Origin of the sequence: Bacillus cereus group sp. MYBK139-1, from assembly GCF_051916915.1 — a bacterium.
GTDB lineage: Bacteria > Bacillota > Bacilli > Bacillales > Bacillaceae_G > Bacillus_A > Bacillus_A pacificus.
This window is the reverse complement of record NZ_JBQAHO010000003.1, coordinates 1-113,496: the sequence shown is the minus strand read 5'-3', so window position 1 is coordinate 113,496 and position 113,496 is coordinate 1. Positions and strand designations below refer to the sequence as shown.

The following is a 113,496-nucleotide window of genomic DNA, read 5'->3' as shown; positions in this document are numbered from 1 at the left end:
ATGTACTATTTCGTAAATTCGATGGTAACTGTGTCAGCGGTTGTATTCTTATATGCAGCTGATTTTAAACTAGCGGCCGTATCAATCGTAAATATGGACGATGCAGGAAATGTAGCGCCAGCAGCTGCAATGAGTGTACTTATTGTTGTTACAAATATTGTAGTAAGAGTTGTATATGAATGGGGAACGAAAGCACTTCGGAACCGAACTTCACAATGGCAAAAAAGATAAAGTGAAACTTTAATCAGTGGGGGTGTTCCTCCCACACTGATTATTAGTTGAACCAATCGGGCGTTAACGGGCAGTTGATCTCCCACTTAACTTTTTTGCTCCAGCCGAATTTTGAGGGGGAAGTCTTACTGCCCGTTAACGCGGGATAAATAAGAAGGGTGATGGATTGTATGAAAATAGAAGCAGTTATTTTTGATTGGGCAGGTACGACAGTTGATTACGGATGTTTTGCACCACTGGAAGTATTTATGCAGATCTTCCATAAACGCGGTGTTGAAATTACAGCAGAAGAAGCCCGTAAACCAATGGGATTATTAAAAATTGATCATGTAAGGGCGCTAACAGAAATGCCTCGTATTGCGAGTGAGTGGAATCGCGTTTTCGGACAATTACCAACAGAAACAGACATTCAGGAGATGTATGAAGAATTTGAAGAGATTCTCTTCACTATTTTACCGCGCTATGCGTCGCCAATTCATGGAGTAAAGGAAGTGATTGCTTCTTTGCGCGAAAGAGGAATTAAAATTGGTTCAACGACTGGTTATACGAGAGAGATGATGGACATTGTAGCAAAAGAAGCAGCACTACAAGGATATAAACCTGATTTTATTGTAACACCAGATGATGTTCCTGCTGGGCGTCCATATCCGTGGATGTGCTATAAAAATGCGATGGAACTTGGTGTATACCCGATGAATCATATGATAAAAATTGGAGACACGGTATCAGATATGAAAGAGGGAAGAAATGCTGGTATGTGGACAGTGGGTGTAATTCTCGGTAGTAGCGAACTCGGCTTAAGTGAAGAGGAAGTGGAGAATATGGATCCAGTAGAGCTTCGTGAAAAAATAGAAGTAGTTCGTAATCGCTTTGTTGAAAATGGAGCGCACTTTACGATGGAAACGATGCAAGAACTTGAAACCGTAATGGAACATATTGAGAAACAACAACTTATTATTTCATAAAAGGGGAAGAGGATCATGACTGAAAATCACTACTTATTATTAACGCCAGGACCATTAACGACAACACAAACAGTAAAAGAAGTTATGCTATACGATTGGTGTACTTGGGATGTTGAATATAACACAATGGTGCAAGATGTAAGAGCTAAACTTGTATCGTTAGCAACGAAGGAAGAAGAGAAATATACGACTGTTCTTATGCAAGGAAGCGGTACGTTTTCAGTTGAAGCAGTAATTGGTTCTGTTATTCCTAAAAATGGAAAGTTGCTTGTTTGTACAAATGGTGCGTACGGTAAGCGAATTGTACAAATGGCAGAGATGTTACATATAGATGTGGTGATCAGTCAAACAGAAGAGTGGGAGCCTACTAATATTGTAGAAGTAGAAAAGATATTACAACAAGATAAAGAGATTACACATATTGCAGCTGTTCATTGTGAAACAACGACAGGCATTATTAATCCAATTGTAGACGTATGTAAATTAGGGAAGCAATACGGAAAAGTAACACTAGTTGATGCAATGAGTAGTTTTGGTGGTATTGAAATAGATATCGCTGAGTTGCAAATTGACTTTCTAATTAGTAGTGCGAATAAATGTATTCAAGGGGTTCCAGGGTTCGGATTTGTTATTGCAAAGCGCGATGAATTGTTGAAATGTAAAGGGCAGGCACGTTCATTATCTTTAGACTTATACGATCAATGGGAAACGATGGAAAATCAAAATGGAAAATGGCGTTTTACATCACCTACACATGTTGTACACGCTTTTTACCAAGCACTACTTGAATTAGAAAAAGAGGGCGGAGTAAAAGCACGTTACAATCGATATGATAACAATCAAAAATTATTAGTGAATCGAATGAGAGAAATCGGATTTAAGCCACTAGTAGATGAAAAATATCAATCGCCTATTATTACATCTTTCATTTATCCAGAAGAATGGTTTGATTTTGAGCAATTATACAATGAATTAAAGCGTGATGGATTTGTTATATATCCAGGGAAAATTTCAAAAGTAGATACATTCCGCATTGGAAATATCGGTGATGTACATGAGGCAGATATTAATCGCTTAGTTGATAGTATCGCTAAAGGAGTTGTTATAGGTTGAAAGTATTTTGCTTAGGTGGAGCAGGAAAAATTTGTCGTGAAGCAATTTTAGATTTAGTGCAATTTTCATCTTTTGAGACGATTACGGTAGCTGATTTTAACGAAGAAGAGGGGCTTAAAGTAGTAGAATGGCTCAACGATCCTCGCGTTGATTTTGTGAAAGTAGATGTAACGAATCATGAGGATACGGTTGCAAAAATGAAGGGCTATGACATTGTAATGGATGGTACAACAATTAAGTTAAATGGATTATCTACTCGATGTATTGCAGAAGCAGGTTGTCACGGTGTGAATTTAAATGGATTTGGTGAAGAAAATGATTCGCATTCTATATTTGTTCAAAATGGAAAAACATGTTTACCTGGGTTTGGTATGACACCAGGTGTAACGCAAATGATGGCGATGCATGCAGCAAATCAGTTACATACTGTAGAGTCAGTTCGTGTAAGTCATGGTTCATATCGTCCCATTGCTTTTTCTGCATCCATTACAGAAACAACGACATATGAATATGATCCACATTTGCCATCGCGTACAGTGTATGAAGATGGTGAGTTTAAGCAAGTGCCTCCGTTTGCGCGTCCAAGAGAAATTGAATTACCGGCGCCTTATGGTAAGGCAACGCAGTATATCATACCGCATTCTGAAACGATTACGTTAGCAAAAGCATTAGAAAATAAAGGCGTTAAACTAATAGAGACGAGAGGAACTTGGCCAAAGCAAAATATGCAGCTCGTACGTGCATTGTATGATTACGGTATATTGCGTAATGATCCAGTTGAAATAAATGGAAAAGAAATCGGTATAATGGATTGTATTTCGAAGTATTTATTGCAATCGAAAGAAGGACAAGAAACAGAGATTTACGGTTATGCACTTCATGTAGAAGTAATAGGTATGAAAAATAATGAGAAACAAAGACGCGTATTATATCATACACACCCGTTATCTGATGGATCTGTTGTAGGATGGGAAAAATTAAGAGCTTATACGAGAAACGTCGGTATTCCATTTGGGATTGCTACAGAGTTAATCGCAAAAGGGAATGTAAATAAAGTTGGTGTTGTGACACCCGAGGAAGCTTTTGTCAAACCACAAATTATTTTTGATGAACTAAAAAAGCGTGGTATTCATATTCACGAGGAAGTTTTCGTTGAAAAGGAAAGTTATAACTTTGTATAGGTAAGGCAGTGTATGAGGTAGAAATCAATGGGGTGAGGTTATGTCTGTAGTAGGTGAAGAAAGAAAGCGAACCATTCTTGAGAAGGTAGAGTTTAAAGGGAAGGTAAAGGTTTCAGAATTAGCGAGAGAGTTTGCTGTATCAACAGAGACGATTCGTCGTTATTTAGAAGAATTAGATCGTGAAAAGAAGTTGAAGAAAGTGTATGGTGGAGCAGTCCAACTTCCGGGAGCTGGAATAGAGGCACCAATGTTAGAACGAGAGATGCTACATATAGAAGAGAAGAAGCGAATTGGGTATAAAGCAGCAACATTTGTAGAAGATGGAGATGTTATTGCGATTGATGACGGAAGTACACCACTTCAAATGGTACCATATCTTGTACATCGCAAAAATTTAACGATTGTAACAAGTTCATTTCCAGTAGCGACACAATTAATTTCTTCTATTAATAAAAAGATGTTTCACGGTGAAGTTTTATTTATTGGTGGAAAAGTATCTCCAAAACATTCACGCGTATCAGGATCTATTTCGCAGCAAGTCATCCAGCAATTTCATTTTCATAAAGCATTTGTTTCGATTGATGGATTATTACCTGGTTTTGGAGTTTCTAGTTTTGAATTAGAAAAGGCGAAACTGTCAGAAGCGATGATGAAATTAGCAGAGAAAACATATATTTTATGTGATCATACAAAGGTAGGCGTAAAAGGAAATTACCGAATAGCAGCGTTTTCGCGCATTCAACATGTAATTTGTGATAAGAAAATGCCCTATAGTTTTGAAGAGGAAGTTAAAAGGCATAATATTCAATGGACAATTTGTTAAATACGTGGAACTCCCACCTGATTGTGAGGTGGGAGTTTTACTGCTTGCAAATAGCGGGATAAAAGATTTGTATTTATGCAAAAAAAGTGGACACATTTTCCCATCTCTTTCATATAATTTACCAATACAAAAAAAGTTGGTCGAAGGAAAGAAGGGAAAGTATGTCAGAACGGATATATAATAAACTTGTCTTGTATGCAAATATTTTGCAAAAAATTGGTGTCATCAATGAGAAGGAAAAAAATGAAATTCTTCATACGATAGGTAAAAAAGCTCTTTGAATACAGGGCTTTTTTTATTTTTTACCTTTACAAATATAAGTTTAATGTAATATTCTCATTGACAATGATAATGATATTCATTATCATTTATTTGTAAGTGATTGATAAACGTTATCAATTATAAATATTATATATGATAGGGGACATTATTTTGAAAAAAAATTATATGAAGGCGCTAGTAGTAGCGACAACATTAGCAATTCCATTTGCTGCATACTCTACTCCAGCGTTAGCAGCAATAAAAATTGAAGCAAACCAATCGGTAGCGGCAGCTAGTGAACGTACATACGATACTGAGATTAAAATATATAAGGACCAAAAAGACGAGCCATCTATGGTTTCTCAATATATAAAAGATCCTAAAGTAACGATTGCGGACGGAAAAAAACTTGTAACTGTAACAATGCAAGATAGCGATTATTTTCAATACCTTAGAATAGAGGATAACAACCAACCTGGCGTATTTCATGATGTAAAAGTTTTGTCAGAAGATAAGAGGAAGAATGGAACGAAAGTAGTTCAATTTGAAATTGGCGAGTTTGAGAAGAAGCACAATATGCAAATGCATATACTTATTCCGGCTATTGGATATGATCACAAATATCAAGTTCAATTTGAAATTAAAGATCCAACTGTAGGTGACAAAGAAACAGAGAAACCAGATGATAACTCTAATTCAGGCAATACGGAAACGGATAATCCAGTTGATAATCAAAATATGATAACAGATAACAAATTAAGAGAGCTTGTTAATAAAAAAGTATTTAATAGAAAAGATTTAAATACACCAATCACGAAAGAAGAGTTATTACAAGTAAAGGACTTGTTTTTAAATACGAATGAGATACTGGATTATAGTGCATTAAAATATATGCCAAATTTAAAATCTTTAACAGTTGCGAATGCGAAGATAAAAGATCCATCATTCTTTACGAGCCTAAAACAATTGAAACATTTAGCTTTACGTGGTAATGAATTTTCAGATGTAACACCACTTGTTAAGATGGATAATTTAGATTCTCTTGATTTAAGTAATAATAAAATTACGAACGTTGCACCACTAATTGAAATGAAAAATGTAAAAAGTTTATATTTATCAGGCAACCAAATAGAAGATGTAACAGCATTAGCGAAAATGGAACAACTAGATTACTTGAATTTAGCAAATAATAAAATTACGAATGTTGCGCCATTAAGCGCGTTGAAAAATGTAACATACTTAACTTTAGCAGGTAATCAAATTGAAGATATTAAACCGTTATATTCATTACCTTTAAAAGACTTAGTATTAACACGTAATAAAGTAAAAGATTTATCCGGTATTGAGCAAATGAAGCAATTAGAAGAATTGTGGATCGGGAAAAATGAAATAAAAGATGTTACTCCTCTAAGTAAGATGACACAGTTAAAACAATTACACTTACCTAACAATGAGTTAAAGGATATTACTCCATTATCAAGTCTAGTAAAATTACAAAAGCTTGATTTAGAAGCGAATTATATTTCAGACTTAACACCAGCTAGCAATTTGAAAAAGTTAGTATTCTTAAGTTTTGTTGCAAATGAAATTCGTGATGTTCGACCAGTTATAGAACTAAGTAAAACAGCCTATATCAATGTTCAAAATCAAAAAGTATTTTTAGAGGAAACAGAAGTAAATAAAGAAATAAAAGTACCTATATACGAGAAAGATGGTAAAATTTCTACAAAAATTCGTTTAAAGAGCGAAGGTGGTACGTATAGTAATGATGTAGTTAAGTGGAGTACACCAGGTGAGAAAGTATATGAATTTGGTGTAAAAGATCCATTTGCGGATACAGGAATCTTCTTCACAGGATCTGTGATTCAAAATGTGTTAGAAAGTAAAGGAGATAATACTTCTAAAGAAGACAATAATTCTAAAGAAGATGAAAAAGTAGGAGTAGTAGAATTTAAAGATGTACCGAAAGGACATTGGTCAGAGGAAGCAATTCATTATTTAGCGAAAGAAAATATTTTCAAGGGGTATGGAAATGGACAATTTGGATTTGGGGATCGTATTACTCGTGGACAAGTTGCGTCTTTAGTACAAAGGTATTTGAAATTAGAAAATAAAGTAGAGCAGAAAGAGAGATTTACAGATACGAAAGGACATATGTTTGAGCAAGATATTGCTACAGTTGCGCAAGCTGGAATTATGCAAGGAGATGGCACTAGGGAGTTTCGTCCAGATGGAGTATTAACTCGATACGAAATGTCTGTAGTATTATATAAAGTATTTCAGCTAAAAGAAGATGAAAATAATAAAGTGAACTTTAATGATGTATCAACTGGTCATTGGGCAGAAGGATATGTGAAAGCGTTAGCGGACAATAACATATCAAAAGGTGATGGAAAAGGAAACTTTTTAGGTGATGATTTTGTAACACGTGAACAATATGCACAGTTCTTATATAACGCAATAATGAAATAAAAGATGAGAAAATACGTTATTCTTTGATTGAAAAAGAATAACGTATTTTTTATGTATAAAATGAAATAGTCAATATACAGGAGTATAGACATATGAATAGCCCTTTTTAAAGAAGAGACGTGAAACTATATTGACAAAAAGGCGTTCTCATGTGATAATTCAATTAAATTTTTAGAATAATCAAAAAATACTCCTTTTACATAGAAAGGATTCGAACATTATATGAATATTACGCCGGGGGTGACGAAATGTTATTTTTTCTAAAGAAATGGAATGAATTAAAAGATGTGAAATCTGAACTAGCACTTCGTGATTGGTTTTATGGTACAAAAATTAGCTTATCACTTTGTACGTCAAAAGAGCCGTTAACTTTTTTAGTAAACGTTGAAGGAAGAGATAAAGGGTTATTTTCAGAAGAAGATTTTATTGTTGTAAACTGTATGTGTGAACCAGTATTTGAAAATGAAGAAAAACCAGCTGCGGAATCATTTATGCATGCAGATATTTATAAAAAAAGTAGTGCAGAATGTATTTTACAAGTACAGACTGTAGATAGTCATTTAATATCAGAGTTGTATGGAGAAAAAGGGGAAGTAACATTCGATAAACGTAGCGTGGAACGTGTTTTTGGAAAAGAAGGTATAACAGAAATGACAATTCCCATTGTAGAAGATGAGAAAAAATTCGCTGATTTATTAGAAAATAATGTGCCGAATTTTAGTGAAGGTGGAGGAGTAGTTCTCGTTCATAATTATGGCATGATTGTGTGGGGAAAAACTCCAGAATACGCGAAAAAATGGTTGGAGGGTATAGAATATTTAATGAACTACCATGTAAAATTGTTAATGATAAAAGGTGCAAAGAGTTCTGTTATATGAAATGTTTGTGATTTCGTTACAAATCCACAAATGAATGAAAGCGTTTTAAAAAATAATTTTACTCATAAAATATAGGTCTCCTTATTATATATAGATTACATGTTGACATGTAAGGAGGAACATATTTTGCGAGTTAAATATCATTTTCTGCCAAAACAGCAAGTAACATTTTGCAAAATGAACGATTCAGGTAAGAAGGCTCTGCAAATTATGAATGAAACGGGATTTCGAGCAATCCCTGTATTAGCAGAAGATGAAAAGAAATTCATGGGGATTATTTATAAAGTGGATCTTTTAGAAAAGAAGTGTAATGGTGGATTAGAGGAATTAAGTACGGAACATATGCTAGAAGATTCCGCTGCATTTATTTTTGAAAAGGACTCTTTTTTCAGAGCATTTTATGTTATTCGTCGTTTGCCGTTTTTAGCTGTACTAAATGATTATAATGAATTTGTTGGCATCTTAACTCATTCCAATATATTTGATGTTATTGAGGATTCATTTGGTATGCGGACGGGTGGTTATATATTAACGATTGCAACACAAGATTGTAAGGGAACGATTAAAGAACTTGGGACATTGTTGAAAGCATTTCATATCGGTGGACTATTTACGCTAGATAACGGCGATCAATATATTCGCCGCGTTATTGTCAATATAACAGATGAGTTAAATGAAAAAAGATTAAAGCAATTAATCGAAAAAATAGAGAAAAAAGGATTCAGGGTGAGTCATGTAGATTATATTTAAGATGAAAAGGAAAGGGAGCAATTTGCTATATGCAGATTGCTCTCTTTTTTTAGTTTGAGTCATGAATTTTATTTTGAAACAGGAGGCGGAGATAATGCTAAATCGGATAAAAAAATAAAATCTGCATGTTCACGAATTTTAGGAATAGAGGTTTCTATAACACGTGATGTAATTTCACCTGGAGGCCCAACATGTCCGATAGCTACCATAATCGGTTTTTCTTGAAGTTTTTTAATGAGTAATTGGGCTTGTTTTGAAATATGTGCCGCTGTGTATACGTCATCAAAAAATAATTGATTTTCAATAATTGGCACTCCTAATTCTTTCCCGATTTTTGGGACGACACTTTTAGGATTTGTTTTGCTATCTAAATAAAATAAACCGTGTTTTTTACAAGCTGCAAGTATAAGTCGTACAATTCTTTCGTCTGCAGTCACTTTTGATCCCATATGATTATTCATCCCAATTGCATGTGGCACTTCTTGAATCGCTTGTTCGAGTCGGTTGTTTATTTCTTCGTCGCTTAAATCAGTTGTAATTGCTTTTGGTCCAAGCCATTCTTTTTTACCTTTAATCGGTTCCATTGGCATATGTATAATAACTTCGTGTCCTTTCTTATGAGCCGCTATCGCATCTTCCTTTGTGGAAGGAAGAAAGGGCATAACAGCAACAGTTAGTGGAATAGGAAGTGATAACATTTTATCAGTTCCTTTCATATTATTGCCGAAGTCATCAATGACAATAGCTACTTTATTTGTATGAGCCTTGGCCTCAACAGGAAACAAGAAGGATGGTAAGAACATAGTCAAAATAAGCAATGCAATCGTATATTTGCGCATATAAATATTTCCTTTCTATATTATCAATCATCATTATGGTTTGCGTTTTTATATAAATTAAACAAAAAATGTCGAAGAAAAGTATATGGAAAATAGAGAATCCCCTATTTAATTGGTGTTTGTAAAAAAAGAAGATGAAAAAATTGTCTATTATTGCGAATGTATTTACAAAGATAGAATAATTTGTAATAATTCTCAAAGTGAGGGTAAAGATTTGTAAATTACAGGGAGAAAATGTTAAATTTTCTGATTCTTCAAATTCAAATATGATTAAGTGGTTAAAAGTTCAATGGAGAAGTAAAGTAGAGAGCATGGAAGTATAATAAGGGGGATATGAATGTTTACTGTAAAAAGGAAGTACACATTAGAAAAGCTTTCACGTGATATTCATATGAAACGTGAAGAGATGATTCAATTAGGTTTAACGAGTGGGTTAAATAGTATGGAGACGATTCAAGTGAGTCAAGAATTGGACAAGCTTATTTTACAGTACCAGCGTTATAAAGAAAAACAAACACCAAAATGGTTATCAATTATAAAGGTACCTATTTTTCAAATTGGGTATGAAGGGAAATCAAGTAATTTTTGGCGAATGCTTGTGGCTGGTTTTATGAAATAAGTATAATTACCCTTTAGGGATAAGGATAATTATACTATGTGTAACGGAATTTCGATATGAACTGTCGTTCCTTCGTTTTCTATACTGTTAATAAAAATATGCCCGTTGTACATCTCTACAATTCGTTTACATATGACAAGTCCAAGACCTGTTCCAGTATCTTTATTAGTAAAGAACGGATGAAAGAGGTGTTTTTGAATATGTTTTGGAATCCCTTTTCCAGTATCTATAATTTGCAATTGTGCGTGTGTTTCATTGTTTGTTACGAAAATAGTTAGTGTATCGCCAGAAGTCATAGCTTCAATTGCATTTTTTGTAATGTTTAAAACCACTTGTTTCATATGGTCTTTTGAGCACCGGATGTGAACAGGACGGTCTGGCAAATGTAAATGGAATACAATATTATGTAGATTCGCCTCAGATTGAATAATTAATGCTACCTCATTTAGAATGGTTCTCACATCATATGTTTGTTCAATGATTGCAGTTGGCTTTCCAAGAATAAGGAATTCACTTACAATTTCATTAATTCGTTCTATTTCTTGTTCGATGATGGAAAAATAGAACTGATCTTGTTCATCTTTATATTTCTCTTTTAATAGAGCGACGAGCCCTTTAATTCCGGTAAGTGGATTACGGATTTCGTGGGCTGTACTAGCTGCAAAAGTTCCAACTAATTCAATTTTTTGTAGTTCATTTTGTTGTCTTTCCAGTTTTGTTTGTCGTTTTAACAACATATATTGAGCGAGTAAAAATAAAATTGACATTAAAAATAAAGTAGCTATACATTCTACGGCAACCCACTGGTTTAAAGTTTTTTGATGAATAGGTAACGGAGAAACAGAGACCTTCCAATCTAATCTTTGGAGTGGAGTAGTAAGCATATTAGAATGCGCATCACTTGTTTCGTTATTATCATCGGTTAGAAAAACTACATCATACTTATCAGTTACTTCAAAATGGTATTGTGGCTTAATGGCATTTAAAGATGATGAAATGTAGTCAAAGCGTAAACTTGCTAACAATAAGCCTGAGAGCTCCTTCTGTTTATTAAAAATGGGGGAAGCAATCATAATAGCTTGATGGCCAAGAACACGATCTGTAATGACGGATGATACAGTTGTTTTCTTAGTTTGTAATGCGTTTTGAATATATTTACGATCTGAGACATCAACAGGTGGTCGGTCACCTTCCGATGCGATTGTAATGATACCTTCTGGTGTAGCGTAATATAGACCAGAAAAACGTGCATCGTTTCCATCTGTATCATGTACAATTTCTTTCATCCCATTAATATTTCCAGTCTCGGTTCCTACGACCTTTGCGAGCATTTCTAGGGCAGAAATTGCTTCACCAAGGTGGTGATCTAAATAGTCTCTATATAAAAAGAGAACCGTATGGGCAACTTGTTTATTTTCTTGTTTCATTTTATACGAATGATATGAATAAAATGTAGCACCAATCCCTATTGTTGGTAGGATAACAAGCAATATATATAAAACTATGCTGTGGAATTTGAATTTCAAATTTGGTACTCCTTCTTTTTTATTATCATTATATATAAACTATGTTAAAATTGTCATGTTTTTATTCAAGAATCATTCATAATATATTTGGGGAGAGGTAATGAATGAGTGAATACTCATTCGGAATTTATATGAAGTACTATTTTGTTCTTTTTATTACTGAGAATTTAAGTGAAGGGTTGAAAGTTGTATGACATCAAATAATGAACGAGAAGATATTTCTCAATCTTTAAAAGTATTTATTGCATTATCTCGTGTACATCGTTCTGTTATGGATACTACAAATAAGTCTATACAAAGTAACGGTTTAAATCCAACTGAGTTTGCTGTATTAGAACTGCTATATCATAAAGGCGGTCAACCACTTCAGCAAATTGGTGAGCGTATTTTAATAGCTAGTGGCAGCATTACATATGTTGTAGATAAGTTAGAGAAAAAGGGACTAGTAAAGAGAATTCCGTGCCCGAATGACAGACGTGTTATTTATGCACAATTAACTGAATCTGGAGAGAACTTTATTGCTTCTATTTTTCCAGGGCATGAGCAAGTTATTCATCAGTCTTTTGAAATGTTAACGAAAGAGGAAAAGGACGAATTACTTGATCTATTAAAAAAGATTGGAAAGTATGAAAAGTAATAATATGTTCCAAAGGAGCTTTGGATAAAGAAATCCAAAGCTTTTTTGTTTACATGTAATGATGGCAGTATATGCCGTATTTTGCTGAAGAATAAGAGGAGATTTGGAAGTAAGCATTGAATTATAGTAAGGATGCATATAATGGAGAGGAGGCTCGTTCATGTCATTTAAAGACTATGAATATAAAAGGCCAAATATTGAAGAATTAAAAGAGAAGTTTACAGCTGCTTTAGAGAGGTTTGATAACGCAAAAACTGTAGAGGAACAAAAACAAGTCATTCATTCAATTAACGAAATTCGTAACGATTTTGGTACAATGGGGAATCTTTGTTACATTCGTCATTCTGTTGATACAACAGATGCTTTTTATAAGGAAGAGCAAGATTTCTTTGATGAATTCTCTCCAGTTGTACAAGGATATGGTACAAAGTATTATAATGCGTTAATTCATTCTCCATTCCGTGAAGAATTAGAAGCGTATTATGGGAAGCAATTATTTGCTCTTGCGGAGTGTGATTTAAAAACATATTCTGATGAAGTTGTGAAGGATTTACAATTAGAGAATAAATTGTCTTCACAATATACACAATTATTAGCATCTGCAAAAATTGATTTTGCAGGAGAAGAAAGAACGTTATCACAGCTTATTCCATTTATGCAAGGGAAAGAGAGAAGTGAACGTAAAGCAGCAAGTGAGGCGTATTACGGATTTTTAGCTGAGAATGAAGAAGAGTTAGATCGTATTTATGACGAGCTTGTTAAAGTGAGAACGAAAATCGCCAAATCTTTAGGTTTCAAAAACTTTGTTGAACTTGGATATGCAAGAATGTACCGTACAGATTATAATGCAGAAATGGTAGCGAATTATCGTCAGCAAGTGCTAGATTATATCGTTCCCGTTACAACGGAATTAAGAAAACGTCAACAAGCGCGTATCGGTGTAGAGAAGTTAGCGTATTACGACGAAAACTTTGAATTTCCAACAGGTAACCCAACTCCAAAAGGAGATGCGAATTGGATTGTTAATCATGGGAAAACGATGTATAAAGAGTTATCGGCTGAAACAGATGAATTTTTCAATTTCATGTTAGATAATGATTTATTAGATTTAGTTGCGAAAAAAGGAAAAGCTGGCGGTGGATATTGTACATATATTGAGAATTATAAAGCCCCATTTATTTTCTCAAACTTTAACGGAACATCTGGTGATATTGACGTATTAACACATGAAGCAGGCCATGCTTTTCAAGTATATGAAAGTCGTAAATTTGAAATTCCAGAGTATAATTGGCCAACATATGAAGCGTGTGAAATTCACTCTATGAGTATGGAATTCTTCACATGGCCATGGATGAAGTTATTCTTTGAAGAAGATGCAGATAAATATTACTTCTCTCACTTAAGTTCAGCACTTCTGTTTTTACCGTATGGTGTATCTGTTGATGAATATCAACATTATGTATATGAAAATCCTGAAGCATCACCAGAAGAGCGTAAGACAGCATGGCGTAATATAGAGAAAAAGTATTTACCGCATCGTGATTATGAAGATAATGATTATTTAGAGCGCGGTGGATTCTGGCAACGTCAAGGGCATATTTATAGCTCGCCGTTCTACTATATTGACTACACGTTAGCACAAATTTGCGCACTGCAATTTTGGAAACGTGCAAGAGATAATAGACAAGAGGCGTGGGAAGACTATGTGAATCTGTGCCAACAAGGTGGAAGTAAATCATTCTTGGAATTAGTAGAAGTTGCAAATTTAACATCACCATTTGCTGAAGGCTGTGTGAAAAGTGTTATTACAGAAATTGAAGCATGGCTACAAGCAATTGACGACACAAAATTGTAAAAAACATGCGCTTTTTTTCACATGTTTAACATCGACATAATGAGAAAATGATGAGATAATAAAAGAAAATTCAGAATACTGAAGAGGTGTTTCTAATAAGGAGCACCTCTTTTCACCAACAAAAGGGGGGAAAGAAGTATGCTTCAATCTAATATGGATGTGAGTTTAGAAAGTTTGGTGAACTCATTACAGTCTACCCGAAGCACGCTATTATCAGAAATTGAAATGTTAAATGATACAGAAGTGAATGTAAAGCCACGTCGTGATAAATGGAGTATTATTCAAATTTTGCATCACTTGCATTTAGTTGAACAATCTGTCACGTCTGCCCTTGCATATGCCTTACAAAAAAATGAAAGAAACACGACTCCATTTAAAGACCTCCAACTTACGCTGGATCGCACACATAAACGAGAAGCTCCTCAGCAAATGAAACCAACAGAAACGCTAATGAAAAAACAGCAAGGAATTCAATTACTAGAACATTCACGACAAGAACTATTACACACGCTTCATAGTGTCTTAGATGAAAAAGATCTATTTGAAAATGGATTAAAGCATCCTGTTTTTAATGATTTGAATTTGTATCAGTGGGTTCAATTTCTTGATTTGCATGAACAAAGACATCTTACGCAGTTAAAAGAGGCGAAACACGCAATTTTACAGCGATAATTAGGAAGAAGTGGGAGACCACTTCTTTTTCATATGTGCATAGTTTTTCTTCTTATTTTGGAATACTACAGAGAGAAAGCAAAGAAGGAGTTGAAAAGTATGTCCAAGAAAAAGAAAGAAGAAGAACGCGCTTGGAAAGCACGTAAAGAAAATCAAAAACCACATGGAAAAGTGAAAGCTTTTGCTGAATTAGTTGAAGGAACAGAAAAAACGTGATGAGTATTTCATCACGTTTTTTGTATGAGTGGAAAAGTTAATAAGAAAGTTGTACCTGTACCTTTTTCACTTATAATATCAATTTTTCCGTTCATAGCTTGCACAACACTGAATACGACCATCATTCCAAGGCCAGTGCCTTTTTCTTTTGTTGAGTAGAAAGGGGATCCAAGGCGTTTTACTTGTTCTTGATCCATGCCAACTCCTGTATCTTTTATATATAATTGAATATGCTTATGATCAGGAACTAATGTGAAATAAAGATCACCGCCTTTTGGCATGGCCTCAATGCAGTTTTTTAAAATATTTAACAAACATTGATTTAGTTTTTGTTTTTCTCCCGCGATAAAAAAAGAAGTACTTTGCTTTATATAATGTGTACGCACATTTGTTAAATTAGCAAGCGGTGTAATTAACGATAATGCATGCAGTAGTTCTTCTTCTAACTGTAATGTTTGTTCTTTTTCAATACTTGGTTTTGCAAAGGTTAAATAATCTGTAAGAACGTGATTTGCTTGTTCGATTCCGTTGATGGCTATGTCAATATATAATTTTCGCTCTTGCTCAGTGCATGTATCTGACTGCAAAAGTTGTAAAAATCCTTTTGTTGAAGTTAACGGATTGCGAATCTCATGAGAGATGGATGCTGCCATTTCGCCAATTAAATGAAACTTTTCAGCATTCATAAGTTCGTTTTGAAGACGAACTTGAGTTTGTAATATGTGTAGTAAATATAAAATAAGTATCGTACCAAGTATCGTACATAACTCATACACAATAATATGTGGTATATAATCAGTCTTATTTGTAACCTTTGAAAGGAAGAAAGGTATCCAACTCAATCCGTATGTGAGACTGTAGATAATAGCAAGTGCTACTTTTATACGATTAGAGGTTCGATTAAAAACTTTATATGTAAATAGTAGGACAATAAATAGAAGGATAGAACCGATAAGCGATGGGAAAACACCTATTCCTCCTAATAAGAAGCGGTATATATTTAGTACAACTAATATAGATCCACCGGCAATAGGACCTCCTGTTAATGTACCGACAATTAATACGATATGACGCATATCAAATTGAAATCCATAATTTGTTTTTGCTCCGAAAGTAATACATAGTATGGTAGCGAGGCAACATAATGTAATAAATATAGTTGAATTTAATTTAGGAGAACGTTTCCCTTTTTGATTCCAAAATAAATGGTATACGAGCATTGTAACAAGGATGAATAATATATTTAAAAAGAGATAAATAATAAAGGGTTTCAGTGGGATGCCTCCTCTCTTCTCACATTAGATTAATCATACTATAAAATGCAAGAAATGAAATGAGAAATAGCGGAAAAATCAGAAATTTTTTCTGGTAGTATACAATATGTTACAATAAGCTTTGTCAATGAAAGAAGGAATTCCGTGTAATGCACGGGAGAGGTTCGCGAACTCCCTCTATAAAAAACTATGGAAACAACAATATCATTAGGTATTGTTTTGTTTTTTTATTGTGACAGTTCAAGAACGTTCTTTCTTCTTATTCGTAGTAGAGAAGGAGAATGAGTGAAATGAAAAAAGAAAAGGCAGTTGTTGTTTTTAGTGGAGGACAAGATAGTACGACATGTTTATTTTGGGCAATAGAGCAGTTTGCAGAAGTAGAGGCTGTAACGTTTAATTACAATCAACGTCATAAGCTAGAAATTGATTGTGCAACGGAAATTGCAAAAGAGCTAGGAATTAAACATACGGTACTAGATATGAGTCTATTAAATCAACTTGCTCCAAACGCGTTAACGAGAACGGATATGGAGATTACACATGAAGAAGGGGAATTACCATCGACGTTTGTAGATGGACGAAATTTACTATTCTTATCATTTGCTGCTGTATTAGCAAAACAAGTTGGAGCACGTCATATTGTAACGGGTGTATGTGAAACTGATTTTAGTGGTTATCCAGATTGCCGTGACGTGTTTGTGAAATCGTTAAACGTTACTTTAAATTTATCCATGGATTATCCGTTTGTGATTCATACACCACTTATGTGGATTGATAAAGCGGAAACATGGAAATTATCAGATGAACTTGGAGCATTCGAGTTTGTTCGAGAAAAAACATTAACATGTTATAACGGAATCATTGGTGATGGTTGCGGTGAATGTCCAGCATGTCAACTTCGTAAAGCAGGATTAGATACGTACCTACAAGAACGCGAAGGAGCGAGTAACTAATGGATAATTTCTTTGGATTTCGCATTGTAGAAAATTTGCAAAAAATGGACAAGGATATTCAGCGTAAACAGCTTAAATATCATAATAAAAGAGTAATGGTCAGCAAGGAATTTACATTTGATGCAGCACACCATTTACACTGTTATGAAGGGAAATGTAAAAACTTACATGGTCACACATATAAAGTTGTATTTGGGATTAGTGGATATGTAAATGAAATCGGTCTTGCGATTGACTTTGGAGATATAAAAGAAATTTGGAAGAATGAAATAGAAATTTATTTAGACCATCGTTATTTAAACGAAACGTTACCAGCGATGAATACAACTGCTGAAAATATGGTCGTTTGGATTTATGAAAAGATGGCAGAAGCGTTAACAAAAGATAATCGTGTGAATGAATATAAAGGAGCTCGTGTTGAATTCGTTCGTCTATTCGAGACTCCGACTAGTTATGCAGAAGTAAGACGGGAGTGGATGCTCGATGAGTAAAATCCCTGTCTTAGAAATATTTGGTCCGACTATTCAAGGTGAAGGAATGGTTGTAGGACAAAAGACGATGTTTATCCGTACAGCTGGCTGTGATTATAGCTGTGCTTGGTGTGATTCTGCTTTTACGTGGGATGGATCTGCTAAAGATCAAATTAGACAGATGACAGCGGAAGACGTTTGGAATGAGCTTGTAGAAATTGGCGGCGAAAATTTTTCTCATGTTACGATTTCAGGTGGAAATCCGGCATTGCTGAAAAATATTGAGTTTCTTCTTTCTATATTAAAAGAGAATGGAATGCGAACAGCAATCGAAACGCAAGGGAGTAAATGGCAAGATTGGTTACTTCAAATTGATGAGATAACGATTTCTCCAAAACCACCAAGTTCGACTATGAAAACTGATTTTCAGAAGTTAGATGCTATGATTCAGAAACTAGCGGGAAAAGATATTAGTTTAAAGGTAGTAGTATTTGACGATTATGATTTCGAGTATGCAGTTAAGATGCACGAACGTTATCCACATGTACCATTTTTCTTACAAGTAGGAAATGATGATACAAAAACTGTGGATGATGCGATGTTGATTAAAAAGCTATTAGATAAGTATGAGTGGTTAATTGAAAAAGCAGTTAATCGTAAAGAAATGAATAATGCAAAAGTATTGCCGCAGCTTCATGCGTTAGTATGGGGAAATAAACGCGGAGTATAATGAGAAGGGATGTTTAAAATGGCAGGAAGATTAGATGAAGATTTAAAAGATGTAACATTATTAGGAAATCAAAATACAAAATATTTATTTGAATATAGTCCAGAAATTTTAGAGGTATTTGATAATAATCATCCAAACCGTGATTACTTTGTTAAATTCAATTGTCCTGAATTTACAAGCTTATGTCCGAAAACAGGCCAACCGGATTTTGCAACAATTTATATTAGCTACATTCCAGAACAAAGAATGGTAGAGAGTAAATCTTTAAAACTATATTTATTTAGTTTTCGCAATCATGGTGACTTCCACGAAGATTGTATGAACGTTATTATGAATGACTTAATTAAATTAATGGATCCACGTTACATCGAGGTATGGGGTAAATTCACACCACGTGGAGGGATTTCCATTGATCCTTACTGCAACTACGGTCGCCCAGGAACGAAGTATGAACAAATGGCTGACTACCGCATGATGAACCATGATTTATATCCAGAAACAATTGATAATCGTTAATATATAATAGAAAGAAAGGATCTGTATAACATACAGATCCTTTCTTTCTATTATATTATGCATTTTGATTAATGACAGTATAGTTTTTATGACTAACAACTGTAAGAGGTTCCATATCTAGTTCTCTAAAATTCTCCATAATTGTTATATCTACAATAACGGAGTTTTGATTTACTTTTTGAACACGGCCTTGCATTCCACCTTTAAATTCAATGATATCTCCAGTTTCTGCGATCTGCATAAGCAACTCTCCTTGTTACAGTTTTCCCAAAAAAGAATAATTTTGGTTTTTTTATTTCTTCCTATTTTGAACCATATTGTCCATTTTGTAAATGTTTCCAAAGTAAAAATTCGAAAAACATTCACTTTTTGTAAGAAAATATGCAAGAATGTCATGTTATTAGAAAAAAGAAGGGTTTAAATGCAGATATCTTTATATAGGGGTATAATAAAAAAATACAAGAACCTACTAAAGTGGGAGAAATTAGAGGCGGTAAAATGATGTTTGAATTTGTGGGGAGTGTTATAGCATTAATTTTATTTGTATTTTCTTATATACATTTAAAAAAGATCCGTCATCATGAAACGACTACATATTTTGATGGGATGGATGGGATACATGCTGGGGTCACAAATGAGAGTGGCGTGGATATGTAAAGGTGTATAACTTTCTTTTTTTGCGTGGTATGATATGTAAAAATAGTACATAATAGAGTTCGTAAGTGATGAATGGAGAGTGGAAAGAATGAAGATTTCTTTTATTCGTCATGGTCGCTTAGACCGTACTATAGAACCAATGACGGTTACATCCTTTCGTGAATGGATGAAAGGATATGACTTACATACTATAACAGAAAAAGCACCTATACCAACGGAAACAAGGGAAGCGGTTGAAGCGGCCAAATTGATTGTAACGAGTGATCAAAGGTGTGCTGTACAGTCAGCAGCTGAATTAACGGATTCTTTATCTTTTATGCAAAATACTCTATTTAGGGAAGCAGAAGTTCCGACGAGTTTTTATGCTCCAAAATGGTTGAAGTGTAAACCTAACGTATGGATGTTTATCGGACGAACATTATGGATACTTGGTTACCATAAAGATGTGGAGTCTTATAAGGAAGTAAGAGAGAGGGCAAGACAAGCGGCTTACTTATTACATCGTTATGCTCTCGTACATGGAAGTATTGCTCTTGTAGGTCATAATTATGTGAATGTAATGATTGGTGCCGAACTGAGAGCGATGGGATGGTCTGGTTCTCCTATTTTGCACAGAGAGCCATGGGGATGTACGACATATACGTTTCATGAGGCGATGAATGGAAATATATTGAATACGAATTTAACATAAAAGCACACGGTTTATATAAATCGTGTGCTTTCTTTTTAAGATATAGAAATTTTGATGTTTAATGGTTTTACGAGATGTGCATAAGGTTCGCCTACAAGCATAACGATTTGATCTTTTTTATAACCTAGTTTTTCGTATAGTGAATAGGCACGTTTGTTTTCTAAATTAACAAGTAATGCGATTTTTTCATACTCTTTTTCAGTTGCATGTATTTCAGCAGCTTCAATTAATTTAGAACCAATTCCTTTTCCACCATATGCACTTGAAACGGATAATGTATCAATGTAATATTCATCAAGCTCGGCTTCTTTTTCTAACGTAATCGATCCATCTTTATGTAATTCTCTTAAGTGATGTACAATGGGTGCATCAAGCATTGTTGCTTCACTACCGTGATAAGCGACAATAACTCCAACTGCACCCCCGTCTTGCTCATATACAAAACAGTTTTCATAGCTCAGTCGATTTCTCTCTTTTGAGAACCATGTTTCAAGTCCTAGTAATACTTCTGTTTCAACTGTGCTACCTGTGATTTTTTCAGCAATTTCGTGCAGAGCGTTATACAATAAAGGTGCTACCAGTTTCGCATCTGTCTTTTTTGCTTTCCGAATCATAGTATCCCTCCTAGTTCTATTTATATATTGTAGCATAGTGGTATGGAACTTTGCATAATTGAATGATGAAATGATTGATATAGAGAAGTAGCTATGTTAGTATATGATATTTAGTGGACATCTACTAACGATATCTTTTTTGAAAAATAATGAAAATGAAATGAAGGTATAGCATCTGGATAATTTTACAGTTGTTGACCTATAGAATATAAGATAAAATAAAATATTGCATAGAGGTGAAATACATGGATAAAGAATTAGCAAATACAATTTTGGATCAGCTGAAAAATGGTGAAATAAAGGAGTATGTTGTTACGAAAGATGTATTTTATACGTTCAGAGAAGTTTTAGTGAATCGAGAAGACTTTAAACATTTCATTGGTAACGCACAGCGCGGCGGACAGGTCATTTATACATATTCAGAAACGCCACGTTCGTAACTAAAAGAATATAGGGAGGAGACTTATGGGCGATTTTAAACAAGGCATATTACCGCATTGGGATTATATGTGGAAAGATAGAGCCGGAAATCGATTTATGGGGATGGTCATGTATCCAGAGAAACGAAAGTGTTCGGCAAAAATGCTTCAGAAAATAAAAAGAGCATATGAAGAGGCTGTAGAAATTAAAGTAACTGTACAAGTTCAACATACATATCAGTACGTTGAAGGAATGATTGTGTACTTTGATGAAGAAGCTCCTGTATGTACAATGATTGATAAAGATGAAAATCCACATCATATATTTGTAAAAGATATTTTGCGTATTGAGCACTCTGAATAATCTTTTCATAAATAAGTTGAATTTCCATAATGATAATCTTTTTCTATAATAGTTATCTTTTAGTATGTAACGCGAACTGAAAGTATATGTATAATATTTAATAAAGCAAAGTTGATAAATGTAATCGTTTTTTAGAACAGATTATCGTTTCATGTCTGTTCTTTTTTGCGTGATGCTGGAGAAATATATTCCTCCAGCATTTGCCGTTTTATGACAAAATATATTGTTAACTTTTTTAAAAATAAGGTTAAATTCGTTGACAACTTTTTTGAAAAGCACTTTATTGACATGAGTTTTAGAATGTTGTTTCATAGTCATTGTATTGAAAAAAATCGACGGTCTTGTCGAAAAGTAAAAGTTAAAAAAAGAAAGAATTTATACATATATCTTGTGTCTTATTTTGAAACGTAATACAATATATAGAGAAATCAAGAAACAACATACAGAGAGTATAGATTGAAAAGGGAGGGTCGGAAATGTTAGTTGCATATGATTCTATGACAGGGAACGTGAAGCGTTTCATCCACAAATTAAATATGCCGGCCGTTCAAATTGGTGAAGATCTAGTAATAGATGAAGACTTTATTTTAATTACGTATACAACAGGTTTTGGCAATGTACCAGAACGTGTTTTAGAATTTTTAGAGCGCAATAATGAAAAATTAAAAGGCGTATCTGCAAGCGGCAATCGTAACTGGGGAGACATGTTCGGTGCAAGTGCTGACAAAATTTCTGCTAAATATGAAGTGCCTATTGTATCAAAATTTGAGTTATCAGGAACAAATAACGATGTAGAATATTTTAAGGAAAGGGTGCGGGAGATTGCGACACATTGAACTGAATAATGAAATCACGCAAATGCAGGACGGTTTTTATCAGCTTCATAAAGATAAAGAGGCATTAGAAGTCTTTATGGAAGAAGCTAGAGAGAATACCGTTCATTTTAATAGCGTGGCAGAGCGAATGGAGTATATGAAAGAACATGATTACTATTACAACGTTCTGGACGAGTATAACTTGGAGGAAGTAGAAGAGGTATATAACATCGCTTATGGTGAAAACTTCGAGTTCCAATCTTATATGGCAGCATCTAAGTTCTACAAAGATTATGCGTTAAAAACAAATGATCAAAAACAATACTTAGAAAGCTATGAAGATCGTGTAGCAATTGTGTCATTATACTTAGGACGCGGTGATGTTGCGAAGGCAAAACAATTCGCAAGCATGATTGTCAAACAAAACTACCAACCAGCGACACCAACCTTTTTAAATGCGGGAAGAAGCAGAAGAGGAGAAATGGTGTCTTGTTTCTTGTTAGAGATGGATGATAGTTTAAATTCAATCGGCTTTAACATTAATACTGCAATGCAATTATCAAAAATCGGTGGTGGAGTAGCTTTAAACTTATCTAAGCTACGCGCACGCGGTGAGCAAATTAAAGGTATCGACAACGCTGCAAGTGGTGTAGTACCTGTTATGAAATTACTTGAAGATTCGTTTTCATATGCGAATCAGCTTGGCCAACGAAAAGGTGCTGGCGCAGTATATTTAAACATTTTCCATTGGGATATTATTGAATTCTTGGATTAATTGGTAGTCCCTCTATACAGTAATGTGTATGAGAAAACCTTGTGAACCTAACCAATAGGGTGTCGCATTAGCGGCTAACGGTATCAGTTGAATAAGGGGTAAAAGAAAAAGAACCCGCGAAGAAGCTGACTAAGAGAGCCTACGGTCCATGTACGTGGATAGCAGGTAATACCGTGCCAAGCTTGGAAGAAATGCTATTTGGGTGAAGTGGAATCTTATATTCACCGGAGGCGAGATTCCATGAATTGTGGAATTTATTTGATAATTAATAAGGAAAATAGGAAGTTTTATATTGGTAGTTCTAATAATTTTAAAGTACGATTTAAAACTCATAGAAATCAATTGAATGCTAATCGGCATCATAGTAAACATTTACAAGCAGCCTGGAATTTATATGGTGAGAATAAATTTGAGTTTAAAGGGATAATTGAGTTACCAGAGGATAAGGATATTCTTCATAAGATTGAGCAAAGTTTATTAAGTCAGTATTATGGAAAACAGTATTGCTATAATGGACATCCTATCGCTAGAGGTGGGGCGTTGAGTGGGGAAAAGAACCATATGTATGGGAAAACACACTCAAAGGAAGTAAAAAAATTTCTTTCTGAAATTAATACTGGTCCTAATAATTATTGGTATGATAAACCTCAACATATGGAGAATATGAGATCTAAGATTACTAAACGATTTCATGGTAGAAAGCATACCGATGAAACAAAAGAAAAAATGTCTAAATCTCGTAAGGGTAAAAAACATACAAAAGAAACATGTATGAAGATAAGTAAAGCTCAAAAACATCAATATAACTCTGGAAGAGAAAAGCAAAAAAAGCCGATTGTTATAAATGACATTTACTATGAGTCTTTAGCGGAGGCAGGACGAGCATTTAATGTGCCTGCTAATACGATAAAATATAGAGTGCTATCAAATAACTTTCCTAATTATCAATACTTTCAAGAAGGTGTAGAGACTATCGAACGCACGTCATTAGACGAAAGCTAGTAGAGTAGGCTGGAAATAGGTACCAGTCGAAGTGCAAGGCAACCAGTTGCAGGTTGATGATATAGTCCAACCTTCATAGAAATATGAAGACGAGTTGACCAAAAAAATAAATGCCGATGAGAAGAGCCGTATTCAGTCTCTATCAATCGGAATTATCGTTCCAAGTAAGTTCTTTGAGCTTGCTGAGAAAAACGAACCTTTCCATGTTTTCGCGCCTTATACAGTGTATAAAGAATACGGAAAGCATTTAGATGATATTGATATCGATGAAATGTACGATGAATTAATGAGCAATCCGAAAGTGAAGAAGAAGCCGCTAGATATTAGTGCGCGTGATATGCTTATTAAAATTGCTATGATCCAGCTTGAGTCTGGTTATCCGTACTTAATGTTTAAATCAAATGCAAATAACCAACATCCATTGAAGGATATTGGAACTGTGAAGATGTCGAACTTGTGTACAGAAATCTTCCAGCTTCAAGAAACTTCTGAAATTAACGATTATGGTACAGATGATATTATCCGTCGTGATATTAACTGTAACTTAGGATCGTTAAATATCGTAAATGTAATGGAAAATAAAGAAATTCGTGAAGCAGTTCATGCGGGAATGGAAGCTTTAACAGCTGTTTCTGATATGACAATCATTCCGAATGCACCAACTGTGAAAAAAGCAAATGATGAGCTTCATTCAGTAGGGCTTGGCGCAATGAACTTACACGGATATTTAGCAAAAAATAAAATCGCTTATGAAAGTGCAGAAGCGAAAGAGTTCGCTCGTACATTCTTTATGATGTTAAATTACTACTCTATTGAGAAAAGTATGGAAATCGCTAAAGAAAAAGGCGAAACATTTAAAGACTTTGATAAGTCTGATTATGCAAGCGGCACATACTTTGAAAAGTATGAAACGACAGATTATAGCCCAGTAACTGAAAAAGTTCAACAATTATTTGAAGGAATTCATATTCCGACAAAAGAAGATTGGACAAGTTTAAAAGAGCAAGTGCAGAAGAATGGTTTATACAACTCATATCGTCTTGCCATCGCTCCTACGCAATCGATCAGTTACGTTCAAAATGCAACTTCAAGCGTAATGCCGATTGTAAGTCAAATCGAATCAAGAACGTATGCGAATGCAACAACATATTATCCAATGCCGTATTTATCAAAAGATACGTTCTGGTACTATAAATCTTCTTACGATATGAATCAGTTTAAATTAATTGATTTAATCGCAGAAATTCAAGAACATATTGACCAAGGAATTAGTACAATTCTTTACGTTAATAGTGATATTTCAACACGTGAATTAGCTCGTTATTACATCTATGCACATAAAAAAGGCTTAAAGAGTCTGTATTATACGAGAACACGTAAATTAAGCGTGGAAGAGTGCGTGGCTTGTACCGTTTAATATAAAAAAATTGAGACATTATGAGCAGGGTTTTCTGAACCCTGCTCATGCTCAGTTATCAATTTTTCATGTTTATTTAGAGAAGGGGCGATTGAATGCGTGCGGTAAACTGGAACAAAAAAGAAGATGATTTTAGTTTAATGTTTTGGAAGCAAAACATCGCTCAGTTTTGGACAGAAGAAGAAATCGCAGTGTCTTCTGACAAAAATACTTGGGTGCAATTATCGAAAGAAGAGCAAATTGCTTATAAGCGTGTATTAGGTGGTTTAACACTTTTAGATACGAAACAAGGCGGCGAAGGGATGCCACTTGTACTTGTTCATCTTGAAAATTTACAAGCGAAAAGTGTATTAGCTTTCATGGGTGCTATGGAAGAAGTACATGCGAAGAGTTACAGTCATATTTTCACAACGTTAGCTACTGAAGAAGAAATCGATGAGATTTTTGACTGGGTAGACAACCATCCGTTACTTGAGAAAAAGGCTGGTATTATTACGAGTTACTATCGTCGTTTATTAAAACCTGAAGTGACGAAAAAAGAGTTATACATGGCAATGGTAGCGAGTGTGTTCTTAGAAAGTTACTTATTCTATAGTGGATTCTTCTATCCACTATACTTAGCAGGGCAAGGAAAACTGACGGCAAGTGGTGAAATTATTAACTTAATAATCCGTGATGAGTCAATTCACGGCGTATTCGTCGGTATTTTAGCACAACAAATCTTCGCGGAACTTTCTGCAGAAGATCAACAAGAAGTGCAAAAAGAAACACAAGAGTTATTAATGGAACTATATGAAATTGAAATGGCATACACAGAAGAAATTTACACTTCTATCGGTCTTGTAGAGGATGTAAATCGTTTCGTTCGTTACAATGCGAATAAAGGACTTATGAACTTAGGACTTGAGCCGAAGTTTGAAGAAGAAGAAATTAACCCAATCGTTTTAAATGGTTTACGTACAGATACGAAAAACCATGATTTCTTCTCTGTAAAAGGAAATGGTTACGTAAAAGCAACGAACGTTGAAAAGTTATCTGACGATGACTTCGTGTTTAATTTTTAATATATGATCATAAAGAAAAGCTGTCTTATCAATGAATAAGATAGCTTTTCTTTATGATTTTGTTTACATAACACTATTATTTTTGTATAACGATTTTCGTTTGAAAAATTCTATCCGGTTAATGGATAGAATTTTTTTTGTAAGTAAATGGGTATTTACAATCTTTTTGTATCGGTGTATTATTTAACTAGTACACCGATACAAAAGGAGGGAAGAAATGAAAATAGAGTTTTCTCCAAATATACCAATTTACATCCAGGTAATGGAATACATAAAAAAAGAAATCGTAACGGGACATTTATTGCCTGGTGATAAAATTCCCTCTGTACGTGAATTAGCGAGTGAATTACAAGTAAATCCAAATACGATCCAGCGTACATTTCAAGAGCTAGAACGGGATGGGGTTGTTGTAACGCGTAGAGGAATGGGACGATATGTAACGAATGAAGGGGAGAAAATTATGGAGCTGCGAAAAGAGATGGCGAAAGAATTACTTCATTCTTTTATAGATGGAATGGACAATTTAGGTTTTTCAGAAGAAGAAATTCTTACAATCCTTCGTTCTTCATTACATGAGAAAAGGGAGGAGAGCGAATGACAGAGCTATTAAAAATAGAAAACTTATGGAAGAGATACGGGTTAAAAGCAGTAATCCGTGAATTAAGCATTGAGATTACGGAAGGGAAAATTGTTGGACTCGTTGGAGATAACGGGAGCGGGAAAACGACGTTATTGAAAATGATTGCCGGTTTGCAGCATCCTTCCGAAGGGAGTATTACAATCGCTGGTAAAAAAGTAGGATTAGAAACGAAAGAAATTGTTTCTTTTATGTCGGATAAACCAGTATTTGATGATTGGATGACGGTAAAAGATTCTTTATTTTTCTATCGAGATTTTTATAAAGATTTCGACATTCAAAAAGCGGTAGATACGGTTGCGGAATTTAAAATACCGTTAGAAGAAAAAATTACAGCTTTATCAAAAGGGATGGTTGAAAAGCTACAAATTATTTTAACGTTTTCTCGGAAAGCGAAGTTATACGTACTAGATGAACCGCTGGGCGGAATTGATCTCGTTTCTAGAGAACACATATTAGAACTTATTTTACAGTTTTATCGCGAAGATTGTACCATTTTAATTGCAACACATTTAATTGGAGAAGTGGAAAATATTTTTGACGAAGTAATCTTTTTAAAAGATGGTGAAAGTGTACTGCATGAAAATGTAGAGGAATTACGTTTCCAACGAGGGAAAGCTGTTACGGATTTGTTTAAGGAGGTGTTTAGTAGATGAAGGCCAGTTTAATATATATGTACAATGCGAATAAAAAACAAATTTTCATTTCGTTATTGTCATTCATATTTATTGCGGCTGTCGCTTTTGTAAGTATGGGGAATTATATTAAACAAGAATCAGGAGAAGTAAGGCAAATGATTACAATTGCTTTAGTATTCTTAGTTTATTTAATTTTTGCGGTATTAGTATTTCTGCAGGCGATGTCTGCGTTTGGGAAAATGACTGAAAGTACATTATTTCGGTTAACACCGATATCTGGTAAAAAAATTGTTTTAGCAATATTGTCATATGCAGCAATTAGCTTAATGTGTTTTGAATTAATAGGTGCTATGTTTTTCTATGGTATTTCGATGAAAGTAATAAAAGGTACAGAACTCCATGAATTGTTATTCACCGAAAGTACACTTACACTAGATATGGTAAAGCAGTTATTTAGTAGCGTGTTATATGTATTTAATTTATCAAGTATATTGTTAGTTTTACTTTTTACAGTAGCTGGTGTGAAAGTATTTTCTTTGAAAAAGAAAAAAATGGAGTATGTAATTATTTTCTTCTTATTTTTACTAGTAACGAAAGTAATCAATCTGATATATGAAATGCTGGGTCGACTTGCGCCTATACCTAAAATTATTAAAAAAATCGTTTATATAGATGAAACGGTGGATATGAATCTTATACTATATCCAGAAAATTTTATAAATTTATATAGTATTGCTTTTTCAATCGGTATATTTGTTTTACTTGTTTATATAACAGGTCGCATTATCGATAAAAAACTAGAAGTCTAAAGGAGGAATCAGCATTGGGAAACGTAGTAGTAAAGTTAGAGAATGTTCGAAAAAGGATTGGTGGAACGGAAATTATTCGTGGTTTATCATTTGAAGTTCGTGAAGGGGAAGTATACGGGTTCCTTGGACCGAACGGTAGCGGTAAGACAACAACGATTCGTATGATGACAGGTCTTATTTCAATGACAGAGGGCGATATTACAATTTGTGGTCATAGTATTCGTACGGAGCGTGAAAAGGCGCTAGAGCAAATTGGAGCGATTGTAGAAAATCCTGAACTATATGATTATATGACAGGGATGCAAAACTTGAAGCATTTTGCGAACATGGCAATTACACCGATTAGTAAAGAGCGCATTGCTGAAATTGTAAAACTGGTTGAATTAGAGCATGCAATTCATAAAAAAGTGAAAACATATTCACTTGGTATGAAACAACGTTTAGGAATTGCACAGGCATTACTTCATCAGCCGAAAATTTTAATTTTAGATGAGCCGACAAATGGATTAGATCCAGCTGGTATTCGCCAAATTCGTGATTATTTACAACGTTTAGCGAAAGAAGAGAATATTGCTGTAATCGTATCAAGTCACTTATTAAGTGAAATTGAACTTATGTGTGATCGCGTCGTTATTATTAAGCAAGGTGAGTTTGTACAAGAATACAACTTACATGAACAAGCAAAACATGATGAGACAGTAGTTGTAGCGTTTGAAGTAGATCAAGTTCAGAAAGCAAATGAAATTATTACAGGTAAGGCGCAAGGAAATGTCATTGTAGTATCTGTAACGAAAGAAGAAATTCCACAACTTGTAAAGAAACTTGTGAATGAAGATGTGCTTGTATACGGAGTTACCGTTCAAAATAAAACGTTAGAGGATGAGTTCTTAGCGATTACAGGGGGAGTGAAAGCGTAATGTTTAAATTAATTCAAAATGAATTTTTAAAGTTGCATGCGAAAAAAGGTATGTATATTTTAATTGGTGTTATTGCAGTATTGGAGATTTTGGGAGTTTTAGCGATGCTGAAATGGGGAGACGGAACTGAATTTAAAGGATCATATTTAGATTTTGCAAGTTCAGAGATTGGTTTAATTACTTTGTTTGCAACAATTTTTGGCATTACGATTGCTTCTCGTATAATTACGGATGAGTTCCAAAAAGGTACAATTAAGCAGTTATTAATCCGTCCAAGAAAACGAATGACAGTTTTATTCTCTAAATATATTACAGTGTTACTTACTATAGTATTTATCATATTTGCTAACACGATTATTTCAATGATTATTGGCGGAATTGCAATGGATGGTAGTAAAACAGAATTAACGATAGGAATTGTAATGAAATCTACCTTATATCAAGTACTTTCACCGTTCTTCTTTGCGACTCTTGCATTTTTCTTAGCAAACGTATTTAGAAAGTCTGTCTTACCATTAATTATTACGATGTTCCTCTTCTTTTTACAAGGACCAATTAATATGGTACTGATGATGTTTGCAAAAGGTGTAGCGAAGTTTGTAGTGTTTTTCCATTTAAATTTAAGTGTGTACGATAGCAATAAGCTAGTAAGTGGCGGAACAGAACCAACATTTACAGAGTTTACATTTACAACTTCATTATTACTTGTAGCTGCATACTTTGTTGTATTACTTGTAGCATCAAGTGCATTATTCCAAAAACGTGACGTATTATAATAAAAGAAATCCCCGCTTGTAAAAACGGGGATTTTTATTACATAACTTTCTTGTATTTTTCAACTGAAAGAAAAGAATGATTACTATATATGTTGTTCGAAAGTATTTGAGAAAAATAGGAAGAATTTCAACTATATTCATATTATAATTTAGTTACCACACCATTTACTTTTACTATCTTTGGAGGTGTTCTATATGCACGATGCATTTTCACGCATAAGACTACGCAGTTTTTTTGGATGGATGATTATAGGGCTGTTCCTTACGATGATCCCATTAGGTCTATCAAATGTTTCTGAGAATACGACGGAGGTTATTTCACAAATAACTGTGTTTTTTGTATTTCCGTTATTTTGGTTATACGTAAAAACCAATAAAAATAATGTTATATTTAACAGTTTTTTTGATAAGCCAGGACGTTTACCGTGGGGATTAATTGTGTTAGCAACGATAATGGGAATGATTTTTTCCGTTGGTATATCTCATATTCAATTTTATATATTAGCACATACGTTACCGAGTTTCTTAGTTACTATGTTAGAAGACGGAACTGTTATTAATACGAGTAACATATATATGACGATATTTACTTTCATTTCAGCATGTGTATTAGCACCAATTATGGAAGAGGTTATTTTTAGAGGCTTCTTTTTACAGCGAATGGCTTATAAATGGGGAATTAAAAAAGCTGTCATTATATCTTCCATTATTTTTGGCTTAGGACATTTTGATGTTATTGGTGCGTTCATGTTTGGTGTTGTAATGTGTCTTTTATACATAAAGACGAAAAATATATGGACGAATATTGCTGTACACGCTCTAAATAATTTCATTGCAACAAGTATGCAATTTGTCGGCGGAGAAGAGAGTAGCGCCATTTCAATTCCTGAATTACAAGCGCAAAGTAATTTATGGATCGGTATCGGTCTTACAGTTGTTGGATTACTTTGGTTAATTCCTTACGTTTGGAAACAATGGCGTATGGTAAAAGAAGTGGGTGTGCCACCAGTGCGCTTCATAAATGAGGAAAAAGTAGTGAGTGCATCAGAAGGAAATGAAATGTATAGTCAAGTGATTGTAACAGATAGATTGATGGCTGTAGAGCTACCAGATGAGGCTGTAAATAAGCTCCGATTAGAAGAAAATGATTATGTAACAGTATCTGTAGAAGACGATAAAATCGTTATAAAGAAAGCACATAATAGATAAGTAAAAAGTAGCTCTTTGTGAGCTACTTTTTACTTTGTAATAATTTCCACACGAAAATTATTGCCGTTCTTTACATATTTAATATCTGTAACAGTACGAACTGCTTTTAAAATCTCAACTTTTTCACCAATTCGAGGGATAGTCGGAACATTATCCCAAATGCCAAGCAAGTCATCTAAGTGTGCCGTTTTTTCATAAAACCAGATTTTCAATGTAAAGCCCCTTTCTCGAACTTTATGTATTTTAATACATAATATATTATTTTTATTCTTATTGTAAGAGGTTTTTATATATTTTATGAATAAAAATTAATTAATCTTCTGGGAAGATATGTTCAATATCAGGGGTAAGAGATATTTCTGATAATACGATATGAGAAACGGTCGTTGCATATGAAGAAACATCATTAATAAATTCTTCAAGTTCAACGAGTGAAGGAACAGAAATTTTTACAATGTAGCATAAGCTTCCTGTTACGCGGTAACAAAAACTTGCAGATGGATAGGACTGAATAAACTGTTGCATACGTGTTGTATCCCCGTTTTTTAAAGTGATTTCTAAAATACAGTCTAAAACAAGTCCTGCTTTTTTATAATCGATATCGATTGTGTATTTTTTGATTACGCCTTCACTTTCGAGTTTACGAACACGTTCTGCAGTAGACGGAGCAGATAAGTTTACTCGTTTCGCCAATTCACGCATGGAAAGGCGACTATCATTATATAATTCATTTAAAATTTTTCGATCAACACGGTCTAGTTGCATTTGTAAATATACCTCCAGTAAAATGATAATTTTTGTAAAGGAAAAATATAAATTAAGATTCATATGAAATGTAAAGAGAACTTTATTTATTTTACAATAAAACTGAAGGGAATAGGAGGGAAAATAATGGAGAGAATTTCATTATCAAATGTAGGAGATACAAAGTTTCAAAAGTTATTAGGTCATAATCCGGAAATATTATATTCGTGGAGTACATTAGAAAATACACTGTACAATAAAGGAACTCTTTCAGCAGAGCTGAAGGAACAAGTGAGAAGAACATTAGCGTATGGGAATGAATGCCCGTACTGTATGGCAAAGGGAAGGCCTGATGATATGCAAAAGGTAGAAGAAATTGGTGTAGCAGTAACTTTTGCGCATACATTTATTCATGGCAAAAAGGCGATAGATGATAATATGTTTCATGTATTGAAACAATATTGGACGGAAAAAGAAATTGTAGAGCTTTGCGCTTATATTTGTTTTATTACTGCATCGCAACAACTTGGTTTTCTATTTCAATTACAGCCAAACAAAGGAGAAAATGATGATGAATCAAATAGCACTTATCATAATTGATGTACAAAAAGCATTTCAATTACCATACTGGGGTGAGAGAAATAATCTTTTTGCTGAAGAAAACATGAGAATGTTATTAGAACAATGGAGAAAAAGGAAGCGACCGGTTTTTCATATTCAACATGTAAATAAAGAAAATGCGCAGTCGATGTTTTATGAGAGAGCGGAAACAGTCAACTTTAAAGAAGAGGTGCAACCACTACCAGGTGAAGTGGTTATTCAGAAATCTGTTAATAGCGCATTCATTGGGACAAATTTAGAAGAGCGATTAAGAGAGAACAAATGTAATGCAGTAGTGATTGTAGGATTAACGACAAATCATTGTGTGGAGACTACGACACGAATGGCAGGGAATTTAGGATTTAAAACATTTTTAGTGAGTGATGCGACGGCTACTTTTAACCGTAAAGGTCTAGATGGTAAAGAGTATAGTGCAGAAGATATTCATAATATGACACTTGTAAATTTACATGAAGAGTTTGCTACAATTATAAAGACAAAAGAAGTATTAAAATTATTTTAAGAAAATAATTACGAATTATGTAGAAAAAAATAAGAATATTTCGTATAATTTAAGTACAATCATTTTGAAAATAGGGGTGGCATCATATGGAGCAAATTCCGGTAAAGAGAATAGAAGAAGTACTTGTTGTAGCAGGGGATGATAAACAAAAGCAAAAGGAATTTTATGAATTGCTCTTATCTACTGAGTTTTATGTTGCTGGCTCACTAGAAGCAGAGGAAGGGGCAACAGAAGGAATACTTCGCTTGCGTCATTTCCAAGGAGAGGGTAGATGGATCGTTCCGTTCTTTACACAAATGGAATTTGTAAAAGACGTGTTGCCAGAAGGAACACCCCTTATTACGATACGTGGGAAAGAATTATTTAGTAGCATTGAGAAAGATGCTACAGCAGTATTAAATGTCGGTACTGATATAAGTAAAACATTTATTCCAGAAGAAATTGCAGATATCGCATCTAGACGAATTTTTAACTATTATAAATAAAGTGAAAATTTAATCAGTGGGGGGTTTCTTCATCCCCCACTGATTATTAGTTGAACCAATCGGGCTTTAATGGGCAGCCCGACCCCCACCTAACTTCTTTGCTTTCGCTGCATTTTGAGGTGGGGGTCTTACTGCCCATTAAAGCGGGATAAAAGGAAAAGCATAATCGCTTTTCCTTTTTAATTTGAACACGGGGTCGCTACGCCAGAAGAAATAGAGAGTGTTTTATTATGTGTACTTATTGTCGCTGTAGCTCCAAGAGGAATCCCAATGTTTGGGCTTATATGTCCAATCGGTAAACCGAATAGGACAGGTATAGCATATGGAGTGAAATATTCATATAGTATTGTTTGCAATGATTGAGATGGTTTAGAAGGAGTGCAGTCATGACAACTTGTAAAAATAACGCCACTACATTCATTAAACTTTCCAGATAAAAGTAGCTGATTTAACATACGGTCAATGCGATATGGTTCTTCCCCAATGTCTTCAAGCAATAAAAGTTTATTGGCTGTATTTATCTCGTAGGAGGAGCCAATGATACTCGTTAACACCGCTAAATTGCCTCCAACTAACTGACCTGTAATTGTACGGGAAGGGCTAGGTACGATACATTCTGATGCAGATAAAATGGTTGAATACGGATGAAAGAGTTGATTGAAAGAAGATAAAGAAAGAGAATCTACACCTTTCCCTAATTCTTCAATCATTGGGCCATGAAATGTCACAAGCTTTGCATAACGTGAAAAAGCAGTATGTAAAGCTGTAATATCGCTATATCCCCAAAAGATTTTAGGGTTTTGCCGAATGATTTCATATTGAATGTGGGGGAGGAGACGAGCACTTCCGTAACCACCTCGTGCACAGAAAACGGCTTTTACTTCATGGTTTGAAAATGCTTCATGTATATCATCGAGCCGAACTTGATCGCTTCCAGCTAAATATCCATATTTCTCATAAACACTCTTCCCGATTACTACAGACAACCCCATTTCTTGTAGTACAGTTACACCTTTTAATACATTTTCAATTGTTGGTGGGCCGGATGGTGCAATAATCATTACTGTATCACCTTGTTGTAATGCATTTGGATATATCATTTTTTTCAGCCTCCTTCACTTTCAATATATTCGCTTCATAGGAAGTTCACCCCTTGTAAAAGAAGGGGAAAGTTTGTCAAATAAAGAAGATATAAAGGGAATAGGAGGAGAGATGATGTTTACAAGTCGAGTTATAGATACATTACAAATTAAGTATCCAATCATTCAAGCCGGTATGGCGGGTGCGATTACAACGCCAGAACTCGTTGCAACTGTGAGTAATAGCGGAGGATTAGGAACGCTTGGAGCAGGCTATATGAGCCCAGAACAAATTCGTGAAGCGATTTATAAAATACGGGAACGAACAGATAAGCCCTTCGGTGTTAATTTACTATTAACGAAAGAGATACAAATAGAAGAAGAGAAGATAAACTTGGCCAAGGGATTACTTAGCGGAGTGAATAGAGAATTCGGTATAGAGGAAGAAGAACAGTTAAAGCTTCCAAAAAGTTATAAAGAACAATTACAAGTGTTAGTAGAAGAAAACGTGCCAGTCGTTAGCTTTGCATTTCAAACGTTAGAAAAAGAAGAAATAAATGACTTGAAAAGAAGCGGAATAAAAGTCATCGGAACAGCTACTCATGTGGCAGAGGCGAAAGTACTTGCTGAATTAGGAGTAGATATTATTGTCGGTCAAGGTAGTGAGGCAGGGGGCCATAGAGGAACGTTTATCGGGAAAGAACAGGACTCTATGATTGGGACGTTCGCATTAATTCCGCAGTTAGTAGCAGCAGTTCCGCATATCCCGATTGTTGCAGCAGGTGGTGTAATGAACGGGCAAGGGCTTGTTGCGGCATTTACACTGGGAGCAGAAGCTGTTCAAATGGGATCAGCCTTTTTAACGAGTGAAGAGAGTATTACGCATGACGTGTATAAAAAAGCGGTTTTACGTAGTACAGATACGAGTACAACTGTGACTCGTGCGTTTTCCGGGAAATATGCACGAGGTATTCGTAATGAATTTATAGAGAAGCACGAAGGGAAAGAAGAAGACCTTCCGATGTATCCGGTGCAAAATGTATTAACCTCTAAAATACGCCAACAAGCAGCAAAGCAAAATAATGGAGAATATATGTCACTTTGGGCAGGACAAGCGTCATCATTAGCAAGAATAGAATCAGCTCAGCATGTAGTGGAGCGAGTGATGAAAGAAGCAGATAACGTAATTGAACAATTGCAAAATGTATATAGAAAAAGACCACTTGAATAATTCAAGCGGTCTTTTCTTTAGTTTGCTTTATAAAATTGTTGGATGGCTTCATCAATATAAACCCAGCCTTTCCAACCTAAGTGCATGTGATCTTTTAAGAAGTATTTATCATACTCATGATTTGAGAAGTCGGCAATTGGATAGCCAGCTTTCTCAATTTGCTCATGAACTTTCTTATAGTACAATTCTCGGCGTTCTTTCGGGAAGCCAGCGTAATCGTACCAAGGACCTTTTACAGGAACAGAAATGAAGAGTGGTTTTGCACCAGATTGTTTTAATAAATCAAGTACAATTTGTAAATCTTCATATTCTGGCGATTGATCATAAGCATCATTTTTTAAGTAACCTTCACGTTGCTTTAATTTCTTCTTGATTTTGCTGTTGAAGTAACCATCTTCAATACCGTAATTGTTAGATCCAGATTCTGCTGCACCTGTTTGATCTGCATGTTTACGAGCCTCTTCCCAGCTCATTTGTTTTAATGACGGGTCAAGTTTTTCTTTATGCGGTTTAATATTAAACATAGCTGTAAATAAATCTTTACGATCTAAAATGTTACGATAAATATAAGCGAAAGGTTTAGCAGCAAGTGCTTTTATTTTATGCTTTGTATCATCGTAAACGATACCTTCAAGCGAAACTTTAAGTAAAGTTTCTTTCTTAACGATCTCAAAGTTTAATAAACGCTTTGCAATTTGCTTTTTCATTTCAGGTTTTACATCATCGTTGAAAATGAAGTGGTAACCTTGTTGCTTTGAAAAGTTAGGTGCAAAGTGTGTTTCATCAATACCTTGTGGCACAAACCATTGCGGAGAAAGAACGAATACCATTTTCTTATCCTTCAATTGATCCATCGTAGATGCAAAGTTTAATACATGTACAAGGTCTTGTGTTCCGCCACGTCCAAGTAGGAATGGTGTGAATCCTTCAGGCTTTACTTTGAAATAATTTGATGGATGGTAAGCATCCATACGTGCGAATTCCGATGAACCATACATTGGAAGGTATTTCGGGTCTGCTAACATCTTTTGCTGTAAAATCATACTTTGAATCTTTTCTTCTTTTAAAGAAGTGGCAGCTTGTTCTACTTTTTCATCACTTAAAAGTGGAAGTAGGAAGCGCGTTGGAATAAGTAAGAATACAGCAAAAAGGGCCAATGCTAAAAGCATCGGACCAAATTTTGCTTTGTTCATCGGATTTCTTCCAACTTCTTAATAACCATGTTTGGAGTAGCCCACTCGTCACGGTCAAAATCAGAAATAGAAACTTCAATATCTAAACGCTCTTGGAATTCAACTAATAAAGATACTACAGCGAAAGAATCAAGAATACCTTCTTCAAATAATTGAACATCTAAGTTTTCTTTCACAATATCGTTTTCACATACTTCTTCTAAAATATCTAATACTTGCTCTTTGAATTCTGCCATTTTTAAAATCTCCTTTATATCCGAAATATATTATATGTGCAACTTCTTAATGGTATAAGAAGGGTGCATTAAAAGTATCTGTTAAGGTGTCCAGAGAAAATGAGGAAACCGAAACATACAACGTGGAACGTAATTACAATCGCAAGGACGTGTGTAAATTTATTGTTTGGCCAAAACTTATGCTTCTTGTTTTTTCGTTCAAAAATATCGAATAAAATAAACAGTGCGGCATGATAAAGACCATAAATAATGTATTGATACACATGCTCACCAGTAATATGCCAAATTCCCATAATGAAGAAGTTTAAAAATGCCCCGATATACGAAATAGTGTAACGGTTCTTAATTAACTTTTTCTTCGTTGCAAAAAAGACGAAACGCATGTAAATAAAATCACGGAACCAGAATGATAAACTCATGTGCCAGCGGTTCCAGAAGTCTTTAATATTACGACTAATGAACGGTTTATTAAAGTTTTCTGGCGTTTTAATACCCATCATATAACTCACACCAATTACAAATGAGCTATAACCAGCAAAGTCGAAGAATAAATATAAGCTATAGCTATACATGTAAATCATATTGGATAGGATTGTATCTTGCTGTGCAAATGCCGGATCCATAAAATATTGCTTTATTAAGTAAGCGATAATAAATTTATACAAGAAACCTTGGAAAATACGGTTTAATCCAGTATATAGTAAATTTTGATATTCTTCTGCACTAGGTGGCTTTTGAATATCTTTTTGGAATCTACGGTAACGATCGATAGGTCCCGTTGAAATAGCTGGGAAGAATAAAACGAATTCCCAAAAATTAAAGAAGGATAGTTCTTTAATTAAACCATCACGAACTTCAAATACCATTTGTACTGCCCTAAATGTTACATAAGACATACCTAAAAATACAATAAACTTTAGGTCAGGTGCAAATGGTGCGATTTTTGCCAAAATAAGTGGCAAAATTGATAAAATAACAGCTATACAAAACGTGAATGTACTATTATTTTGTTTTCTTAAAAGTAAATAGCCTTTAATTAGGGCATATTGCCAAATAATAAATGCGGCTAACATAATCGCTTGCTTCGGTTTATCTGAGAAGATAATAGCAAGCATGACTAATGTTAAAGCGGCATTATATTTACGCAACATTTTACCTTTTAATCCAGCTATGATAGTAGGTATTAATAAAATGCCCACTATAGCGAAAAAATAAAATGATCCATATGCGGTCATGCTGTAACCTCACTCAATAATTTTTTGCGATCTACCTTTCCATTTGGTGTCATTGGAATAGAAGATTGATACATGAATTTACGTGGAATCATGTAGTTTGGTAATCGCTCATTGAGTTCTTTTTTGATTGCAGATGTTAATTTGAATTCTTTTTCAAATGAATGTTCTCCAGGAACAACAACCGCTAATAAATAATCGTATTTCTCACCTTTTTTAATTGGAACGATAACTGCTCCTTCTACGTAAGAACACGCACGAAGGTGATGCTCAATTTCTTCTAATTCCATTCGATAACCATGCAGCTTAATTTGGAAATCAAGACGACCATTATAGAATAGAAGACCATTTTCAACATAGCCAGCATCGCCTGTTTTATAGGCGCGCTCACCGTCAATCATAGTAAATGCTTTTTCTGTTAATTCAGGGCTTCCTAAATATCCAACGCTTACGCTTGGACCGACAATTACGATTTCACCTTTTTCACCATCAGGTGCAATCGTTCCATCTTCTTTCATAATAAGAAGGCGGCAGTCTGATTTACAGTAGCCAACTGGAAGTGATTTGTATTGATCAAGTACTTCTTCTGTAATGTGAATACCTGTTACAGCGACAGTAGCTTCAGTTGGACCGTACGTATTCATAATTGTTGCTTTTGGGAAACGCTCAATTAATTTTCTAGCTACTTCATTTGGTAACACTTCACCGCAGAATAAGAATGTTTTCATGTTCGGTAGCATACTCTCAGAGAAAGATGCTTCCATTAAACACATCTCTGCGAAAGATGGTGTGGAAGTCCATACTTGTATATCCGATTGCTCTAAAGAAGCAAACAAGTCTTTTGGACGTGCAATCATATCTTTATCGATTGCCCAAAGTGTACCACCTGTTACTAATGATGGGTAAATATCCATGACAGATAAATCGAATGAGAAAGGTGCTTGGTTTAAGAATACTTGCCCCGTTTGTAAGTTGAAATCTTCTACAGCCCATTTTGTAAAACTTACAAGGCAGTTATAAGTAATCTGAACCCCTTTCGGATTACCTGTGCTTCCTGATGTGTAAATAATGTAGAAGTTTTCATCACCTTTTACCGCATGTTCAGGATTTGGAGTTTTCCCTTTATGAGTAAAGAAAATATCTTTTAAGTTGTCCTCACTTACAATGCGAACTGGTAAATCAGCTACAGTTACTTCAGTTCCTGATAAAAGTAGTTTCGCACCAGAATTTTCAGCGATACGTTGTACACGATCAGCTGGGATAGATAAATCTACAGGAATATAAGCATGTCCAGCTTTTACACATCCTAAAAAGTTAATAATCATTTCAGGTTGCATATGGCCATACACCATAATTGGTGAACGATCATCTGGATACTCAGAAGAAATCCAATGTGCTAACGCATCAGAATCTTCCTTTAATTGTTTGTACGTAATTTTCGCATCTCGCCAAACAAAAGCAGTTTGATCAGGCGTTTCAATAGCCCACTTTTCAATTTGTTCTAATAACTTCATAACGTTCCCACCCTAGAATTCATTGTAAATAAATGTACTTGTGTTTGTATCATGGAATCCATACAACCAAAGTAATGCAAATAAAATTGCAAGGTAATAAACCGTCTTTGCAACCCATTGTGTGAGTGGTCGAGACCATATCTCTTTTAATCTTTCCATGTCTTTCCCTCTCTTAATGAAATAATAGCTCTTTGTAGGTATCATGTCCTACATTATTGTGAAAAAAACAAAATTCCACATTTTAGGTAAAAATAAGTCAAAAGGCTCTTTTCTGATATTAGCACTAAATACTAAAAAAGAAAATCCCTAACTTAGCAATTATATTACATTCAGCATGAATTTGTAATGGATTTGATATGTAAATAGGAAGTGGATTGTGTGAATACATAAAAGTGGACTAGAAGAATACGTAAAATATAGTATTTGTGCTTATGAGTCATTCGAGACGAAGTAAACTTTTACATTTCTAGCCCTTTTAAAAAGGAGGAAATTATCATGGATAGAGTGTGGAAGAATCTAATTTCGGAAGAAAACATCGTGAAATGGAGAAGGTATTTCCATAAGTATCCAGAATTATCGTTTCATGAAAAAGAAACTTCGCAATTTATATATGATACAGTATGCTCATTTTCTTCTTTTGAAGTAACGAGACCGACGAAGTATAGTGTACTAGCAATTAAAAGAGGAACGGAACAAGGGAAAGTGATTGCGATTCGAGCTGATATAGATGCGTTGCCAATTCAAGAGGAGACAAGTAAATCTTATACGTCTGTGAATAAAGGTGTAATGCATGCATGTGGGCATGATGCTCACGCGGCTATTTTGTTGGGTACAGCAAAAGTGCTAGCAAATATAAAGGAAAATTTTGCAGGTGAGATCCGTCTATTCTTTCAGCATGCAGAAGAGGTGTATCCCGGCGGGGGACAAGAAATGGTTGAAGCAGGCGTAATGGATGGTGTTGATTATGTAATAGGTTTACATGTTATGTCAGGACTTGAGAGCGGGAAGATAGGCATTGCGTATGGGCCGATGATGGCTGCACCAGACGTATTTACAGTTGAAATTCAAGGGAAAGGAGGGCACGCGGCGAGGCCAGAAGAAACGATAGATCCTATTGCTATCGGAGCACAGATTATTACAAATTTACAACATATCGTATCAAGAAATACGAGTGCTTTTATGCAAAGAGTCGTTTCGGTTACGCAGTTTCATGGGGGGATGGCTGATAATATAATTCCTAGTGCAGCAATTTTAATGGGAACTGTTCGTTCATTTAATCAAGCATTAAGGATAGAAGCCGAAGAGAAAATTGAGAAAATCGTGAAAGGAATTACAGAAGCACATGGAGGGTCGTATACATATTCGTATCGATATGGATATGATCCGGTTATTAATGATGAATATATTACGAAAGTAGTAGAAGAAAGTGCACTACATTTGTTTGGAAATGAGCGTGTTGTGAAGCTTGAACCTTCTATGGGAGGAGAAGATTTTTCGGCATATTTAAGAAAAGCACCTGGTTGTTTTATTAAATTAGGGACTGGTAATAAAAAGATAGATACTTGCTACCCGCATCATCATCCAAAATTTGATGTAGATGAATCAGCTCTCATTTATGGAGTGGAATTATTTTTAGAGACAACAATGAGATTATTGAAATCATAGAAAAGTATAAAGTGAAACTTTAATCAGTGGGGGTTTTACTGCCCATTAAAGTGGGATAAAAAAAGGCAACTGCGCTCTATCGCAGTTGCTTTTATTTCTTTCCGTCAGAGAGGGCTGAGAAAGAACTATGCTCATTTATAGTATATGAATAGCTAACGGACAAGCTTGTACATTTTAATCATTTTAAAAAAAAAAATTGTTGACAGTGATAATCAATGTCAATTAATCTAAAAGTAGTTGAAATTGATAATTATTATCAATAGGGTGGATGCGACATGTTAATGAGAAAAAAATTTCACCTTCTACGGAGGGGATTAAAAGATAAAAATAAAGAAGTTGATCAGCATATGGAATGGCAACGAAATGTAATTCGTTCTGAATATGTAGATGAGAAGAAGAGCATTCAAACAGAAAAAGAGATACAAAGTAAAGGGAGAGGTTCAGTTGAGTAAGTTAGTAATGATTTTTGCAAGTATGAGTGGAAATACAGAGGAAATGGCTGATCATATTGCCGGCGTGATTCGTGAAACTGAGAATGAAATTGAAGTGATTGATATTATGGATTCACCAGAAGCTTCTATATTAGAACAGTATGATGGAATTATTTTAGGTGCATACACTTGGGGAGATGGTGACCTTCCTGATGATTTCTTAGATTTTTATGACGCAATGGATTCTATTGATTTAACTGGGAAAAAAGCGGCAGTATTCGGATCATGTGATTCGGCTTATCCAAAATATGGCGTGGCAGTTGACATTTTAATAGAAAAGCTAAAAGAACGCGGGGCAGAAGTTGTGTTAGAAGGATTAAAAGTAGAATTAACGCCAGAAGATGAAGATGTAGAGAAATGTTTACAGTTTGGAGCTGAATTTGTAAAACACCTTTCTTAATGGCAGAAGGGAGATGAAGAGCAAGTGCATGAGAAAATCGCAATTAAAACGATGACAGATTATCATTTGTATGATTTTATGCGTTGTCCACATAAATTTTATTTTCGTCATATAAAAAGAAGAGAACCTTCTTCGTTTGAATGGCAACAAATCGCACAAATGATTGTGAATCGAATTATTAACGAATATTACACACTACCGGCAGGCCAACAAACGAAAATTGTACTTTTAATATTAATAGAAAAGTATTGGAAAAAAGTAAGGGTTAATATGTTTGCTTCGAAGATGGAGTATTACATTGTGTTAGCGAAGCTAACGGATCACTTATTACAGTTTGTTGAAAGAGATGATAGTCAGACACCGCCGTTATTTTTATATGAAAAATTTCAAACATATATGGAAGAGTTAGGTGTCCACATGTCATTGACATTAGAAGTTGGTGAGTGGAGTACTGAGTCGTTTGTAATTAAAAAGTATGTTGTCGATGCGGATGAGGAAATGCTTGCTCTTTGTCAAAAGTTAATGACAGTATTCAGTTATAAAGCTTTCGGCATTCTTCCAGGGAAAATTGAAGTTATTAATTTAATAGAAGGAACTAAGTATGACTACATTCCGAAACCGGAAGATATTATAACTGGAATGGCTCATTTATCTAGAATGAAAGAAATGTTACAGCAACCTGAGCATTATACAGAGCGTCATTTTCGTTCTGAGTGTATAAGTTGTGCATTTCGTAGTGAATGCCAAGGGGAAGAAGTAAAGAAAGAAGCGAAACAGAAGACAAATATCGTACATTAAAGAATGCAATGTTGCATTCTTTTTTGTTATTGACATGAAAAGCTTTTCATCATGTACCGTATATTTGTAGCAGATTTTAATAAAGGGAGGAATAATCAATGAAAGATGAAACGCAAGTATTTCAATGGTTAAAAGAACAGAATGCCCCTTTTGGAATTCAACTGCAAATTTTACAGGCATTTCAACTGTATAAAGTCATTGTTGAAATGGATAAAAAGTTAATGTTATATGAGGAGAGAGAATATAGGGAGAGAATGTAATCTCATCCCTGTAGTATTGTTTTCAGTTGTTCTATACCAGCTAAAAACTCAAGTTCATTCTTTGTTTCAAAGTTATAAATCATATTATGTAGTAAAGGACTGTATTGATAAAAATTTGTGATACGGTGAATGAGTAATGGATCATGGTGTGAAGTAAGTGTACTGTATTGTTCATATACTGATGTAGTAAATTCATGTCCGAAATCATAAGATAGCCCAGCAAAATCAAAGGCAGGATCTCCAATTTGAGCATCACCAAAATCGATAATCCCTGAAATGGTTTTATTTTGTTTATCAAATAAAATGTGATGATGTGTAAAGTCGGCGTGAATAATTGTATTTTGAAAAGCAGATGTATCGATACATGTAAAGAAATTTTTGAATAAACGATTTAAAGACAATTTTTGGAACGAAGTAAGGTTGTTGGTAACATATTGATTTAACTTAGCTTGTAGCTCTTTCCAGTAGGTAAGTGTTTTTTCAATAGGGAATCCTAACGCTGTAACACTTTTTAAAGGAATACTATGTAGAGCAGCAAGGAAAGTTGCTAATTGTGTAATAAGTGCTTTTCGTTCTTGTTTTTCTAGTGTAGTAACTATTTCTGTTTTTAAAGGTTCACCATGAATGAGAGTATAGTAGCTACAAAGCGGAATAGCATCAGTATTCTTTTCATAGAATAGGTGATATTTTGGAACTTCAATTTCATGTAGTGAACAAGAGAGAAGTGTGCATAGTTCTTTTTCTAATGGAATTCGCATTGCATATTCCTGTTTTCGCGGGAAACGAAACAGTAGCTCATCATTTACTATAATCGCTACATTATCCCATCCTTCCTCATTTTGTTTGTAGGAATGTATAGAAAGATTAGGTAGAGCTTCTTTAATATATTGTTTGTAAGAGTCCATAATTGTTCCTCGTTTCTAAGTTAAGTTATTCTACTCCATGATATCAGAATTTTCTTTCTATATGTTAAAATATAGTTATCATTATGAAGAGGGGCGGGAGTGTTATGAAGAAAAGACTATTAATCACTTCTCTATGTATCGCTTTTGGATTGTTTTGGTCATATAAAGAAGAGGTTTTTGCGAGCTATAAACCGATTGATCAGTACGGATTAAATAAGGAATTAAAAAACAAAAGTATAGAAGTTTTAACTCATAATGAAATGAAAAAGGTAGGAGAACATTTTGTGACAGAGCAACTATCAGTGTTTGGATTTCATAATAAAGAACATGTAAAACGAAAAGGTGAAGAAATATTTTTAAATAGTGGGTATGAACAATTAATGAAAAACTATTATCCAAATCGTTTTCAGGATTTAGAGTATAAATTTATAAACGGAGAGATACGTGAAGTAACGGATGAAAGTTTTCTCTATCAAACTGTAGCGTACGTGGCGGGTACTGAAAATGGTAAGAGAAGCGAAATGAAATTGAATTATGAAATGAAAATTGTAAAGGTTAATCATATATTTAAGGTGTTAGAACAAAAACAGTACGTACAATAAAGTGAAACATGAATCGGTGCCATAAATATGCTATAAATAGCGGAATAAAAAATCCCCCAGTTCTTTGAGGGATTTTAAAGGTTTTCATTTTGTTGACCAATTTCTTTTTGAGCAATATATAAATTTCCTTGCTCGACTTGTTTCTGAGTAAGAACCGAATCACCTGCATACCCTTTTTCTGTTTTCACAATTCTTTTTGAACGATTGGAATTTTGTTTCTTCATATAATAAACCGCCTTTCATCAAAAATAAACGAAAATGATAAGCACGAGTAATACAGCAGCAAAAATGGTAATACCCATTAAAAACGAAGTGTTTTTATATTTAGGTGGCTTATGTACATCTTGCCGATATCCAGGTGAAATTTCAGGGGCGAATTCTTCATCGAATGATTGCTTTTTTTCTTGTTCGTCCATATGTACCCACCTTTCTTTTTCATTATGTTATACGTTTAAAGAAAAAATATGCATAAAGAAAACCGCCCTCTATCGTGAGCGGCGGTTTTCTTTATGCATATTTTCTTTGGACTTGAAAGAGACGGATAAGAAGGAAGGTGGCGCCAAATGCTAGACCGATAATAAGACCAATCCAATATCCTTTTGCTGCCCAGTCCGTATACGTTGCTAATATGTAACCGAGAGGGAGACCGATTACCCAATAAGCGATTAATGTCATAATTAAGGAAACGTTTACGTCTTTATAACCACGTAGTGCCCCTTGTACAGGAGTTGCAATTGCATCTGAAATTTGAAATAAAATCGCAAATATAAGAAATTCTTTTGCTAAATGATGAACTTGTATATCTGTCGTATAAATAGAAGCAATTTCATCATCAAAGAAGTAAAGAAGAATGGAATATAATAGGGCGAATGCAAGTGCTAAGCCAATCCCAATAAACCCATATTGTTTTGCGTTATTATATCGTTTCGCTCCAACTTCGAATCCAACAGCGATAGTCATTGCCATTGCTAAACTTAAAGGCGTCATATATAGCAAGGAAGCGAAGTTCATAGCCGCTTGATGAGCTGCGATTGTTGTCGTACTAAAATTACTCATCATAAGTGTTACTGCAGCGAAAATACTCGTTTCAAAAAAGATAGCAAATCCGATAGGGACGCCAAGTTTTAAGAACTCTTTCCAACTAGAAAGAGAAGGGCGATATAACTGTTTAAAAATATGGAAAGATGCAAAAGGCTCTTTCGTACGAATAATCATAACGGTAATAATTAAAATGCACCAATAGGTTGCTGTAGAAGCAATTGCTGCTCCGACACCACCGAGTTTTGGAAAACCGAAATGCCCAAAAATTAATACATAATTTAATATTACGTTAATAGGTAATGATAGTAACGTAATAATCATCGTTGTGCGAGTTTTTCCTAATGCATCAATAAATCCACGTAAAACAGTGTAAGTAAATAAAGGAATAATTCCAATTGCAATAATACTTAAAAATTGTGCTGCAATACGTTCCACCGGTTCTTCTAATCGCATGCCATTTAAAATGGGTGTAACAGCGAAAAATCCAATAAGCATAACGACGAAGCTAGCGCAAATTGCTAAATAGACTGCTTGTATGACGACTTGGGGAACATCTTCTTTTTTCTTGGATCCAACGAGTTGCGCAACAATTGGAGTTGTAGCCATCAAAATACCTGTTAATCCCGTACTAACTGGAATCCATATACTCGTTCCGATAGCAACCCCTGCTAAATCAATAGGGCTTGCATGTCCTGACATTGTTGTATCAAAAAAGCTCATTGCAAATAATGACATTTGCGTAACGAAAATCGGGAAAAATAGTAATACAAATTGTTTTAATTTTTGTGAGAATGTATTAGTTTCTTTCATAAAATCCCCTTTCTACGTAAAAAAGAAAACTCTTACTATCATACAATTTAATCAAAAAATAGAAAAGGAATAAGCTTATTAAAACTACGGTTTGACTATAAAAAAGGATGCACTTTGAAAGGGGATAAGGTATTATGGTAAGGTATGAAAAAATTACATATTATTAGTTATTAAGGAGGCACTACTCGTGGCTGATTGGTTAATTGGAATAATCATGGGTGCTGTTGAAGGTTTAACAGAGTTTTTACCAGTTTCATCAACAGGGCATATGATTTTAACAGGTCATTTACTTGGATTTGACGATGAGAGAGCGAAAGTTTTCGAAGTTGTTATTCAATTGGGATCGATTTTAGCAGTTGTAGTTATATTTTGGAAGCGTCTATGGTCTTTAGTAGGTATAGGGAAAGTAACAGACGGACCATCGTTAAATTTATTACATATTATTATCGGAATGATTCCTGCCGGCGTACTTGGCGTATTGTTCCATAGTGCGATTAAAGAAGTTTTATTTGGGCCAGGCCCAGTTGTCATTAGCTTAGTGGCTGGTGGTATTTTAATGATTGTTGCTGAGAAGTTTTCGAAACCAAGTACAGCAAGAACATTAGATGAAATCACATATAAGCAAGCATTTACAATCGGAATGTTCCAATGTTTAGCGCTTTGGCCAGGATTTTCTCGTTCTGGTTCTACAATAAGTGGTGGTTTATTAGCTCGCGTGTCACATACAGCGGCAGCTGAATATACATTCATTTTAGCAGTACCAATGATGGTAGCTGCAAGTGGCTTAGATTTAATTAAAAGCTGGGATATATTAAGTGCGGCTGATATACCGTTATTTGCAACAGGATTTATTACGGCATTCGTTGTTGCAATGCTTGCAATTGTTTCATTCTTAAAATTATTATCTCGTGTAAAACTAACACCGTTTGCTTACTACCGTTTCATTTTAGCTGCGGTATTCTATTTCTTCATTATGTAATAAAAAAACTGCCGAGTTCGGCAGTTTTTTTATTTTACTACTTTTTCCATCATGCTTTCCATTACATGTTCCCAAAGAGAAGTGTCATCAGCTAATGTGGCACGGAAATTAGCGTACATTTCTTTTTGTTTCTCTTCGAATGTTGGGTCTTCTTTTTCAGGCAATGTAGCGCGCATTGAAGTTACTAACTCTTGTACTTTTGGAGCACGTGGTCCCCAAACTGCTTGTTCGTTTCCATCTTTATCAATGAAAATAAAGATTGGAATCGCACGTGCTGTTCCATTTGTTAAATATTGATCCATTAATTCTAAATTTTCATCGCGAATTAATAATGACATATCAATATTTGCAACTTCAGAAATTCGTTTCATAACAGGCACGCATAAAAGAGCATCGCCACACCAATCAGCTGTTAATACGATAACACGCCAGCCATCATTTTGACGTTCTTCTAATACAGGAAGTAATTCATTTGGAATTAAAAAGTTATTGTAAATGTGCAGTAGCTCGTATTGATTTACTTTCATTTCATTCACATATGTATCAAAGGACATACCTTTATCAGCCCATTGTTGTAAGTTCATAAGTAACACCTCTTTCGTATGATTTGTTTTCATTGTATCAATTTTTATAGAGAAAAGCTTGTATTCTTACTCTTTCTTGTCACTTAATAATTTACTTAATAGGAAAAAGAATAGTACGACACATAATTCAGCTATGTTGGATAGTTGCACGCTCTCTATCCAATCGTCAGCGGTATGAATGACGAACCAATCTAGCGTAATTTCAATGATTGCGAAAAGAGTAATAGAAAGCCAATTTGGCATGTTTTGTGTCATTGGATATAGCAGTGCCTTGAAGAAACTGAAGATGAAAAATATAATACCGTCTAAGAAAGTAATTAATAAAAAAAATAGAAGTAAGGCAGTGCGCGACCTATACTCTACACCAGTAATATGAAAGATTCCTACATATACAAAAAATATAAATGCAAAAATTACAATGAGGAACAGAATAACAAAACCAATAATCAAAGTTTTATCTTTTAGATTGAAATTCGAAAATTTGTCTTCTTCACCCACTATCCTAACTCCTTTTTTTGGAAATTTAACTTCATTTTATCATGAAATATCTATTAAAAAACTACGAATTATGGGAAAATAAGGTGACAAAAAGTAAGATTTCATGTAAAATTATTAATAAGGTTTTTATTTAACTAAATGAAATAAAAGGGGCTGTCAAAGTTGTCTCAAAATCGAGAGCAATTAATGGAAGAACTATCGACAAATGTTTTTGCTATGTTCCGCACGTTGCGTAATGATATTGGAAAAATATTTGGTGGTTACATACCGTGGAATGAGTTTATCGTCCTTAGAATATTGAATCGTACGAATAAAGAAATGGTATCACGTGTGGCGAATGAGTTAAATGTGTCGAATAGTCATATTACAGCTGTTACAGAAAAATTAATTAATAAAGGTTTTGTAACTCGTTCACGTTCTACGTCAGATCGCCGAGTTGTATATTTGGAGATTACTGAACAAGGAAAAGATTTAGTTGCAAAAATGGAAGAGGCAAAAAAACAATATTTGCAAGAAAGATTTTCTACGCTTTCAGAAGAAGAAATGAATATAATGATATCTATTTCTAAAAAACTTATTTAAGTCATTATAAGTAAGAAAACGCTTACATTTAAAAAGAAGACTTTCCTTATATGAGGAAGGTCTTCTTTCGTATGTAAAAGATTATAAAAAAGAAAATATGTAACATACTACTAATAAAGGAAGGGGGCAGAAATATGACAAATCGAAATGGTAGTAAAGGGAGCGGAAATCAAGGCTCGCCGAAATCAGGGCAATTTCAGCAAGAGTTTAGTGCAGAATTTGAAACTGGTAACGATAATAAAGGAAAAGAATATCGTTCGAAAAAGGGAAGTAAATCAAAAAAGGAGTGAATCATTTCACTCCTTTTTTGATTTAAGATGCGGCAGATTGATCTGTATTATATTTTTCTTCTGATTTTGCGACAATCATTGCGCAAATTGCATCACCAGAAATATTTACAGCTGTTCTTGACATATCTAGAATGCGGTCAATACCGATAATTAAGGCAATACCTTCTACCGGTAGATTTACTTGATTTAAAACCATCGTCAGCATTACAAGCCCAACACCTGGTACACCAGCAGTGCCGATACTAGCTAGTACAGCAGTTAATACGACTACAGCTAATTGGGAAATAGTAAGTTCAACGCCGTATACTTGAGCGATAAATACAGTTGCTACACCTTGCATAATGGCAGTACCATCCATATTAATTGTTGCACCTAGTGGTTGTACAAAAGAGCTGATTGCTTTTGGAACACCAAGTTTCTCTTGTGCGGTTTTCATTGCAAATGGCAGAGATGCATTAGAGCTAGATGTACTAAATCCAATCGCCATTACTGGTCCGAAATGTTTAAAGAAACGGACAATGCTTTCTTTTGCTAATACTTTTAATAAGCCACCATATACGAAGACACCGTGAATAATAAGTACTAGCATAACGACAATCATATACTTGAACATCGCAGCGACGCCTGCAAGACCCATTTTACCAACGGATGAAGCAAGCAACCCAAATGTTCCGATTGGAGCTAATTTCATAACGAGATTAACGAGATACATCATTAATTCGTTGCCCTGTTCAAGTAATGAATGAATACCTTGGACACGTTTTCCTAAAATAGCTATACCAAGTCCAATTAATACGGCAAAGGCAATAATTTGTAACATGTTTCCATCAGCCATCGCTTTTGCTGGGTTATCTGGTACGATATTTAGCAATGTATCGACGAAAGATGTTTCGGTTTTTGCACCTTCATATTTAAGCCCTTCGGTTTTAAAATTACCACCAGATCCTGGTTGTATAATCAGTGCAAATGTAACTGCAATAGAGATGGCAACGGCTGTAGTTACAAGAAAGAATGAAATTGATTTTAAACCAATTCTTCCAAGTTGCTTCGGGTCCCCAAGACCAGCAGCTCCAAGTACGATAGAAATGAATACAACAGGGACAACTAGCATTTTAATGAGGCGAATAAACAATTGACCAAGTGGATTGAACACATATTGATTTAATGGTTCAAAAATGGATGGTGCAGCTAAATTTAAAGTGAGTCCGACAACTAAACCGAGAAATAATGCAATTAAGATTGCTTTTGTTTGTTTCAATAAAACCCCCTCCTTATTTTTGTGAAATTACTTTCTACATTAATTGTACCGAAAAACTACCTATTTTGACAATATTTTCTGAATATTTTGTACAAAAGTATCTATTTAAATATAGATTGCTTTTACTAAAGTAAGCAGAAAAAGCTAAATACACTATTTAGAAAACAAAATAGACCATCACATAGGATGGTCTAGGGAAGGGGACAATTTATGTCAATTTAATTAGGGATGGAAGTTGTTCAAGACACTGGGGAATGTCTTATAAATTAGGGAGGAACAACTTCGATACATATACTATAAAAAGTAGATGTGACCCCCATGTGAACATAGAGTGAAAGAGAGAGGGAGTTTTAAATAGAAGATAGAAAGACAAAAAAATAAGACCATCACACAAGATGGCCAAAGGAAGGGGACAATTTATGTCAATTTAATTAGGGATGGAAGTTGTTCAAGACACTGGGGAATGTCTTATAAATTAGGGAGGAACAACTTCGATACATATACTATAAAATGTGGATGTGACGCCCGTGTGAACATAGAGTGAAAGAGAGAGGGAGTTTTAAATAGAAGATAGAAAGACAAAAAAATAAGACCATCACATAGGATGGTCTAGGGAAGGGGACAATTTATGTCAATTTAATTAGGGATGGAAAGCTGTTCAAGACACTGGGGAATGTCTTATAAATTAGGGAGGAACAGCTCCGATACATATACTATAAAAGATAGATGTGACCCCTATGTGAACATAGAGTGAAAGGTATGAGAATTTAAGAAATGATACATATAAAATGATTGTTGTGAGAGTTATAGAGTAAGGATACTTATAATAGAAAGAGTCTTTTCATAAATGAAGTGACGTTCGAGTATAAATAACAGTTGAAAACTATGAAAAAAAGGATTATGCTCAACTATATTATAAGAATATAAGGTTTATCCTGCTATTTAAGGTTTTTTATCCCGCTTTAATGGGCAGTAAGACCCCCACCTCAAAATTCAGCGAAAGCAAAGAAATTAGGTGGGGGTCGGGCTGCTCATTAAAGCCCGATTGGTTCAACTAATAATCAGTGGGGGATGAAGAAAACCCCCACTGATTAAAGTTTCACTTTATAAGCCTTTAGTTATGAGGGGAAAAAAGGGAGCTAGTGAATATGGAAGTAACAAAAAGACAAAGGCTGTATAATCGTTTTATACGATTAAATCCACCACAAATATTAGCATTAGGTTTTTTCTGCTTAATTGTGGTGGGCGGTTTGTTATTAAAGTTACCATTCGCAACGAAAGTACATATTAGTTGGGTAGATGCTTTCTTTACGGCAACATCAGCAGCAACTGTAACGGGGTTGGGAGTAGTAGATACTGCAAGTACGTTTACGATGTTTGGCGAAATTGTAATTATGTTTTTAATTCAAACGGGCGGTTTAGGTCTTATGACAATTGCCATTTTAATTGTTTGGGTATTAGGTAAAAAAATCGGATTACGTCATCGCTTATTAATTGGAGAGGCATTTAATCAGACAAATATAGGTGGTCTCGTAAAATTAGTAAAACGTGTCTTTATATTTTCAATTTGTATTGAGTTTATTGGGGTCATCTTTTTATCATTTCGTTTTATTCCAGAGTTTGGCTTTGGAAAAGGTGTATACTATAGTATTTTTCACGTGATCGCATCTTATAATAATGCTGGATTTGCTCTATGGCCGGATAATTTAACAAGGTATGTAGGCGATCCGATTATTAATATTGGGATTTGCTCTTTAATCGTAATAGGTGGTCTCGGATTTACCGTACTAATTGATATATGGTATAGCCGGAGTTTTCGAAAACTATCGCTTCATTCCAAAATCATGATTATTGGAACGGTAGCGCTAAATGTGATAGCGATGATTGTGATTTTTGTATTGGAATATAATAATGTGAAGACGTTAGGGAATTTACCGTTAAATGAAAAGTTATGGGCTTCTTTTTTCCAAGGGATTACTCCTCGTACGGCTGGATTTAATACAGTTGACTACGGGGGAATGGAAGAATCATCTATATTATTTACGATGGTTTTAATGTTTATTGGTGCAGGAAGTGTATCAACAGGTGGAGGGATTAAATTAACAACGTTTGTTATTTTAGTTACATCTGTTCTTTCTTTCTTTAGAAAGAAAGAGGAAATCGTATTATTTCAGCGCACAATTAAAATGTCGACAGTAACGAGAGCATTAGCAATTGCCGTTGCTAGTCAAATCCTTATTTTTGCAGCAGTATTTATGTTAATGCTTACAGAAAACTTCAGTTTTATTCAGTTACTATTTGAAACAATTTCAGCGTTTGGAACGGTAGGATTAACGATGGGAATTACTGCAAAGTTATCAGCGTTTGGAAAATGTATTATTATGTTTGTTATGTTTTGTGGATTAATCGGACCGTTAACACTTGTATTTTCTTTAGCGCGACCAGCAAAACAAAAAATTAAATATCCGTCAGAAGATGTATTTACAGGATAAGGTATCCCGCATAAGCGAGATACCTTTTTCTTTTTAAAAGAGGGAGAACAATAAGCCGATAAGCGCTACTCGGAATAAAATTGCAATGAGTGCTGCAATTCCGCCGACAATCGCAGCGATACCACCAGTTACAGTAGCTCCGCGGTTATAAGCGTAAATACCTAGTAGTACAGAAACAAGACCGAATAATGTTGGGAAGGTGAAAAGTGATAAGATAGATAAGGCAAGAGCGATAAAGCCAGCCGTTGATCCAGCAGCGGACGATCTTACATTATCTTTATGGTCCTTCTCATCGTAATCATAATCAATGCGCTGTGGTGCAACCTCAGCTGCATATTCTTCTTTATAGTCACTATAATCACTATCTATTCTATCTCTTTTTTTATACTCATCAAATTTCTCAGTCAAAGTCATGACTCCTTTCATAACAAGGTTCAATAGTAGTATGTATCTCTTTTTCCTTTTTATCCGAGTATGTACAGGGAGTAATATCCATTTAAAAGGTGAAGATTGTTTTTTTGAAATAGGAAAAGTTAGTATGACTTCCTCTATTTTGGAAAGTATAAAAAAGAATAATGAGGAAAGGGTGCAATACATAATGGAACATCCAATTGAAAATTTAATGAAAACAGCAATGACAAATTTAAAAGAGATGGTAGATGTAAATACGATTGTTGGAAGTCCAGTTTCAACAGCTGACGGAAATGTAGTATTAACAGTATCTCAAGTGGCCTTTGGTTTTGGAGCTGGAGGAAGTGACTTTAAAGGTGAATTTATTTCCGAAAAACATAATAATGGACAAGGGCAGCATAAAGAGAATAAGCAAAGTCATCCATTTGGAGGCGGAAGTGGGGCTGGGGTTTCTATTAGCCCAGTTGCTTTTTTAGTAGTTGGTTCTAACGGTGTGCAAGTATTGCATCTCAATAGTAGTACACATTTAATTGAAAAAGCTTTAAATACCGTACCAAGCACTGTAGATAAATTTGTAAATGGTCGCTAAAAGTGAACTTGCATTTTTTAGGAATTATGATATATTAGAAAAAGTGCGCTTTAGGATGATCGGAATAATTGAACTGTAAATATATATGATGTGTGGAATAAGGGAGAGGAATTTATGATTAATATCAAAAACTTAGTAGTTGGCTTATGTATGTTAGTAAGCGGTTTTGTTGTATATGTAATAAAAGAAAAAGCTCCATTCTAAAACAGACAAACCGTTATTGTCTGTTTTAAATTTGTGAAAAATGTTGACAAGTTGTTATATTGATGTTAAAATTTTAATTCGTGTCTCGGTTACAGCTAGTGTAAAGTAAATAAATCTTATAAATATAATACGAAAAGTTTGCGAAAGATCGGGTAGTTTTACCAACAACTTTTGTGAACAAACCCTATAAATTATAATTATAGGCTTTATAGGTATACTAGTGAATCAAGGAGCGGTCAGTGGAACCGTAATGATGAGAGAGAGGTAGGGCTTTCATCCAGTATATGTTACTTTCCCGTTAGGTGAATATAAAAAAGAGGACTCCTTTTCAGAAGGAGTCCTCTTTCTTTTTTGTATGGAATTTAAATGCGGCTCTCAACTTGCTGGCAAATTTCATCTGTTGTTAAACCGTGGGCGTTAATTACCGATCCTTTTATTGATGTATCTGCAATACCCATCATATTAGAATCTTGCCCAGTTACAACGCAACAGTCGCATCCTTGTGCGTCATGTTCCGAGTTAATTGTAACGACTTCATGCCCCTGTTGCTGAAGAGCTTGTTGGACATCTGTTAACGAATTTTCAACACCAATTTTAGCCATAATTCTCACCTCCTACCATCTAGTTGTTAGTATGCTCAAGTTCATCGTATATATTTATACAAAGACGGTAGGAAGCATATATTTATCTGTTATTTACGGGTAGTCTGATTAAAGTACGACTTTATTTAGTCGTTATATACACCAGTAAGCATTTGGCTTACGAATTGATCGTTTAAAGTATCTTGGGCGGAAGAAGTATTTGAATGGATGTCGATGGAAGCAATAAAATTGTTATGTTCTTTATTATTTGGTTCTACCTCTACATAATTATCGAATTTACAAAAACCTTTCGTATCCATTAGATCGAATAGTTGAAGCATTTCTACTACCTCTTGTCTCGTTCCTTTAATTTGTACACACGCCATATTGATTTCCTCCTTCATTTTGACAAATTGTTTTTTAAAAATAGGATTATGATTCCGAAATGAAAAATATGAATGTTATTTTTAGACAGCGTTATTTTTATTATTTTCCCCCTTTTTCAGCAAAAGTCATTGTATATTCCCGAATTTATAAAAACGGACGTCCGTTTATTGAATACAATAGATTCGTATCAATTGACGAAAATCCTTCTTTTAAACAAATATTTTTTTTAGTGAAAATTGACGAAAAAAATTTTTTGACTTTTTGTAAACGTTAACAATGTTGTTAAATCAATATAATTAAAGATGTACGTACGAATAAAAATTATAAATTTTCTAAAAATTCACTTGATTTATTTAGAAAGGAGAGTAAACTAGGAAACAATAAAAAATTCATAGAACATAGGAGGCGCTTTCCAGTGAACGAGCAATGGATTTTCTTAAATGGAGAATTTGTTCCAAAAGACGAGGCAAAAGTATCAGTATATGATCATGGTTATTTATATGGAGATGGAGTATTTGAAGGAATTAGAGTCTATAGCGGTAATGTTTTCCGTTTGAGAGAGCATCTTGTCCGGTTATATGAATCAGCAAAATCCATCATGTTAGAAATTCCATATTCTTTAGATGAAGTAACGAATATTGTTGTTGAGACGATTCGACAAAATAAATTATCTAATGGATACATTCGCCTAGTTGTATCGAGAGGAGCAGGAAATCTTGGGTTAGATCCTGATTCTTGTAAAAAACCGAATGTAGTAGTAATTGCAGAGCAACTATCTTTATTCCCGCAAGAATATTATGAAAAAGGGATTCCAGTTGTAACAGTTGCAACGCGCCGAAACCGTCCAGATGTATTGTCGCCTCAAGTAAAATCTTTAAATTACTTAAACAATATTTTAGTTCGCATCGAAGCGAAATTGGCTGGAGTACAAGAAGCGCTTATGTTAAATGATCAAGGATACGTAGCTGAAGGCTCAGGGGATAACGTATTTATTGTAAAAGGAAATAAATTAATTACACCACCAAGTTCAGCTGGAGCGTTAGAAGGCATTACACGAAACGCTATTTTAGAAATTGGTGAAAAACTTGGATATGACGTTAGAGAAGAGTTATTTACAAGACATGACGTATATGTAGCTGACGAAGTATTTTTAACAGGAACAGCAGCTGAAGTAATTGCTGTTACGACAGTAGATGGTAGAACGATTGGTTTAGGGCAAACGGGTCCACATACGAATCGTTTACTAGAAGAATTCCGAAAGTTAGTTATAGAAGATGGAGAGAAAATTTACGAAGAAAATAAAGTTGGATAACAACTTTTTATAACATAAGAAAGCGTTGATAGGGAGGAGTAGTTGATTGTGAAGCCTCACAGAGAGTCGGTGGTTGCTGGAAACCGATGGTTCACGTCGACGAACATCGCCCTTGAGTGCTAAGCTGAAGCATTTGTCTAGGCTTAGACGGTAGCTCCGTTACTAGCTAGACTCATTTTATGGGTCACTGAGGCAAGAGTATTCTTGCAAAGAAGGGTGGTACCGCGAAATCTTTCGTCCCTTCAGCACATAGCTGGAGTGTGGACGTAGGATTTTTTTTATTGATAAAAGTTTTTAAAAGGGGGCTTATAAGAACAATGTCTTCAAAAACGGAAGAGAAACTGGCAACTGGTGCACAGCTATTGTTAGAAGCGCTAGAAAAGGAAGGAGTAGAAGTGATTTTTGGTTATCCTGGTGGTGCTGTTTTACCTCTTTATGATGCACTCTATGACTGTGAAATTCCACATATTTTAACAAGGCATGAACAAGGTGCTATTCACGCTGCTGAAGGATATGCCAGAATTACTGGCAATCCAGGGGTTGTCATTGCAACGAGTGGACCGGGTGCTACAAATGTGATTACTGGTCTAGCAGATGCGATGATTGATTCGTTACCACTTGTTGTATTTACAGGGCAAGTAGCGACAACGTTAATTGGAAGTGATGCTTTTCAAGAAGCTGATATTATGGGGCTTACGATGCCGGTGACAAAACATAATTATCAAGTGCGAAAGGCTTCAGATTTACCTCGAATTATTAAAGAAGCATTTCATATTGCGAGAACAGGAAGACCAGGGCCAGTCGTTATTGACCTTCCGAAAGATATGGTAGTAGAGCAAGGCGAACGATGTAGTGATGCGCAAATGGATTTACCAGGATACAACCCGAATTATGAACCGAATCTACTTCAAATAAACAAATTATTACAAGCAATTAGGGTTGCAAACAAGCCATTAATTTTAGCTGGAGCAGGTGTATTGCATGCGAAAGCTTCGAAAGAATTAACAAGTTTTGCTCGTAAATACGAAATTCCTGTTGTGCATACATTACTTGGTCTTGGTGGCTTTCCGCCAGATGATGAACTTTTTCTAGGCATGGGAGGGATGCATGGTTCTTACACAGCTAATATGGCGTTATATGAATGCGACTTACTCATTAATATAGGTGCGAGATTCGATGATCGTCTTACTGGAAATTTAGCTTATTTTGCGAAAGAAGCGACTGTCGCGCATATTGATATTGATCCAGCAGAAATCGGAAAAAATGTGCCGACTGAAATTCCTATTGTTGCCAGTGCTAAGCAAGCGCTCCAAGTATTACTTCAAACAGAAGGAAGGAAAGAAAATCATCATGAGTGGATCTCTTTATTAAAGAATAGAAAAGAAAAGTATCCATTCTCTTATAAACGAAATTCTGAAAGTATTAAGCCTCAATATGCAATTGATATGTTATATGAAATTACGAAAGGAGAAGCGATTGTAACAACAGATGTGGGGCAACATCAAATGTGGGCAGCGCAATATTATCCGCTGAAAAATCCTGATAAATGGGTAACTTCAGGAGGATTAGGAACGATGGGATTCGGATTCCCTGCAGCAATTGGTGCACAAATTGCAAAGCCTGAAGAACTAGTTATTGCAATTGTTGGTGACGCTGGATTTCAAATGACTCTGCAAGAATTAAGTGTGTTAAAAGAACACTCTTTACCTGTTAAAGTATTTATTTTAAATAATGAAGCTTTAGGAATGGTAAGACAATGGCAAGATGAATTTTATAACCAAAGATATTCGCACTCTTTACTATCGTGTCAACCAGATTTCGTTGCTCTTGCGAATGCGTATGGCATAAAAGGAGTTCGCATAGATGATCCACTTCTTGCGAAGAAACAATTGCAGCATGCAATTGAATTACAAGAACCGGTCGTAATTGATTGCCGTGTACTTCAATCAGAAAAGGTAATGCCGATGGTTGCGCCAGGGAAAGGTGTTCACCAAATGGAGGGAGTGGAAAAAAGGTGAAGAGAATTGTTACAGCAACAGTTCGAAATCAAAGTGGTGTGTTAAACCGAATTACAGGTGTTATGACACGAAGACATTTTAATATTGAAAGTATTTCAGTAGGTCATACGGAATCATCGGACATATCGCGGATGACGATTGTTGTACACGTTGAAAATGAACAGCAAGTTGAGCAGCTAATTAAACAACTGCATAAGCAAATTGATGTTTTGAAAGTATCAGATATTACAGAAGAAGCGATGATTGCAAGAGAACTTGCACTTATTAAAGTAGCAACTTCGGTAGCGAGGGCGGAATTATATAGTTTAATTGAACCGTTTCGAGCCGCTGTAATAGATGTTGGAAAGGATTCCATAGTTGTGCAAGTAACAGGTACACAGGAGAAAGTAGAAGCATTAATTGAATTACTTCGTCCATACGGTTTGAAAGAAATTGCAAGAACAGGGGTAACAGCCTTTACGCGTAGTATGAAAAAACAAGATAAGCAAGTTATGTTAATTCAATAATCATTTAACTATAGGGGGAAATGAAAATGGCAAAAGTTTATTATGAAAAAGATGTAACGGTAAATGTATTAAAGGAAAAAAAAGTAGCAATCATTGGATACGGCTCGCAAGGTCATGCGCATGCGCAAAACTTACGTGATAACGGATTTGATGTAGTAGTAGGTTTAAGAAAAGGGAAGTCTTGGGATAAAGCGAAAGAAGATGGATTTTCAGTATATACAGTAGCGGAAGCAGCAAAGCAGGCTGATGTAGTAATGATTTTACTGCCAGATGAACTGCAACCAGAAGTATATGAAGCGGAAATTGCGCCAAATTTACAGGCAGGAAATTCTCTCGTTTTTGCACACGGATTTAATGTTCACTTTGATCAAGTGAAACCACCAGCGAATGTAGATGTATTTTTAGTAGCACCAAAAGGGCCGGGACATTTAGTTCGTCGTACGTTTGCTGAAGGAGGAGCTGTTCCGGCACTATTTGCAGTATACCAAGATGCAACAGGAGTTGCGACTGAAAAGGCACTTTCTTATGCCGATGGAATTGGAGCGACGAGAGCTGGTGTATTAGAAACGACATTTAAAGAAGAAACGGAAACAGATTTATTTGGAGAGCAAGCTGTACTTTGCGGCGGAGTAACTGCGCTGGTGAAAGCTGGATTTGAAACGTTAGTTGATGCCGGATATCAGCCGGAACTTGCATATTTTGAATGTTTACATGAACTGAAACTTATTGTTGACCTTATGTATGAAGGTGGACTTGAAAATATGAGATATTCAGTTTCAGATACAGCGCAGTGGGGCGACTTCGTATCAGGACCACGTGTTGTAACGGAAGATACGAAGAAAGCGATGGGTACAGTGCTAACAGAAATTCAAGATGGTACATTTGCAAGAGGTTGGATTGCAGAGCATAAAGCCGGAAGACCGAATTTCCATGCGACAAATGAGAAAGAAAATGAACATGAAATCGAAGTAGTTGGACGTAAATTACGTGAAATGATGCCTTTCGTACAGCCGCGAGTAAAGGTAGGGATGAAATAATATGAAGCAGATTTTGTTCATGGATACGACGCTACGTGATGGCGAACAATCACCAGGAGTGAATTTAAATGAACAAGAGAAATTGCAAATTGCGAAACAATTAGAGAGACTTGGTATTAACGTAATGGAAGCTGGCTTTGCAGCAGCTTCCGAAGGGGATTTTCAATCGGTAAAACGCATCGCGAATACAATTCAAAATGCTACAGTTATGAGTTTAGCTAGAGCGAAAGAAGGCGACATTCGAAGAGCATATGAAGCTGTGAAAGGTGCGGTATCTCCTCGTTTACACGTATTTTTAGCTACGAGTGATATTCATATGAAATATAAACTTTGTATGTCAAAAGAAGATGTATTAGATAGTATTTACCGCTCGGTTACACTTGGGAAGTCGTTATTTCCGACAGTACAATTTTCAGCAGAAGATGCGACAAGAACATCAAGAGATTTTTTAGCTGAGGCAGTAGAAGTTGCGATTCGTGCAGGAGCGAATGTAATTAATATTCCAGATACAGTTGGATATACGAATCCAGAAGAATATTATTCTCTTTTTAAGTACTTACAAGAATCCGTTCCTTCATATGAAAAAGCAATTTTCTCTTGTCATTGTCACGATGATCTTGGGATGGCTGTAGCAAATTCGCTAGCTGCAGTTGAAGGGGGAGCATTGCAAGTAGAGGGAACAATTAATGGAATTGGTGAAAGAGCAGGGAATGCGGCATTAGAAGAAGTCGCAGTTGCTCTTCATATTAGAAAAGATTTCTATCAAGCAGAGCCTTCTATGACGCTAAAAGAAATTAAAGCGACAAGTACATTAGTAAGCAGATTAACAGGTATGGTTGTACCGAAAAATAAAGCGATCGTTGGAGCGAATGCATTTGCTCATGAATCAGGAATTCATCAAGATGGTGTATTAAAAGAAGTGACAACATATGAAATTATTGAACCAGCGCTAGTAGGTGAATCTCAAAACCTATTTGTACTTGGGAAACATTCTGGACGTCATGCGTTTACAGAAAAAATGAAAGAGCTTGGCTATGAATTTACAACGGAAGAACGAGATGCGGTGTTTGAAGCGTTTAAAAAATTAGCTGATCGTAAGAAGGAAATTACTGAGGAAGATTTACGAGCACTTATGCTTGGTGAAGCAGCATTTGCGGCTCAGCAATATAATATTACGCAATTGCAAGTACATTTCGTATCAAATAGTACACAATGTGCGACAGTTGTACTAAAAGATGAGGAAGGAAATGTATTCGAAGATGCAGCTACTGGCTCTGGTAGTATTGAAGCGATTTATAATGCAATCCAAAGAATTTTAGGGTTAGAATGTGAATTGGCGGATTATCGCATACAATCTATTACGCAAGGTCAAGATGCACTGGCTCATGTTCATGTTGAACTAAAAGAAGGAACACATCAAGTATCAGGTTTTGGTGTTGCACAAGACGTATTGGAAGCGTCGGCGAGAGCATATGTCCACGCAGCGGGGAAATTGAAATCTTTTATCCAGCTTGTGAAATAAGTGTTTAATAGGTGAGAGGAGCTATTCTCACCTATTAAATTAAAGTTCTGAAAATTCAATTAAAAGGAGTGTTGAAATTGGAAAAACGTATCGTTTGTTTAGCTGGTGATGGTGTTGGACCGGAAGTTATGGAAAGTGCGAAGGAAGTATTGCGTATGGTGGAAAGGCTATATGGTCATCATTTCCATTTGCAAGATGAGTACTTCGGCGGGAGTGCTATTGATTCAAATGGGCAGCCATTACCACAACGAACACTTGCCGCTTGTTTAGCAAGTGATGCGGTTTTACTAGGAGCAGTTGGTGGACCAAGGTGGGATAGTGCGAAAGAAAGACCAGAGAAAGGATTATTAGCTTTAAGAAAAGGACTCGGTGTATTTGCGAACGTTCGCCCTGTAACGGTAGAAAGTGCAACGGCACATTTATCTCCATTAAAAAAGGCTGATGAAATTGATTTCGTTGTTGTTCGTGAATTAACAGGTGGGATTTATTTTTCTTATCCGAAAGAACGAACCGACGAAGTAGCAACGGATACACTTACGTATCATCGCCATGAAATTGAACGTATCGTTTCTTATGCCTTTCAATTAGCGAATAAACGGAAGAAAAAAGTAACATCTATTGATAAGGCGAATGTTTTAGAATCTAGTAAACTATGGAGAACTGTAACAGAAGAAGTAGCACTTCGTTATCCAGATGTTGAATTAGAACATATTTTAGTAGATGCAGCTGCTATGGAGTTAATTCGGAATCCAGGACGGTTTGATGTAATTGTAACAGAAAATTTATTTGGGGATATTTTAAGTGACGAAGCTTCCGTATTAGCTGGATCATTAGGAATGCTTCCATCAGCAAGTCACGCGGAAAAGGGCCCTTCGCTATACGAGCCTATTCACGGATCAGCGCCGGATATTGCCGGGAAAAATAAAGCGAATCCAATTGCCATGATGCGCTCTGTTGCCATGATGCTTGGGCAATCGTTCGGATTAACGAGAGAAGGGTATGCAATTGAAGAAGCAATTTTCACAGTCCTTAAATCAGGAAAATGTACAGCCGATATCGGCGGGACTGAAACGACAACTTCATTTACGAAGGCAGTTATGCAAGAAATGGAAGAACAAGCATTGGTAGGGAGAGGGAGATAATGGGGAAAAGGTTGCTAGATAAGCTTTGGGAAAAACACGTAGTTGCGACAAATGAAAACGGATTGGATTTATTATATATCGATCTGCACCTTGTTCATGAAGTAACGTCACCGCAAGCCTTTGAAGGCTTGCGGCTTACAAATCGAACGGTACGCAGACCAGATTTAACATTCGCAACGATGGATCATAATATTCCAACGAAAGATGTTTGGAATATTACCGATCGCATTGCGAAGCAGCAACTAGATACACTACGGGAAAATTGTAAACAATTTCAGGTGCCGTTAGCGGATATTGGAGATAAAGAGCAGGGGATCGTTCATGTTATCGGACCAGAACTTGGGCTCACGCAGCCAGGAAAAACAATTGTTTGTGGTGATAGCCATACGGCAACGCACGGTGCATTTGGTGCGCTAGCATTTGGTATTGGTACGAGTGAAGTGGAACATGTATTGGCAACGCAAACGCTGTGGCAAAGAAAACCGAAAGCGATGGGCATTGAGTTAAAAGGGAAATTACAGAAAGGTGTTTACGCAAAAGATATTATTTTGCATCTCTTTTCAAAGTATGGTGTAGCAGTTGGAACGGGATACGTAATGGAATTTTACGGAGAGACGATTCAGGCTATGGAGATGGAAGAGAGAATGACGCTTTGTAATATGGCGATTGAAGGAGGAGCAAAAGCGGGTATTATCGCGCCAGATGAAAAAACAATTGCTTATGTAAAAGGACGTAAATATGCACCGAAAGACTATGAAACTTTCGAGAAGAAATGGTCTGAACTTTATACAGATGTAGATGCAATGTATGATTTACATATTTCGATAGATGTTACAGATTTAGCGCCATACGTTACGTGGGGAACAAATCCGAGTATGGGAGTTCGTATTGATGAGAAATTGCCAGAAAAACATGATGTAAATGACGAAAGAGCATTTTCTTATATGGGATTAAGCCCTGGACAAAGTACGTATGATATTCCAGTTCAGCATGTCTTCATTGGATCTTGTACAAATTCCAGGCTCTCTGATTTAGAAATTGCTGCAGCTGTTGTGAAAGGGAGAAAGGTAAAAGAAGGTGTGCGAGCACTCGTTGTGCCTGGATCGAAAAGAGTAAGGGACGCGGCGATGCAAAAAGGACTACATCACATATTTGAAGAAGCGGGATTTGAATGGAGAGAACCTGGATGTTCCATGTGTCTTGGAATGAATCCAGATCAAGTACCTGAGGGAGAGCATTGCGCTTCCACTTCAAATCGTAATTTTGAAGGAAGACAAGGAAAAGGAGCAAGAACACATTTAGTTAGCCCAGCAATGGCGGCAGCAGCTGCGTTATATGGTCATTTTGTTGATATTAGAAAGGAGAGTTATGATGGAGCCATTTCGTATTCATAAAGGTACTGCCGCAGTACTTATGAATGATAACATTGATACAGATCAAATTATTCCGAAGCAATATTTAAAGAGAATTGAAAGGACGGGATTTGGAAAATATTTATTTGATGAGTGGCGGTATGATAATGAACGACACGAAAACCCTAATTTCCCACTTAATGCATCAGATAGAAAAGGAGCAAGTATATTAATTACAGGTGATAATTTTGGATGTGGTTCTTCAAGAGAACACGCACCTTGGGCACTTGCTGATTATGGTTTCCGCGTAATTATCGCGGGAGGGTTTGCAGATATTTTTTATATGAATTGTATGAAGAATGGTATGTTACCAATTGTAATGGATAAAGAAATGCGAGAAAAGCTTGCCAAAACGGATGCAAGAGAACAAATAGAAGTAGATTTAGAGAATGAAGTAATTACAACAAGTACGCACAGGTTTCATTTTAAAATCGAGAAAATGTGGAAAGAGAAATTATTAAATGGTTTAGATGAAATTAGTATTACAATGCAATATGAACAAGAAATAAAAGAGTATGAAAGAAGGGTAGCTGTACATTAAAAGATAACGGAATATTTAAAATGTATTTACATTCAGAATTAAGTATTATATACTATGTAAAAATTAGAGGAGAAAGGGAGTAAGTATTATGAAAACAATGCAATCTATTAAAATGCTTACACAACTACATCATCATACATAAAGCCCTTGAACCTAGCGTGAAAACGTGTAGGTGCAAGGGTTATTCCCGTTGTACCTACACGCTACTAAAGAGCCTTGTAGGTATATTTTATCTACAAGGCTCTTTTTATTTTCGGTTTAGGTGCATGAAATAAGCATACATTAGAAAGGGAAAGGTGTGAGAATTTCGATGACAAAATGGAAACGGGCAAATCCAAATGGAACGAGAGATTATTTATTCGAAGAATGTATGTTAATTGAAGAAGTGGAGCAAAAATTAAGGCGTACTTTTTTAGAGAGAGGTTATGAAGAAATAAGGACACCAACAATTGAATTTTATGATGTGTTCGCCTTTCAAAGCAGGCCGATAGATGAAGAAAAGATGTATAAATTTTTCGATGAAAAGGGAAGGATTATCGTATTGCGTCCAGATATGACAATTCCTTTAGCGAGAGTGATCGGAACGCAGAGGTGTGATACACCACTTAAAGTGACGTATAGCGGAAATGTATTTCGAGCGAATGAGTCCCTTACTGGAAAATATAATGAGATCGTGCAAAGTGGTATTGAAATTATTGGTATTGATAATGTAAGAGCTGAAATTGAATGTGTTATAAGTGTCATTCAATCACTTCAAAAGTTGAAAGTGCAATCTTTTACAATAGAGATTGGGCAAGTGCAGTTATATAAATGTATTGTCAAAAAGCTCTCCATTCATGAGGAAGAAGAGAAAGTTCTTAGAACATATATTGAAAGTAAAAATTATGCCGCTCTATCAAATTTTATTAGAGAAAAGAAATTAGAGCGATGTGATGAAACAGTAAGGTTACTGGAGAAATTACCAAGGTTATTTGGGAATTTAGAAGTGATTGAGGAAGCAGAAAAACTCGCATCAAGTAATGAAATGAAAATGGCCATCGCAAGAGTGAAAGAAATATATGAAGCAATTGACAAGCTAGGCTATGGATCGTACATATCAATTGATTTAGGTATGATTCAACATTTGGACTATTATACAGGTGTTATTTTCAAAGGGTATATATATGAAATTGGAGAAGAAATTGTTAGTGGCGGAAGATATGATGAGTTAATTGGAAATTTTGGAGAAATGTTGCCGGCTGTTGGACTCGCGGTGCAAGTTAATCAAATTGTGAAGGCGCTGCAGGAGCAGCAAGAACCATATGAACGAAAGAGAATAGATATTATGATTCATTACGAGTTAAATAGATTAGCAGAAGCGGAACGGTTACGAAATTTACTTCAAAAGGACGGGAAAAAAGTAGAGATATCTTTATTTTCTAATTTAAATGACACCTTTCAATTTGCAAGAAAGCATCAAATAGTAACGGTCGTTGAGGCAAAGAACGAATCGTTAGTGGAATATGTATGGAACGAGAAATGGGTAGTCCAGAAAGAAGGAGAAACTTCATGCGTAACATTCAAATTGCGTTAACGAAAGGAAGATTAGAAAAACATGTGATTCCACTCTTTGAGCAGATTGGAATCGATTGTTCAGAGCTTAAAAATAAAGGACGAAAGCTTGTCTTTCAAAGTAAAAATACAGATATCTCATTTATTTTAGTGAAAGCAGTAGATGTTGCTACTTATGTAGAACATGGAGTAGCGGATATCGGGGTCGTTGGAAAAGACATTTTAATGGAAAACGAAAAAGATATTTATGAAATGTTGGATTTAGGAGTAGGTGTGTGTAAGTTTTGTGTTGCTTCTATTCCTACTTATAATCCGAAGAGCTACCGGAAGAAACGTATTGCGACGAAATATCCACATATTACTTCTAACTATTTTCATGATAAAGGAGAGGATGTAGAAATCATAAAAATAGAAGGTTCTGTAGAAATTGCTCCTATTCTTGGGTTGGTAGATGCGATTGTTGATATTGTTGAAACAGGAAAAACATTACAAGAAAATGGACTCATTGTATTTGAGGAAATGTATTCTATATCTGCTCGAATGATTGTAAATAAGGCTGCATTAAAAACTAAAAAAGACGAAATATTCAGTATTATAAATATGATGGAGCAAGAAATTTTGTCAGGAAAATAGGGGGACTTGTAATGGAGATCGTTTTTGAAGATTTTCAAAAGGCGTTATCGAAAATAAAATTACTACGAGAAAATGCCAATATAATAGAAGAAACTGTTCAAAGAAGTGTAAGTGAAATCGTTCAAAATGTAAGGGAGAGTAGGGATGATGCCTTATCTTTTTATACAAAAAAGTTTGATGGTGTAAAGATGAAAGATTTTCGTGTAAGTGAAGAAGAAATAAAACAAGCGAGTTTGTTTGTAGAGAATTCATTTTTAGAAGCGTTACAAGAGGCGAAGAAAAACATTATTTCTTACCATGAAAAGCAAAAAAGACAATCGATGTTCGATTGCGCGAGTAAAGGCATCATTAGAGGACAAATCATTCGGCCGTTAGAGAATGTAGGAGTATATGTGCCAGGCGGAACTGCTTCGTATCCTTCGTCAGTATTAATGAATGTATTGCCAGCAAAACTCGCTGGTGTGAAAAAGATTGTAATGGTAACACCGCCAAGAGAAGGAGGAATTGATCCACATATTTTAGTTGCTGCAAGCCTTGCGGGAGTAGATGAAATTTATACGATAGGTGGTGCGCAAGCAATTGCTGCTTTAGCATACGGGACGGAATCGATTCCGAAAGTGGATAAAATAGTTGGACCAGGAAATTTGTACGTCGCTCTAGCGAAACGAGAAGTATATGGAATAGTAAATATCGATATGATTGCTGGACCGTCAGAAATTGTAGTTATTGCAGATGAAACCGGCAATGCAAAATATATTGCTGCTGATTTATTATCGCAAGCAGAACATGACGAGAGAGCGACAGCAATTTGTATTACAACAAATATAGATTTAGCAAAAAAAGTAGAAAAAGAGATAGAAAGGCAGTTAGAAACATTACCAAGAAGCGAAATTGCACGTGAATCAATAAAGAGAAATGGGGCCATTTTTATCGTTCCTTCTTTAGATGAGGCGCTAAAGTTATCGAATGAAATTGCCCCGGAACATTTAGAGTTACATATAAAAGAACCAATGAATGCTCTAGCTTATGTGAAACATGCAGGATCTATCTTTCTTGGAGCATATGCACCAGAACCGCTCGGGGATTATTTAGCAGGGCCGAATCACGTGTTACCGACAAGTGGAACGGCAAGGTTTTTCTCACCGTTATCAGTCGATGATTTTGTGAAAAAATCAAGCTTTCTGTCTTATACGGAGGAAGCATTAAGAGATGTCCAACATCATATTGTAGAGCTTGCCAATAAAGAAGGGTTACATGCGCATGCGAGAGCAATTCAAATAAGATTTGAGGAGGAAGAATAATGCGTGAGTCTAGTCAAATACGTGAGACGACAGAGACAAAAATAAAATTAAGTTTACAGCTTGATGATGGGAAGAACGTTTCTGTACAAACGGGAGTTGGTTTTTTTGATCATATGCTAACTTTATTTGCAAGGCATGGAAGATTCGGTTTGCAAGTGGAGGCAGAAGGGGATGTATTCGTTGATGCGCATCATACAGTTGAGGATGTTGGGATTGTACTCGGAAATTGTTTGAAAGAAGCACTGCACAGTAAAGAGGGGATTAACAGGTACGGCTCAGCATATGTACCGATGGATGAGTCTTTAGGCTTTGTTGCAATTGATATAAGTGGACGCTCATATATTGTATTTCAAGGAGAATTAACGAATCCGAAGCTTGGGGATTTTGATACAGAACTAACGGAAGAATTTTTTAGAGCAGTTGCTCATGCTGCCAATATTACATTACATGCTCGCATTTTATACGGAAGTAATACACATCACAAAATTGAAGCCTTATTTAAAGCGTTTGGTAGAGCGCTTAGAGAAGCAGTCGAAAGAAATGTCAACATTACTGGTGTAAATTCAACGAAAGGGATGTTGTAATTGATTGCTATTATAGATTATGGAATGGGAAATATTCGTAGTGTAGAACAAGCATTAAAGCATATTGGAGCAGCGTACATTGTAACGAGTGATAAAGAAGAGATTTTTAGAAGTGATGGAGTGATTTTACCAGGAGTAGGTGCATTTCCAAAAGCGATGGATGTATTGGAAGAAAAAGATTTAGTGCGTGTGTTACAAGAAATTGGGCGTTCCAGAAAACCACTTCTAGGTATTTGCCTAGGAATGCAGCTTTTATTTGAAAAAAGTGAGGAACTAGAAGACTGTAACGGGCTAAGTTTATTGCCAGGCGTTATTCGAAAGTTAAAGGTTCCTTATAAAATTCCTCATATGGGATGGAATGAGTTAAAGAAAGAAGGAGAAATAGCGCTTTGGAATGGAGTAGAGGACGGTTCTTTCGTATATTATGTCCACTCTTATTACGCAGATTGTCCAAATGAAATTGTGTATGGAATAAGTGATTATGGAGTAAAAGTACCTGGTTTTGTAGCAAAAGGAAATATATATGGCGCACAGTTTCATCCTGAAAAAAGTGGTGACATAGGGATGGAAATGTTGAAAAATTTTAAAGGAGTGGTAGAATCATGGAAATCTTCCCAGCTATCGATTTAAAAAAGGGACGATGCGTTAGACTGTATCAAGGGGAATTTAGTAAAGAAACAGTAATGAATGAAGATCCGGTTGCGCAAGCAATTATATTTGAAAAATTTGGAGCGAAACGGTTGCACATTGTTGATCTAGATGGTGCAGTTGCTGGTGAGTCGTTAAACTTGTCCGTCATTGAAAGAATTTGCAAGGCAGTACGTATTCCAGTGCAAGTTGGAGGAGGAATTCGATCACTTGTAGCCGTAGAGAAGTTATTTTCAGTAGGGGTAGATAAAGTGATTTTAGGAACAGCTGCTCTTTATGATAAGCCATTTTTAGAAGAAGCAGTTTTTCTATATAAAGAAAAAATCATCGTCGGAATTGATGCGAAAAATGGTTTCGTAGCAACGAGAGGCTGGCTTGATGTATCTGAAATTTCTTATATTGATTTAGCAAAACAAATGGAGAATGTAGGTGTTCAAACGATTGTGTTTACAGATATTTCGAAAGACGGGACGCTTACAGGACCGAATATAGAGCAATTGGAATTACTACAAAAAAGCGTTTCTACTCGACTTATTGCTTCTGGAGGAGTTGCATCTATTCAAGATGTGAAAAAGTTAAATGATATGAACATATACGGCGTCATAATTGGTAAGGCTCTTTACGAGAAAACGATTGATTTAGAAGAAGTGCTAGAGGTAACAAAGTTATGTTAGCAAAACGCATTATTCCATGTCTAGATGTGAAAGAAGGGCGAGTCGTAAAGGGGGTAAATTTTATAGGGTTACAAGATGTCGGGGATCCTGTTGAAATAGCAGCTTTATATAATGATGCGGGAGCAGATGAAATAGTATTTTTAGATATTACGGCAACGCATGAAGGACGAAAAACGATTATAGATGTTGTAGAAAAAACGGCTTCAAAAGTATTTATTCCTCTTACAGTTGGCGGAGGGATTTCAAGTGTGAAAGATATGTACAATTTACTAAGAGCTGGAGCAGATAAAGTTTCAATTAACTCAGCAGCAGTACGAAATCCAAAATTAATCGAAGAAGGGGCAGAGCATTTTGGTTCACAATGTATTGTCGTCGCAATTGATGCTAGAAAAGTAGCAGAAGATAAGTGGAATATATATGTGAACGGCGGAAGAGTTGATACGGGAATGGATGCAATCAGGTGGGCAAAGCGCGTTACAGAGCTAGGCGCAGGCGAAATTTTATTAACGAGTATGGATGCAGACGGAACGAAAAACGGATATGACCTTCGTTTAACAGAAGAAATTTCAAAAAGTGTTTCCGTACCTGTCATCGCGTCAGGTGGATGTGGTCATGCTAATCACATTATAGAAGTGTTTCAAAAGACAACAGTTGATGCAGCATTAGCGGCATCAATCTTTCATTACGGTGAGGCGACAATAGGGGACGTAAAGAGAAAGTTAAGAAATGCAAATGTTGAGGTGCGGCTATGAAACCTAACTTTTCAAAAGGACTATTACCAGCAGTTGTAATTGAAGAAGGTACAAAAGAAGTTTTAATGCTAGCTTATATGAATGAAGAGGCATATGAAAAAACAATAGAAACGAAAAGAACATGGTTTTATTCTCGTTCAAGAAGGTCGTTATGGAATAAAGGAGAAACATCAGGTAATGTCCAACATGTGCAATCTCTTTATTTAGATTGTGATCAAGATTCAATTGTTGTTGTCGTAAAGCAAGTAGGACCTGCATGTCATACGGGAGAAAAAACATGTTTTCATTACAAAATTATATAGGGGGATACATATGAAAAACGCCTTCACATTACTATTTGAAACAATTAAAGAACGAAAGAGAAATCCACTTCCTGAATCATATACAAATTACTTGTTTTCAAAAGGAGAAGATAAAATTTTAAAGAAAATTGGTGAGGAATGTTTTGAAGTAATTATTGCATCCAAAAATAATGATAACGAAGAGCTAGTGAAAGAAATGGTTGATGTATTGTATCACTGCTTCGTATTATTAGCCGAAAAAAATATATCATTAGAAGATATTATGGAGGAAGTGACAGAAAGAAATGGGAAGCTTTCGAGAGTAGGGGACAGAAGAGAAATAGATACATTATAGGGGGAATATGTATGAAGGTGGATTATCACATTCATTTAGAAGAAGGGCCATATTCAATAGGATGGCTAGCTAAAATAAATGAATCATTACAACATTATGAACCGCTAAAAGAAGAAAAACATTCTATGGAATGGCTTGTAAAAACACAAGAACGCCTGCAAAGACGTGTGAATGAAGGACCATTTACAACGAAATGGATTGATTTATATTTAGAAGAAGCTTTGCGAAAAGGGATAAAAGAAGTTGGTATTGTCGATCATTTATATCGTTTTTATGAAGCGAAAGAATACTATGAAAAATATGTTGATATTAGTGATTCGGGGCTTGGACGTTTACAAAAGGAATGGTTAGAACAAGTAAGGGTAGCTTCACTACATGATTTTACAAAGGCAATTGAAGAGGCGAAAGAACGGTGGAGTAAAAGAGGTGTTACGCTTAAACTTGGAATTGAAGCGGATTATTTTATTGGTGGTGAACAACAATTACAATCTTTACTCGCATTAGGAGATTTTGATTATGTAATTGGTTCTGTTCATTTTTTAAATGGCTGGGGATTTGATAATCCAGATACGAAAGAATATTTTAAGGAACATGACTTATATGCTTTATATGATACGTTTTTCAAAACGGTTGAGTGCGCAGTTCGTTCTGAGTTATTTGATATTATTGCTCATCTTGACAACATAAAAGTATTTAATTATCGGTTAGATGAGAATGAACAACTTTCCTATTATAAGAAAATTGCGCGTGCATTAGTAGAAACAAATACAGCAACGGAAATAAATGCGGGATTGTACTATCGCTATCCTGTGCGCGAAATGTGTCCGAGTCCGCTATATTTACAAGTATTAGCTAAACACGAAGTTCCGATTACACTCTCTTCAGATGCTCATTATCCGAATGATTTAGGAAAATATGTGGAAGAGAATATAAAGACGTTACGTAATCATGATATTGCTCACTTAGCTACATTTACGAAACGAGTCCGAACGATGAGATTACTAGAAGAAGAAGTAACAATTTCAAAATGATCACGATTTTTTCATGAAAACCCATCTTTTTGTTCAAAATAAGAAAGAATAAAAAGGAGGGTAAAGAAATGGTGAAACAACAAAATAAACAAAACGTACAAGATGCACAGCAACAAGCGTATACTTCTGATACGAATGCTACATCTCAATCAGTGATTGAGGAACAAATTAGTGATACAGTTGCAGAAGGAACAATTGATGTGAAGCTTGGAAAACAATCGCAAGAAAAAGCGTAAAAAGAGGGGAGACTTGTATCTCCTCTTTTTTTATGGAAAAGTGTCGATTTTCAAAACTATAATCAAATTCCTTGGTTTTTATATGTGGATTTCTTACAATGAAAGATAAGAGCTATCCTATTTTGTATAGAAGAGGTGTTAGTATAGTGGCAAAAATATTAGTAGCAGGAAAAATTCCCGAAATCGGATTAGAACTATTAAAAGATCATGATGTAGAAATGTATGATAAAGAGGAGTTAATTTCTTTAGATGAATTAACAGAACGTGTAAAAGATAAAGATGCATTGTTAAGCTTACTTTCTACAAAGGTGACAAAAGAAGTGATTGATGCGGCACCTAATTTAAAGATTGTTGCAAACTACGGTGCTGGTTACGATAATATTGATTACTCATATGCCGGAGGAAAAGGGATTGCGGTAACGAATACACCGAAAGTATCAACGGAAGCGACAGCGGAATTAACATTTGCACTTCTTTTAGCAGCTGCACGTAGAATTCCTGAAGGTGATACGCTATGCCGTACAACTGGATTTAACGGATGGGCTCCATTATTTTTCTTAGGCCGCGAAGTACATGGTAAGACAATTGGAATTATCGGCCTTGGAGAAATCGGAAAGGCAGTTGCAAAGCGTGCAAAAGCGTTTGGAATGAATGTTTTATATACAGGACCAAATCGAAAGCCTGAAGCTGAAAGTGAACTGGAAGCAACATATGTAACATTGGAAGAATTATTACAAACAGCAGACTTTATTACAATTAACTGTGCGTATAATCCGAAATTGCATCATATGATTGATGAGGAACAGTTCAAAATGATGAAGAAAACAGCGTATATTATAAATGCTTCACGTGGACCAATTATGCATGAAGCGGCACTTGCTCATGCTTTAAAAACGAATGAAATTGAAGGGGCAGCTCTTGACGTGTTTGAATTTGAGCCGAAAATTACTGAAGAGCTAAAAGGATTAAAGAATGTGGTACTTGCTCCTCACGTAGGAAATGCAACATTCGAAACGCGTGATGCGATGGCCGAAACGGCGGTAAGAAATATTTTAGCTGTATTAAATGGCGAAGAACCTGTAACACCTGTCAATCAAAAAGTATTCGTTACAAAATAAAAAGAAACCTTCCGGAATCGGAAGGTTTCTTTATTTTTCTTTATTTGCTCTTTTTGATGGTCTTTGTCTAAGGAATTGAGATAGCATGTACAAAATATATAGTGGAATAGCAATGAATAAGAAAACAGAAAAATTACCGAACCCTGTTTGGTACATTGTGATAATGATGCCCACTAAAAATAGTGTAATAATGATGCTATATCGTGGAATTGGTACATCTTTTAAACTTGGGATACGAATGCGGCTCACCATTAAAAATGCGAACGTTACAAATACTGTAATAAGAACGATTTTTGGAATGGTATGTGAAAATAATGTTAAGAAAGCAACAAGCCCTCCCGCTGCTGTAATCGGTACCCCAGTGAAATATTTCATTGAAGTAGAAGATGGTGTTACATTAAATCGTGCTAAACGATATGCTCCGAAAAGAGGGAATAGCCCCGCTATGTATAGTCCGATGATTCCATAATTAGAGAAAGATGTGTAATACATGAGAACAGCAGGTGCTGCACCAAATGTTACGACATCTGCAAGCGAGTCAAGCTCTTTTCCCATTTGTGAATCAACGCGTAATAAACGAGCAACACGCCCATCAAGACTATCTAACATCATCCCGATAAGTACTAAAATAGCAGCTGATTTATAATATCCTAAAGATGCATAGCCGATTGACAAGAATCCACTATATAAATTTCCGAGCGTAAATAAGTTTGGAATAGCTGCTCTATACAAAATCTGATCCCTTGCTTTCTGTAATAAATTCTTAATTAGTGTATGAAAGTTTACTTATTTTATCATACCATAAATTTCTTCCTCATACGAAAGAAATTCCCAATTTGTGAAAGATTTCATAGAAGAATGATTTGAAAAATAAGTGAAAAAAGAAGCAACTTTTATAAAGTTGCTTCGTGTATTATTCAAAGTTCGTTGTCATAGTTCCAGTTTTATACCGATTGTTAGGATCGAAACGTAACAAATCTCCATAAATGAGTTTGTCGGAAAGTTTCAATTCTGTTTTTGCTTTTTCAATATTCGGTTGACATAATGAGATGTCTGCTTCTTCACCTGTGTTTCGTTTATAGCACATGTTTTTTGTATACACATAATCTTCCGAAACGAAGCTACCATCACGCATTACCATAAGAGGGTCTTTTTCTTTAATAAATAGGTCAGTTCCAAATTCAACTGATTGATTTGTTTTAATACCAAGTAAATGAAGTAGCGTTGGTTTAATATCAATTTGACCAGACACTTTAGAAATGACTTTTCCTTCTTGACCAGGCACGTGAATGATGAGAGGGACGCGTTGTAATTGCATAGAATCAAACGGTGTAATAGCGTCTTTCCCAAGGAACTGAGCCATAGCTGCGTTATGGTTTTCAGAAATACCGTAATGATCTCCATAAATGACAATAACGGAATTATCATACAGTCCTTCTTCTTTTAATTGTTTAATAAATTGTTTAAGAGCTTCATCTGTGTAACGAACAGTTGGGAAGTAACGGTTTACAACACCACTTTCTGAATTAAACTCATCAACATATTGATCTTCTGGATTTAGAAGAAATGGAAAATGGTTTGTTAAAGTAATGAATTTTGTATAGAATGGCTGTGGTAAAGATTTTAGCTTTGGAATAGATTGTTCAAAGAACTCTTTATCTTTTAACCCCCAACCGACAGACATTTGTTCTGTGCCTACGTAATCATTTAAATTAAAGTAACGATCATATCCAAGTGCAGGATACATTACATCACGATTCCAAAACGTTTTATCGTTTGAATGGAAGACAGCAGAAGAATATCCGTATTTCTTTAATTGTTCTGGTGTAGCTGTATATTCATTTGTTGCATGAGTAAAGAATACAGAACCGCGGTCTAACGGATAAAGTGAATTTTCAACGATAAATTCAGCATCAGAAGTTTTACCTTGCCCTGTTTGATGATAGAAGTTATCGAAATAAAAGCTATCTTTAATAAATTCATTTAAAAATGGAGTAATTTCTTTTCCATTTATTTTTTTATTAATAACAAAACTTTGTGTAGATTCCATTGAAATTAAAATAACATTTTTGCCTTTTGCAGCTCCAAATAAATTTTTGTCAACTTGTTTATCTTTTGAATCTGTATAGTTTTTAATTTCAGAGAACCCGTCCCCACTTGCAAATACACGTTCAGCTGAAGATTTAGATTGAAGTGTAATATCAAATAGATGATATGTGTATAAACCTAAATTTTTCACGACAGTTTGACGGTCAAACGAGCGTGAGAACATTTGTGGTTTATAAATAACGGAAACAACAATTTGTAGTGCTAATAGAGCAGTTACACCGCTAAAGAAAGTTCTCTTCTCAGAGCGAGAAAGCGGCGTCTTGTCGCAAAATGATGGGAATTTACGCGAAAGAAACATTAAGATGATCGCATCTGCGAATAACAGTAATGTTTTATACGTAAAGAGTTCTTTTATACTCGTTCCTAAATCAGCCATATTATTTGTTTGAAATAATACTGGGAACGTAACGAAATCGTTATAAAACCCATAAAACATTGCATTTCCAAATAAAATGAATGACAGTATAAAACTAATTCCAACTATAATGCGATTTCGGTGTTTAGATGCAAATAAAGCAAAACCGAAAAATAAAAGTAACGCAGCTAGTGGATTAATAAAAAGCATAAATTCTTCAAAGAAATTATCAATTTTAATATCAAACGCTAGCTTGTACACAATATATGTTTTTATCCATAATAAAACGACTGCAACGAGTGCGAATCGCAGTTTTGGAAACAGACGTTGTAGCATAATATACTCCTCTCCTAAAAAGCATGACGGTTCTTGTGGGCCGATTTGATTAGCGCCTCATTTTATATATACGAACAGTCCTTTATTATTATGTTTATTATACTATGAGTATCATTATACGAAAATAAAAGAGAGTTGTGGACTTTTTTATAATAATTGAGTAGAAAAAGGGCAGTAGGAGACAATAAAATGGAGTTTCTATGTATGATTATTATCGTGCGCGGAAAGAATCGTGTAACAATACGGAGGTTATAATGCGAAAATTATTATATTTTATAGTATGCAGTAGTGTTATACTTTTTGCTTCACCAAGTGTGTCGGTAGCTCAATATGATGCACCTCTTATGGAAGATGCCCTTTATTCTGTCCTATTTCCGAAAATAAATAAAGCAATTGAAAAACAATATGGGAGCTTGAAGCCTTATCAATGTCCGAAAATTATTAGTTTAAAAAAAGTGTATAGCGGTACATATTTATTTCAAGCAGTTATTGAAGTAACGAAGTATGAACGTGTTGCAGGGAAAATTGCGCCACCATTTGAGAAGGTAACGATTACATTTAATAACGAAGAAGGCGAATGGGAAGTGACAAAGGTTTCAGTAAAGCGCTTACCAAACGATACGAAACTAAACTGTAAAAAAGCAATATAAAAAATTGTTTGACAAATAAAATGGTCCTTTGGTATTGTTAATAGCAACAATTAGATGTTTGAAAATTAAATAGACTTACCTCATCTACTCTCAAAGGTAGAGGCCGCGATAGGAAAGAGTAAGCTATGGGAGATTTAATGGAATCTGTGATCATAGGTTGAAAGGGACTATTGCCGAAATATAAGAATAACCATCTTATTCATATATTGGGACTGCATTGAATAAATGTAGTACTGTCATAAGATTTATTTTATGGAGAGCTATTTGGAGATGTTGATGCGGTTTCTTATTTTGAGGAGATAACAACTCGTTTATTTTTTCAATATATATTTTTCCTAATAAGAAACGCGTGTGAACATTGTTCCGCGCGTTTTTTGTCTATCTAAAAGCGTGCTGCAATGAATAGAAGATTGGGGTTATGAGTTTTAGAGGAAATAAGGGAGGAATTCAAATGTATTTACACGGCACAAGCCGAATCAATGGGCAAGGACACTTAGAAATTGGAGGGTGCGATACGACGCAGCTAGCAAAACAATACGGAACACCACTTTATGTATACGATGAAGAGTCAATTCGAGGAAAGTGCCGCGCGTTTCATCGTGCTTTTAAAGAAAGTGGGTTCTCTTATCAAGTAGCATATGCAAGCAAGGCGTTCTTGTGCATGGAGATGTGCCGAGTAGCTCGTGAAGAGAATATGTCATTAGATGTTGTTTCTGGAGGAGAATTATATACTGCACTACAAGCAGGATTTCCGGCATCGCGCATTCATTTTCATGGCAATAACAAAACAGATGAAGAAATTGTGATGGCTCTTCAGGCGAATATTGGTTGTTTTGTCGTAGATAACTTCTTAGAATTAGAAATTTTGCATGATTTAGCAGTGCAACATGGGAAATTTGTGAACATATTAATTCGTGTAACGCCCGGAGTAGAGGCGCACACACATGAATATATTACAACAGGTCAAGATGATTCAAAATTTGGATTTGGCGTGTCAAATGGTCAAGCGATGCAAGCAATTGAGCTTGCTTTACAAAAATCAAATTATAACGTGTTAGGAATTCATTCACATATCGGATCACAAATATTTGAAACAGCCGGCTTTGTACGAGCGATTGAAGTTCTTCATCAATTTTTAGAAAAAGTGAGAGAGCGAACAAATTATGTAGTAAAAGTGCTAAATGTAGGGGGAGGATTCGGAATACGCTACACAGAGTCCGATACACCATTAACTCTTGAGACGTATGTGCGAGCTGTAACAAGTGCGGTGAGAGAACAATTTACGTTATGTAATTATCCATTGCCAGAAATATGGGTTGAACCAGGCCGTAGTATTGTAGGTGATGCCGGAACGACACTTTATACAGTCGGATCTGTGAAAGACATTCCTGGTATTCGGAAATATGTATCAGTGGATGGTGGGATGACTGATAACTTAAGACCTGCTTTATATAACGCTCGTTATGAAGCGATGTTAGCGAATCGAGGGAATGATGAGAACGAGGAAGTTGTTTCGATTGCAGGGAAATGCTGCGAGAGTGGAGATATGTTAATTTGGGATATTAATCTACCGAAAGTTGCTTCTGCGGATTTACTAGCAATTTCTTGTACAGGGGCATACGGGTACTCGATGGCGAATAATTATAATCGGATTCGTAGACCAGCTGTCGTTTTCGCGAAAGGTGGTACATCACAAATTGTTGTAGAGCGCGAAACATATGAAAATATTATTGGGAACGATCGCATACGTATAAAAGAACTTGTTTAAATGAGGAAAAAGGAGTTGTTCGGATGGGCAATTCCTTTTTTATAAAATAAAATAATTAAAATATATCGGAAAACTAGGATTGAAAAAAATCAGAATTGTGATAAAATACAAATACAAAGCTTATCAAGAGAAGCGGAGGGAACTGGCCCGGCGAAGCTCGGCAACCTGCTTATAGAAAGCAAGGTGCTAAATCCAGCAAAATGGAATCCATTTTGAAAGATAAGGTAAAATATATTACCGAACAGTCTTTTCGAAATGGGAAAGATTTTTTTTATGAATAAAAAGGGGGGCTGTTCGCGTGAGCGTACGGGAACATTTTGAGGAAGTATCTGAGAAAATTGAAGCGATGCTTGCTGATATGAAATATGGTTCAATTACAATTGTTGTGCAAGATGGAAAAGTCATTCAACTAGAGAAAAGTGAAAAAGTACGTTTAAAGTAAAAAGCGCTGACTAGAAAAACTAGAGGCGGTTTTAACCTATTTCATTAGGTTAAAACCGTCTTTTTGCTTTTACAGGGGGAAAAAACATGTTGACGTATGAAACGTGGGAAGAAAATGATGTTTCATTTTCAGAAGAAGATGAAACGAAAGGCGCGTTATCTGTATTAAGTTGGGCTTATAAAGAATATAAAAGTGAAATTGTATACGCATGTAGCTTTGGAGTGGAAGGGATGGTACTGCTGCACCTTATTAACCAAGTAAATCCATCTGCTAAAGTTGTATTTTTAGATACTAACGTACATTTTCAAGAAACGTATGAATTAATTCAAAAAGTGCGGGAACGATTTCCTTCATTAAATATTATAGAAAAACAGCCAGAACTTACACTTGATGAACAAGCCGGATTGCATGGTGACAAGCTATGGGAAAGCAATCCTAATCTCTGTTGTAAGATTAGAAAAATTTTGCCTTTAGAAGAATCATTAGCGAATGAAAAAGCGTGGATATCGGGACTGAGGAGGGAACAATCAGAAACCCGTAAGCATACAAAGTTTATAAATCAAGATCATCGCTTTCGATCTATTAAAGTTTGTCCGCTCATTCATTGGACGTGGAAAGAGGTATGGCGATATGTATACAAACATAGTTTGCCGTATAACCCATTACATGACATTGGATATCCAAGTATTGGGTGTGAGAAATGTACGTTACCTGTAGGAGAGGGTGGCGATTCGAGAGATGGTAGATGGGCCGGGAAAGTAAAAACTGAGTGTGGTCTTCATTACCAATAAGGTGAATTTGAAAATAAAGCTAAGAGAGGGTATAGAAAATGAGTACAAGAAACGAGTTAATAAATCGAATAGACGAGACATACGATGTATCACAAATTGAAAAAGAAATTGGGCTAGATAACATTGCGTTAAGTGATTTAGAACTATTAGCGACAGGGGGATATAGCCCGCTTACTGGTTTTTTAGGAAAGAAAGATTATGATTCGGTTGTAGAAACGCTTCGTTTAGGTAATGGAAGTGTTTGGAGTATACCCATTACATTACCAGTAACAGAAGAGGTAGCAGAGACGCTAAAAGTTGGAGAGGAAGTAAAACTTGTTAACGGTGAAAATGTATATGGTGTCATTCAAATAGAAGATATTTTTGTGCCTGATAAGGAAAAAGAAGCGTTACTAGTGTATAAAACGACGGATGAGACTCATCCTGGAGTGAAAAAATTATACGAAAGACCGAACGTTTACGTCGGAGGAGCTATTGTTCTGACGAAACGTTTTGAAAATAATCCGTTTCCTTCTTATCATTTAGATCCAATTGAAACGAGAGAGGAATTTAAAAAACGTGGTTGGAAAACAGTAGTTGGATTCCAGACGAGAAATCCGGTACATCGTGCTCATGAATATATTCAAAAATCTGCTCTTGAAATTGTAGATGGTCTCTTTTTAAATCCGCTCGTTGGGGAAACGAAGTCGGACGATATTCCTGCTGATGTAAGAATGGAAAGTTATGAAGTATTACTTCAAAACTATTATCCGAAAGATCGTGTCTTTTTAAGTGTATTTCCTGCAGCAATGCGTTACGCAGGACCGAGGGAAGCGATATTCCATGCATTAGTCAGAAAGAATTTTGGATGCACCCACTTTATTGTAGGGCGCGATCATGCAGGAGTAGGAGATTATTACGGTACTTATGAAGCGCAAGAGATTTTTACAAACTTTACAGTGGAAGAGTTAGGGATTACACCGTTATTTTTTGAGCATAGTTTTTACTGCACGAAATGTGAAGCGATGGCTTCAACGAAAACATGCCCGCATGGAAAAGAGGATCATGTCATCTTATCTGGTACGAAAGTAAGAGAGCTATTAAGAAACGGTGAGGTTCCACCAAGTACATTTAGTCGTAAAGAGGTAGTAGAGGTACTAATTAAAGGATTGAAAAAAGAAGTAGTAACAGAATAGGGAGAGAATGAGATGGATACGAATATTACTTGGCATACAGCTTCTGTTTCAAAAGATGAGAGAAGAGTGAAGAATGGGCATCATAGTTTTGTCATTTGGTTTACTGGTTTATCAGCTTCGGGTAAATCTACAGTAGCGAACGCGGTTGCTCGTAAACTATTTGAAAAGAATATTGGAAACTATGTACTTGATGGAGATAATATACGTCACGGTTTAAATAAAGATTTAGGTTTCTCTGAAAGTGATCGTATGGAAAATATAAGACGAATTGGCGAAGTAGCGAAGCTATTTGTAGATCAAGGGACTGTTGTTCTTACAGCGTTTATTTCACCGTTTCGAGTAGACCGAAAACAAGTTAGAGATCTATTAGCTGCAGATGAATTTATAGAAGTGTTTGTAAAATGTCCAATTGAAGAGTGTGAGAAACGTGATCCGAAAGGACTTTATAAAAAAGCAAGAAAAGGTGATATTAAAGACTTTACAGGTATCGATTCACCGTATGAGGAACCAGAGAAAGCGGAATTAATTGTAGAAACGCACAAGTATTCTATTGAAGAATGTGCAGAACAAATCGTGAAGTACTTACAAGAGCGTAGTTTTATATAGGGGGATAAAAAATGAGTTATGAAAAAGTATGGGCTAACAATGAAAAATTAAATCAAACTGAGAAAAATAAATTAAAAAAAGATGGATTGGAAATCTTTAATGATATTCCTTACTATGCAGAGAATGGCTTCGAATCTATTCCGAAAGAAGAGTGGGACGCATTCAAATGGGCAGGGTTGTATTTACAAAGACCGAAAGAAGCTGGTTATTTTATGATGCGTGTAAATATTCCTTCTGGCATTATTACGAATGCACAGGCAGAAGTGCTTGCTTCTATCGCTGAGGATTATGGGCGTGACGTAATAGATATTACGACAAGACAGGCAATTCAGTTTCATTGGTTAGAAATTCATCAAATTCCAGATATTTTTAAAAGATTAGCAAGGGTTGGGTTATCTTCAGCTGGGGCGTGTGGTGATATAACGCGTAATATTACGGGGAATCCACTTGCTGGTATTGATGCAAATGAACTATTTGATACAACTGGCATTGTAAAAGAGGTATATGATTATTTCCAACATAATGAAGAGTTTTCTAACTTACCGCGTAAATTTAAAATGTCTATTAGTTCTAACATTTATAATTCAGCAAACGCAGAGATTAACTGTGTTGCATTTACACCTGCAACGAAAGAAATAGATGGTGAGAAAAAAGTTGGTTTTCATATAAAAGTAGGCGGTGGGTTATCAGCCCGTCCGTATTTAGCTGATGAATTAGATGTATTCGTTTTACCAGAAGAAGTGAAGGCGGTAGCAATTGCGATTGCTACGATATTCCGTGATTTTGGATATCGTGAAAAACGTCATTTAGCTCGTTTGAAATTTCTTGTTGCAGACTGGGGAGCAGAGAAGTTTAAAGAGAAACTAATAGAATATACAGGACCATTACAAAGTAAAGGAGAAAGTGCTCTTAAAGGCTGGAATGCGGGATACTTTTATGGTGTCCAAGACCAAAAACAAGATGGACTAAAATATGTAGGTTTTAATGTGCCAGTAGGACGCCTACATGCAGAAGAAATGTTTGAGATTGCAAGAATTGCTAAACAATATGGAAATGGACAAATTCGTACATGTAATTCACAAAACTTCATTATTCCGAATGTTCCGCCAGAAAATGTAACTGGCTTGCTAAATGAGCCGTTGTTTGAAGCGATATCAGCAAATCCGAAATCGTTTATTGGTCACGCGGTTTCTTGTACTGGTATTGAATATTGCAATCTTGCATTAGTAGAAACGAAAGAAAGATTACGAAAAATTGCCGAATACTTAGATACACAAATTGCACTCGATGTTCCGGTTCGTATTCATATGGTAGGATGCCCGAATTCATGTGGTCAACGTCAAATTGCTGACATTGGATTACAAGGTGTAAAAATGAAAACGAAGGAAAAAGGAATTGTTGAAGCATTTGAAATATATGTAGGTGGAACGTTGTTAGATGGTGGTGCTTATAATCAAAAGTTAAAAGGAAAAATAGATGGCGAGGATCTACCTGATGTACTCGCATCATTTATAAGTTATTTCAAAGAAAATAAATTACCAGCTGAAATGTTTTATGATTTTGTAGGCCGTGTTGGTGTAGAGACATTACAAACAGTGTTAAATAACGTGTTAGAAGAAGTAATAGCGTCTTAGGAGGGGCAATATGGATTTATATCGATTTGAAGCGGTATTAGTGAATAGCATTGTTCCGATTGTTGTTGTTGCTGAAAGTGAAGAACAGGCATTTAAGATGGCGGAGATTGAGCTTGAAAAACATTTTTTACCGTTACCAGAAGTAAAGGAGATTGCTTTATTTGAAAAAAAGAAGATTCGAAAAAGCGCAGCCTTTGTTATTCATGAGTAAGGAACATTGAAATATGAAGAAATGAAAACTTCCATTCCTATATAAGGATGGAAGTTTCACTTTAATAGTAGAAATGAGGAGAGATGATGGGAAAAGTATATATCGTTGGAGCGGGCCCTGGTGATCCAGATTTAATTACTGTAAAAGGATTGAAATGCATTGAGAAAGCAGATGTTATTTTATACGACCGTCTCGTGAATAAAGAATTGCTTTCTTATGCAAAGCCTGAAGCGGATTTAATTTATTGCGGAAAACTACCAAATTATCACACGATGAAGCAAGAGACAATTAACACGTTTCTTATTAAATATGCGAAAAAAGGAAAAGTTGTAACGAGGCTAAAAGGTGGGGATCCATTAGTATTTGGTAGAGGAGGAGAAGAAGCTGAAGCGTTAGCAAAGCAAGGTGTACCGTTTGAAATCGTTCCTGGTATTTCAGCTGGAATAGCTGCTCCTGCTTATGCTGGTATTCCAGTGACACATCGTGATGCAAGTGCAAGTTTTGCTATTGTGACAGGGCATAGAAAAGAAGATGCTGAAGAGGAAGTGAAGTGGGGAAATTTAGCGAAAGGTGTAGAGACGTTAGCTGTATATATGGGGGTTAGCAATTTACCCTACATATGTGAGCAACTGATAAAGCATGGAAAAGATAAAAGTACGCCTGCTGCTATTATTGAGCGGGGAACGACATCTATGCAGCGCACAGTTGTTGGGACGTTAGGAACAATTGTAGATGTTGCGAAAAAAGAACAAATTCAAAATCCGAGCATGATTGTAATTGGAGAAGTCGTCCGTTTTAGAGAAAAAATCCATTGGTTTGAGAAACAGACAGAAAGTACGTATCAAGTAAGTGGAGTGTTATAAAATGAAAGCCATCTTATATATATGTCATGGAAGTCGCTTGAAAGCAGCGAAAGAAGAAGCGGTTGCATTTATTACTTCATGTATGAACCATGTAGAGGCAAGTATTCAAGAAATTTGTTTTTTAGAGTTAGCGAGTCCAACTATTGATGAAGGGTTCCGTACATGTGTGAAGCGTGGTGCTACAGAGATTATTGTTATTCCCGTTTTTTTATTAGCGGCAGGTCATGTGAAGAAAGATATCCCGTTTGAATTGGAAAAGTTAACTAATCAATTTTTGAATGTTAAAGTGACCTATGGTAATCCGTTTGGTGTATCAGAAACACTTGTTAAATCGGTGTATAGCGGAAGTGGTATTGAACAGGAAGATAAGAATGAAGTGACGTTGCTTCTCGTTGCAAGAGGGAGTAGCGATCCTGAAGTATTAAGAGATATAAACTGGATTGCTTCTTTATTTCAAATGGAAGAGAAGATTAAGAAAGTAGAAGTTTGTTATTTAGCAGCTGCAGAGCCAAAATTTGAGGAGAAGTTAAAGGAAGTTGTAGAACGAAAAGAAAAGAATATCGTTGTACTGCCTTACTTGTTATTTACAGGTTTGCTTATGAAGCATATTGAAAAAGAAGTACGCCAATATGAGCTAGATGAGATAAAAATAAGTCCATATTTAGGGAAGAATGGAGCGTTTCAGTATATGTTAATTCAGAAAACGAAGAAATTATTGAAGGGAGATCAATATGTATCCACTTACAGTGCGAGTTGAGAAGAAACGTGTTGTTGTCATTGGTGGAGGGAAAGTCGCGGGATTCAAAATTATTCCTTTACTCAAACAAGGTGCAGATATAGTTGTGGTAAGTCCTGAATTGGATGCAAATTTAGTGAAACTTGTAGAAGAAAAGAAAATTCGTTGGTATCAAAGGGAGTATGAAAAAAGTGATATTAATGGTGCTTTTTTAGTTGTAGCAGCGAGTAGTGATGCCGTATTGAATGAAAAGGTTGCTGAAGATACGGCAGAAAATCAGCTGGTAAATGTTATTACGAATCCGAAAAGTGGAAATGTTCATTTTCCGGCGGCGTTTCATCGTGGGCTACTTAATATAGCTGTTTCTACTGGAGGAGCGAGTCCGAAACTTGCAAAAAAAATTCGAGATGATATCGCAAATAAATATGATGAGACGTATGAATCGTATCTTGATTTTTTATACGAAGTTAGAATAAAGGTGAAAGAATTACAAATAGAGAAAAGAGAGAGAAATATATTGTTGCAAGAGGTATTGAAGTCGATATATGTTCAAAATGAACAAAAAAGAGAATTGTTTTTACAAGAATTAGAGAGAAGAGTTCATATAGGATAATAAATAAATTGTACTTTACAACTATAAGAATATAATTTATAATCACAAGTAACTTCAATAGATGAAATCGATGAGCAAGAAGAGTATGTATATTTGATACGTTCAGAGAGCTGGGGTAAGGTGTGAGCCCGGTACGATAAAATATACAGAATGGGCTTGCGAGAGGTATGTTGAACATTGTAGTAGGCAACCCGGGTTCCGCCGTTAAAAGGATAGAGTATCGGAGTTTTTCCTGTACTTGAACAAGTGGGATTTATCAATCCAATTGAGGTGGTACCACGGTATTAACATTACATATATCGTCCTCTACATGCATATTTGCGTGTAGGGGACTTTTTTATTTTCTAAAGGAGGTGTGCGAGTATGAAATGAAAGTGTATAATTAACAAAAGTTTAAATATTCAGAAAAGGAGAATTTATGATGAAAGAAACACAGCAATGGACGTCGAAAATAGGCTTTGTACTCGCAGCAGCCGGAGCCGCAGTAGGTCTTGGTGCAATATGGAAATTTCCATATGTTGCAGGTAATGGCGGGGGAGGCGCATTCTTCCTTGTATTTTTACTATTAACTTTATTTATAGGTATGCCACTCCTTTTAGCTGAATTTGTTATTGGGCGTAGTACGCAAAAAGAGGCAGTTACAGCGTATAAAGTATTAGTGCCAAATAGCAAGGTATATCCTTGGATTGGTCGCATGGGAGTTGTTACTTGTTTTAGTGTACTATCTTTTTATAGTGTTGTAGGTGGATGGATTTTACTTTACTTATACTATAGTGTGACAGGAAGCTTCTGGAATGGAGTGACTGATTATGGGCAATTATTCGGTGAGACGATTTCAAATCCAGTAAGCGCGATTGGAGCGCAATTTGTCTTTATGCTTTGTACGATTTTTGTTGTAAGTAAAGGTGTAGAGAAAGGGATAGAAAAAGCAAGTAAGTATATGATGCCGCTATTATTTATTTTGTTTATTGCAATTATTGTTCGTGCGTTAACACTGGATGGTGCTTTTGCTGGGGTAGAGTTCTTCTTAAAACCAGATTTTTCAAAACTGACAGCAGATACGATTTTATACGCGATGGGACAATCATTCTTCTCGCTAACAGTTGGGGCCTCAGTAATGGTCACGTATAGTTCCTATTTGAAGAAAGAAGAACATTTAGCGAAATCAGCAACATCTATTGTAAGTTTAACTGTTTTTATTACAGTACTTGCAGGATTAGCGATTTTTCCAGCGATTTTCGCATTAGGTGTTAAGCCGACTGAAGGACCGGGGTTACTATTTATCGTCCTTCCAGCAGTATTTGCGAAAATACCATTTGGACAATTTTTCTTCATTATGTTTTTGGTGTTATTCTTCTTTGCAACGTTAACATCTGCGATTTCCATGCTTGAAATTGTAGTAGCATCTGTTGCGAAAGATAACGAGAAAAAGCGTCCGTCAGCATCGTTATTAATTGGTATTCTTATTTTTGCAGTTGGAATTCCGTCAGCTCTATCGTTTGGAATTATGAGTGATGTGAAAATATTTGGGAAAACATTCTTTGACTTAGTCGACTTCTCAGTAAGTAACGTATTGCTGCCGTTAGGGGTACTAGCTATTTCGTTATTTGTACCAAATAAAATGAGTAAAGAAATGTTAATGAAAGAATTAGAAGTTACGGAAACGAAAGGGAAAACATTATTTAATATTTGGTTCTTCTTACTTCGTTATGTTATTCCAGTAACTGTAATTATTGTATTTTTAAATGTGATAGGCGTATTTAAAATGTTTGCATAATAAAAAGACGGAGAAATCTCCGTCTTTTTATTATGTTGTAGGTGTATTTAATAAACGATTATATGCTTTATAGGCTGTGACGACTGCGAGGAATGATCCGATTAAAAATAAAACTGAGCCGCCAAATGTAAATATCCGGCCAATAAAAGTTTCTCTAGCTTCTTGTATTTCTTGTTGTAATTGTGTATTCATATAATTCACCCCGTAAACTATAGGCATTTAGTTGTAGTCTATGTGGAATGCCTATAGTGTGTGAAGGGGAAATAAAAAAACTCGGTATGCACCGAGTTTTTTTATAATCCGATATAAGGAGATGGATCAACTGCGTTTGTCTTACCGACATTCCATTCTCCAAGATGAAGTTCAAAGTGTAAATGCTGTCCGTATGATTGGCCGGTATTCCCCATAAATCCAAGCTGAGTTCCTTGTTTTACAGTTTGTCCATTCGATACAGAACGGCTACTCATATGAGCATATACTGTTGTATATGTTTTTCCGTTAATACGGTGAGATAAGTACACAACATTTCCGTAACTAGATGATAATTCTGAGCGAATAACAACGCCATCTGCAGCGGCAATAATTGGAACAGTTCCTGAAGCAGCGATATCGATTCCTTTATGGTTATCAATAGAGCGCACGCCAAAACCAGAAGTTTTTGATCCAGCTGCTGGTTTAATAAATCCTCCGATGTTTGTATCGTGTGGTGTTGGGGCCGCTTGAGCTGTTTGAGCAGATGTAGCAGCTTGTTTACGAGCTTCTTCCGCCTTGCGAGCTTCCTCAGCTTTACGAGCTTCTTCTGCGCGTTTTTCTTCTTCAATTGCCTTTTGAACAGCTTGACGCTGATTTTCTAAAATGCCTTTAGATTCTTCTAATCCTTCAATCTCTGAATCTACTTTTGCCACTTTCGTATGTAAATCGCTAATAAGAGTTTGTTGCTGTTGTTGGTTATTTTGTAATTCTTGTTGTTTTTGTTCTAATTTTTGCTCGGATTCTTTCAGTTGTTGCTCTTTTTTCTCAACAGCCTCTTTTTCTTTCGTCACAGCATCTTGGTCAGTTGTTTGTTTTTTCACAATATCAGTATCGTTGTTTAAAATTAAACTGACAGAGTACATAGTATCAACAAGATCAGCAATGTTTGCAGAATTTGTTAATACTTCCGTAATGATATTTGTGCGAGGTTTTTCTTGCATAGATTGCAGTCGTTGCTTAATAACTTCCTGACGTGTATCTATGTTTGTTTGTAATTGCTCTATATGTTTCTTTTTTTCAGTAATTACTTGTTGTGTTTTACTAATTTCTTTTTTTGTATCGTTTAATTCAGCTTCGTTTTTATTAATAGAAGTAGTTAAATCGTCGATTTTCTTTTGTAATTCTTGAATTTCTTTTTCTATTTGTTCTTTCTCGGCTGATTTATTTTGTAAGTCATTTTGTTTTCCTTCTAATTCAGATTGAATATTAGATAATTTATCTTGATTCGTTTCAGCGTATGCGGGTGAAAGTAACGGGGAAGCAAAAATCGTTCCTGCTGCTAAAACGCTGAACGCTACAAATTTCTTTTTCATGGTTGTCTGGCTCCTTTCCCTATGAATGTTATATATCATAAGAAGAAGAGTGTCTATCGTTGTAACCATAATGTAAAGAAAATTTTATAAAATTACTAAGTTTTGTCGGAATTTATCATTTTTCAACGATAAATTTCACTGTAGATTCATTTTTGATATTTGTGTAACAAAGGTTTGTTTTTAGAGTTTCCTTGTAAAATAAAGGGAAAAGTGAATTTGTTTTATGTAGTGAAATATTAGTTATATATTCAATAAAACACTGGTAAGGAATCGTTCTCATGTTAGGTTTTCTGACATGGGTTTTATTTTTGTCAAGAAAATTATTTGTGTTCGGGCAAAGTTATTTTGTTGTCAGATTTTAAATTTTGATTTATGATTTTTAACAGGGACAAAATGTAGTGAATTGTCGAATAATATGTAATACTCTTAATTTCAAGTTTTATAGAGATAGATAGAATGAGAGATAGAGTGACACATCGAAGAGGGGGTTACAACAAATATGAAAAGAATAGGACTTGCATGGCAAATATTAATTGGTCTTACACTAGGTATTGCAGTTGGGGCGATTTTCTTTGGCAATCCGGCAGTGGTGAGCTATTTACAACCAATTGGTGATATTTTTATCCGATTAATTAAAATGATCGTTGTACCGATTGTTGTAGCGAGTATTGTTGTTGGGGTTGCTGGTGTTGGCGATGTTAAAAAATTAGGTCGACTAGGCGGAAAAACAATTATTTACTTTGAAATTATTACAACAATTGCAATTATTGTCGGTCTATTAATTGCGAATATTTTCCAACCAGGAAAAGGCGTAAATATGGAGCAGTTAACAAAGACAGATATTTCGAAATATACACATACGACAGAGCAAGTACAAAGTCACTCATTTGCAGATACATTTGTAAATATTGTTCCAACAAACATTGTAAAGTCATTAGCTGACGGAGATATGCTTGCTATTATCTTCTTCTCTGTATTATTTGGTTTAGGTGTAGCGGCAATTGGTGAAAGAGGAAGACCGGTTCTTCAATTTTTCCAAGGTGTAGCTGATGCAATGTTTTACGTAACAAACCAAGTTATGAAATTTGCACCATTTGGTGTATTTGCGTTAATTGGAGTTACAGTTTCTACATTTGGTCTTTCTTCATTAATTCCATTAGGGAAATTATTAATTGTAGTATACGGAGCAATGATTTTCTTCGTTGTAGTCGTATTAGGAATTACAGCGAAAATATTTGGAATTAACATTTTCCAATTCTTTAAGATTTTAAAAGATGAACTGATCTTAGCGTACTCTACAGCAAGTTCAGAAACGGTTTTACCGAAAATCATGGAGAAAATGGAGAAGTTTGGTTGTCCGAAAGCAATTACATCTTTCGTTATTCCGACAGGTTATTCATTTAACTTAGATGGATCAACTTTATATCAAGCAATTGCGGCTATTTTCTTAGCACAAATGTATGGTATTGATTTATCTATTACACAACAAATTACATTATTACTTGTATTAATGCTTACATCAAAAGGTATTGCGGGTGTACCTGGCGTATCATTCGTTGTATTATTAGCGACACTTGGTACAGTAGGTATTCCAGCTGAAGGTTTAGCCTTTATCGCTGGTATTGACCGTATTTTAGATATGGCCCGTACAGCAGTTAACGTTGTAGGTAACTCTTTAGCAGCTGTAGTTATGTCTAAGTGGGAAGGTCAGTATGACGCTGAAAAAGGACAAGCCTACTTGAAAGAAATTTCTAATAAGCAAGCAGCTTAATTATAATTTGAACAAGCTCTCACATAATATGTGGGGGCTTTTCTATATAGAAGGGGAGCAGACGAAATGAAACGTAAATATGGTGACGGTTCTTCGTGGAAGCGACTAATAGAGAGGGATTATACTGTTAAGCAAATAGAAGAGGGAATGCTAGGAATACTGGAAATAAAAAAGGTGAGAGAACCTAGTTTTAAAGCATATGATGGTAAGGAACTTTGTATTGCTGGTAATCAGTATACGTGGATTCAATATTTCATAGATGGTAAAAACTTTGCGATTACAGCTATGTTAGATGATCAGAAAAAATTAGTGCAATATTATATCGATGTGGCGAAAGAATATGAAATAGATGACCGTGGCTTACCATATTTTGATGATTTATATTTAGATGTAGTGTTATTACCGAATGGTAAAATGTATGTACTCGATGAAGATGAGCTAGAGGATGCTTATAAAAGTGGCGATGTTACAAAAGAAGAGTATGAGTTAGCTTGGTACACTACGAAATGGATCATAGCTGCAATAAAAAATAGTGAATTTTATTGGATTTCAATATTGGAAGAAGAAATCGAAAAGTTAAAATGATTATTGTATTCAAATTTTTGTATAATTACCAAAAAAATCTATACAAAAAATAATTGACTTTTGTTTTGTAAGCGAGTAAAGTTAGGGAAGAAATTATTATTAAAAAATAAATATGAAACCTTCTTATAAAGAGAGGCGGAGGGACTGGCCCTACGATGCCTCGGCAGCGGACTCGATTTCAGAGTGCTGTGCCAAATCCAGCAAGCATATGCTTGAAAGATGAGAAGAGCGTTTCTTATAGATGTATAAGACCTCTTCTCGTTGGAAGAGGTCTTTTGTTATTCATTAGAAAAAGGTTGAAACTAGGGAGAGATGGTACTTTGAAAGAAACGAGAGGAAATGGTTTGGCATTATTACCACTTGGGATATTTTTGGCGCTATTTATTGGTTCTGGAATTATTACAGGTGATTTCTATAAATTGCCGATACTTGTAGCAATTTCAATTGCTGTAGGAGTCGCTTTAGCAATGAATCGTAAAGAAAGTTTTCATGTAAAAGTGGAACGATTTGCTAAAGGTGCAGGGAACCCAGACATTATGATTATGGTTCTGATTTTTGTACTGGCAGGAGCATTTTCTGAAACAGCAAAAGGGATGGGTGGCGTTGATTCTACAGTTAACTTAGCTTTATCAATTTTACCACAAGGATTTATCGTAGCTGGCATTTTCGTTATAGGAGCATTTATTTCATTAGCGATGGGAACTTCAATGGGAACAATTGCTGCATTAGCACCAATTGCTGTAGGTATTAGTGGGCAAACTGATATCTCAATTGCACTTACGATGGCTACTGTTGTTGGCGGAGCGATGTTTGGTGATAATTTATCATTTATTTCAGATACAACAATCGCAGCTGTACGTTCACAAGGAACAGAAATGAAAGATAAGTTTAAAACGAACTTTTTAATTGTATTACCAGCAGCTATTATTACAATTGTACTATTAGTAATCATTACTTTAGGAAGCGATACGCAGATTAAAACGCATAGCTTTGACTGGATAAAAATTTTACCGTATGCAGGAGTACTTATTACAGCGCTACTTGGTTGGAATGTACTTATCGTGTTAACCGGTGGAACTGTACTATCTGGGGTTATCGGTCTTTTAGATGGAAGTTATACGTTAGAGAGTTTCTTTAAAAGTGTAACGACTGGAATGGGCGGTATGATGGAGTTAGTATTACTTGCTATTTTAATTGGCGGTATGGTCGAATTGATTCAATATAATGGTGGCATTCAATATTTAATGAATATTTTAACGCGTAACATTCGTTCAAAAAAAGGAGCAGAGTTCGGTATCGCTGGTTTAGTAGGCATGACGAATATGTGTACAGCGAATAATACAATTTCTATTATCTTTACAGGTCCGCTTGCGAAAAACATTGCAGATCAATATGAAATTGATCCTCGTAAATCAGCGAGTGTATTAGATCTTTTCTCGTGCTGTGTGCAAGGATTGATTCCGTATGGTGCGCAAATGTTAACAGCAGCAGGATTTGCGGCGTTATCTCCAATTGAACTGTTACCATATGCGTTTTATCCAATCTTAGTTGGAGTATGTGGAATCATTTCTATATTAATTGGTTTTCCGAGGTTTTCTAAAGTAGCGGAAAAGAAAGAGTATCATAAAACAGCATAATGAAAATGAAGTGTATGAAAAGTAACGAAAGCCGTACAGAGAATGTTCTCTGTACGGCTTTTTATGTGCGGGAAAAGAGTGAATGATCCTATGCTACCGTATGTTTTTACAAAAGGCTGAATGCAACTCGGTCTTAAGTCTGAGTTAAAAACGGTTCTTAAGCTCGTTATGGAAAAAAGAAAAAATAGTTAAGATAAGAGTATCAAATCGAAGGGAGGCAAGCACAAGATGAAACAATTTCTAGCGTTTATCGCGGCTGGTATTTTAGCTTTAATTGCTCTTGGTAGTCTTGCTGGTATTGTAGGATTCGCAATCGGAGCAGGAGTTGTGTATTGGAGCTATAAATCATTTGTGCGAGCACAATCATTTTTTGGAAAGTTAGCTTGGGGTATTGTTGGTTTGATCGGCTTGTCCATCGCCCTTTCGCATTCCCCAGCATTAATCGGTATTGCAGCATTAGTAGTTTTATACTACGGATACCGTGAGTGGAAAAAAGAAAAAGATGTAGTTGTTGATTCTGCTCCAGAAAGTTCTAAACCATATAGTAACTTTGAAGATGAGTGGAACAAGTTAATGAAAAACTAATATAAAATCAATCAAATCAAATTTATAAAGTAGAAGAGAGGAAGATTATAATGAAACAATCTTTATTCGGACGTGTACGCGATGCAATTTTAGCAGATTTTCATAATGTGTTAGATGAGAAAGAAAGAAAAAACCCAATTGCTATGTTAAACCAATATTTACGTGATAGTGAGCGTGAAATAACAAAAATTGAGAAGTTAATTCAGCGTCATAAAACATTAAAATCTAACTTTGCTCGTGAGCTTGAGCAAGCACGTTATTTCGTGAATAAAAGATCTAAGCAAGCGATCATCGCTCAAGAAGCAGGCGAATTACAACTACATGAGCGTGCATTAGAAGAAGTAGCTTATTATGAAGGGCAAGTAACTCGATTAGAAGAAATGTATGCAGGTGTTGTAGAACAAATTGATGAGCTAGAGCGTCGTCTTTCTGAAATGAAAAATAAATTAAAAGAAATGCACGCAAAACGTATGGAATTAATGGCACGTGAAAATATGGCACATGCAAATCGTCGTATGAATACTGCGATGCATAAAATGGATGAAAATAATCCATTCTTACGCTTTGAAGAAATTGAAGATCATATTCGCGACTTAGAAACTCGTATGAACGAGGAGCATGAACGTGACACATTTGATATGAAGATTGCAAAGCTTGAGCGTGAAATGAAAGAAAAGAATGATGTATCGTTAACGAAAGAGTTAACAAAATAATAGTAGTATATTATAAAACAGGCTTATGATATAGTGATAGGAGAAAAGGTGTTGGAAAGCAATGCCTTTTCTTCTATGTATATGTGACAAGAAGGGGGGAGCTGAAATGAAGAAACATTTTTCAAAGACACAATTAATGGGGATGCTCCTCATCATATTTGGATTCGGTCTTTTTCTTGATATGATACTTGGACATTTTGAACCAGGTGGTCTCATTTTTGCATTTATTATGCTTATGTTTGGAAGGCATTATCGTAAAAAGAATCGTTATGTACGGGGAAATGTATTTTTATTTGTCGGTGGTATCGTATTTTTATTCTTCTTATTTTCATCAGCAGCATTTGTTCTTGTCGTATTTGCTTGTTTAGCTTTAATTGGTTATCAATTGATTCAACAAGGGCATCAGCAAAAAGCAATGAAGGTTGAAATTAAAGAAGAAGGGATTATAGACGAAGCGAAGCAAATATATCGTACAGAACCATATTTAAAAAATATGTTTGTAGGCAATGTACGAATGATGGATCATATTTATGAACTTGAGGATATTAATGTTCAATATGGTGCTTGTGATGTGGAAATAGATTTAACAACTGCTATGATTCCAGAAGGAGAAACAGTAATTGTTATTCGGGGTGTCGTTGGTAATATTCGTTTATATGTGCCATATGATATTGAACTGTCTTTAAATCATTCTGTTATTGTCGGACGTGTGCTCTTGCCAGGTCATGAGGAGACAGGGTTTAACCGCAATGTTACATTTAGAACAGAGCAGTATAAAGAGGCTCCTCGTCGTATTAAAATTATTTCTTCGCTTGTCGTAGGCGATACGGAAGTGAGGAAAGTATAATGAAGAAACAAAAAAATATTTCGTGGATGTATATTCGTTATTCTATGTTGTCCTCAGTTAGTATCGCACTCATTTGTACAATTGTATATGTATGGAAAAGCGAGCAACAAGTATATGATTTATTATGGAAGGAATCCATCGCTTCTGTTCCAATTGGCTTGTTTATTATGACTACAAGTTTACTTATCGGGGGAATTGTAGGATATGCAATCGGTTACTATATAGAGCAGCGTATACAAGGATTAAATACGTTTCTATTTGAAGTAGAGCGAGGGAATTTTCCGAGTGATGTTTCGTTTACTGCAGATGATGAATTTCATGAAGTGGAACGAAAAGTAATCGGTCTGGCTCGTCGATTAGAGGAGCAAGCTGGACTCTTTCAAAAGGTAACGAATGAACGAGCTCATTGGAATGAAGAGATGAGACAAGAAGCGATTTCCCAAGAAAGGCATCGATTGGCGAGGGAGCTGCATGATTCTGTAAGTCAGCAGCTTTTTGCAATGTCGATGATGATGTCGGCTATTAATGAACAAGTAGCTGAATTTCCAGAAACGACGAAAAAGCAGTTACAGCTCGTTGAAAATATGGTTGTAAATGCACAGTCAGAAATGAGAGCATTGCTTCTTCATTTACGCCCAGTACAGTTAGAAGGTAAGAAACTAACAGAAGGAATAGAAGAATTATTAACAGAACTATCTAGAAAGCAACATATGAAAATTGAATGGTTAATTGAACCGATTCAATTAAAAAAAGGTGTAGAAGATCACTTATTCCGCATTGTACAAGAGGCGCTATCTAACACTTTACGTCATGCGAAGGCAAAGAAAACGGAAGTGCGTCTTCGAAAAATTGATCAATATGCAATATTGAAAATTATTGATGATGGTGTAGGGTTTAAAGTAGGAGTGAATAAGGCTGGTTCTTACGGATTAAGGTCAATACAAGAGCGTGTTCATGAAATTGGTGGGACATTAAAGGTACTTAGTTTTCCAAATAAAGGTACACAAATAGAAGTAAAAGTACCGATTATGATTGAGAGAGGGGGAGAATCATGATTAAAGTATTACTAGTGGATGATCATGAAATGGTTCGTATGGGTGTATCAGCATATTTATCAACGCAGCCAGATATTGAAGTAGTTGGAGAAGCTGAAAATGGAAGAAAAGGTTCAGAGTTAGCTTTGCAATTAAGGCCGGATATTATTTTGATGGATCTTGTCATGGATGAGATGGATGGTGTTGAAGCAACACGTGCTATTATTCAAGAATGGCCAGAAGCAAAAATTGTAGTTGTAACGAGCTTTTTAGATGATGAGAAATTGTATCCTGTTATTGAGGCCGGAGCGACAAGTTATTTATTAAAAACATCAAGAGCGAGTGATATAGCAGACGCTGTACGAGCTACTTATGATGGAGAAACGGTATTAGAGCCGAAAGTTACTGGTAAAATGATGTCTCGTATGCGTCAGAAGAAAGAACAACCTTTGCATGAGGAGTTAACAGAAAGAGAGTCTGAAATTTTGTTATTAATTGCAGAGGGGAAAAGTAATCAAGAGATTGCAGACGAGTTGTTTATTGCCCTCAAAACAGTAAAGACACATGTGAGCAATATATTAAATAAGCTAAATGTAAGTGACCGGACACAGGCGGTTATTTATGCGTTTCGACATCAATTGACGAAATGATAAAGTGAAATTTTAACCAGTGGGGTGGTCCCCACTGGTTATTAGTTTGTACAAAATCTTTTTATTGACGCTAATAAATGTAAGCGTTATCATTAAGTTGTTAACAGTACATACAAAGGGGAGAATGTATATGCTAGTTCAAACTATATTCGGTATGGATAAGTCTAAAAAACTAGGGGATTATGTGAACGCATTACAAGCGCTTTGTGAACAATATAATGTTGAAACAGATAAAATTGCAATTGTTGAGGCGACAGAAGAGTACTATTTATTTTTAATAAAGCAAGAAGAGTGCTACGATGTTGTCAAAGTAGAAACGGTGGATACAAATATCGATTATTATACGAAAGCGTATAAAATAAGCAGTTTTAATCATACTGCTTATCAAATGTAAAAAAACTCCCTTTCGGGAGTTTTTTAGGATGCTTTTATTTCACGAGATTCGGTGAGTAAGGGAACTTTTTTCGCGCCGCTTAGCTTAGCGATTGTAAGGCCGATAAGAGCTCCGATTAATGCAGGTACTAGCCAACCTATTCCTTCATTATATAAAGGGATAAATTCAAAATATGATGTGATAAATGAAACTGAAATACCACCTTGTTTTAATCCATCAAATACGCTTACGATTGCTGCTCCAATTAAAGCACCTACATAAACAGAGCGATATCCACCGAAATATTTATGCAGTAACGATAATAGAACAAGTACAATCGCAACTGGATATACAACAAGTAGAATTGGAACAGAGATGGAAATGATTTTTGTTAAACCTAAGTTGGCAACTAATAATCCCAATACACAAATGATACTTGCGAATGTTTTGTATGAAAATTTAGTCAATAATGTTGAGAAATATTGACTACATGCAGATACAAGTCCAACACATGTTGTTAAGCAAGCGAGTGTAACGATAAGAGATAATAAAAGCAGACCATATGGACCGAATAATTGTTGTACGATCACAGTAAGTAATTGTCCACCATTCTTTGCATATCCGAGCGAGACGCTAGTTGCACCGAGCCAGCCAAGCGCACCATATACAAGTACGAGGCCAGTAGCAGCAATAAGTCCAGCTTTGGCTGTTGCGATAGCAATGGATTTACGATCCTTTACACCTTTAGAGCGAATGGTATTTACAACGATAATTCCAAATGCAAGTGCTGAAATGGTATCCATCGTTAAGTATCCTTCCATAAAGCCTTTGAAAATCGGAGAAGTTTGATACTCTTGCATTGCAGGTCCTGATTGTCCAAGTGGTGTAAATACACTTTTAACAAACAATAAGAAAATAGAGAGTAATAAAATAGGTGTTAATATATTTCCAATACGATCTACAAGTTTAGATGGATTCAAACTCAGCCAATATACGATAGCAAAGAAGATGATTGTATATACAAAAAGTACGAGGTTGCTAGAGCGAATCGTTTCTGGTAAGAAAGAACTAGCGCCCATTTCATAAGCGACATTTGCAACGCGTGGAATACCCATAGAAGGACCAATGGCGATGTATACAACTACCGTAAAGAATATTCCGAATAATGGGTGAACATGACTTGCAAGTTGCTGCATACCATTTCCTGATAAAGAAATTGCGATAACTGTTAGTAGTGGTAAACCGACTCCTGTTAGTAAAAATCCAATCATTGCCGGCCAAAAGTTTTCGCCTGCATTTTGTCCAAGCATGGGAGGGAAAATTAAATTACCTGCCCCAAAAAATAAAGAAAATAGCATAAGACCCGTGAAAAAAATATGTTTTTTTGATACAGTGTTCATTGTTTTTCCTCCTTTTTTAAAATTCATTTGTAAGAACACAAAAAACTCGTCCCTAAAGAAAGGGACGAGTTATATTTACCCGCGATACCACCCTAATTTATACATGTAGAAATAATTCTATATGTATACGGCTCTGCAACGTACAACATGATACGTGTTCCTTGTAACGGGGGACAGCCGGTAAGAACTTACTATAACATTCGGTTCTACTTCTCGGAGATGATTTTCGGCTACGCACTGAACGTTGGCTTTCAGCAAATCGCCAACTCTCTGGGGAACAGTTCTATAACGTACTCGTTCTCGTCAATGAATTTTTATTCAAGTATTCTGACAGTATTGTTACATTTTTTTTTTAGAAAGTCAATATATTTTTTAATAAAATATATCTATACGGAAATGTTATTTGTTTTGAAATGAATAGTTGATGTAAATTGAATTGTAAAACAGAAGTAAAAATTTGCGGAGAATTGTAAATATTATAGAGAAAGTTGATATTTATAGGAGTAAAGAAGGGATTGTTTGAATTTAGAGAGAATAATACAACAATCCACTTGCTGGAAAGAACAAACCAAAAGAGGTGACTGAAATGCTTGCGATGGGAGTATTATTTGGCATTATTGCTATAATTGGTTTTATGTGGTTATATTATTCGCGTTCGTTTAAACAAGCAGAAGTTTTACTCTTTCAAAAAGGTAGTTTGTTGACAAATCAGTCTAGATATTTAGTATGTCCGAAGTGTGGAAGTGCACAGGCCAGAAGTGGAGGATATCAAGAGTGTTGCAAAATTAGATTATGAAAGAAGGAAGCCTCACATTATTTTGTGAGGCTTCCTTCCTTACAACTTCATGGCGCTCCAAATGGTCCAACGATCTCTTTCGATAATAGGAGAGACGTTTTGTAAGGCGGTCTTTACTTGTTGTAGAAGTTGAGAAAGTTCATAATCTGTTAGTTCATATAGAATGGATCGGCCTGTTCGAGGTGATAAATCTTGCAATAATGCCTCTACAGAATCATGTATTTTTCGTATCTCCCATTGTGTTTGAGTGGGGAAAACGTGAAGAAAATATTTTTGTAATTCTTGCTGTATCTTGGTGGTTTTTGGACGTCTTTTTGATTCTATTTCAATGAGTTTTGGGAAGATAGAGAAAAAATATCCACGGATGTGTTCGGGACTTCCAGGGATCGTACAATCTTCAATAGTTCGGTCTTGTACAATAAGTACACCGTTTTTCTTTAATATACGAGATGCTTCACGTAGAAATGTAGGAACGTCTTGTAAATGATGAATAACTGCGCGCGAAATAACAATGTCGAATGTATCATTAGGATATGGGACGCTATGTGCATCACCTTGAATGAAAGAAATGTTTGAAAATCCGCTACAATTTTCTTTTGCAGCCTGTAATATTTCTTTTGAAAAATCAAGCCCAACAACACTTTCTGCTCCCATAAGAGCAAGTTCTTTCGTATAAATCCCGCCACCACAGCCGATATCAATTATTCGTTTATTTTGTACGTCTGTAATATTTTTTATCATTTCTCTCCAAGAAATATGGGCGTTTCGCTGTGCGTATGTGTATTTATTATTTGCATCGTGAAAATTAATGGACATGAAAAAGACCTCCTTTCAATGCTTAGTATAGCGTATTTTATAGTGTGTCACGTTTTTGTTTTTTGTATGAAGATTATAAGAGTTTCTTATTGTAAAAGGAGGATTAAGTTGAAAAGGAAATATGTATTGCTGTTATTTGTTATGTTACTAGCATCTTGTAGTCAAGTTGAGCAAAAAAAAGAAACAAAAAAAGTGGAAGAGACGGTGAATGAAGTGAAAGAAACAATAGAGGTAACCGTTATACAAAAAAAACATAAAGAGAAAAAGTTACAGGAATCAGAAGCTAAGGTAGTAATAGACATTATAGATAAAGCTGAGAAACAAGAAATAACAGGTAGCTTTGGTGAACCTGAATATGAAATACAAATTAGTAGAGATGGGAAGAAAGAAACGTATTATGCATGGCTAAGAGGAGAAGACAGACGAGGATGGGTACAACATAAGAAAGCAATGTATATGCTGAATAAAAAAGATACAGAAAAGCTTTTGGCTATATTTCCAAATGTATCAGAACAAAAAGAAGATGAAACACAGGCAGGTCCTTTAAAGGAAGTAACAAAAAAAGATTTGCAGATTACCGCGTTCCATATTAAAGCGGGCGATCAAAAAGTGAATTATACAGTACGGTATACGATTTCACAATCACTATACAACAAGTTAGAGAAGGAACAAGAATACTATTTGCAGGTCATTTTTCCAGAAAAAGTTCAAAAATTAATTGGAGCAAAAGAGAGTGAAAAAATTTTAGGAGAAAAGGTAAAGGAAGGATATAAACAGTATGAATTGCATGCTACTGTTCCTGTACAAGGTGCTTCAGAATCACAATTAAATTCATTAGAAACATATTATGAAAATTATGATTTAAATATATTAAATAGTAAACAAGAAAAAATAGGTGTTTTTCAAAATATTATTCAAATTGTTAAAGATTATGGTGAAAAAATGAATTTACAAAGATAAAGTGAAACGTTATTTAGCCTTTACGGATCGGGATGAATGTAACTCGTCAATTCTATATGAACTTTCCTAGGAAATGATAATAGAGAGGGGAAAATCCCCTCTCTATTACTTTGCTTTTGCAGATGGCTCATTCATTGATTTTCGTGTAATAAGAAAAGAAATCATAAGAGCGGAAAGGATGATAAGGGCAATAAATACGTGATTGGGCAACAAATCTAATAATAATACGTAACTAACGGTATAAAAAATAAGAGTTGAGGCTAAAAAAGATAGAGCTCCTATTATGAGCGATTGTAAATTCAATTGTGTGCACCTCCTTTTATTTATATTTTTGGCTAAAAATGGATTATATAAACGTTATTTCTAACAATAGAAAAAAATATGTCATAATAGAGAAAAGAACAGGCTTTGATGAATGTATATCATTCATTAATGAGAGATAAAGGAGAGGAATATGAAAAATAATAAAAAAGGATTATGGGGAATTATTGTTGCAATAGGGTTATTTTTACTTTCTAAGTTAAAGTGGGTATTTGCAATTTTTAAATTAGCAAAGTTTTCAACGGTATTTAGTATGTTTCTATCACTTGGTGCGTACGCAGTTATATATGGTTGGAAATTTGGGGTAGCGCTCATTTATTTGTTGTTTATTCATGAAATGGGCCATTTATGGGCTGCGAAAAGAAAAGGTATACCAACATCGCCAGCAATATTTATTCCATTTATGGGCGCTCTTATTGGGATGAAAGAGATGCCTAAAAATGCAAAAGATGAAGCATATATTGCCTATATGGGACCTCTTTTCGGATTACTTTCATTTTTACCGGCTATTCCACTTTATATGATAACGAAAGAGCCATTTTGGGCGCTCATTATTTTACTCGGAAGTATGATTAATTTCTTTAATTTAATTCCGGTTTCTCCGTTAGACGGGGGACGGATTATTTCAGTTGTAAGTACGAAAATTTGGGGAGCGGGGCTTGTTTTACTACTTGGGTATTCAATTTATTTTAAAAGTATTTTAGGCGGATTTATTTTTATTATCGGCTGTATGGAATTGTATAGAGTAATAAAGAGAGATGAGCCAATTAAGGAATTAGGATATAAAATTGATGGAATGAAAGAATATGTTGCAAGGCTTGAAGAAGAGTTAAAAGAAACTGGTGCAGTGCATCGGAATATATATATGATGCAACATGAAATAAATGTATTAAGGCAAAAAGAAAGAGAGAAAGAATTAAAAATAGGAGAACTTCAAAAGATTGAAGTGTTAGAGTATCTTTTACCAAAGTTTGAGCCACTTGATTACGTCCCATATGAAGATGAAAAAGAAACACATACAATTCATATACGAGAAGCATTTGAAATGTCAGAAAGAAAATTACAGGAATGGGATGCAGACAAGAGACAACAGGAAAACTATTACAAAGTGGATACGAAGACGAAATGGACAGCATTTGCTTGTTATATCGGATTAATGGCTATACTCGGTTACGCAGCTTATGAAGGGTATATGGTTTTACAAGAACATTTGCCAACGAGGAATGTATAGAAAAATATTGTCGAAATGATAAGCTAGCTAGTATTCTAGTTAGCTTATTTTCTTTTGTAAGTGCAATGTTCATATATTTTTCACAAAAACACCGTGTTAATAGTGATTAAAATCACAATCTGTATTATACAATTCGGTTAAACTAAAAACAGTTAAGGAAATAGAGGAGTGGGATACAATGTTAAGTGAAAAAACAATTGAAATCGTAAAGTCAACAGTACCATTATTACAGGAAAAAGGCGTTGAAATTACAACGAGATTTTATGAAATTTTATTTTCGGAACATCCGGAGTTATTGAATATTTTCAATCATACAAATCAGAAAAAGGGAAGACAACAACAAGCGTTAGCGAATGCTGTTTATGCAGCTGCAACGTACATTGATAATTTAGAAGTTATTATTCCAGTTGTAAAACAAATTGGTCATAAGCATAGAAGTTTAGGTATTAAAGCAGAGCATTACCCGATTGTAGGTACATGTTTACTACGCGCAATTAAAGAGGTTGCAGGTGCACCTGATGAAGTTTTAAACGCATGGGGAGAAGCTTATGGTGTCATTGCTGATGCATTCATTAGTATTGAAGCAGAGATGTATGAAGAAGCGGCACATAAAGAAGGTGGATGGAAAGATTTCCGTAACTTTGTAGTTGTAAAAAAAGTGAAGGAAAGCGATGTTATTACGTCATTTTATTTGAAACCTGAAGATGGAGGGAAAGTTTCTTCATTCATCCCAGGACAATATGTAACGGTTCAAATCAATATCGAAGGTGAAACATATACACATAATCGTCAATATAGCTTATCAGATGCTCCTGGAAAAGAATATTATCGTATTAGTGTCAAGAAAGAAAAAGGTGTAGATACACCGGATGGTAAAGTATCTAATTACTTACATGATCATGTAAAAGAAGGCGATATGTTACCAGTAAGTGCACCAGCGGGAGATTTTGTATTAAATATGGATTCAACATTACCAGTTGTCCTAATTAGTGGTGGAGTAGGTATTACACCAATGATGAGTATGCTAAATAAGTTAATTGAACAAGATTCAAAACGTAATGTATGTTTTGTTCATGCAGCACTAAATAGTAATACACATGCAATGAAAGAATACGTTGAGGCAGTAGATAATGAATACGAACAAGTGAAAGCATACACTTGCTATTCGGCGCCGACTGAAAAAGATCTGGAAATGAAAAACTTTGATAAAGAAGGTTTGATTGAAGCTGAATGGCTGCAAACGATTATTCCGACAACGGAAGCAGAATTTTATTTCTGTGGTCCAGTACCATTTATGAAGCATATAAATGCTGCACTAACTGATTTAGGTGTGAAACAAGAGCATATTCATTATGAATTTTTCGGTCCAGCAGCAAGCTTACAATAGATGGAGTTTGAAGAAGCAAAAAAACGAGGTATTATTTCACCTCGTTTTTTATCCCGCCTTAATGGGCAGTAAGACCCCCACCTCAAAAAGCAGTGAAAGCAAAGAAGTTAGGTGGGGAATCAACTGCCCATAAAAGTCCGATTGTGAGGGCTGATAATCAGTGGGGGATGAAGAACCCCCCACTGATTAAAGTTTCACTTTATTTGTTCTCGCAATAGTCGATTTACCGTTTCGCGGCGTATACCGATGAGCTGACCAATTTCAGTTTGTGTTAATATTTCATATATAGGAATGTCACCTAAATATAGTGTGAACCATTCTTGTAAGCGATGAAGACGTTCTTTTGGAGAGACGGTCGTCAATTGGTCGATACGTTGCTGCATCATTCTTAATTTTGACTGTAATTGCATAGCGATATTTGCATATGATGCAGGATCCGCTTGAAGTTGATTGTACCACTCATTGCTAATTATAGGTTCAACTTCTGTTTTCATTAAAGCGATTGCTGTACCGTGATATTCCTTCGGTGAAATTAAGGAATGGTGAGGTATCGTTTCTCCTGGAACGATAATGTTGAATAGAAATGGTGTTCCATCTTCTTCTATCCTTACTACTTTTAATAAACCTGTTTTTATAAAATATAAAGGACCGTCCTCACCTTGACGGAATAGTACATCTCCTTTGTGTAGAATCAATGTTAGCCCCCCATTTATTAAACATTTCTATTTTTTTAGTGTATATGTATAAAGACAATATGCTATTTAAACAGCAATTTCATTGACGAAATATATGCTATTACAGTAGTATACTATTTAGTGTGTAATAGTACTAGCAATGAATACGCTGTAGGGGGTTTAGTATATTGTTAGATGCGATAAAAATGACGGATATGAGAATTCCGGCGAATGCCATCATTCATGTAGAAGAGATGAAAGGTGGAGTCGTGTTATCCGTTGAAGTAGATGGCCAAATTATTTATACGATGGCTTATGATGAAGAAACAGATAGTTATGCTGAATTATATGATCGAAACGATAAGAGGGCGTGCCAAGTACATGAAGACTTTATGGGATGGTCACTTCTTCACTAAAAAAGATGTCAATATGACATCTTTTTTTATTAAAACGATAGAATATACAAAGAAATGAAATATAAGGATAAAATTTGTAATAAATGATTTTGCATTGTTAGCACTTTGTAACTGCAAGTAAATTATTTTTTCGCTATCATAAAGATAACAGTCGCAGTCATAGGAGTGGTCAACGTGAAGAAAGTACATATTTCCAATTACATGTTATTATGTGTTTGTCTAATTTTATTTGTTCTCTTAGGAGGATTTTTATATTCATGTGTATAAGAAAAAACGCATTCTAAAAAGAACACGTTATAAAAAAGAAGTAATGATTAATCTAGTCCCAAGAATAATTAATGTGATACGTAATAAATTAATTACGGCGTTACCGCTTAATTTTGTATTAATATACGCCCCGATTTTTCCACCAACCCATGCACCAGGAATAAGAATTAATGCGTAAATCCAGCTGACATTTCCAAGGGAGATGTGAGTTGCAGAACTTACAATTGCTGATAGAAATACGATAAACATTGAAGTTGCTACAGCAATATGTGCTGGGAATGCAAAAAGTAGCATCATTGCTGGAACAAGCAAAGCACCGCCACCAATTCCAAATAACCCAGATATAAAACCAACTATAAAGGCGATAAAGATAGCGAGAAGCGGTGGGAATTGATAGTGTACAGTGTTTCCTTCGTTATCTGTAAAAGAGCGCTTGATTGCAGTCATATTTGATAAAGAAAGGGGTTTTAATTTGTCTCGTAACATAAGAAGAATGGAGACAAAAATAAGAAAAATCCCAAAATATAAAGAAAATGTATCTTGGTTTAAAAATTTATTCGCCCACGAGCCGATGATACCACCCGGGCCACTCCCGATAAATAAAATAAGTCCACTTTTGTAATCTACTCGTTTATGCTTCATATAAGTAAGGGTGGAAGATAGTCCTGTAAAAACGACTGTTACCATTGAGGTTCCTACTGCAAGTTGTGGTGATAGGCTGTGTAATCCGATTAATAACGGAACAATAATAATTCCGCCGCCAAGTCCGACTAGACTCCCGACTGTCCCGGCGATTAGTCCGATGAAAAGTAACATGATGTATTCCAAAATTGCCAACTCCTCTATATAACTTATCCACCAATTATTATACACGCTTTTTCATGAGAAAAAGCTTTGTTCACAAAAAAGTCGTCTTCCTAGAAAAATAAGGAAGACGACTTTTAATTAAAAGATTAAGTGTAATAAAGAGTAAAATAAAGCAGCTAAAGAAGCTGAAATAGGAAGTGTAATAACCCAAGTAATTAACATGCGTTTTGCAGTTCCCCATTTTACACCTTTCACACGATGAGAAGCACCAACCCCTAAAATAGAAGAAGAGATAACGTGCGTCGTACTAACTGGTAAGTGAATGAATGTTGCCCCGAAAATAACAAGAGATGATGATAAATCAGCAGCTACACCATTTACAGGACGAATTTTCATAATTTGTCCACCGACAGTTTTAATAATTTTCCATCCGCCGACAGAAGTACCAAGACCCATTGCAATGGCACAAGATAATTGTACCCAGAACGGGATATCGCTAGAAGTATGATAACTATTCGCCATAAGAGCCATTGTAATAATTCCCATTGCTTTTTGTGCATCATTCGTACCATGTGTATAAGCTTGTAATGCAGCAGTGAAAATCTGGAATATACGGAAGTTTTTGTTCGTCTTCGTTAAATTAAAGTTTTTAAAGACGACTTTAAAAATACTGTATACGATATAACCAATAACAAATGCGATAATTGGTGAAATGATTAAAGCTTCAATAATTTTTATGAATCCTTTAAAGTTTAATGAACTAAAACCAGCAGCAGCGATAGCTGCACCTGCGATGGAGCCAATGATTGCATGCGAAGAACTACTTGGAATACCGTAGTACCAAGTAATCAAATTCCATGCTATTGCCGCAAGTAAAGCAGCTAAAATTACAAGAGAACCATTTTGTAAAGCGAACGGATCAACAATATCTTTCGTAATCGTTTTTGCTACACCTGTAAATGTCATCGCACCTAAAAAGTTCATAATAGCTGCCATAATAATTGCATGTCTAGGCTTTAGAGCTTTCGTTGAAACAGCCGTTGCAATAGCGTTTGCTGTATCGTGAAATCCATTAATAAAGTCAAAAGCTAAAGCGCAAATGACTACTAAAACGGTCAGTATCAAGAGTGTATCCATGATCAAACTCCTTACGCGTTCTTCATAATAATTGTTTCTAATACGTTTGCAACGCTTTGGCAGCTATCCGCTACTTCTTCAAGCTCTTCGTAAATCTCTTTGTATTGAATGATCTTAATTGGATCTTTTTCACGAGAGAATAAGTGCTTAATCGCATGACGGCGAATATCATCACATTGTGATTCATAATCTTTAATCTTAATCGCATTTGTACGAATGTCGACTAATTTTTTGTTAGACATTAATTCAACAGAGTTTGCAATTTCAATCGCACATTGATTAATTGCTTCTACGAATTTAATCATGTATTCATCAGCTTCTGTAATAGAATACATTTCGAATAGACCAGCACTATGATCTAATCCGTCTAATACATCATCCATACTCATTGCAAGCTGTAGGATGTCCTCACGTTCAATAGGAGTAATAAACGCTTTGTTTAGCTCCATAATGATTTCGTGAATAAATGAGTCACCTTTTGACTCATACTCTTTCATGCGCATAGAAAACTCTTTTAAATCGCTAGCATTTTTAATTTTATACTCCACGAAAAACTGCGCGCCTTCTTTTAAATTTTCGGAAACATTCATTAACATTTCAGAAAATTTATCTTTTTTTGATTTAAAGACCATTATTAGTTACCCCCACAAAAGTAATATATGTAAAATATATTGGCTAGTCAATTCTAACAAAAAACTGTCGTTTTTTAAAACATTTTATCGAAAAGTTTACAAAAACTTAACATAACTCTTATTGTTGTATTAATAATATTAATAATCGATATTGAATATCTTACTTGTAGAATGTCCTTTTCTTGCAAAAAGTATGAATGTGAAAGAAAAGCTTTACACTACAGGAAAGACTACGTTATTATAATAAATTTAAAAGGAGGTATATTCTTCCTTTTGAAAAGAAGAGTGTAAACAAACGAAGGAAGTGAACGAATGAAATTGAAGAACACTCACTTAAAAAAAATACAGGAGTGGTTCAACAAGAGGAAGAAGCTTCGTAATTCATTAATTGTATTAGGAAGTTTGCTCGCTACTCTATTTATTGCTATAAATATAATAATTTCTATTCAAGACATATCTGAATTAAAGCAAGCTGTTCCGCAGCCGACCTTAATTTATGATGCAAATAATGAAGTTGCGACTAAATTAGCTTCTTCTAAAACAGAAGGCGTAAAAAAGAAAGATATTCCTGATATTATGGTTCAGGCCATTGTTGCAGTAGAAGATAAGGAATTTTTTAACCATCACGGGATTTACTATAGTGGAATTATAAGTGCAGTTTTTAAAAATATTACAGCAGGAGAAGTTGTAGCAGGGGGAAGTACAATTACACAACAACTTGCGAAAAATGTATTTCTGACACAAGACCGCACATACTCTCGAAAAATTAAGGAATATTTTTTAACAAAAAAAATAGAGCGTACGTATACGAAAGATGAAATCATTGAAATGTATATGAACCAAATTTATTTTGGTGAAGGTGCTTGGGGTATAAAAAGAGCAGCTAAATCTTATTTTGATAAAGATGTAAAAGATTTAACAATTTCAGAAGCAGCAACGATTGCGGGCTTGATTAAAGCACCATCTGCGTATTCACCTTATAAAAACTTTAACAAGTCAATTGAAAGACGTAATGTCGTATTAAGTTTAATGAAAGAGCAAGGGTATATTTCGGACGAACAGTATAATAAAGAAAAAGAGAGTGGACTTGTGTTAAAACGTGGCGTTGATGATAAATACAAGGGAAAATACTCTCAATATGTAGACTATATTGTTAGAGAGGCGATGGACAAGTACGAATTAACACAAAATGAAATTTTAGCAGGTGGTTATCGTATTTATACAGAGCTTGACCCGAAAAAACAACAGGCCGTAGAAGACGTTGTGAATAATGATAGTTATTTCAAAGATAGTGGCTCAGACCAACTCATGCAAACGGGTGTAGTTCTTATGAATCCCAAAACAGGTGGTGTACCAGCTTTAGTTGGAGGCAGAGGGCCGTATCAGTTTTTACAGTTTAACCATGCAACCCAATTAAAAAGACAACCTGGCTCAACGTTAAAGCCTTTGGCTGTATATGTACCAGCGTTAGAACAAGGATATGAAGTATACGATATATTAAAAGATGAACCATTTAACATTAAAGAATATAAACCACAAAATAGCGATCATACTTTTCACGGTGATGTGACAATGTATGAAGCAGTAGCAAAGTCGTATAATGTTTCAGCTGTGTGGCTATTAGAACAAATTGGATTAGATAAAGGATTGAAATCTTTAGAGCGATTTGGTATTCCATTAGTGCCAGAAGATCGTACGTATCCAATTGCTTTAGGTGGTATGCATGTGGGAACATCTCCATTTGTAATGGCTCAAGCATACAGTACATTTGCAAATGATGGAGTTCAAGTGGAAGCTCATGCAATTAGGGAGATACAAAATGCTGAAGGTGAAACGCTTGGAAAGTGGTATAAGAAAGAGACACGAGTGACGAGCGAGAAAGTTTCTCAAAAAATGACATATTTATTAAAAGGTGTTGTCGAAAAGGGAACGGGCGAAAAGGCGAAAGTTAATAATGTTGATACGGCAGGTAAGACAGGAACTACTCAAATTGTAAATGGCCCGAGCACCGGTGCAAAGGATTCGTGGTTTGTTGGATACACACCAGATTTGGTAGGTGCGATTTGGGTAGGATATGATAAAACCGATAGCGATCATTATGTTCCGGGTGGTAGTCAAATTACGACGACAATGTTCCGGGATATTATGAAAAAAGCGAACGCAAATCCAGCTCAAAAAGCATTTCAGTTATCGCTCATATCTGAGGCTGATTATAAAAAACAATTGACTACAATAGAAGAGGAAAAACGAAGAAAAGAAGAAGAGAAGAGAAGGAAAGAAGAGGAACAACAACGAAAACAAGAGCAACAAGAGTGGCTTGATAAAGTGAAAGAATGGATTCCTTCATTTTGGTAAAAGAAAGAGGCGAATAACGAAATTCGCCTCTTTTTTGTACAAAAACAACATAAAATTTTAATCGGTAGAGAGTTTTGTCTATCTTCATTAGCTATTAATCCATATCTATTGAGATACATGATATTACTCGTTAAGTATAATATTCGTACTGCCAAAGGATTCGGAATCGTATGTGACGATTATTTGGCCTTTACTAATAGGTTCGTAAGGTAATTCTTCTTCGTAACTACCGCTATTTTCATTGTGGATAGAAAGTGTAATTTCATCGATTTTTTTATTTGTATACTGATCTTTAATCGTTTCAGCAATTTTGAGTAACGCCTCGGAACTAGAAGCTTTCGTAATAAGCATCCCTTTTATAACTTTTTTTTCATTCTTTGTGGCATTGGAATAAGGAATGTTACTTTGTTTCGTATATAGAAGTTTGTATGGAGCAGTTTTTCTCTCTGCTTTTGATATAGTGGAATATTTTAGAGTTAAAAAAAATCCTACACATAAAATAATGCATACCATAAGTGCAAGCCAAATGCGTATTAGTGACATAACTCTCATTTTCATCCCTCTTTCATATCTTTGACTTCACTATTTATCATACAAAATGAGGATTAAGTTAAAGTAAATTTGAGGTAAAGAAACGTAAAGAAGGAGCACTTATCCTCCCAAATAAGTGCTCCTTTCTATATAAAGAGAGATTTAATGCACGGTTAAACAATACATACTATTATAAATATACTTATTGAGTGAAAATTAGTAAATTCGGAATACGGATAATGTTGCAGTTGTATCGCCTGTGTTTGGAATAGAAATAGTGTTTGCTGTAGGTTGTACAGCAATCGTTGTACCAGCTTGTAAAGTAACGATTGTAGAGAAAGAAACAGCACTACCGATAACGTTAGTTGAGAAATTACGAGTAGGTGGTTGGCCATTGAACGAAATACCAAACCCAAACGGTGAAGATCCTGGGAAAGTTGTAGACGCTGAGAAACTAATATCATATACGCCTGTTTCTAAAATTGTTAAAGTATCTGAAGTATCGTTGAAAGCGATATTGGTTAATTCAAACACTTGGTTGAATTGGATGTTTGTTCCAGGTGATATGGTTTGTGGATTTGAGTTTCCGATTGCCGCGATCGTTACAGGAATTGGCGTACCCGCTGGTCCTGTTGCGCCCGCTGGTCCTTGAGCACCAGTAGCACCTGTTGCGCCCGCTGGTCCTTGAGCACCAGTAGCACCTGTTGCGCCCGCCGGTCCTTGAGCACCAGTAGCACCTGTTGCGCCCGCTGGTCCTTGAGCACCAGTAGCACCTGTTGCGCCCGCCGGTCCTTGAGTACCAGTAGCACCTGTTGCGCCCGCTGGTCCTTGAGCACC

Annotated in this window: 130 protein-coding genes, 2 pseudogenes, 4 riboswitches and 3 other annotated features (1 of these 139 only partly in view); of the genes and pseudogenes, 96 read left to right on the top strand and 36 right to left on the bottom strand. The window is 35.4% G+C overall.

Annotation, left to right across the window (positions count from 1 at the left end):
- The 8 genes from ACTFRS_RS17615 to cbpA form a co-directional block, all read left to right on the top strand.
- On the top strand, positions 1–231 hold the final stretch of the coding sequence (locus ACTFRS_RS17615; RefSeq protein WP_440023553.1) for a putative 2-aminoethylphosphonate ABC transporter permease subunit. Its footprint begins 1,527 nt before the window's first position; the window shows 231 of its 1,758 coding nt (coding positions 1,528–1,758); the start codon falls outside the window, past its left edge; it ends in the stop codon at positions 229–231.
- A 170-nt stretch (positions 232–401) separates the two neighbouring features.
- The gene (phnX, locus tag ACTFRS_RS17610; protein ID WP_139869675.1) at positions 402–1,196 is read left to right on the top strand and encodes a phosphonoacetaldehyde hydrolase; all 795 of its coding nucleotides are present in this window, start codon (positions 402–404) and stop codon (positions 1,194–1,196) included.
- A 15-nt stretch (positions 1,197–1,211) separates the two neighbouring features.
- Positions 1,212–2,309, top strand: coding sequence for a 2-aminoethylphosphonate--pyruvate transaminase (gene phnW, locus ACTFRS_RS17605; protein ID WP_139869674.1), 1,098 nt, complete (start codon positions 1,212–1,214; stop codon positions 2,307–2,309).
- A complete protein-coding gene (locus ACTFRS_RS17600; protein ID WP_242294413.1) occupies positions 2,306–3,490 on the top strand; it encodes a saccharopine dehydrogenase family protein in 1,185 nt (394 codons plus the stop codon). The genes phnW and ACTFRS_RS17600 overlap by 4 nt, the downstream gene beginning before the upstream one ends.
- A 40-nt stretch (positions 3,491–3,530) precedes the next feature.
- On the top strand, positions 3,531–4,313 hold the full coding sequence (locus ACTFRS_RS17595) for a DeoR/GlpR family DNA-binding transcription regulator (protein ID WP_000117662.1): 783 nt from the start codon (positions 3,531–3,533) through the stop codon (positions 4,311–4,313).
- A gap of 414 nt (positions 4,314–4,727) precedes the next feature.
- Positions 4,728–7,046: an NEAT domain-containing leucine-rich repeat protein gene (locus ACTFRS_RS17590; protein WP_440023556.1), complete on the top strand. Its 2,319-nt coding sequence runs from the start codon at positions 4,728–4,730 to the stop codon at positions 7,044–7,046.
- 248 nt (positions 7,047–7,294) lie between these two features.
- Positions 7,295–7,924, top strand: a complete 630-nt coding sequence (locus tag ACTFRS_RS17585) for a class II aldolase/adducin family protein (protein WP_000895997.1) — start codon at positions 7,295–7,297, stop codon at positions 7,922–7,924.
- A gap of 126 nt (positions 7,925–8,050) precedes the next feature.
- On the top strand, positions 8,051–8,674 hold the full coding sequence (cbpA, locus tag ACTFRS_RS17580; protein ID WP_001264217.1) for a cyclic di-AMP binding protein CbpA: 624 nt from the start codon (positions 8,051–8,053) through the stop codon (positions 8,672–8,674).
- 68 nt (positions 8,675–8,742) lie between these two features.
- Here cbpA and ACTFRS_RS17575 read toward each other — a convergent pair whose 3' ends face one another.
- A complete protein-coding gene (locus ACTFRS_RS17575) occupies positions 8,743–9,513 on the bottom strand; it encodes a divergent polysaccharide deacetylase family protein (protein ID WP_001234123.1) in 771 nt (256 codons plus the stop codon).
- A 337-nt stretch (positions 9,514–9,850) separates the two neighbouring features.
- Here ACTFRS_RS17575 and ACTFRS_RS17570 point away from each other — a divergent pair, with 337 nt between their 5' ends.
- A complete protein-coding gene (locus ACTFRS_RS17570; protein ID WP_000495533.1) occupies positions 9,851–10,132 on the top strand; it encodes an aspartyl-phosphate phosphatase Spo0E family protein in 282 nt (93 codons plus the stop codon).
- A 29-nt stretch (positions 10,133–10,161) separates the two neighbouring features.
- Here ACTFRS_RS17570 and ACTFRS_RS17565 read toward each other — a convergent pair whose 3' ends face one another.
- Entirely contained in the window at positions 10,162–11,658 is a 1,497-nt protein-coding gene (locus ACTFRS_RS17565; protein WP_242294217.1) for a DUF3149 domain-containing protein, read from the bottom strand.
- Positions 11,659–11,848: 190 nt separating this feature from the next.
- Here ACTFRS_RS17565 and ACTFRS_RS17560 point away from each other — a divergent pair, with 190 nt between their 5' ends.
- From ACTFRS_RS17560 to ACTFRS_RS17545, 4 genes are all read left to right on the top strand, one after another.
- The gene (locus ACTFRS_RS17560; RefSeq protein WP_000203340.1) at positions 11,849–12,295 is read left to right on the top strand and encodes a MarR family winged helix-turn-helix transcriptional regulator; all 447 of its coding nucleotides are present in this window, start codon (positions 11,849–11,851) and stop codon (positions 12,293–12,295) included.
- A gap of 160 nt (positions 12,296–12,455) precedes the next feature.
- Positions 12,456–14,150, top strand: coding sequence for a M3 family oligoendopeptidase (locus ACTFRS_RS17555; protein ID WP_139869669.1), 1,695 nt, complete (start codon positions 12,456–12,458; stop codon positions 14,148–14,150).
- A 138-nt stretch (positions 14,151–14,288) separates the two neighbouring features.
- A complete protein-coding gene (locus ACTFRS_RS17550) occupies positions 14,289–14,822 on the top strand; it encodes a DinB family protein (RefSeq protein ID WP_000941965.1) in 534 nt (177 codons plus the stop codon).
- A gap of 99 nt (positions 14,823–14,921) precedes the next feature.
- A complete protein-coding gene (locus tag ACTFRS_RS17545) occupies positions 14,922–15,038 on the top strand; it encodes a DUF6254 family protein (RefSeq protein WP_000038254.1) in 117 nt (38 codons plus the stop codon).
- Between the two features lie 11 nt (positions 15,039–15,049).
- On the opposite strand, the gene kinB is transcribed toward ACTFRS_RS17545, so the two are convergent.
- Positions 15,050–16,258, bottom strand: a complete 1,209-nt coding sequence (gene kinB / locus ACTFRS_RS17540) for a sporulation sensor histidine kinase KinB (RefSeq protein WP_048553797.1) — start codon at positions 16,256–16,258, stop codon at positions 15,050–15,052.
- A 207-nt stretch (positions 16,259–16,465) separates the two neighbouring features.
- A riboswitch (PreQ1 riboswitch) is annotated at positions 16,466–16,509 on the top strand.
- 93 nt (positions 16,510–16,602) lie between these two features.
- Between kinB and queC the strand changes: the two genes are divergently transcribed.
- Genes queC through queF form a run of 4 tightly spaced genes read left to right on the top strand, consistent with a single transcriptional unit; the run spans position 16,603 to position 18,981 of the window.
- Positions 16,603–17,265 carry a 7-cyano-7-deazaguanine synthase QueC gene (gene queC / locus ACTFRS_RS17535; protein ID WP_000711599.1) on the top strand — a complete coding sequence of 221 codons (663 nt, stop codon included), beginning with the start codon at positions 16,603–16,605 and terminating at the stop codon, positions 17,263–17,265.
- Positions 17,265–17,756: a 6-carboxytetrahydropterin synthase QueD gene (queD, locus tag ACTFRS_RS17530; RefSeq protein WP_000368413.1), complete on the top strand. Its 492-nt coding sequence runs from the start codon at positions 17,265–17,267 to the stop codon at positions 17,754–17,756. Before queC ends, queD begins: the two co-directional genes overlap by 1 nt.
- On the top strand, positions 17,749–18,465 hold the full coding sequence (queE, locus tag ACTFRS_RS17525; protein WP_000036279.1) for a 7-carboxy-7-deazaguanine synthase QueE: 717 nt from the start codon (positions 17,749–17,751) through the stop codon (positions 18,463–18,465). Before queD ends, queE begins: the two co-directional genes overlap by 8 nt.
- Before the next feature lie 18 nt (positions 18,466–18,483).
- A complete protein-coding gene (queF, locus tag ACTFRS_RS17520) occupies positions 18,484–18,981 on the top strand; it encodes a preQ(1) synthase (RefSeq protein ID WP_000918895.1) in 498 nt (165 codons plus the stop codon).
- A gap of 55 nt (positions 18,982–19,036) precedes the next feature.
- Here queF and ACTFRS_RS17515 read toward each other — a convergent pair whose 3' ends face one another.
- Positions 19,037–19,222 carry a YkvS family protein gene (locus ACTFRS_RS17515; RefSeq protein WP_001165081.1) on the bottom strand — a complete coding sequence of 62 codons (186 nt, stop codon included), beginning with the start codon at positions 19,220–19,222 and terminating at the stop codon, positions 19,037–19,039.
- A 233-nt stretch (positions 19,223–19,455) separates the two neighbouring features.
- Between ACTFRS_RS17515 and ACTFRS_RS17510 the strand changes: the two genes are divergently transcribed.
- Positions 19,456–19,638, top strand: coding sequence for a hypothetical protein (locus ACTFRS_RS17510; protein WP_016716951.1), 183 nt, complete (start codon positions 19,456–19,458; stop codon positions 19,636–19,638).
- Positions 19,639–19,726: 88 nt separating this feature from the next.
- A complete protein-coding gene (locus tag ACTFRS_RS17505; RefSeq protein ID WP_440023561.1) occupies positions 19,727–20,329 on the top strand; it encodes a histidine phosphatase family protein in 603 nt (200 codons plus the stop codon).
- 35 nt (positions 20,330–20,364) lie between these two features.
- On the opposite strand, the gene ACTFRS_RS17500 is transcribed toward ACTFRS_RS17505, so the two are convergent.
- Complete coding sequence (locus ACTFRS_RS17500) at positions 20,365–20,943, bottom strand: GNAT family N-acetyltransferase (RefSeq protein ID WP_270713147.1); 579 nt, start codon at positions 20,941–20,943, stop codon at positions 20,365–20,367.
- Positions 20,944–21,188: 245 nt separating this feature from the next.
- Between ACTFRS_RS17500 and ACTFRS_RS17495 the strand changes: the two genes are divergently transcribed.
- The 13 genes and pseudogenes from ACTFRS_RS17495 (at position 21,189) to ACTFRS_RS17435 (ending at position 31,785) form a co-directional block, all read left to right on the top strand.
- On the top strand, positions 21,189–21,383 hold the full coding sequence (locus ACTFRS_RS17495; protein ID WP_000356683.1) for a hypothetical protein: 195 nt from the start codon (positions 21,189–21,191) through the stop codon (positions 21,381–21,383).
- Positions 21,384–21,408: 25 nt separating this feature from the next.
- Positions 21,409–21,726: a hypothetical protein gene (locus tag ACTFRS_RS17490; RefSeq protein WP_000502201.1), complete on the top strand. Its 318-nt coding sequence runs from the start codon at positions 21,409–21,411 to the stop codon at positions 21,724–21,726.
- Between the two features lie 476 nt (positions 21,727–22,202).
- Positions 22,203–22,562: a class Ib ribonucleoside-diphosphate reductase assembly flavoprotein NrdI gene (gene nrdI, locus ACTFRS_RS17485; RefSeq protein ID WP_000959450.1), complete on the top strand. Its 360-nt coding sequence runs from the start codon at positions 22,203–22,205 to the stop codon at positions 22,560–22,562.
- A pseudogene (locus ACTFRS_RS17480) lies at positions 22,549–23,313 on the top strand (ribonucleoside-diphosphate reductase subunit alpha); the annotation flags it as partial. The gene nrdI and the pseudogene ACTFRS_RS17480, both read left to right, overlap by 14 nt.
- Before the next feature lie 243 nt (positions 23,314–23,556).
- Positions 23,557–24,318, top strand: coding sequence for a group I intron GIY-YIG endonuclease (locus ACTFRS_RS17475; protein WP_242294222.1), 762 nt, complete (start codon positions 23,557–23,559; stop codon positions 24,316–24,318).
- Positions 24,319–24,415: 97 nt separating this feature from the next.
- Positions 24,416–25,735, top strand: a pseudogene (locus ACTFRS_RS17470) (ribonucleoside-diphosphate reductase subunit alpha); the annotation flags it as partial.
- Between the two features lie 95 nt (positions 25,736–25,830).
- Positions 25,831–26,799: a class 1b ribonucleoside-diphosphate reductase subunit beta gene (gene nrdF / locus ACTFRS_RS17465; protein WP_001203035.1), complete on the top strand. Its 969-nt coding sequence runs from the start codon at positions 25,831–25,833 to the stop codon at positions 26,797–26,799.
- A 217-nt stretch (positions 26,800–27,016) separates the two neighbouring features.
- On the top strand, positions 27,017–27,397 hold the full coding sequence (locus ACTFRS_RS17460) for a GntR family transcriptional regulator (protein ID WP_000687504.1): 381 nt from the start codon (positions 27,017–27,019) through the stop codon (positions 27,395–27,397).
- Positions 27,394–28,092 (top strand): ABC transporter ATP-binding protein, encoded by a 699-nt coding sequence (locus ACTFRS_RS17455; RefSeq protein WP_000137753.1) that lies wholly within the window; start codon positions 27,394–27,396, stop codon positions 28,090–28,092. Before ACTFRS_RS17460 ends, ACTFRS_RS17455 begins: the two co-directional genes overlap by 4 nt.
- A complete protein-coding gene (locus ACTFRS_RS17450) occupies positions 28,089–28,883 on the top strand; it encodes an ABC transporter permease (RefSeq protein WP_431085159.1) in 795 nt (264 codons plus the stop codon). Before ACTFRS_RS17455 ends, ACTFRS_RS17450 begins: the two co-directional genes overlap by 4 nt.
- 14 nt (positions 28,884–28,897) lie before the next feature.
- Positions 28,898–29,800, top strand: coding sequence for an ABC transporter ATP-binding protein (locus tag ACTFRS_RS17445; protein ID WP_139869661.1), 903 nt, complete (start codon positions 28,898–28,900; stop codon positions 29,798–29,800).
- Entirely contained in the window at positions 29,800–30,576 is a 777-nt protein-coding gene (locus ACTFRS_RS17440) for an ABC transporter permease (RefSeq protein ID WP_139869660.1), read from the top strand. Before ACTFRS_RS17445 ends, ACTFRS_RS17440 begins: the two co-directional genes overlap by 1 nt.
- 195 nt (positions 30,577–30,771) lie before the next feature.
- Positions 30,772–31,785: a CPBP family intramembrane glutamic endopeptidase gene (locus ACTFRS_RS17435; RefSeq protein ID WP_139869659.1), complete on the top strand. Its 1,014-nt coding sequence runs from the start codon at positions 30,772–30,774 to the stop codon at positions 31,783–31,785.
- 29 nt (positions 31,786–31,814) lie between these two features.
- Here ACTFRS_RS17435 and ACTFRS_RS17430 read toward each other — a convergent pair whose 3' ends face one another.
- Positions 31,815–31,997: a DUF3913 family protein gene (locus ACTFRS_RS17430; protein WP_074610755.1), complete on the bottom strand. Its 183-nt coding sequence runs from the start codon at positions 31,995–31,997 to the stop codon at positions 31,815–31,817.
- 100 nt (positions 31,998–32,097) lie between these two features.
- Positions 32,098–32,550: an Lrp/AsnC family transcriptional regulator gene (locus tag ACTFRS_RS17425; RefSeq protein WP_139869658.1), complete on the bottom strand. Its 453-nt coding sequence runs from the start codon at positions 32,548–32,550 to the stop codon at positions 32,098–32,100.
- A gap of 63 nt (positions 32,551–32,613) precedes the next feature.
- Here ACTFRS_RS17425 and ACTFRS_RS17420 point away from each other — a divergent pair, with 63 nt between their 5' ends.
- The 3 genes from ACTFRS_RS17420 to ACTFRS_RS17410 all read left to right on the top strand — a co-directional run bounded on the left by ACTFRS_RS17420 (position 32,614) and on the right by ACTFRS_RS17410 (position 34,137).
- Complete coding sequence (locus ACTFRS_RS17420) at positions 32,614–33,129, top strand: carboxymuconolactone decarboxylase family protein (protein ID WP_139869657.1); 516 nt, start codon at positions 32,614–32,616, stop codon at positions 33,127–33,129.
- Positions 33,098–33,652: a cysteine hydrolase family protein gene (locus tag ACTFRS_RS17415; RefSeq protein ID WP_431085160.1), complete on the top strand. Its 555-nt coding sequence runs from the start codon at positions 33,098–33,100 to the stop codon at positions 33,650–33,652. The genes ACTFRS_RS17420 and ACTFRS_RS17415 overlap by 32 nt, the downstream gene beginning before the upstream one ends.
- 86 nt (positions 33,653–33,738) lie before the next feature.
- Positions 33,739–34,137, top strand: coding sequence for an SseB family protein (locus tag ACTFRS_RS17410; protein WP_098923671.1), 399 nt, complete (start codon positions 33,739–33,741; stop codon positions 34,135–34,137).
- Between the two features lie 179 nt (positions 34,138–34,316).
- On the opposite strand, the gene ACTFRS_RS17405 is transcribed toward ACTFRS_RS17410, so the two are convergent.
- Complete coding sequence (locus ACTFRS_RS17405) at positions 34,317–35,237, bottom strand: S66 peptidase family protein (protein WP_431085161.1); 921 nt, start codon at positions 35,235–35,237, stop codon at positions 34,317–34,319.
- 115 nt (positions 35,238–35,352) lie between these two features.
- On the opposite strand from ACTFRS_RS17405, the gene ACTFRS_RS17400 reads away from it, so the two are divergent.
- On the top strand, positions 35,353–36,447 hold the full coding sequence (locus ACTFRS_RS17400) for an NAD(P)H-dependent flavin oxidoreductase (protein ID WP_431085162.1): 1,095 nt from the start codon (positions 35,353–35,355) through the stop codon (positions 36,445–36,447).
- A 17-nt stretch (positions 36,448–36,464) separates the two neighbouring features.
- Here ACTFRS_RS17400 and dltD read toward each other — a convergent pair whose 3' ends face one another.
- The 5 genes from dltD to ACTFRS_RS17375 form a co-directional block, all read right to left on the bottom strand.
- On the bottom strand, positions 36,465–37,640 hold the full coding sequence (dltD, locus tag ACTFRS_RS17395; RefSeq protein WP_139869653.1) for a D-alanyl-lipoteichoic acid biosynthesis protein DltD: 1,176 nt from the start codon (positions 37,638–37,640) through the stop codon (positions 36,465–36,467).
- Complete coding sequence (gene dltC, locus ACTFRS_RS17390; protein WP_000807310.1) at positions 37,637–37,876, bottom strand: D-alanine--poly(phosphoribitol) ligase subunit DltC; 240 nt, start codon at positions 37,874–37,876, stop codon at positions 37,637–37,639. Before dltC ends, dltD begins: the two co-directional genes overlap by 4 nt.
- A gap of 68 nt (positions 37,877–37,944) precedes the next feature.
- Complete coding sequence (gene dltB / locus ACTFRS_RS17385) at positions 37,945–39,111, bottom strand: D-alanyl-lipoteichoic acid biosynthesis protein DltB (protein ID WP_139869652.1); 1,167 nt, start codon at positions 39,109–39,111, stop codon at positions 37,945–37,947.
- Positions 39,108–40,622: a D-alanine--poly(phosphoribitol) ligase subunit DltA gene (dltA, locus tag ACTFRS_RS17380; protein ID WP_139869651.1), complete on the bottom strand. Its 1,515-nt coding sequence runs from the start codon at positions 40,620–40,622 to the stop codon at positions 39,108–39,110. The genes dltB and dltA overlap by 4 nt, the downstream gene beginning before the upstream one ends.
- 12 nt (positions 40,623–40,634) lie before the next feature.
- A complete protein-coding gene (locus ACTFRS_RS17375) occupies positions 40,635–40,781 on the bottom strand; it encodes a teichoic acid D-Ala incorporation-associated protein DltX (RefSeq protein WP_000440293.1) in 147 nt (48 codons plus the stop codon).
- A gap of 336 nt (positions 40,782–41,117) precedes the next feature.
- On the opposite strand from ACTFRS_RS17375, the gene ACTFRS_RS17370 reads away from it, so the two are divergent.
- The 5 genes from ACTFRS_RS17370 (at position 41,118) to ACTFRS_RS17350 (ending at position 44,236) form a co-directional block, all read left to right on the top strand.
- The gene (locus tag ACTFRS_RS17370; RefSeq protein ID WP_431085163.1) at positions 41,118–42,287 is read left to right on the top strand and encodes an amidohydrolase; all 1,170 of its coding nucleotides are present in this window, start codon (positions 41,118–41,120) and stop codon (positions 42,285–42,287) included.
- A gap of 275 nt (positions 42,288–42,562) precedes the next feature.
- Positions 42,563–42,739, top strand: coding sequence for a hypothetical protein (locus ACTFRS_RS17365; protein ID WP_000929012.1), 177 nt, complete (start codon positions 42,563–42,565; stop codon positions 42,737–42,739).
- On the top strand, positions 42,732–43,178 hold the full coding sequence (locus tag ACTFRS_RS17360) for a flavodoxin (protein ID WP_000041150.1): 447 nt from the start codon (positions 42,732–42,734) through the stop codon (positions 43,176–43,178). The genes ACTFRS_RS17365 and ACTFRS_RS17360 overlap by 8 nt, the downstream gene beginning before the upstream one ends.
- A gap of 24 nt (positions 43,179–43,202) precedes the next feature.
- A complete protein-coding gene (locus ACTFRS_RS17355; protein ID WP_431085164.1) occupies positions 43,203–43,976 on the top strand; it encodes a hypothetical protein in 774 nt (257 codons plus the stop codon).
- Positions 43,977–44,074: 98 nt separating this feature from the next.
- Positions 44,075–44,236 carry a hypothetical protein gene (locus ACTFRS_RS17350; RefSeq protein ID WP_016716967.1) on the top strand — a complete coding sequence of 54 codons (162 nt, stop codon included), beginning with the start codon at positions 44,075–44,077 and terminating at the stop codon, positions 44,234–44,236.
- 2 nt (positions 44,237–44,238) lie between these two features.
- Here ACTFRS_RS17350 and ACTFRS_RS17345 read toward each other — a convergent pair whose 3' ends face one another.
- Positions 44,239–45,141: an aminoglycoside phosphotransferase family protein gene (locus tag ACTFRS_RS17345; RefSeq protein WP_431085165.1), complete on the bottom strand. Its 903-nt coding sequence runs from the start codon at positions 45,139–45,141 to the stop codon at positions 44,239–44,241.
- Between the two features lie 83 nt (positions 45,142–45,224).
- Between ACTFRS_RS17345 and ACTFRS_RS17340 the strand changes: the two genes are divergently transcribed.
- Positions 45,225–45,743, top strand: a complete 519-nt coding sequence (locus ACTFRS_RS17340) for a biotin transporter BioY (RefSeq protein ID WP_431085166.1) — start codon at positions 45,225–45,227, stop codon at positions 45,741–45,743.
- Between the two features lie 74 nt (positions 45,744–45,817).
- Here the strand turns inward: ACTFRS_RS17340 and ACTFRS_RS17335 are convergent, their stop codons facing one another.
- From ACTFRS_RS17335 to ACTFRS_RS17325, 3 genes are all read right to left on the bottom strand, one after another.
- The gene (locus tag ACTFRS_RS17335) at positions 45,818–45,967 is read right to left on the bottom strand and encodes a hypothetical protein (protein WP_000744619.1); all 150 of its coding nucleotides are present in this window, start codon (positions 45,965–45,967) and stop codon (positions 45,818–45,820) included.
- Between the two features lie 18 nt (positions 45,968–45,985).
- The gene (locus tag ACTFRS_RS17330; RefSeq protein WP_242294233.1) at positions 45,986–46,159 is read right to left on the bottom strand and encodes a 2-isopropylmalate synthase; all 174 of its coding nucleotides are present in this window, start codon (positions 46,157–46,159) and stop codon (positions 45,986–45,988) included.
- A 91-nt stretch (positions 46,160–46,250) separates the two neighbouring features.
- A complete protein-coding gene (locus ACTFRS_RS17325; RefSeq protein ID WP_431085167.1) occupies positions 46,251–47,594 on the bottom strand; it encodes an MATE family efflux transporter in 1,344 nt (447 codons plus the stop codon).
- Positions 47,595–47,781: 187 nt separating this feature from the next.
- Between ACTFRS_RS17325 and uppP the strand changes: the two genes are divergently transcribed.
- The gene (gene uppP, locus ACTFRS_RS17320) at positions 47,782–48,573 is read left to right on the top strand and encodes a bacitracin resistance undecaprenyl-diphosphatase (RefSeq protein ID WP_000796248.1); all 792 of its coding nucleotides are present in this window, start codon (positions 47,782–47,784) and stop codon (positions 48,571–48,573) included.
- A 29-nt stretch (positions 48,574–48,602) separates the two neighbouring features.
- Here the strand turns inward: uppP and ACTFRS_RS17315 are convergent, their stop codons facing one another.
- Both ACTFRS_RS17315 and ACTFRS_RS17310 read right to left on the bottom strand, forming a co-directional pair.
- Positions 48,603–49,190, bottom strand: coding sequence for a thioredoxin family protein (locus ACTFRS_RS17315; protein ID WP_125902873.1), 588 nt, complete (start codon positions 49,188–49,190; stop codon positions 48,603–48,605).
- 33 nt (positions 49,191–49,223) lie between these two features.
- On the bottom strand, positions 49,224–49,655 hold the full coding sequence (locus ACTFRS_RS17310; RefSeq protein WP_139869645.1) for a regulatory YrvL family protein: 432 nt from the start codon (positions 49,653–49,655) through the stop codon (positions 49,224–49,226).
- A gap of 162 nt (positions 49,656–49,817) precedes the next feature.
- Between ACTFRS_RS17310 and ACTFRS_RS17305 the strand changes: the two genes are divergently transcribed.
- Positions 49,818–50,237 carry a MarR family winged helix-turn-helix transcriptional regulator gene (locus tag ACTFRS_RS17305; protein WP_139869644.1) on the top strand — a complete coding sequence of 140 codons (420 nt, stop codon included), beginning with the start codon at positions 49,818–49,820 and terminating at the stop codon, positions 50,235–50,237.
- A gap of 134 nt (positions 50,238–50,371) precedes the next feature.
- A complete protein-coding gene (locus ACTFRS_RS17300) occupies positions 50,372–50,527 on the top strand; it encodes a hypothetical protein (RefSeq protein WP_000184931.1) in 156 nt (51 codons plus the stop codon).
- Between the two features lie 22 nt (positions 50,528–50,549).
- Here the strand turns inward: ACTFRS_RS17300 and ACTFRS_RS17295 are convergent, their stop codons facing one another.
- Positions 50,550–51,785 carry a dicarboxylate/amino acid:cation symporter gene (locus tag ACTFRS_RS17295; protein ID WP_000814817.1) on the bottom strand — a complete coding sequence of 412 codons (1,236 nt, stop codon included), beginning with the start codon at positions 51,783–51,785 and terminating at the stop codon, positions 50,550–50,552.
- Between the two features lie 1,148 nt (positions 51,786–52,933).
- Between ACTFRS_RS17295 and ACTFRS_RS17290 the strand changes: the two genes are divergently transcribed.
- The gene (locus ACTFRS_RS17290) at positions 52,934–54,277 is read left to right on the top strand and encodes a TrkH family potassium uptake protein (RefSeq protein WP_139869729.1); all 1,344 of its coding nucleotides are present in this window, start codon (positions 52,934–52,936) and stop codon (positions 54,275–54,277) included.
- A gap of 33 nt (positions 54,278–54,310) precedes the next feature.
- Here the strand turns inward: ACTFRS_RS17290 and ACTFRS_RS17285 are convergent, their stop codons facing one another.
- Positions 54,311–54,703, bottom strand: coding sequence for an imidazole glycerol phosphate synthase (locus ACTFRS_RS17285; protein ID WP_440024585.1), 393 nt, complete (start codon positions 54,701–54,703; stop codon positions 54,311–54,313).
- A gap of 112 nt (positions 54,704–54,815) precedes the next feature.
- Between ACTFRS_RS17285 and ytfJ the strand changes: the two genes are divergently transcribed.
- Both ytfJ and ACTFRS_RS17275 read left to right on the top strand, forming a co-directional pair.
- Positions 54,816–55,277 carry a GerW family sporulation protein gene (gene ytfJ, locus ACTFRS_RS17280; RefSeq protein ID WP_001997038.1) on the top strand — a complete coding sequence of 154 codons (462 nt, stop codon included), beginning with the start codon at positions 54,816–54,818 and terminating at the stop codon, positions 55,275–55,277.
- Positions 55,278–55,391: 114 nt separating this feature from the next.
- Positions 55,392–55,481: a hypothetical protein gene (locus ACTFRS_RS17275; protein WP_000608225.1), complete on the top strand. Its 90-nt coding sequence runs from the start codon at positions 55,392–55,394 to the stop codon at positions 55,479–55,481.
- A gap of 362 nt (positions 55,482–55,843) precedes the next feature.
- Here the strand turns inward: ACTFRS_RS17275 and ACTFRS_RS17270 are convergent, their stop codons facing one another.
- Entirely contained in the window at positions 55,844–56,083 is a 240-nt protein-coding gene (locus ACTFRS_RS17270) for a YkuS family protein (protein WP_001062581.1), read from the bottom strand.
- Positions 56,084–56,208: 125 nt separating this feature from the next.
- Positions 56,209–56,448 carry a DUF3911 family protein gene (locus ACTFRS_RS17265; RefSeq protein WP_000752504.1) on the bottom strand — a complete coding sequence of 80 codons (240 nt, stop codon included), beginning with the start codon at positions 56,446–56,448 and terminating at the stop codon, positions 56,209–56,211.
- Positions 56,449–56,507: 59 nt separating this feature from the next.
- On the opposite strand from ACTFRS_RS17265, the gene ACTFRS_RS17260 reads away from it, so the two are divergent.
- From ACTFRS_RS17260 to ACTFRS_RS17160, 21 genes are all read left to right on the top strand, one after another.
- Positions 56,508–56,723: a hypothetical protein gene (locus ACTFRS_RS17260; protein ID WP_140168456.1), complete on the top strand. Its 216-nt coding sequence runs from the start codon at positions 56,508–56,510 to the stop codon at positions 56,721–56,723.
- Between the two features lie 141 nt (positions 56,724–56,864).
- A complete protein-coding gene (gene ilvE / locus ACTFRS_RS17255) occupies positions 56,865–57,761 on the top strand; it encodes a branched-chain-amino-acid transaminase (RefSeq protein WP_001005497.1) in 897 nt (298 codons plus the stop codon).
- A 16-nt stretch (positions 57,762–57,777) separates the two neighbouring features.
- Positions 57,778–58,006, top strand: a binding site (T-box leader).
- Between the two features lie 72 nt (positions 58,007–58,078).
- Entirely contained in the window at positions 58,079–59,779 is a 1,701-nt protein-coding gene (gene ilvB, locus ACTFRS_RS17250; RefSeq protein WP_440023575.1) for an acetolactate synthase large subunit, read from the top strand.
- Positions 59,776–60,285 carry an acetolactate synthase small subunit gene (ilvN, locus tag ACTFRS_RS17245; RefSeq protein WP_000822948.1) on the top strand — a complete coding sequence of 170 codons (510 nt, stop codon included), beginning with the start codon at positions 59,776–59,778 and terminating at the stop codon, positions 60,283–60,285. The genes ilvB and ilvN overlap by 4 nt, the downstream gene beginning before the upstream one ends.
- Positions 60,286–60,311: 26 nt before the next feature.
- Positions 60,312–61,322 carry a ketol-acid reductoisomerase gene (ilvC, locus tag ACTFRS_RS17240; protein ID WP_139869725.1) on the top strand — a complete coding sequence of 337 codons (1,011 nt, stop codon included), beginning with the start codon at positions 60,312–60,314 and terminating at the stop codon, positions 61,320–61,322.
- Between the two features lies 1 nt (position 61,323).
- Positions 61,324–62,844: a 2-isopropylmalate synthase gene (gene leuA, locus ACTFRS_RS17235; protein ID WP_440023577.1), complete on the top strand. Its 1,521-nt coding sequence runs from the start codon at positions 61,324–61,326 to the stop codon at positions 62,842–62,844.
- Positions 62,845–62,921: 77 nt separating this feature from the next.
- Positions 62,922–63,986, top strand: coding sequence for a 3-isopropylmalate dehydrogenase (leuB, locus tag ACTFRS_RS17230; protein ID WP_440023579.1), 1,065 nt, complete (start codon positions 62,922–62,924; stop codon positions 63,984–63,986).
- Entirely contained in the window at positions 63,986–65,380 is a 1,395-nt protein-coding gene (gene leuC, locus ACTFRS_RS17225; RefSeq protein ID WP_440023581.1) for a 3-isopropylmalate dehydratase large subunit, read from the top strand. The genes leuB and leuC overlap by 1 nt, the downstream gene beginning before the upstream one ends.
- Complete coding sequence (leuD, locus tag ACTFRS_RS17220; protein WP_139869721.1) at positions 65,358–65,939, top strand: 3-isopropylmalate dehydratase small subunit; 582 nt, start codon at positions 65,358–65,360, stop codon at positions 65,937–65,939. Before leuC ends, leuD begins: the two co-directional genes overlap by 23 nt.
- A gap of 310 nt (positions 65,940–66,249) precedes the next feature.
- The gene (gene hisZ, locus ACTFRS_RS17215; RefSeq protein WP_139869720.1) at positions 66,250–67,512 is read left to right on the top strand and encodes an ATP phosphoribosyltransferase regulatory subunit; all 1,263 of its coding nucleotides are present in this window, start codon (positions 66,250–66,252) and stop codon (positions 67,510–67,512) included.
- Positions 67,488–68,123, top strand: coding sequence for an ATP phosphoribosyltransferase (gene hisG / locus ACTFRS_RS17210; RefSeq protein ID WP_001244478.1), 636 nt, complete (start codon positions 67,488–67,490; stop codon positions 68,121–68,123). Before hisZ ends, hisG begins: the two co-directional genes overlap by 25 nt.
- 11 nt (positions 68,124–68,134) lie before the next feature.
- A complete protein-coding gene (gene hisD / locus ACTFRS_RS17205) occupies positions 68,135–69,424 on the top strand; it encodes a histidinol dehydrogenase (protein ID WP_139869719.1) in 1,290 nt (429 codons plus the stop codon).
- On the top strand, positions 69,424–70,008 hold the full coding sequence (hisB, locus tag ACTFRS_RS17200) for an imidazoleglycerol-phosphate dehydratase HisB (protein ID WP_139869718.1): 585 nt from the start codon (positions 69,424–69,426) through the stop codon (positions 70,006–70,008). Before hisD ends, hisB begins: the two co-directional genes overlap by 1 nt.
- Positions 70,009–70,638 carry an imidazole glycerol phosphate synthase subunit HisH gene (hisH, locus tag ACTFRS_RS17195; protein WP_139869717.1) on the top strand — a complete coding sequence of 210 codons (630 nt, stop codon included), beginning with the start codon at positions 70,009–70,011 and terminating at the stop codon, positions 70,636–70,638. It begins immediately after the preceding gene.
- Positions 70,611–71,330, top strand: a complete 720-nt coding sequence (gene hisA / locus ACTFRS_RS17190; RefSeq protein ID WP_440023585.1) for a 1-(5-phosphoribosyl)-5-[(5-phosphoribosylamino)methylideneamino]imidazole-4-carboxamide isomerase — start codon at positions 70,611–70,613, stop codon at positions 71,328–71,330. The genes hisH and hisA overlap by 28 nt, the downstream gene beginning before the upstream one ends.
- A complete protein-coding gene (gene hisF / locus ACTFRS_RS17185) occupies positions 71,324–72,082 on the top strand; it encodes an imidazoleglycerol phosphate synthase cyclase subunit (RefSeq protein WP_139869715.1) in 759 nt (252 codons plus the stop codon). The genes hisA and hisF overlap by 7 nt, the downstream gene beginning before the upstream one ends.
- On the top strand, positions 72,079–72,384 hold the full coding sequence (gene hisI, locus ACTFRS_RS17180) for a phosphoribosyl-AMP cyclohydrolase (protein WP_098921949.1): 306 nt from the start codon (positions 72,079–72,081) through the stop codon (positions 72,382–72,384). Before hisF ends, hisI begins: the two co-directional genes overlap by 4 nt.
- A 10-nt stretch (positions 72,385–72,394) precedes the next feature.
- Positions 72,395–72,718 (top strand): phosphoribosyl-ATP diphosphatase, encoded by a 324-nt coding sequence (hisE, locus tag ACTFRS_RS17175; protein WP_139869714.1) that lies wholly within the window; start codon positions 72,395–72,397, stop codon positions 72,716–72,718.
- Between the two features lie 11 nt (positions 72,719–72,729).
- Entirely contained in the window at positions 72,730–73,749 is a 1,020-nt protein-coding gene (locus ACTFRS_RS17170) for a histidinol phosphate phosphatase domain-containing protein (protein WP_139869713.1), read from the top strand.
- Positions 73,750–73,817: 68 nt separating this feature from the next.
- Positions 73,818–73,985 (top strand): DUF4025 domain-containing protein, encoded by a 168-nt coding sequence (locus ACTFRS_RS17165; RefSeq protein WP_000240694.1) that lies wholly within the window; start codon positions 73,818–73,820, stop codon positions 73,983–73,985.
- Between the two features lie 146 nt (positions 73,986–74,131).
- The gene (locus ACTFRS_RS17160; protein WP_440023588.1) at positions 74,132–75,103 is read left to right on the top strand and encodes a 2-hydroxyacid dehydrogenase family protein; all 972 of its coding nucleotides are present in this window, start codon (positions 74,132–74,134) and stop codon (positions 75,101–75,103) included.
- Between the two features lie 30 nt (positions 75,104–75,133).
- Here ACTFRS_RS17160 and pssA read toward each other — a convergent pair whose 3' ends face one another.
- Together pssA and ACTFRS_RS17150 are read right to left on the bottom strand one after the other, a co-directional pair.
- The gene (pssA, locus tag ACTFRS_RS17155; protein ID WP_000285422.1) at positions 75,134–75,835 is read right to left on the bottom strand and encodes a CDP-diacylglycerol--serine O-phosphatidyltransferase; all 702 of its coding nucleotides are present in this window, start codon (positions 75,833–75,835) and stop codon (positions 75,134–75,136) included.
- Positions 75,836–76,016: 181 nt separating this feature from the next.
- Positions 76,017–77,903 carry an LTA synthase family protein gene (locus ACTFRS_RS17150; RefSeq protein WP_139869711.1) on the bottom strand — a complete coding sequence of 629 codons (1,887 nt, stop codon included), beginning with the start codon at positions 77,901–77,903 and terminating at the stop codon, positions 76,017–76,019.
- Positions 77,904–78,103: 200 nt separating this feature from the next.
- Here ACTFRS_RS17150 and ACTFRS_RS17145 point away from each other — a divergent pair, with 200 nt between their 5' ends.
- The 12 genes from ACTFRS_RS17145 (at position 78,104) to ACTFRS_RS17090 (ending at position 89,169) form a co-directional block, all read left to right on the top strand.
- Entirely contained in the window at positions 78,104–78,553 is a 450-nt protein-coding gene (locus tag ACTFRS_RS17145; RefSeq protein WP_061183989.1) for a DUF3888 domain-containing protein, read from the top strand.
- An 89-nt stretch (positions 78,554–78,642) separates the two neighbouring features.
- Positions 78,643–78,824: riboswitch (Lysine riboswitch) on the top strand.
- Positions 78,825–79,004: 180 nt separating this feature from the next.
- Complete coding sequence (gene lysA / locus ACTFRS_RS17140; RefSeq protein WP_139869710.1) at positions 79,005–80,321, top strand: diaminopimelate decarboxylase; 1,317 nt, start codon at positions 79,005–79,007, stop codon at positions 80,319–80,321.
- 117 nt (positions 80,322–80,438) lie between these two features.
- Positions 80,439–80,547, top strand: a riboswitch (SAM riboswitch).
- Between the two features lie 72 nt (positions 80,548–80,619).
- The gene (locus ACTFRS_RS17135; RefSeq protein WP_000116161.1) at positions 80,620–80,763 is read left to right on the top strand and encodes a YezD family protein; all 144 of its coding nucleotides are present in this window, start codon (positions 80,620–80,622) and stop codon (positions 80,761–80,763) included.
- Between the two features lie 86 nt (positions 80,764–80,849).
- A complete protein-coding gene (gene cysH, locus ACTFRS_RS17130; protein WP_139869709.1) occupies positions 80,850–81,554 on the top strand; it encodes a phosphoadenylyl-sulfate reductase in 705 nt (234 codons plus the stop codon).
- 38 nt (positions 81,555–81,592) lie between these two features.
- Entirely contained in the window at positions 81,593–82,729 is a 1,137-nt protein-coding gene (gene sat / locus ACTFRS_RS17125) for a sulfate adenylyltransferase (protein WP_242293977.1), read from the top strand.
- A 12-nt stretch (positions 82,730–82,741) separates the two neighbouring features.
- Complete coding sequence (cysC, locus tag ACTFRS_RS17120; RefSeq protein WP_139869707.1) at positions 82,742–83,335, top strand: adenylyl-sulfate kinase; 594 nt, start codon at positions 82,742–82,744, stop codon at positions 83,333–83,335.
- A gap of 11 nt (positions 83,336–83,346) precedes the next feature.
- Complete coding sequence (locus ACTFRS_RS17115) at positions 83,347–84,969, top strand: nitrite/sulfite reductase (protein WP_440023592.1); 1,623 nt, start codon at positions 83,347–83,349, stop codon at positions 84,967–84,969.
- A gap of 10 nt (positions 84,970–84,979) precedes the next feature.
- Entirely contained in the window at positions 84,980–85,180 is a 201-nt protein-coding gene (locus tag ACTFRS_RS17110; RefSeq protein ID WP_000366912.1) for a DUF3906 family protein, read from the top strand.
- An 86-nt stretch (positions 85,181–85,266) separates the two neighbouring features.
- On the top strand, positions 85,267–86,043 hold the full coding sequence (gene cobA / locus ACTFRS_RS17105; protein ID WP_440023594.1) for a uroporphyrinogen-III C-methyltransferase: 777 nt from the start codon (positions 85,267–85,269) through the stop codon (positions 86,041–86,043).
- 1 nt (position 86,044) lies between these two features.
- A complete protein-coding gene (locus tag ACTFRS_RS17100; RefSeq protein WP_440023596.1) occupies positions 86,045–86,800 on the top strand; it encodes a sirohydrochlorin chelatase in 756 nt (251 codons plus the stop codon).
- Positions 86,775–87,392, top strand: a complete 618-nt coding sequence (locus ACTFRS_RS17095; RefSeq protein ID WP_229135351.1) for an NAD(P)-binding protein — start codon at positions 86,775–86,777, stop codon at positions 87,390–87,392. The genes ACTFRS_RS17100 and ACTFRS_RS17095 overlap by 26 nt, the downstream gene beginning before the upstream one ends.
- Before the next feature lie 61 nt (positions 87,393–87,453).
- Positions 87,454–87,702 (top strand) — a binding site (T-box leader).
- Positions 87,703–87,813: 111 nt separating this feature from the next.
- Positions 87,814–89,169 carry a sodium-dependent transporter gene (locus tag ACTFRS_RS17090; protein ID WP_016716991.1) on the top strand — a complete coding sequence of 452 codons (1,356 nt, stop codon included), beginning with the start codon at positions 87,814–87,816 and terminating at the stop codon, positions 89,167–89,169.
- 30 nt (positions 89,170–89,199) lie between these two features.
- Here the strand turns inward: ACTFRS_RS17090 and ACTFRS_RS17085 are convergent, their stop codons facing one another.
- Both ACTFRS_RS17085 and ACTFRS_RS17080 read right to left on the bottom strand, forming a co-directional pair.
- On the bottom strand, positions 89,200–89,361 hold the full coding sequence (locus ACTFRS_RS17085; protein WP_001095994.1) for a hypothetical protein: 162 nt from the start codon (positions 89,359–89,361) through the stop codon (positions 89,200–89,202).
- Between the two features lie 101 nt (positions 89,362–89,462).
- Positions 89,463–90,734 (bottom strand): murein hydrolase activator EnvC family protein, encoded by a 1,272-nt coding sequence (locus ACTFRS_RS17080; protein WP_440023599.1) that lies wholly within the window; start codon positions 90,732–90,734, stop codon positions 89,463–89,465.
- A gap of 499 nt (positions 90,735–91,233) precedes the next feature.
- Between ACTFRS_RS17080 and gltP the strand changes: the two genes are divergently transcribed.
- The 9 genes from gltP to ACTFRS_RS17035 all read left to right on the top strand — a co-directional run bounded on the left by gltP (position 91,234) and on the right by ACTFRS_RS17035 (position 98,950).
- Positions 91,234–92,505, top strand: coding sequence for a glutamate/aspartate:proton symporter GltP (gene gltP / locus ACTFRS_RS17075; RefSeq protein WP_000821146.1), 1,272 nt, complete (start codon positions 91,234–91,236; stop codon positions 92,503–92,505).
- Between the two features lie 66 nt (positions 92,506–92,571).
- Positions 92,572–93,090: a DUF402 domain-containing protein gene (locus tag ACTFRS_RS17070; RefSeq protein ID WP_049111552.1), complete on the top strand. Its 519-nt coding sequence runs from the start codon at positions 92,572–92,574 to the stop codon at positions 93,088–93,090.
- A 120-nt stretch (positions 93,091–93,210) separates the two neighbouring features.
- Positions 93,211–93,316, top strand: a riboswitch (SAM riboswitch).
- 94 nt (positions 93,317–93,410) lie between these two features.
- Positions 93,411–94,727: a Na+/H+ antiporter NhaC family protein gene (locus ACTFRS_RS17065; RefSeq protein ID WP_000665478.1), complete on the top strand. Its 1,317-nt coding sequence runs from the start codon at positions 93,411–93,413 to the stop codon at positions 94,725–94,727.
- Positions 94,728–94,955: 228 nt separating this feature from the next.
- On the top strand, positions 94,956–95,312 hold the full coding sequence (locus ACTFRS_RS17060) for a lmo0954 family membrane protein (protein WP_000808648.1): 357 nt from the start codon (positions 94,956–94,958) through the stop codon (positions 95,310–95,312).
- Between the two features lie 50 nt (positions 95,313–95,362).
- Positions 95,363–96,025 (top strand): PspA/IM30 family protein, encoded by a 663-nt coding sequence (locus tag ACTFRS_RS17055; RefSeq protein ID WP_000814138.1) that lies wholly within the window; start codon positions 95,363–95,365, stop codon positions 96,023–96,025.
- A gap of 106 nt (positions 96,026–96,131) precedes the next feature.
- A complete protein-coding gene (gene liaF / locus ACTFRS_RS17050) occupies positions 96,132–96,872 on the top strand; it encodes a cell wall-active antibiotics response protein LiaF (RefSeq protein ID WP_049111551.1) in 741 nt (246 codons plus the stop codon).
- Positions 96,872–97,927, top strand: a complete 1,056-nt coding sequence (locus tag ACTFRS_RS17045; protein WP_000744320.1) for a sensor histidine kinase — start codon at positions 96,872–96,874, stop codon at positions 97,925–97,927. The genes liaF and ACTFRS_RS17045 overlap by 1 nt, the downstream gene beginning before the upstream one ends.
- A complete protein-coding gene (locus ACTFRS_RS17040; protein WP_000598709.1) occupies positions 97,924–98,556 on the top strand; it encodes a response regulator in 633 nt (210 codons plus the stop codon). Before ACTFRS_RS17045 ends, ACTFRS_RS17040 begins: the two co-directional genes overlap by 4 nt.
- Before the next feature lie 55 nt (positions 98,557–98,611).
- Positions 98,612–98,950 (top strand): DUF3922 domain-containing protein, encoded by a 339-nt coding sequence (locus ACTFRS_RS17035; protein WP_396022960.1) that lies wholly within the window; start codon positions 98,612–98,614, stop codon positions 98,948–98,950.
- 23 nt (positions 98,951–98,973) lie between these two features.
- Here ACTFRS_RS17035 and brnQ3 read toward each other — a convergent pair whose 3' ends face one another.
- Positions 98,974–100,329, bottom strand: a complete 1,356-nt coding sequence (gene brnQ3 / locus ACTFRS_RS17030) for a branched-chain amino acid transport system II carrier protein BrnQ3 (RefSeq protein ID WP_049111549.1) — start codon at positions 100,327–100,329, stop codon at positions 98,974–98,976.
- A 57-nt stretch (positions 100,330–100,386) separates the two neighbouring features.
- Positions 100,387–100,645 (bottom strand) — a binding site (T-box leader).
- 270 nt (positions 100,646–100,915) lie between these two features.
- On the opposite strand from brnQ3, the gene ACTFRS_RS17025 reads away from it, so the two are divergent.
- The gene (locus ACTFRS_RS17025) at positions 100,916–101,125 is read left to right on the top strand and encodes a hypothetical protein (protein ID WP_000880630.1); all 210 of its coding nucleotides are present in this window, start codon (positions 100,916–100,918) and stop codon (positions 101,123–101,125) included.
- A 39-nt stretch (positions 101,126–101,164) separates the two neighbouring features.
- Here the strand turns inward: ACTFRS_RS17025 and ACTFRS_RS17020 are convergent, their stop codons facing one another.
- On the bottom strand, positions 101,165–101,941 hold the full coding sequence (locus tag ACTFRS_RS17020; protein ID WP_049111547.1) for a class I SAM-dependent methyltransferase: 777 nt from the start codon (positions 101,939–101,941) through the stop codon (positions 101,165–101,167).
- 108 nt (positions 101,942–102,049) lie between these two features.
- Between ACTFRS_RS17020 and ACTFRS_RS17015 the strand changes: the two genes are divergently transcribed.
- On the top strand, positions 102,050–102,901 hold the full coding sequence (locus tag ACTFRS_RS17015) for a hypothetical protein (RefSeq protein WP_049111545.1): 852 nt from the start codon (positions 102,050–102,052) through the stop codon (positions 102,899–102,901).
- A gap of 105 nt (positions 102,902–103,006) precedes the next feature.
- Here the strand turns inward: ACTFRS_RS17015 and ACTFRS_RS17010 are convergent, their stop codons facing one another.
- Positions 103,007–103,204, bottom strand: a complete 198-nt coding sequence (locus ACTFRS_RS17010; RefSeq protein ID WP_001053353.1) for a hypothetical protein — start codon at positions 103,202–103,204, stop codon at positions 103,007–103,009.
- A gap of 151 nt (positions 103,205–103,355) precedes the next feature.
- Between ACTFRS_RS17010 and ACTFRS_RS17005 the strand changes: the two genes are divergently transcribed.
- The gene (locus ACTFRS_RS17005; protein WP_440023603.1) at positions 103,356–104,453 is read left to right on the top strand and encodes a site-2 protease family protein; all 1,098 of its coding nucleotides are present in this window, start codon (positions 103,356–103,358) and stop codon (positions 104,451–104,453) included.
- A gap of 178 nt (positions 104,454–104,631) precedes the next feature.
- Positions 104,632–105,840 carry an NO-inducible flavohemoprotein gene (gene hmpA, locus ACTFRS_RS17000; protein WP_139869702.1) on the top strand — a complete coding sequence of 403 codons (1,209 nt, stop codon included), beginning with the start codon at positions 104,632–104,634 and terminating at the stop codon, positions 105,838–105,840.
- 194 nt (positions 105,841–106,034) lie between these two features.
- Here the strand turns inward: hmpA and ACTFRS_RS16995 are convergent, their stop codons facing one another.
- Positions 106,035–106,535 (bottom strand): Crp/Fnr family transcriptional regulator, encoded by a 501-nt coding sequence (locus ACTFRS_RS16995; protein ID WP_087951823.1) that lies wholly within the window; start codon positions 106,533–106,535, stop codon positions 106,035–106,037.
- 167 nt (positions 106,536–106,702) lie between these two features.
- Here ACTFRS_RS16995 and ACTFRS_RS16990 point away from each other — a divergent pair, with 167 nt between their 5' ends.
- Positions 106,703–106,930, top strand: coding sequence for a hypothetical protein (locus ACTFRS_RS16990; RefSeq protein ID WP_000882907.1), 228 nt, complete (start codon positions 106,703–106,705; stop codon positions 106,928–106,930).
- A gap of 294 nt (positions 106,931–107,224) precedes the next feature.
- Here ACTFRS_RS16990 and ACTFRS_RS16985 read toward each other — a convergent pair whose 3' ends face one another.
- The 3 genes from ACTFRS_RS16985 to ACTFRS_RS16975 form a co-directional block, all read right to left on the bottom strand.
- Positions 107,225–108,025 carry a sulfite exporter TauE/SafE family protein gene (locus ACTFRS_RS16985; protein ID WP_439194468.1) on the bottom strand — a complete coding sequence of 267 codons (801 nt, stop codon included), beginning with the start codon at positions 108,023–108,025 and terminating at the stop codon, positions 107,225–107,227.
- A gap of 117 nt (positions 108,026–108,142) precedes the next feature.
- Positions 108,143–109,141 carry an inorganic phosphate transporter gene (locus ACTFRS_RS16980; protein ID WP_000380271.1) on the bottom strand — a complete coding sequence of 333 codons (999 nt, stop codon included), beginning with the start codon at positions 109,139–109,141 and terminating at the stop codon, positions 108,143–108,145.
- Positions 109,142–109,152: 11 nt separating this feature from the next.
- Positions 109,153–109,773 carry a DUF47 domain-containing protein gene (locus ACTFRS_RS16975; RefSeq protein WP_000231448.1) on the bottom strand — a complete coding sequence of 207 codons (621 nt, stop codon included), beginning with the start codon at positions 109,771–109,773 and terminating at the stop codon, positions 109,153–109,155.
- 312 nt (positions 109,774–110,085) lie between these two features.
- Here ACTFRS_RS16975 and ACTFRS_RS16970 point away from each other — a divergent pair, with 312 nt between their 5' ends.
- Positions 110,086–112,128 carry a transglycosylase domain-containing protein gene (locus ACTFRS_RS16970; protein ID WP_139869699.1) on the top strand — a complete coding sequence of 681 codons (2,043 nt, stop codon included), beginning with the start codon at positions 110,086–110,088 and terminating at the stop codon, positions 112,126–112,128.
- 123 nt (positions 112,129–112,251) lie between these two features.
- Here ACTFRS_RS16970 and ACTFRS_RS16965 read toward each other — a convergent pair whose 3' ends face one another.
- A complete protein-coding gene (locus ACTFRS_RS16965; RefSeq protein WP_139869698.1) occupies positions 112,252–112,680 on the bottom strand; it encodes a hypothetical protein in 429 nt (142 codons plus the stop codon).
- Positions 112,681–112,875: 195 nt separating this feature from the next.
- Positions 112,876–113,496: Gly-Xaa-Xaa repeat protein (locus ACTFRS_RS16960; RefSeq protein WP_440048716.1), on the bottom strand; the 621-nt coding region annotated here is incomplete at its 5' end.

Bases quoted from the DNA above. Each gene is read 5' to 3' on its own strand.
- ACTFRS_RS17340 (WP_431085166.1), top strand. From the start codon at position 45,225: ATGAAGAGGGGCGGGAGTGTTATGAAGAAAAGACTATTAATCACTTCT.
- ACTFRS_RS17290 (WP_139869729.1), top strand. From the start codon at position 52,934: ATGGAAGTAACAAAAAGACAAAGGCTGTATAATCGTTTTATACGATTA.
- sat (WP_242293977.1), top strand. From the start codon at position 81,593: ATGAGTACAAGAAACGAGTTAATAAATCGAATAGACGAGACATACGAT.
- ACTFRS_RS17350 (WP_016716967.1), top strand. From the start codon at position 44,075: ATGAAAGATGAAACGCAAGTATTTCAATGGTTAAAAGAACAGAATGCC.
- hisD (WP_139869719.1), top strand. From the start codon at position 68,135: ATGGAGATCGTTTTTGAAGATTTTCAAAAGGCGTTATCGAAAATAAAA.
- ACTFRS_RS17270 (WP_001062581.1), bottom strand. From the start codon at position 56,083: ATGGCTAAAATTGGTGTTGAAAATTCGTTAACAGATGTCCAACAAGCT.
- ACTFRS_RS17365 (WP_000929012.1), top strand. From the start codon at position 42,563: ATGTTAATGAGAAAAAAATTTCACCTTCTACGGAGGGGATTAAAAGAT.
- ACTFRS_RS17500 (WP_270713147.1), bottom strand. From the start codon at position 20,943: ATGATTCGGAAAGCAAAAAAGACAGATGCGAAACTGGTAGCACCTTTA.
- liaF (WP_049111551.1), top strand. From the start codon at position 96,132: ATGAAGAAACATTTTTCAAAGACACAATTAATGGGGATGCTCCTCATC.
- ACTFRS_RS17420 (WP_139869657.1), top strand. From the start codon at position 32,614: ATGAAATGTAAAGAGAACTTTATTTATTTTACAATAAAACTGAAGGGA.
- cobA (WP_440023594.1), top strand. From the start codon at position 85,267: ATGGGAAAAGTATATATCGTTGGAGCGGGCCCTGGTGATCCAGATTTA.
- ACTFRS_RS17080 (WP_440023599.1), bottom strand. From the start codon at position 90,734: ATGAAAAAGAAATTTGTAGCGTTCAGCGTTTTAGCAGCAGGAACGATT.
- hisZ (WP_139869720.1), top strand. From the start codon at position 66,250: ATGACAAAATGGAAACGGGCAAATCCAAATGGAACGAGAGATTATTTA.
- ACTFRS_RS17545 (WP_000038254.1), top strand. From the start codon at position 14,922: ATGTCCAAGAAAAAGAAAGAAGAAGAACGCGCTTGGAAAGCACGTAAA.
- lysA (WP_139869710.1), top strand. From the start codon at position 79,005: ATGTATTTACACGGCACAAGCCGAATCAATGGGCAAGGACACTTAGAA.
- dltA (WP_139869651.1), bottom strand. From the start codon at position 40,622: ATGAAGTTATTAGAACAAATTGAAAAGTGGGCTATTGAAACGCCTGAT.
- ACTFRS_RS17045 (WP_000744320.1), top strand. From the start codon at position 96,872: ATGAAGAAACAAAAAAATATTTCGTGGATGTATATTCGTTATTCTATG.
- ACTFRS_RS17325 (WP_431085167.1), bottom strand. From the start codon at position 47,594: ATGAAAGAAACTAATACATTCTCACAAAAATTAAAACAATTTGTATTA.
- ACTFRS_RS17145 (WP_061183989.1), top strand. From the start codon at position 78,104: ATGTATGATTATTATCGTGCGCGGAAAGAATCGTGTAACAATACGGAG.
- ACTFRS_RS17505 (WP_440023561.1), top strand. From the start codon at position 19,727: ATGAAGATTTCTTTTATTCGTCATGGTCGCTTAGACCGTACTATAGAA.
- ACTFRS_RS17415 (WP_431085160.1), top strand. From the start codon at position 33,098: ATGATGAATCAAATAGCACTTATCATAATTGATGTACAAAAAGCATTT.
- ACTFRS_RS17440 (WP_139869660.1), top strand. From the start codon at position 29,800: ATGTTTAAATTAATTCAAAATGAATTTTTAAAGTTGCATGCGAAAAAA.
- ACTFRS_RS17085 (WP_001095994.1), bottom strand. From the start codon at position 89,361: ATGAATACACAATTACAACAAGAAATACAAGAAGCTAGAGAAACTTTT.
- ACTFRS_RS17110 (WP_000366912.1), top strand. From the start codon at position 84,980: ATGGATTTATATCGATTTGAAGCGGTATTAGTGAATAGCATTGTTCCG.
- ACTFRS_RS17370 (WP_431085163.1), top strand. From the start codon at position 41,118: ATGGATAGAGTGTGGAAGAATCTAATTTCGGAAGAAAACATCGTGAAA.
- queF (WP_000918895.1), top strand. From the start codon at position 18,484: ATGGCAGGAAGATTAGATGAAGATTTAAAAGATGTAACATTATTAGGA.
- phnW (WP_139869674.1), top strand. From the start codon at position 1,212: ATGACTGAAAATCACTACTTATTATTAACGCCAGGACCATTAACGACA.
- ACTFRS_RS17595 (WP_000117662.1), top strand. From the start codon at position 3,531: ATGTCTGTAGTAGGTGAAGAAAGAAAGCGAACCATTCTTGAGAAGGTA.
- ACTFRS_RS17515 (WP_001165081.1), bottom strand. From the start codon at position 19,222: ATGCAGATCGCAGAAACTGGAGATATCATTGAATTTAAAGGTGGAATG.
- ACTFRS_RS16965 (WP_139869698.1), bottom strand. From the start codon at position 112,680: ATGAGAGTTATGTCACTAATACGCATTTGGCTTGCACTTATGGTATGC.
- ACTFRS_RS17560 (WP_000203340.1), top strand. From the start codon at position 11,849: ATGACATCAAATAATGAACGAGAAGATATTTCTCAATCTTTAAAAGTA.
- ACTFRS_RS17165 (WP_000240694.1), top strand. From the start codon at position 73,818: ATGGTGAAACAACAAAATAAACAAAACGTACAAGATGCACAGCAACAA.
- ACTFRS_RS17455 (WP_000137753.1), top strand. From the start codon at position 27,394: ATGACAGAGCTATTAAAAATAGAAAACTTATGGAAGAGATACGGGTTA.
- hisE (WP_139869714.1), top strand. From the start codon at position 72,395: ATGAAAAACGCCTTCACATTACTATTTGAAACAATTAAAGAACGAAAG.
- leuA (WP_440023577.1), top strand. From the start codon at position 61,324: ATGAAGCAGATTTTGTTCATGGATACGACGCTACGTGATGGCGAACAA.
- queD (WP_000368413.1), top strand. From the start codon at position 17,265: ATGGATAATTTCTTTGGATTTCGCATTGTAGAAAATTTGCAAAAAATG.
- kinB (WP_048553797.1), bottom strand. From the start codon at position 16,258: ATGCTCGTATACCATTTATTTTGGAATCAAAAAGGGAAACGTTCTCCT.
- ilvB (WP_440023575.1), top strand. From the start codon at position 58,079: ATGTCTTCAAAAACGGAAGAGAAACTGGCAACTGGTGCACAGCTATTG.
- ACTFRS_RS16980 (WP_000380271.1), bottom strand. From the start codon at position 109,141: ATGGATACACTCTTGATACTGACCGTTTTAGTAGTCATTTGCGCTTTA.
- leuD (WP_139869721.1), top strand. From the start codon at position 65,358: ATGGAGCCATTTCGTATTCATAAAGGTACTGCCGCAGTACTTATGAAT.
- gltP (WP_000821146.1), top strand. From the start codon at position 91,234: ATGAAAAGAATAGGACTTGCATGGCAAATATTAATTGGTCTTACACTA.
- ACTFRS_RS17060 (WP_000808648.1), top strand. From the start codon at position 94,956: ATGAAACAATTTCTAGCGTTTATCGCGGCTGGTATTTTAGCTTTAATT.
- dltC (WP_000807310.1), bottom strand. From the start codon at position 37,876: ATGGCAGAATTCAAAGAGCAAGTATTAGATATTTTAGAAGAAGTATGT.
- hmpA (WP_139869702.1), top strand. From the start codon at position 104,632: ATGTTAAGTGAAAAAACAATTGAAATCGTAAAGTCAACAGTACCATTA.
- ACTFRS_RS17410 (WP_098923671.1), top strand. From the start codon at position 33,739: ATGGAGCAAATTCCGGTAAAGAGAATAGAAGAAGTACTTGTTGTAGCA.
- ACTFRS_RS16975 (WP_000231448.1), bottom strand. From the start codon at position 109,773: ATGGTCTTTAAATCAAAAAAAGATAAATTTTCTGAAATGTTAATGAAT.
- ACTFRS_RS17040 (WP_000598709.1), top strand. From the start codon at position 97,924: ATGATTAAAGTATTACTAGTGGATGATCATGAAATGGTTCGTATGGGT.
- ACTFRS_RS17150 (WP_139869711.1), bottom strand. From the start codon at position 77,903: ATGCTACAACGTCTGTTTCCAAAACTGCGATTCGCACTCGTTGCAGTC.
- ACTFRS_RS17330 (WP_242294233.1), bottom strand. From the start codon at position 46,159: ATGGACGAACAAGAAAAAAAGCAATCATTCGATGAAGAATTCGCCCCT.
- ACTFRS_RS17495 (WP_000356683.1), top strand. From the start codon at position 21,189: ATGGATAAAGAATTAGCAAATACAATTTTGGATCAGCTGAAAAATGGT.
- ACTFRS_RS17025 (WP_000880630.1), top strand. From the start codon at position 100,916: ATGCTTGCGATGGGAGTATTATTTGGCATTATTGCTATAATTGGTTTT.
- ACTFRS_RS17300 (WP_000184931.1), top strand. From the start codon at position 50,372: ATGACAAATCGAAATGGTAGTAAAGGGAGCGGAAATCAAGGCTCGCCG.
- cysH (WP_139869709.1), top strand. From the start codon at position 80,850: ATGTTGACGTATGAAACGTGGGAAGAAAATGATGTTTCATTTTCAGAA.
- leuC (WP_440023581.1), top strand. From the start codon at position 63,986: ATGGGGAAAAGGTTGCTAGATAAGCTTTGGGAAAAACACGTAGTTGCG.
- ACTFRS_RS17265 (WP_000752504.1), bottom strand. From the start codon at position 56,448: ATGGCGTGTGTACAAATTAAAGGAACGAGACAAGAGGTAGTAGAAATG.
- ACTFRS_RS17335 (WP_000744619.1), bottom strand. From the start codon at position 45,967: ATGAAGAAACAAAATTCCAATCGTTCAAAAAGAATTGTGAAAACAGAA.
- ACTFRS_RS17585 (WP_000895997.1), top strand. From the start codon at position 7,295: ATGTTATTTTTTCTAAAGAAATGGAATGAATTAAAAGATGTGAAATCT.
- ACTFRS_RS17170 (WP_139869713.1), top strand. From the start codon at position 72,730: ATGAAGGTGGATTATCACATTCATTTAGAAGAAGGGCCATATTCAATA.
- ytfJ (WP_001997038.1), top strand. From the start codon at position 54,816: ATGACTTCCTCTATTTTGGAAAGTATAAAAAAGAATAATGAGGAAAGG.
- ACTFRS_RS16970 (WP_139869699.1), top strand. From the start codon at position 110,086: ATGAAATTGAAGAACACTCACTTAAAAAAAATACAGGAGTGGTTCAAC.
- ACTFRS_RS17435 (WP_139869659.1), top strand. From the start codon at position 30,772: ATGCACGATGCATTTTCACGCATAAGACTACGCAGTTTTTTTGGATGG.
- ACTFRS_RS17550 (WP_000941965.1), top strand. From the start codon at position 14,289: ATGCTTCAATCTAATATGGATGTGAGTTTAGAAAGTTTGGTGAACTCA.
- dltB (WP_139869652.1), bottom strand. From the start codon at position 39,111: ATGACCGCATATGGATCATTTTATTTTTTCGCTATAGTGGGCATTTTA.
- ACTFRS_RS17260 (WP_140168456.1), top strand. From the start codon at position 56,508: ATGAAAAATATGAATGTTATTTTTAGACAGCGTTATTTTTATTATTTT.
- ACTFRS_RS17450 (WP_431085159.1), top strand. From the start codon at position 28,089: ATGAAGGCCAGTTTAATATATATGTACAATGCGAATAAAAAACAAATT.
- queE (WP_000036279.1), top strand. From the start codon at position 17,749: ATGAGTAAAATCCCTGTCTTAGAAATATTTGGTCCGACTATTCAAGGT.
- ACTFRS_RS17590 (WP_440023556.1), top strand. From the start codon at position 4,728: ATGATAGGGGACATTATTTTGAAAAAAAATTATATGAAGGCGCTAGTA.
- ACTFRS_RS17575 (WP_001234123.1), bottom strand. From the start codon at position 9,513: ATGCGCAAATATACGATTGCATTGCTTATTTTGACTATGTTCTTACCA.
- brnQ3 (WP_049111549.1), bottom strand. From the start codon at position 100,329: ATGAACACTGTATCAAAAAAACATATTTTTTTCACGGGTCTTATGCTA.
- ACTFRS_RS17055 (WP_000814138.1), top strand. From the start codon at position 95,363: ATGAAACAATCTTTATTCGGACGTGTACGCGATGCAATTTTAGCAGAT.
- ACTFRS_RS17095 (WP_229135351.1), top strand. From the start codon at position 86,775: ATGTATCCACTTACAGTGCGAGTTGAGAAGAAACGTGTTGTTGTCATT.
- hisA (WP_440023585.1), top strand. From the start codon at position 70,611: ATGGAAATCTTCCCAGCTATCGATTTAAAAAAGGGACGATGCGTTAGA.
- ACTFRS_RS17285 (WP_440024585.1), bottom strand. From the start codon at position 54,703: ATGAAAGGAGTCATGACTTTGACTGAGAAATTTGATGAGTATAAAAAA.
- ACTFRS_RS17460 (WP_000687504.1), top strand. From the start codon at position 27,017: ATGAAAATAGAGTTTTCTCCAAATATACCAATTTACATCCAGGTAATG.
- ACTFRS_RS17005 (WP_440023603.1), top strand. From the start codon at position 103,356: ATGAAAAATAATAAAAAAGGATTATGGGGAATTATTGTTGCAATAGGG.
- ACTFRS_RS17100 (WP_440023596.1), top strand. From the start codon at position 86,045: ATGAAAGCCATCTTATATATATGTCATGGAAGTCGCTTGAAAGCAGCG.
- ACTFRS_RS17275 (WP_000608225.1), top strand. From the start codon at position 55,392: ATGATTAATATCAAAAACTTAGTAGTTGGCTTATGTATGTTAGTAAGC.
- ACTFRS_RS17555 (WP_139869669.1), top strand. From the start codon at position 12,456: ATGTCATTTAAAGACTATGAATATAAAAGGCCAAATATTGAAGAATTA.
- ACTFRS_RS17490 (WP_000502201.1), top strand. From the start codon at position 21,409: ATGGGCGATTTTAAACAAGGCATATTACCGCATTGGGATTATATGTGG.
- hisF (WP_139869715.1), top strand. From the start codon at position 71,324: ATGTTAGCAAAACGCATTATTCCATGTCTAGATGTGAAAGAAGGGCGA.
- cysC (WP_139869707.1), top strand. From the start codon at position 82,742: ATGGATACGAATATTACTTGGCATACAGCTTCTGTTTCAAAAGATGAG.
- hisI (WP_098921949.1), top strand. From the start codon at position 72,079: ATGAAACCTAACTTTTCAAAAGGACTATTACCAGCAGTTGTAATTGAA.
- phnX (WP_139869675.1), top strand. From the start codon at position 402: ATGAAAATAGAAGCAGTTATTTTTGATTGGGCAGGTACGACAGTTGAT.
- ACTFRS_RS17115 (WP_440023592.1), top strand. From the start codon at position 83,347: ATGAGTTATGAAAAAGTATGGGCTAACAATGAAAAATTAAATCAAACT.
- hisB (WP_139869718.1), top strand. From the start codon at position 69,424: ATGCGTGAGTCTAGTCAAATACGTGAGACGACAGAGACAAAAATAAAA.
- ACTFRS_RS17475 (WP_242294222.1), top strand. From the start codon at position 23,557: ATGAATTGTGGAATTTATTTGATAATTAATAAGGAAAATAGGAAGTTT.
- nrdI (WP_000959450.1), top strand. From the start codon at position 22,203: ATGTTAGTTGCATATGATTCTATGACAGGGAACGTGAAGCGTTTCATC.
- ACTFRS_RS17090 (WP_016716991.1), top strand. From the start codon at position 87,814: ATGAAAGAAACACAGCAATGGACGTCGAAAATAGGCTTTGTACTCGCA.
- ACTFRS_RS17020 (WP_049111547.1), bottom strand. From the start codon at position 101,941: ATGTCCATTAATTTTCACGATGCAAATAATAAATACACATACGCACAG.
- queC (WP_000711599.1), top strand. From the start codon at position 16,603: ATGAAAAAAGAAAAGGCAGTTGTTGTTTTTAGTGGAGGACAAGATAGT.
- nrdF (WP_001203035.1), top strand. From the start codon at position 25,831: ATGCGTGCGGTAAACTGGAACAAAAAAGAAGATGATTTTAGTTTAATG.
- ACTFRS_RS17315 (WP_125902873.1), bottom strand. From the start codon at position 49,190: ATGAAAACAAATCATACGAAAGAGGTGTTACTTATGAACTTACAACAA.
- ACTFRS_RS17070 (WP_049111552.1), top strand. From the start codon at position 92,572: ATGAAACGTAAATATGGTGACGGTTCTTCGTGGAAGCGACTAATAGAG.
- ACTFRS_RS17425 (WP_139869658.1), bottom strand. From the start codon at position 32,550: ATGCAACTAGACCGTGTTGATCGAAAAATTTTAAATGAATTATATAAT.
- dltD (WP_139869653.1), bottom strand. From the start codon at position 37,640: ATGAACAAAGCAAAATTTGGTCCGATGCTTTTAGCATTGGCCCTTTTT.
- ilvC (WP_139869725.1), top strand. From the start codon at position 60,312: ATGGCAAAAGTTTATTATGAAAAAGATGTAACGGTAAATGTATTAAAG.
- ACTFRS_RS17345 (WP_431085165.1), bottom strand. From the start codon at position 45,141: ATGGACTCTTACAAACAATATATTAAAGAAGCTCTACCTAATCTTTCT.
- ACTFRS_RS17405 (WP_431085161.1), bottom strand. From the start codon at position 35,237: ATGATATATCCAAATGCATTACAACAAGGTGATACAGTAATGATTATT.
- ACTFRS_RS17400 (WP_431085162.1), top strand. From the start codon at position 35,353: ATGTTTACAAGTCGAGTTATAGATACATTACAAATTAAGTATCCAATC.
- ACTFRS_RS17375 (WP_000440293.1), bottom strand. From the start codon at position 40,781: ATGGAAAGATTAAAAGAGATATGGTCTCGACCACTCACACAATGGGTT.
- hisG (WP_001244478.1), top strand. From the start codon at position 67,488: ATGCGTAACATTCAAATTGCGTTAACGAAAGGAAGATTAGAAAAACAT.
- ACTFRS_RS17570 (WP_000495533.1), top strand. From the start codon at position 9,851: ATGTTTACTGTAAAAAGGAAGTACACATTAGAAAAGCTTTCACGTGAT.